Source organism: Pseudomonas sp. PB3P13 (genome assembly GCF_054897735.1).
Map to the genome: position 1 here is coordinate 2003259 of NZ_CM142702.1, position 110949 is coordinate 2114207.

The 110949-nt window shown below is 58.7% G+C and carries 111 protein-coding genes, 3 tRNA genes and 5 pseudogenes (2 of these 119 running past the window's edge); 58 read left to right on the forward strand and 61 right to left on the reverse strand.

The features are described from left to right. Positions 1–534, forward strand: partial view of a hypothetical protein gene (locus tag ACYZT1_RS09120; protein ID WP_462018637.1) — the 3' portion only. 216 nt of this gene lie to the left of the window's left edge; the window shows 534 of its 750 coding nt (coding positions 217–750); its start codon lies beyond the left edge, outside the window; it ends in the stop codon at positions 532–534. Positions 535–994: 460 nt separating this feature from the next. On the opposite strand, the gene ACYZT1_RS09125 is transcribed toward ACYZT1_RS09120, so the two are convergent. Next, positions 995–1306: a hypothetical protein gene (locus ACYZT1_RS09125; protein WP_462018638.1), complete on the reverse strand. Its 312-nt coding sequence runs from the start codon at positions 1304–1306 to the stop codon at positions 995–997. 158 nt (positions 1307–1464) lie between these two features. Here ACYZT1_RS09125 and ACYZT1_RS09130 point away from each other — a divergent pair, with 158 nt between their 5' ends. Together ACYZT1_RS09130 and ACYZT1_RS09135 are read left to right on the forward strand one after the other, a co-directional pair. Next, positions 1465–2250, forward strand: coding sequence for a sulfite exporter TauE/SafE family protein (locus ACYZT1_RS09130; protein WP_462018639.1), 786 nt, complete (start codon positions 1465–1467; stop codon positions 2248–2250). Between the two features lie 109 nt (positions 2251–2359). Then, entirely contained in the window at positions 2360–2899 is a 540-nt protein-coding gene (locus ACYZT1_RS09135) for a DUF4174 domain-containing protein (protein ID WP_462018640.1), read from the forward strand. A 25-nt stretch (positions 2900–2924) separates the two neighbouring features. Here ACYZT1_RS09135 and ampC read toward each other — a convergent pair whose 3' ends face one another. Beyond that, on the reverse strand, positions 2925–4094 hold the full coding sequence (gene ampC / locus ACYZT1_RS09140) for a class C beta-lactamase (protein ID WP_462018641.1): 1170 nt from the start codon (positions 4092–4094) through the stop codon (positions 2925–2927). A gap of 144 nt (positions 4095–4238) precedes the next feature. Here ampC and ACYZT1_RS09145 point away from each other — a divergent pair, with 144 nt between their 5' ends. From ACYZT1_RS09145 to ACYZT1_RS09160, 4 genes and pseudogenes are all read left to right on the forward strand, one after another. After that, entirely contained in the window at positions 4239–4955 is a 717-nt protein-coding gene (locus ACYZT1_RS09145; RefSeq protein WP_462018642.1) for a FadR/GntR family transcriptional regulator, read from the forward strand. A gap of 90 nt (positions 4956–5045) precedes the next feature. Beyond that, complete coding sequence (locus ACYZT1_RS09150) at positions 5046–5261, forward strand: hypothetical protein (protein ID WP_462018643.1); 216 nt, start codon at positions 5046–5048, stop codon at positions 5259–5261. A gap of 61 nt (positions 5262–5322) precedes the next feature. Next, a pseudogene (locus ACYZT1_RS09155) lies at positions 5323–5448 on the forward strand (LysR family transcriptional regulator); the annotation flags it as partial. Between the two features lie 166 nt (positions 5449–5614). Further along, positions 5615–6679, forward strand: a complete 1065-nt coding sequence (locus ACYZT1_RS09160; RefSeq protein WP_462018644.1) for an AI-2E family transporter — start codon at positions 5615–5617, stop codon at positions 6677–6679. Here the strand turns inward: ACYZT1_RS09160 and ACYZT1_RS09165 are convergent. The 3 genes from ACYZT1_RS09165 to ACYZT1_RS09175 all read right to left on the reverse strand — a co-directional run bounded on the left by ACYZT1_RS09165 (position 6676) and on the right by ACYZT1_RS09175 (position 7910). After that, positions 6676–6858: a hypothetical protein gene (locus ACYZT1_RS09165; RefSeq protein ID WP_462018645.1), complete on the reverse strand. Its 183-nt coding sequence runs from the start codon at positions 6856–6858 to the stop codon at positions 6676–6678. The two genes, ACYZT1_RS09160 and ACYZT1_RS09165, sit on opposite strands and share 4 nt — an antisense overlap. Before the next feature lie 105 nt (positions 6859–6963). Further along, entirely contained in the window at positions 6964–7158 is a 195-nt protein-coding gene (locus tag ACYZT1_RS09170; RefSeq protein WP_462018646.1) for a hypothetical protein, read from the reverse strand. Positions 7159–7526: 368 nt separating this feature from the next. Then, complete coding sequence (locus ACYZT1_RS09175) at positions 7527–7910, reverse strand: hypothetical protein (protein WP_462018647.1); 384 nt, start codon at positions 7908–7910, stop codon at positions 7527–7529. Positions 7911–8155: 245 nt separating this feature from the next. Here ACYZT1_RS09175 and ACYZT1_RS09180 point away from each other — a divergent pair, with 245 nt between their 5' ends. Further along, complete coding sequence (locus tag ACYZT1_RS09180) at positions 8156–8974, forward strand: shikimate 5-dehydrogenase (protein WP_462018648.1); 819 nt, start codon at positions 8156–8158, stop codon at positions 8972–8974. Positions 8975–9109: 135 nt separating this feature from the next. Further along, entirely contained in the window at positions 9110–9628 is a 519-nt protein-coding gene (locus ACYZT1_RS09185) for a cupin domain-containing protein (RefSeq protein ID WP_462018649.1), read from the forward strand. Between the two features lie 44 nt (positions 9629–9672). On the opposite strand, the gene ACYZT1_RS09190 is transcribed toward ACYZT1_RS09185, so the two are convergent. Next, on the reverse strand, positions 9673–10320 hold the full coding sequence (locus ACYZT1_RS09190; protein WP_462018650.1) for a YceH family protein: 648 nt from the start codon (positions 10318–10320) through the stop codon (positions 9673–9675). Between the two features lie 138 nt (positions 10321–10458). Between ACYZT1_RS09190 and ACYZT1_RS09195 the strand changes: the two genes are divergently transcribed. Next, complete coding sequence (locus ACYZT1_RS09195; RefSeq protein ID WP_462018651.1) at positions 10459–10968, forward strand: DUF1993 domain-containing protein; 510 nt, start codon at positions 10459–10461, stop codon at positions 10966–10968. A gap of 149 nt (positions 10969–11117) precedes the next feature. Here ACYZT1_RS09195 and sstT read toward each other — a convergent pair whose 3' ends face one another. After that, positions 11118–12350, reverse strand: coding sequence for a serine/threonine transporter SstT (sstT, locus tag ACYZT1_RS09200; RefSeq protein WP_462018652.1), 1233 nt, complete (start codon positions 12348–12350; stop codon positions 11118–11120). A 276-nt stretch (positions 12351–12626) separates the two neighbouring features. Here sstT and ACYZT1_RS09205 point away from each other — a divergent pair, with 276 nt between their 5' ends. Continuing rightward, complete coding sequence (locus tag ACYZT1_RS09205) at positions 12627–13781, forward strand: MFS transporter (RefSeq protein WP_462018653.1); 1155 nt, start codon at positions 12627–12629, stop codon at positions 13779–13781. A gap of 4 nt (positions 13782–13785) precedes the next feature. Here ACYZT1_RS09205 and nhaR read toward each other — a convergent pair whose 3' ends face one another. After that, positions 13786–14685 (reverse strand): transcriptional activator NhaR, encoded by a 900-nt coding sequence (gene nhaR, locus ACYZT1_RS09210; protein ID WP_462018654.1) that lies wholly within the window; start codon positions 14683–14685, stop codon positions 13786–13788. 144 nt (positions 14686–14829) lie between these two features. Here nhaR and ACYZT1_RS09215 point away from each other — a divergent pair, with 144 nt between their 5' ends. Both ACYZT1_RS09215 and ACYZT1_RS09220 read left to right on the forward strand, forming a co-directional pair. Next, positions 14830–15072 (forward strand): hypothetical protein, encoded by a 243-nt coding sequence (locus ACYZT1_RS09215; protein ID WP_462018655.1) that lies wholly within the window; start codon positions 14830–14832, stop codon positions 15070–15072. 27 nt (positions 15073–15099) lie between these two features. Continuing rightward, positions 15100–15849 carry a TerC family protein gene (locus tag ACYZT1_RS09220; RefSeq protein ID WP_462018656.1) on the forward strand — a complete coding sequence of 250 codons (750 nt, stop codon included), beginning with the start codon at positions 15100–15102 and terminating at the stop codon, positions 15847–15849. A gap of 77 nt (positions 15850–15926) precedes the next feature. On the opposite strand, the gene ACYZT1_RS09225 is transcribed toward ACYZT1_RS09220, so the two are convergent. Next, entirely contained in the window at positions 15927–16097 is a 171-nt protein-coding gene (locus tag ACYZT1_RS09225) for a hypothetical protein (RefSeq protein ID WP_462018657.1), read from the reverse strand. Between the two features lie 167 nt (positions 16098–16264). On the opposite strand from ACYZT1_RS09225, the pseudogene ACYZT1_RS09230 reads away from it, so the two are divergent. The 3 genes and pseudogenes from ACYZT1_RS09230 to ACYZT1_RS09240 all read left to right on the forward strand — a co-directional run bounded on the left by ACYZT1_RS09230 (position 16265) and on the right by ACYZT1_RS09240 (position 17518). Next, a pseudogene (locus ACYZT1_RS09230) lies at positions 16265–16986 on the forward strand (peptidase C39 family protein). Between the two features lie 92 nt (positions 16987–17078). After that, positions 17079–17285 (forward strand): DUF6021 family protein, encoded by a 207-nt coding sequence (locus ACYZT1_RS09235; RefSeq protein WP_462018658.1) that lies wholly within the window; start codon positions 17079–17081, stop codon positions 17283–17285. 17 nt (positions 17286–17302) lie between these two features. Next, the gene (locus ACYZT1_RS09240; RefSeq protein WP_462018659.1) at positions 17303–17518 is read left to right on the forward strand and encodes a hypothetical protein; all 216 of its coding nucleotides are present in this window, start codon (positions 17303–17305) and stop codon (positions 17516–17518) included. 54 nt (positions 17519–17572) lie between these two features. Here the strand turns inward: ACYZT1_RS09240 and pbpG are convergent, their stop codons facing one another. Both pbpG and folD read right to left on the reverse strand, forming a co-directional pair. After that, positions 17573–18511, reverse strand: a complete 939-nt coding sequence (gene pbpG, locus ACYZT1_RS09245; protein ID WP_462018660.1) for a D-alanyl-D-alanine endopeptidase — start codon at positions 18509–18511, stop codon at positions 17573–17575. 234 nt (positions 18512–18745) lie between these two features. Next, complete coding sequence (folD, locus tag ACYZT1_RS09250; RefSeq protein ID WP_462018661.1) at positions 18746–19600, reverse strand: bifunctional methylenetetrahydrofolate dehydrogenase/methenyltetrahydrofolate cyclohydrolase FolD; 855 nt, start codon at positions 19598–19600, stop codon at positions 18746–18748. Between the two features lie 279 nt (positions 19601–19879). Here folD and ACYZT1_RS09255 point away from each other — a divergent pair. The 11 genes from ACYZT1_RS09255 (at position 19880) to ACYZT1_RS09305 (ending at position 30574) form a co-directional block, all read left to right on the forward strand. Then, positions 19880–19956: transfer RNA gene (locus ACYZT1_RS09255), tRNA-Arg, on the forward strand. 40 nt (positions 19957–19996) lie between these two features. Further along, positions 19997–20072 (forward strand) — tRNA-His (locus ACYZT1_RS09260). Positions 20073–20126: 54 nt separating this feature from the next. After that, a tRNA-Leu gene (locus ACYZT1_RS09265) sits at positions 20127–20211 on the forward strand. Between the two features lie 420 nt (positions 20212–20631). Further along, positions 20632–21942 carry a trigger factor gene (gene tig / locus ACYZT1_RS09270; protein ID WP_462018662.1) on the forward strand — a complete coding sequence of 437 codons (1311 nt, stop codon included), beginning with the start codon at positions 20632–20634 and terminating at the stop codon, positions 21940–21942. A gap of 93 nt (positions 21943–22035) precedes the next feature. Beyond that, positions 22036–22671 (forward strand): ATP-dependent Clp endopeptidase proteolytic subunit ClpP, encoded by a 636-nt coding sequence (gene clpP / locus ACYZT1_RS09275; protein ID WP_028623746.1) that lies wholly within the window; start codon positions 22036–22038, stop codon positions 22669–22671. 109 nt (positions 22672–22780) lie between these two features. Next, on the forward strand, positions 22781–24064 hold the full coding sequence (clpX, locus tag ACYZT1_RS09280; protein ID WP_007946893.1) for an ATP-dependent Clp protease ATP-binding subunit ClpX: 1284 nt from the start codon (positions 22781–22783) through the stop codon (positions 24062–24064). A gap of 161 nt (positions 24065–24225) precedes the next feature. Next, positions 24226–26622 carry an endopeptidase La gene (gene lon, locus ACYZT1_RS09285; protein WP_028623747.1) on the forward strand — a complete coding sequence of 799 codons (2397 nt, stop codon included), beginning with the start codon at positions 24226–24228 and terminating at the stop codon, positions 26620–26622. A 147-nt stretch (positions 26623–26769) separates the two neighbouring features. Then, positions 26770–27042, forward strand: a complete 273-nt coding sequence (locus ACYZT1_RS09290) for an HU family DNA-binding protein (RefSeq protein ID WP_002552737.1) — start codon at positions 26770–26772, stop codon at positions 27040–27042. Between the two features lie 233 nt (positions 27043–27275). Beyond that, on the forward strand, positions 27276–29147 hold the full coding sequence (locus ACYZT1_RS09295; protein ID WP_462018663.1) for a SurA N-terminal domain-containing protein: 1872 nt from the start codon (positions 27276–27278) through the stop codon (positions 29145–29147). Positions 29148–29370: 223 nt separating this feature from the next. After that, positions 29371–30237 (forward strand): DUF2242 domain-containing protein, encoded by an 867-nt coding sequence (locus ACYZT1_RS09300; protein ID WP_462018664.1) that lies wholly within the window; start codon positions 29371–29373, stop codon positions 30235–30237. 193 nt (positions 30238–30430) lie between these two features. Continuing rightward, positions 30431–30574 (forward strand): hypothetical protein, encoded by a 144-nt coding sequence (locus ACYZT1_RS09305; protein WP_462018665.1) that lies wholly within the window; start codon positions 30431–30433, stop codon positions 30572–30574. A gap of 3 nt (positions 30575–30577) precedes the next feature. Here ACYZT1_RS09305 and ACYZT1_RS09310 read toward each other — a convergent pair whose 3' ends face one another. After that, positions 30578–31618 carry an AraC family transcriptional regulator gene (locus ACYZT1_RS09310; protein WP_462018666.1) on the reverse strand — a complete coding sequence of 347 codons (1041 nt, stop codon included), beginning with the start codon at positions 31616–31618 and terminating at the stop codon, positions 30578–30580. Between the two features lie 2 nt (positions 31619–31620). Beyond that, positions 31621–32751 carry a carbon-nitrogen hydrolase family protein gene (locus ACYZT1_RS09315; protein WP_462018667.1) on the reverse strand — a complete coding sequence of 377 codons (1131 nt, stop codon included), beginning with the start codon at positions 32749–32751 and terminating at the stop codon, positions 31621–31623. A 207-nt stretch (positions 32752–32958) separates the two neighbouring features. Between ACYZT1_RS09315 and ACYZT1_RS09320 the strand changes: the two genes are divergently transcribed. Next, the gene (locus ACYZT1_RS09320; protein ID WP_462018668.1) at positions 32959–34998 is read left to right on the forward strand and encodes an oxidoreductase; all 2040 of its coding nucleotides are present in this window, start codon (positions 32959–32961) and stop codon (positions 34996–34998) included. 120 nt (positions 34999–35118) lie between these two features. After that, positions 35119–36048: a 1-aminocyclopropane-1-carboxylate deaminase/D-cysteine desulfhydrase gene (locus tag ACYZT1_RS09325; RefSeq protein ID WP_462018669.1), complete on the forward strand. Its 930-nt coding sequence runs from the start codon at positions 35119–35121 to the stop codon at positions 36046–36048. 1 nt (position 36049) lies between these two features. On the opposite strand, the gene phnX is transcribed toward ACYZT1_RS09325, so the two are convergent. Together phnX and ACYZT1_RS09335 are read right to left on the reverse strand one after the other, a co-directional pair. Then, positions 36050–36877, reverse strand: coding sequence for a phosphonoacetaldehyde hydrolase (gene phnX, locus ACYZT1_RS09330; protein WP_462018670.1), 828 nt, complete (start codon positions 36875–36877; stop codon positions 36050–36052). Between the two features lie 78 nt (positions 36878–36955). Beyond that, positions 36956–37243: pseudogene (locus ACYZT1_RS09335) on the reverse strand (2-aminoethylphosphonate--pyruvate transaminase); the annotation flags it as partial. A 217-nt stretch (positions 37244–37460) separates the two neighbouring features. Between ACYZT1_RS09335 and ACYZT1_RS09340 the strand changes: the two are divergent. Next, a complete protein-coding gene (locus tag ACYZT1_RS09340; RefSeq protein WP_462018671.1) occupies positions 37461–38324 on the forward strand; it encodes a LysR substrate-binding domain-containing protein in 864 nt (287 codons plus the stop codon). Positions 38325–38409: 85 nt separating this feature from the next. On the opposite strand, the gene ACYZT1_RS09345 is transcribed toward ACYZT1_RS09340, so the two are convergent. Then, entirely contained in the window at positions 38410–39720 is a 1311-nt protein-coding gene (locus ACYZT1_RS09345) for a type VI secretion system Vgr family protein (protein ID WP_462018672.1), read from the reverse strand. A gap of 229 nt (positions 39721–39949) precedes the next feature. On the opposite strand from ACYZT1_RS09345, the gene ACYZT1_RS09350 reads away from it, so the two are divergent. Continuing rightward, complete coding sequence (locus tag ACYZT1_RS09350) at positions 39950–40654, forward strand: YebC/PmpR family DNA-binding transcriptional regulator (RefSeq protein WP_462018673.1); 705 nt, start codon at positions 39950–39952, stop codon at positions 40652–40654. A gap of 160 nt (positions 40655–40814) precedes the next feature. Here the strand turns inward: ACYZT1_RS09350 and ACYZT1_RS09355 are convergent, their stop codons facing one another. From ACYZT1_RS09355 to ACYZT1_RS09370, 4 genes are all read right to left on the reverse strand, one after another. Then, on the reverse strand, positions 40815–42134 hold the full coding sequence (locus ACYZT1_RS09355; protein ID WP_462018674.1) for a leucine-rich repeat-containing protein kinase family protein: 1320 nt from the start codon (positions 42132–42134) through the stop codon (positions 40815–40817). A 76-nt stretch (positions 42135–42210) separates the two neighbouring features. Further along, a complete protein-coding gene (gene zapE, locus ACYZT1_RS09360) occupies positions 42211–43326 on the reverse strand; it encodes a cell division protein ZapE (protein WP_462018675.1) in 1116 nt (371 codons plus the stop codon). 85 nt (positions 43327–43411) lie between these two features. Continuing rightward, positions 43412–44164, reverse strand: coding sequence for an anti-sigma factor family protein (locus ACYZT1_RS09365; RefSeq protein WP_462018676.1), 753 nt, complete (start codon positions 44162–44164; stop codon positions 43412–43414). Then, entirely contained in the window at positions 44161–44667 is a 507-nt protein-coding gene (locus ACYZT1_RS09370) for a sigma-70 family RNA polymerase sigma factor (protein WP_462019214.1), read from the reverse strand. The genes ACYZT1_RS09365 and ACYZT1_RS09370 overlap by 4 nt, the downstream gene beginning before the upstream one ends. 158 nt (positions 44668–44825) lie before the next feature. On the opposite strand from ACYZT1_RS09370, the gene ACYZT1_RS09375 reads away from it, so the two are divergent. Then, entirely contained in the window at positions 44826–45911 is a 1086-nt protein-coding gene (locus ACYZT1_RS09375; protein WP_462018677.1) for a catalase family peroxidase, read from the forward strand. After that, positions 45908–46453 (forward strand): cytochrome b, encoded by a 546-nt coding sequence (locus ACYZT1_RS09380; RefSeq protein WP_462018678.1) that lies wholly within the window; start codon positions 45908–45910, stop codon positions 46451–46453. Before ACYZT1_RS09375 ends, ACYZT1_RS09380 begins: the two co-directional genes overlap by 4 nt. A gap of 73 nt (positions 46454–46526) precedes the next feature. On the opposite strand, the gene ACYZT1_RS09385 is transcribed toward ACYZT1_RS09380, so the two are convergent. After that, positions 46527–47729: an MFS transporter gene (locus tag ACYZT1_RS09385; protein ID WP_462018679.1), complete on the reverse strand. Its 1203-nt coding sequence runs from the start codon at positions 47727–47729 to the stop codon at positions 46527–46529. A 93-nt stretch (positions 47730–47822) separates the two neighbouring features. Between ACYZT1_RS09385 and ACYZT1_RS09390 the strand changes: the two genes are divergently transcribed. After that, positions 47823–48269, forward strand: coding sequence for a winged helix-turn-helix transcriptional regulator (locus ACYZT1_RS09390; protein WP_462018680.1), 447 nt, complete (start codon positions 47823–47825; stop codon positions 48267–48269). Positions 48270–48338: 69 nt separating this feature from the next. Here the strand turns inward: ACYZT1_RS09390 and ACYZT1_RS09395 are convergent, their stop codons facing one another. Then, complete coding sequence (locus ACYZT1_RS09395; RefSeq protein ID WP_462018681.1) at positions 48339–49490, reverse strand: M14 family metallopeptidase; 1152 nt, start codon at positions 49488–49490, stop codon at positions 48339–48341. Positions 49491–49966: 476 nt separating this feature from the next. Then, positions 49967–50308 carry a DUF6124 family protein gene (locus ACYZT1_RS09400; protein WP_462019215.1) on the reverse strand — a complete coding sequence of 114 codons (342 nt, stop codon included), beginning with the start codon at positions 50306–50308 and terminating at the stop codon, positions 49967–49969. 130 nt (positions 50309–50438) lie between these two features. Between ACYZT1_RS09400 and ACYZT1_RS09405 the strand changes: the two genes are divergently transcribed. Continuing rightward, positions 50439–51086, forward strand: coding sequence for a LexA family protein (locus ACYZT1_RS09405; protein ID WP_462018682.1), 648 nt, complete (start codon positions 50439–50441; stop codon positions 51084–51086). Positions 51087–51126: 40 nt separating this feature from the next. On the opposite strand, the gene ACYZT1_RS09410 is transcribed toward ACYZT1_RS09405, so the two are convergent. The 8 genes from ACYZT1_RS09410 to ACYZT1_RS09445 all read right to left on the reverse strand — a co-directional run bounded on the left by ACYZT1_RS09410 (position 51127) and on the right by ACYZT1_RS09445 (position 61666). Then, positions 51127–53076 carry an acetyl/propionyl/methylcrotonyl-CoA carboxylase subunit alpha gene (locus ACYZT1_RS09410; RefSeq protein ID WP_462018683.1) on the reverse strand — a complete coding sequence of 650 codons (1950 nt, stop codon included), beginning with the start codon at positions 53074–53076 and terminating at the stop codon, positions 51127–51129. After that, positions 53076–53885: a gamma-carboxygeranoyl-CoA hydratase gene (locus tag ACYZT1_RS09415; protein ID WP_462018684.1), complete on the reverse strand. Its 810-nt coding sequence runs from the start codon at positions 53883–53885 to the stop codon at positions 53076–53078. The genes ACYZT1_RS09410 and ACYZT1_RS09415 overlap by 1 nt, the downstream gene beginning before the upstream one ends. Positions 53886–53941: 56 nt before the next feature. Further along, entirely contained in the window at positions 53942–55546 is a 1605-nt protein-coding gene (locus tag ACYZT1_RS09420) for a carboxyl transferase domain-containing protein (protein WP_462018685.1), read from the reverse strand. A gap of 85 nt (positions 55547–55631) precedes the next feature. Continuing rightward, complete coding sequence (locus ACYZT1_RS09425) at positions 55632–56795, reverse strand: isovaleryl-CoA dehydrogenase (protein ID WP_462018686.1); 1164 nt, start codon at positions 56793–56795, stop codon at positions 55632–55634. A gap of 717 nt (positions 56796–57512) precedes the next feature. Continuing rightward, positions 57513–58412: a hydroxymethylglutaryl-CoA lyase gene (locus ACYZT1_RS09430; RefSeq protein ID WP_462018687.1), complete on the reverse strand. Its 900-nt coding sequence runs from the start codon at positions 58410–58412 to the stop codon at positions 57513–57515. A 57-nt stretch (positions 58413–58469) separates the two neighbouring features. Continuing rightward, positions 58470–58868: a MerR family transcriptional regulator gene (locus ACYZT1_RS09435; protein WP_462018688.1), complete on the reverse strand. Its 399-nt coding sequence runs from the start codon at positions 58866–58868 to the stop codon at positions 58470–58472. A gap of 408 nt (positions 58869–59276) precedes the next feature. Beyond that, positions 59277–60692 (reverse strand): PIN domain-containing protein, encoded by a 1416-nt coding sequence (locus ACYZT1_RS09440; protein WP_462018689.1) that lies wholly within the window; start codon positions 60690–60692, stop codon positions 59277–59279. Positions 60693–60736: 44 nt separating this feature from the next. Continuing rightward, positions 60737–61666: a LysR family transcriptional regulator gene (locus tag ACYZT1_RS09445; RefSeq protein WP_462018690.1), complete on the reverse strand. Its 930-nt coding sequence runs from the start codon at positions 61664–61666 to the stop codon at positions 60737–60739. Between the two features lie 165 nt (positions 61667–61831). Between ACYZT1_RS09445 and ACYZT1_RS09450 the strand changes: the two genes are divergently transcribed. Continuing rightward, positions 61832–63061, forward strand: coding sequence for an acyl-CoA dehydrogenase (locus ACYZT1_RS09450; RefSeq protein ID WP_462018691.1), 1230 nt, complete (start codon positions 61832–61834; stop codon positions 63059–63061). A 47-nt stretch (positions 63062–63108) separates the two neighbouring features. Here ACYZT1_RS09450 and ACYZT1_RS09455 read toward each other — a convergent pair whose 3' ends face one another. Continuing rightward, positions 63109–63915, reverse strand: coding sequence for a TatD family hydrolase (locus ACYZT1_RS09455; protein WP_462018692.1), 807 nt, complete (start codon positions 63913–63915; stop codon positions 63109–63111). Between the two features lie 234 nt (positions 63916–64149). On the opposite strand from ACYZT1_RS09455, the gene ACYZT1_RS09460 reads away from it, so the two are divergent. The 3 genes from ACYZT1_RS09460 (at position 64150) to ACYZT1_RS09470 (ending at position 66731) form a co-directional block, all read left to right on the forward strand. Continuing rightward, positions 64150–65571 carry an MltF family protein gene (locus ACYZT1_RS09460; RefSeq protein ID WP_462018693.1) on the forward strand — a complete coding sequence of 474 codons (1422 nt, stop codon included), beginning with the start codon at positions 64150–64152 and terminating at the stop codon, positions 65569–65571. A gap of 104 nt (positions 65572–65675) precedes the next feature. After that, positions 65676–66110 (forward strand): DoxX family protein, encoded by a 435-nt coding sequence (locus ACYZT1_RS09465; RefSeq protein ID WP_462018694.1) that lies wholly within the window; start codon positions 65676–65678, stop codon positions 66108–66110. A gap of 312 nt (positions 66111–66422) precedes the next feature. Then, positions 66423–66731 (forward strand): class I SAM-dependent methyltransferase, encoded by a 309-nt coding sequence (locus tag ACYZT1_RS09470; protein ID WP_462018695.1) that lies wholly within the window; start codon positions 66423–66425, stop codon positions 66729–66731. An 11-nt stretch (positions 66732–66742) separates the two neighbouring features. Here the strand turns inward: ACYZT1_RS09470 and ACYZT1_RS09475 are convergent. Further along, positions 66743–66847: pseudogene (locus ACYZT1_RS09475) on the reverse strand (GreA/GreB family elongation factor); the annotation flags it as partial. A 42-nt stretch (positions 66848–66889) separates the two neighbouring features. Then, entirely contained in the window at positions 66890–68266 is a 1377-nt protein-coding gene (nhaA, locus tag ACYZT1_RS09480; protein ID WP_462018696.1) for a Na+/H+ antiporter NhaA, read from the reverse strand. Between the two features lie 280 nt (positions 68267–68546). On the opposite strand from nhaA, the gene greB reads away from it, so the two are divergent. Beyond that, complete coding sequence (gene greB / locus ACYZT1_RS09485) at positions 68547–69041, forward strand: transcription elongation factor GreB (RefSeq protein ID WP_462018697.1); 495 nt, start codon at positions 68547–68549, stop codon at positions 69039–69041. A 42-nt stretch (positions 69042–69083) separates the two neighbouring features. On the opposite strand, the gene ACYZT1_RS09490 is transcribed toward greB, so the two are convergent. Both ACYZT1_RS09490 and ACYZT1_RS09495 read right to left on the reverse strand, forming a co-directional pair. Continuing rightward, entirely contained in the window at positions 69084–71588 is a 2505-nt protein-coding gene (locus ACYZT1_RS09490; protein WP_462018698.1) for an ABC transporter permease, read from the reverse strand. Continuing rightward, complete coding sequence (locus ACYZT1_RS09495; protein ID WP_016770883.1) at positions 71588–72271, reverse strand: ABC transporter ATP-binding protein; 684 nt, start codon at positions 72269–72271, stop codon at positions 71588–71590. Before ACYZT1_RS09495 ends, ACYZT1_RS09490 begins: the two co-directional genes overlap by 1 nt. Positions 72272–72281: 10 nt before the next feature. Here ACYZT1_RS09495 and ACYZT1_RS09500 point away from each other — a divergent pair, with 10 nt between their 5' ends. The 3 genes from ACYZT1_RS09500 (at position 72282) to ACYZT1_RS09510 (ending at position 74359) form a co-directional block, all read left to right on the forward strand. Beyond that, positions 72282–72887 carry an arylesterase gene (locus ACYZT1_RS09500; protein WP_028619978.1) on the forward strand — a complete coding sequence of 202 codons (606 nt, stop codon included), beginning with the start codon at positions 72282–72284 and terminating at the stop codon, positions 72885–72887. A gap of 56 nt (positions 72888–72943) precedes the next feature. Further along, positions 72944–73237, forward strand: a complete 294-nt coding sequence (locus ACYZT1_RS09505) for a hypothetical protein (RefSeq protein WP_462018699.1) — start codon at positions 72944–72946, stop codon at positions 73235–73237. A 150-nt stretch (positions 73238–73387) separates the two neighbouring features. After that, positions 73388–74359: a L,D-transpeptidase family protein gene (locus ACYZT1_RS09510; RefSeq protein WP_462018700.1), complete on the forward strand. Its 972-nt coding sequence runs from the start codon at positions 73388–73390 to the stop codon at positions 74357–74359. A gap of 123 nt (positions 74360–74482) precedes the next feature. Here the strand turns inward: ACYZT1_RS09510 and oprI are convergent, their stop codons facing one another. After that, positions 74483–74734 (reverse strand): outer membrane lipoprotei OprI, encoded by a 252-nt coding sequence (gene oprI, locus ACYZT1_RS09515; protein WP_003183784.1) that lies wholly within the window; start codon positions 74732–74734, stop codon positions 74483–74485. Positions 74735–75368: 634 nt separating this feature from the next. On the opposite strand from oprI, the gene ACYZT1_RS09520 reads away from it, so the two are divergent. Beyond that, entirely contained in the window at positions 75369–75656 is a 288-nt protein-coding gene (locus tag ACYZT1_RS09520) for a GNAT family N-acetyltransferase (RefSeq protein ID WP_462018701.1), read from the forward strand. A 69-nt stretch (positions 75657–75725) separates the two neighbouring features. Here the strand turns inward: ACYZT1_RS09520 and ACYZT1_RS09525 are convergent, their stop codons facing one another. Both ACYZT1_RS09525 and ACYZT1_RS09530 read right to left on the reverse strand, forming a co-directional pair. Next, positions 75726–76802, reverse strand: a complete 1077-nt coding sequence (locus ACYZT1_RS09525) for a 3-deoxy-7-phosphoheptulonate synthase (RefSeq protein WP_462018702.1) — start codon at positions 76800–76802, stop codon at positions 75726–75728. 129 nt (positions 76803–76931) lie between these two features. Then, positions 76932–77375, reverse strand: a complete 444-nt coding sequence (locus ACYZT1_RS09530; protein WP_462018703.1) for a PilZ domain-containing protein — start codon at positions 77373–77375, stop codon at positions 76932–76934. Between ACYZT1_RS09530 and ACYZT1_RS09535 the strand changes: the two genes are divergently transcribed. The 5 genes from ACYZT1_RS09535 to cysB all read left to right on the forward strand — a co-directional run bounded on the left by ACYZT1_RS09535 (position 77374) and on the right by cysB (position 81330). Beyond that, a complete protein-coding gene (locus ACYZT1_RS09535) occupies positions 77374–77760 on the forward strand; it encodes a thioredoxin family protein (protein ID WP_462019216.1) in 387 nt (128 codons plus the stop codon). The two genes, ACYZT1_RS09530 and ACYZT1_RS09535, sit on opposite strands and share 2 nt — an antisense overlap. Then, entirely contained in the window at positions 77757–78713 is a 957-nt protein-coding gene (locus ACYZT1_RS09540) for a putative 2-dehydropantoate 2-reductase (RefSeq protein WP_462018704.1), read from the forward strand. The genes ACYZT1_RS09535 and ACYZT1_RS09540 overlap by 4 nt, the downstream gene beginning before the upstream one ends. A gap of 24 nt (positions 78714–78737) precedes the next feature. Beyond that, positions 78738–79643, forward strand: coding sequence for a 5'-nucleotidase (locus ACYZT1_RS09545; protein WP_462018705.1), 906 nt, complete (start codon positions 78738–78740; stop codon positions 79641–79643). A 94-nt stretch (positions 79644–79737) separates the two neighbouring features. Then, positions 79738–80235 (forward strand): universal stress protein, encoded by a 498-nt coding sequence (locus tag ACYZT1_RS09550; RefSeq protein WP_462018706.1) that lies wholly within the window; start codon positions 79738–79740, stop codon positions 80233–80235. A 120-nt stretch (positions 80236–80355) separates the two neighbouring features. Further along, positions 80356–81330 carry an HTH-type transcriptional regulator CysB gene (gene cysB, locus ACYZT1_RS09555; RefSeq protein WP_462018707.1) on the forward strand — a complete coding sequence of 325 codons (975 nt, stop codon included), beginning with the start codon at positions 80356–80358 and terminating at the stop codon, positions 81328–81330. A gap of 6 nt (positions 81331–81336) precedes the next feature. On the opposite strand, the gene ACYZT1_RS09560 is transcribed toward cysB, so the two are convergent. Beyond that, entirely contained in the window at positions 81337–81819 is a 483-nt protein-coding gene (locus ACYZT1_RS09560; RefSeq protein WP_462018708.1) for a GreA/GreB family elongation factor, read from the reverse strand. Between the two features lie 2 nt (positions 81820–81821). Beyond that, positions 81822–82229 (reverse strand): hypothetical protein, encoded by a 408-nt coding sequence (locus tag ACYZT1_RS09565; protein ID WP_462018709.1) that lies wholly within the window; start codon positions 82227–82229, stop codon positions 81822–81824. A gap of 124 nt (positions 82230–82353) precedes the next feature. On the opposite strand from ACYZT1_RS09565, the gene earP reads away from it, so the two are divergent. Both earP and ACYZT1_RS09575 read left to right on the forward strand, forming a co-directional pair. After that, complete coding sequence (gene earP, locus ACYZT1_RS09570) at positions 82354–83496, forward strand: elongation factor P maturation arginine rhamnosyltransferase EarP (RefSeq protein ID WP_462018710.1); 1143 nt, start codon at positions 82354–82356, stop codon at positions 83494–83496. A 48-nt stretch (positions 83497–83544) separates the two neighbouring features. Next, complete coding sequence (locus ACYZT1_RS09575) at positions 83545–84114, forward strand: elongation factor P (protein ID WP_007943632.1); 570 nt, start codon at positions 83545–83547, stop codon at positions 84112–84114. 182 nt (positions 84115–84296) lie between these two features. Here ACYZT1_RS09575 and ACYZT1_RS09580 read toward each other — a convergent pair whose 3' ends face one another. The 3 genes from ACYZT1_RS09580 to ACYZT1_RS09590 form a co-directional block, all read right to left on the reverse strand. Next, the gene (locus ACYZT1_RS09580) at positions 84297–85313 is read right to left on the reverse strand and encodes an alpha/beta hydrolase (protein ID WP_462018711.1); all 1017 of its coding nucleotides are present in this window, start codon (positions 85311–85313) and stop codon (positions 84297–84299) included. Between the two features lie 32 nt (positions 85314–85345). Next, a complete protein-coding gene (locus tag ACYZT1_RS09585; RefSeq protein ID WP_462018712.1) occupies positions 85346–85765 on the reverse strand; it encodes an organic hydroperoxide resistance protein in 420 nt (139 codons plus the stop codon). Between the two features lie 331 nt (positions 85766–86096). Then, entirely contained in the window at positions 86097–86558 is a 462-nt protein-coding gene (locus ACYZT1_RS09590; RefSeq protein WP_462019217.1) for a MarR family winged helix-turn-helix transcriptional regulator, read from the reverse strand. A 186-nt stretch (positions 86559–86744) separates the two neighbouring features. Between ACYZT1_RS09590 and ACYZT1_RS09595 the strand changes: the two genes are divergently transcribed. Continuing rightward, complete coding sequence (locus ACYZT1_RS09595) at positions 86745–87479, forward strand: sulfite exporter TauE/SafE family protein (protein ID WP_462019218.1); 735 nt, start codon at positions 86745–86747, stop codon at positions 87477–87479. On the opposite strand, the gene ACYZT1_RS09600 is transcribed toward ACYZT1_RS09595, so the two are convergent. After that, the gene (locus ACYZT1_RS09600; RefSeq protein WP_462018713.1) at positions 87469–88323 is read right to left on the reverse strand and encodes a LysR substrate-binding domain-containing protein; all 855 of its coding nucleotides are present in this window, start codon (positions 88321–88323) and stop codon (positions 87469–87471) included. The genes ACYZT1_RS09595 and ACYZT1_RS09600 overlap by 11 nt on opposite strands. 96 nt (positions 88324–88419) lie before the next feature. Between ACYZT1_RS09600 and ACYZT1_RS09605 the strand changes: the two genes are divergently transcribed. Both ACYZT1_RS09605 and ACYZT1_RS09610 read left to right on the forward strand, forming a co-directional pair. Then, on the forward strand, positions 88420–88635 hold the full coding sequence (locus ACYZT1_RS09605) for a DUF1127 domain-containing protein (protein ID WP_462018714.1): 216 nt from the start codon (positions 88420–88422) through the stop codon (positions 88633–88635). Between the two features lie 64 nt (positions 88636–88699). Continuing rightward, on the forward strand, positions 88700–89929 hold the full coding sequence (locus tag ACYZT1_RS09610) for a winged helix-turn-helix domain-containing protein (protein ID WP_462018715.1): 1230 nt from the start codon (positions 88700–88702) through the stop codon (positions 89927–89929). Between the two features lie 84 nt (positions 89930–90013). Here ACYZT1_RS09610 and ACYZT1_RS09615 read toward each other — a convergent pair whose 3' ends face one another. Continuing rightward, positions 90014–91360: a class II 3-deoxy-7-phosphoheptulonate synthase gene (locus ACYZT1_RS09615; protein ID WP_462018716.1), complete on the reverse strand. Its 1347-nt coding sequence runs from the start codon at positions 91358–91360 to the stop codon at positions 90014–90016. 149 nt (positions 91361–91509) lie between these two features. On the opposite strand from ACYZT1_RS09615, the gene ACYZT1_RS09620 reads away from it, so the two are divergent. Further along, a complete protein-coding gene (locus tag ACYZT1_RS09620; RefSeq protein ID WP_462018717.1) occupies positions 91510–92265 on the forward strand; it encodes a spermidine synthase in 756 nt (251 codons plus the stop codon). Here ACYZT1_RS09620 and ACYZT1_RS09625 read toward each other — a convergent pair. After that, positions 92264–92392, reverse strand: a pseudogene (locus ACYZT1_RS09625) (crotonase/enoyl-CoA hydratase family protein); the annotation flags it as partial. The gene ACYZT1_RS09620 and the pseudogene ACYZT1_RS09625 overlap by 2 nt on opposite strands. Positions 92393–92792: 400 nt before the next feature. Between ACYZT1_RS09625 and ACYZT1_RS09630 the strand changes: the two are divergent. Beyond that, on the forward strand, positions 92793–94466 hold the full coding sequence (locus ACYZT1_RS09630) for a DEAD/DEAH box helicase (protein ID WP_462018718.1): 1674 nt from the start codon (positions 92793–92795) through the stop codon (positions 94464–94466). Between the two features lie 212 nt (positions 94467–94678). On the opposite strand, the gene ACYZT1_RS09635 is transcribed toward ACYZT1_RS09630, so the two are convergent. The 7 genes from ACYZT1_RS09635 to minC form a co-directional block, all read right to left on the reverse strand. Further along, positions 94679–96835 carry a mechanosensitive ion channel domain-containing protein gene (locus ACYZT1_RS09635; protein WP_462018719.1) on the reverse strand — a complete coding sequence of 719 codons (2157 nt, stop codon included), beginning with the start codon at positions 96833–96835 and terminating at the stop codon, positions 94679–94681. Between the two features lie 76 nt (positions 96836–96911). Next, positions 96912–97088: a hypothetical protein gene (locus ACYZT1_RS09640; protein ID WP_462018720.1), complete on the reverse strand. Its 177-nt coding sequence runs from the start codon at positions 97086–97088 to the stop codon at positions 96912–96914. Positions 97089–97664: 576 nt separating this feature from the next. Beyond that, positions 97665–98954 (reverse strand): M18 family aminopeptidase, encoded by a 1290-nt coding sequence (locus ACYZT1_RS09645; RefSeq protein WP_462018721.1) that lies wholly within the window; start codon positions 98952–98954, stop codon positions 97665–97667. A gap of 100 nt (positions 98955–99054) precedes the next feature. Next, complete coding sequence (locus tag ACYZT1_RS09650) at positions 99055–99690, reverse strand: RluA family pseudouridine synthase (protein ID WP_462018722.1); 636 nt, start codon at positions 99688–99690, stop codon at positions 99055–99057. Positions 99691–99865: 175 nt separating this feature from the next. After that, positions 99866–100120 (reverse strand): cell division topological specificity factor MinE, encoded by a 255-nt coding sequence (minE, locus tag ACYZT1_RS09655; protein WP_007944431.1) that lies wholly within the window; start codon positions 100118–100120, stop codon positions 99866–99868. Beyond that, positions 100120–100932: a septum site-determining protein MinD gene (minD, locus tag ACYZT1_RS09660; protein WP_028624193.1), complete on the reverse strand. Its 813-nt coding sequence runs from the start codon at positions 100930–100932 to the stop codon at positions 100120–100122. Before minD ends, minE begins: the two co-directional genes overlap by 1 nt. Positions 100933–101134: 202 nt before the next feature. Beyond that, the gene (gene minC / locus ACYZT1_RS09665) at positions 101135–101872 is read right to left on the reverse strand and encodes a septum site-determining protein MinC (protein WP_462018723.1); all 738 of its coding nucleotides are present in this window, start codon (positions 101870–101872) and stop codon (positions 101135–101137) included. Between the two features lie 118 nt (positions 101873–101990). Between minC and ACYZT1_RS09670 the strand changes: the two genes are divergently transcribed. Further along, positions 101991–102923, forward strand: a complete 933-nt coding sequence (locus tag ACYZT1_RS09670) for a lipid A biosynthesis lauroyl acyltransferase (protein ID WP_462019219.1) — start codon at positions 101991–101993, stop codon at positions 102921–102923. A gap of 168 nt (positions 102924–103091) precedes the next feature. After that, positions 103092–104264, forward strand: a complete 1173-nt coding sequence (locus ACYZT1_RS09675; RefSeq protein ID WP_462018724.1) for a patatin-like phospholipase family protein — start codon at positions 103092–103094, stop codon at positions 104262–104264. A 71-nt stretch (positions 104265–104335) separates the two neighbouring features. Here the strand turns inward: ACYZT1_RS09675 and ACYZT1_RS09680 are convergent, their stop codons facing one another. The 7 genes from ACYZT1_RS09680 to alc all read right to left on the reverse strand — a co-directional run. Further along, positions 104336–105121: an outer membrane protein OmpK gene (locus tag ACYZT1_RS09680; protein WP_462018725.1), complete on the reverse strand. Its 786-nt coding sequence runs from the start codon at positions 105119–105121 to the stop codon at positions 104336–104338. After that, a complete protein-coding gene (locus ACYZT1_RS09685; protein ID WP_462018726.1) occupies positions 105102–105494 on the reverse strand; it encodes a hypothetical protein in 393 nt (130 codons plus the stop codon). Before ACYZT1_RS09685 ends, ACYZT1_RS09680 begins: the two co-directional genes overlap by 20 nt. A gap of 1 nt (position 105495) precedes the next feature. Next, on the reverse strand, positions 105496–106281 hold the full coding sequence (locus ACYZT1_RS09690; RefSeq protein WP_462018727.1) for an outer membrane protein OmpK: 786 nt from the start codon (positions 106279–106281) through the stop codon (positions 105496–105498). 160 nt (positions 106282–106441) lie between these two features. Next, positions 106442–107800: a nucleobase:cation symporter-2 family protein gene (locus ACYZT1_RS09695; protein ID WP_462018728.1), complete on the reverse strand. Its 1359-nt coding sequence runs from the start codon at positions 107798–107800 to the stop codon at positions 106442–106444. A 290-nt stretch (positions 107801–108090) separates the two neighbouring features. Continuing rightward, positions 108091–109395 carry a urate hydroxylase PuuD gene (locus ACYZT1_RS09700; protein ID WP_462018729.1) on the reverse strand — a complete coding sequence of 435 codons (1305 nt, stop codon included), beginning with the start codon at positions 109393–109395 and terminating at the stop codon, positions 108091–108093. A gap of 50 nt (positions 109396–109445) precedes the next feature. Continuing rightward, complete coding sequence (locus ACYZT1_RS09705; RefSeq protein WP_462018730.1) at positions 109446–109949, reverse strand: ureidoglycolate lyase; 504 nt, start codon at positions 109947–109949, stop codon at positions 109446–109448. A gap of 146 nt (positions 109950–110095) precedes the next feature. Then, positions 110096–110949: the 3' portion of an allantoicase gene (alc, locus tag ACYZT1_RS09710; RefSeq protein ID WP_462018731.1), read on the reverse strand. 142 nt of this gene lie beyond the right edge of the window; only the last 854 of its 996 coding nucleotides appear in the window; the start codon falls outside the window, past its right edge; the stop codon is at positions 110096–110098.

Below are 110949 nucleotides of genomic sequence, written 5' to 3' on the forward strand. Positions count from 1 at the left end.
CTGATGAGCAAGCTTTACCTGCGCAATCCGCAAGAGTTGAAGAAATCCGGTTTTCTCGACGCACGCACGGCGGAAAAGCAGGTGCGCATGGCCATTGAACAGCAACAACCCCTGCCAACCTTGGGCGGCAAAAAGGACCTGGCGGCGCTCAGTTTTGCCATGAGTCCAGAGTTTCTTGGCGACCGTGTCGGGGCGTTCATCTATGCGATCGGCAGTATGCTCGTCACGGCGCATGGCAATCGTGTCGAGTTCTACATGACTGATGCGATCAACCCGACGTTCGTCAACAACGCTGCGCGCAACATTGAAAAAGCCACGTGGATTCTCAGCCAGCGGCAAAACAAGCAGGGCGAGCCGCTGCTGTTTTCCAACGAGATTTCAGAGGAAGGCAGCAACCTGAGTTTTGCAGTGGAGTTTGGCAAGATCGTGGCGCGCCTCGATCTGCTGACGCAGATGCTGGATGAGCGTTATCGCCGGATTGGTTTGAATTATGCGCAGAGCCTGTTGTTTCTGAATTTTCTGCCGGTGCAGTGAGATTTCGTGTGAGCCTGAGTCTGGGACGGTGTGACGTTTGCAGGTATGAGGTCCGGATTTGCGGTATGGCCAGCCTGGTTACCCCAATGTTCCCGACCGCTGTAGATACTCTGTTCACGGTCAAGCTTTCGCGAGATGTTTTTCGCTAAAAAGCTTGGCCGTATTAAATTCCTCTCCCGAGCCCAGGCTCGCCATGCCTTCGCTCCGGTCCTGCTCCGTGGGCCCACTGCGCAGAACCTCCACTCAGCCTCCCGATGGGGCGCTAACCGCCACAGCCGCCGCGGCGGCCTGATAGCCGACCGGGCTTGGGCGGGGTGGGCGTGTTCATGACTTGTACGGAACGCCGCGAACGTTGTAATTGGATGGACTCGCCCAAGCCGAGGCGTCAATGCGCCACGGTGGCAGTCTAAACAGCCAACGACAGCGAGGGCGAGTCCATGAAAAAGCATACTTCGATTGATCAATCCCTGTCTTGTTCCGATTTGTCGGCCTGCACAACTTTGGCGGTCGATCTGGCCAAGCAGGTAATGTGTCGAGTTGGAATCCTGCGCAGCAGGCGAAGCGCTTTGCTCTGCTTCAGATCTTGATCCACCTGCCCCTTTTCCAGAAGCCGAATGGAGGGACGAAGCGTTTTGGTTACTTCGCGCCGGGCCGCGTCGGCTTTTCCAAAGTGACTCGCCGTCAGGGCGAAACCAATAGCGGCCTTAACCGCAGCAACGGATATGTACACCTTCAAAACCAACGTCGCCTTACAAACAGCCATCGCGAGCAAGCTCGGCTCCTACAGGTTTTGCGTGCCACGGGTAAAACCAAACCATCGATCAGCGGCCAACGCGAGGAATAACGATAGTCCCCATCGTTCTAAGAAGTTATAAGAAAAATCGCTATGCTGCGGGCCAGTTTTTTCCTGCGGTCTGAGTGGAAGTCTTGATGGATTTGGTGAACGTCGGGTTAGTCGTGGCAGGGTTGGTGGTGGGTTTCATCGTCGGGATGACGGGCGTAGGCGGCGGTTCGCTGATGACGCCGATTCTGCTGTGGTTCGGCATCAACCCGGCGACCGCGGTCGGCACCGATCTGCTATACGCTGCCATTACCAAATCCAGCGGCGTTCTGGTTCACCGAAACAACAAAAACATCGACTGGGCGATCACCGGTTGGCTGACGCTAGGCAGCGTGCCGGCAGTGGCGATGACCTTGTGGTTCCTGAGCACGCTGCACACGTCTCCCGATGCAATGAACGCCGTGATCAAGCAGGCGCTGGGGTTCGTTCTGTTCGCGACCGCCCTGGCCATTTTCTTCAAGAAACGCCTGCTGGATTTCGCCCATAAACGCGCGGGCGGTCAGTACAACCCGAGCGGCTCGCGCCTCAACGTGTTGACGGTCATCACCGGTCTGGTGCTGGGCACCATGGTCGCGCTGACCTCTATCGGCGCTGGCGCACTAGGCACCGTGGCGTTGTTCATTCTCTATCCGCTGCTGCCCACTCGCCGCCTCGTCGGCACGGAAATCGCCCACGCTGTGCCATTGACCCTGGTCGCCGGTCTTGGTCACGCCAGCATGGGTAACATGGACTGGCAGGTGCTGGGCTACTTGCTGATCGGCTCGCTGCCCGGCATTTACCTGGGCAGCCACCTGACCGGCCGTATCTCCGATGAACTGTTGCGTCCTTGTCTGGCGACCATGCTGGTATTGATCGGTTACAAGCTCGCGTTCTGAGCGCGCTGACCTAAGCTTTCATTCAGGCGAGACACCATTGCGGTGCGTCACCCGGAACAATCATCGCGATGCGCAATCATTAGAGCGTGGATATCAAAAGGAGATGCGCATGCTCAGGTCATTGACCCTGACTACCTTGCTGGCTTTCGCCTGCCCCTTGCTCGCCGCCGACGGCGACTCGCCGCTGGACATGGACAAAGGCCGGACGCGACCGCTGATTGTCATCGCACCGAGCACGGTCGATCCGACGTGGCTAAGCCTGAAAAAGTCGCTGGATGAGCCCGAAAATCGCAAAGGCTTTAGCGACCGAAGCATGGTGTTGTACACCGTGCTGAATCTGATGGGGCAGCGCGAAGGCAAAGACCTGGGGCCTCAGGACACGGCAGCATTGATCCGCGCGCTCAAGTTGGGCGCTGGGGCAAAGACCAAAGTCATTCTGGTGGGCAAGGACGGCGAAAAGAAGCTCGAGCAGTCGGATGCCATCGACCTGCAGAAGATTTTCAGCACCATCGACTCGATGCCGATGGCGGAAAAAGAGGCTGCGGTGGCGGCACCTGCGCCTGCTACCGAAGTCGCGCCTGCACCGACCAAGGGCGGTAAGACCACACCGGCGAAACCCACCAAACCACCGCAAATGCCCGACGATTGACGCGCCAGCCTCTGCGTGAGAGCGATTACGGGGATTTGGCTGATTGCGAGAGGGCCGTTAACAGTTGATGGGCGATTTTGATTCGCTCCGGGATGGGGTAGTTTTTGTTGGCGAGTATCACGATGCCGATATCTTTCGATGGCACGTACGCGGCATAGGCACCGAACCCGCCGGTCGAACCCGTCTTGTTGTACAACGCGTTGTCCGGCTGAGGCAGGGGCGGGTTCAGCCACTCGACCTTGTGTGCTTCCATTGCCATTGATGTCGAATTGCCTGCCAACAACCGATCCAGCGTCACCGGGTACGGGTACATCTCCCAGCCCAGGCCCTGAGTCATTTCGCCGACCTTGTAATAACCCGTGTGCGTCGTCGCAATTGCCTGTTGCATCGACGCCTCGAGTCCCGCCGGCCGCATGTTCGCCTGCACATAGCGGATCATGTCTGCCGCACTGGCTTTGACCCCATAGGCCTCTGAATCCAGCGCGCCCGGTCCCACCCGAACCGGCTTGTTGTCCTTGTTGTAGCCCTGCGCATACAAGCCCATCTGATCCGCCGGCACCTTGAGCCACGTGTGCTTCAAACCAAGCCTGGGCAGCACGGTTTTTGTCATCGCCTCGTCGAACGGCGCGCCCATGCGGTGGGCCGCCAGGTAACCGAACAGCCCCAGACTCGGGTTCGAATACTGGCGATGAGTCCCCGCAGGGTAAATCGGCTGCCAGTGGTTGAAATAACCGAGCATCCTCTCTGGCGCATCTGCTTCGCCCGGAAATTGCAGCGGCAATCCGCCGGCAGAATAAGTGCCGAGCTGAAGCACACTGATGCCGTCGAAGGCACTGCCGCGCAATGCTGGCAGAATTTGACTGGCCTTGTCCGACAGCGCCAGTTTGCCCGTTGCCTGAGCATAAGCGGCGAGGGTGGCGGTGAAGGTTTTGCTGAGCGAGCCGATCTCGAACAGCGTGTCCTCGGTCACAGGCTTTGCGGTTTCTGTCGAGGTCACGCCGTAGTTGAAGAAGCGCGGCTGGCCCTTCACGGTGATTGCGACGACGAGACCGGGAATCTGCTGTTGCCGCATGACCGGTTCGACGGCGGCGTTGACCCGTTTTTCGATGGGATCTGCTGCCATGCAATGACCGGCACCGAGCAACGGCACCAGCAAAACGCAGGAGACAATTCTCTTCAATTTGTTGCCAGACATGACCGGTCACTCCGCTAAGGGGCGGGCAAAATCTAGGTAGTCTGGGCAGGTTTGGCAACCCTGCAGGCTAACTCGACTTTTTTCCAGAGATTACCGCCCGCCCCAATGCTACGATTCCGTTAGCTCCGCTCCCGGATAATCGCCATGCAAGAAGACCTCGACGCGCCTGCCCGCAAGCGCACCCACAACCTGGCCTACGACCTGGTCGCCAAACTGACCCAGAGCATTCTGCTTGGCCAGATGCAGCCGGGCGACAAATTGCCGTCGGAAAATACCATTGTTCAGGACCACGGGGTCAGCCGCACCGTGGTGCGTGAGGCCATCTCGAAGTTGCAGGCGTCCGGGCTGGTTGAAACCCGCCACGGCATCGGCACGTTTGTGATTGAACGCGCGCCGGAGCAGGGCCTGCGGCTGAACGTTGACACTGCGCTGGGCGTGCGTGGCATTCTGGAATTGCGCATGGGCCTGGAGACTCAGGCGGCGGCGTTGGCCGCAACGCGTCGCACTGTTGCGCAAGTGCAGCATATGCGTGAAGCGCTGGACGATTATCAACGCCTGCTCGCCAATAACGACAGTTGCGTCGAGGCCGACAAGCGCTTCCATTTGTTGATCGCTGAAGCCACCGGCAATGCGTGCTTCAGCGACATCATGCAGCACCTGGGCAATGCGATGATCCCGCGCACCCGGGTCAACGCGGTGGAGCGCGGCGCGGCGGATCTGAGCAAGCTGGGGCAACTGGCCAATCTCGAACACGAGGCGATTCTCAACGCGATCAAGCGCCAGGACCCCGATGCCGCGCGAGCCGCGATGTGGCTACACCTGACTAATAGCCGCGATCGTTTCCTGGCCGACCGTGGCTAACCGTTGGTCTACCCGACAGCACCTTGCTCGCGGTAGCGTTTTCCAAACAGTACGGCCCAGATTTGCTGGACCTCATCAATGAGGTGCGTCATGTCTAACGATTCGATGTTCCAGGGCGGAACGCCCGACACCGACCCTGATAACCCCCTGCCCGAATCGGGCATGGATCACGATGCGCCTCCAGGCATGGACCCTTCGCGGGATCCGGCCGTCACGGAACGTCCGGATGACTGGAAAGATCCGACGGACGACGAAGAAATGCCACCGGCCGACGAGCCCACGCCGCTATCCGATGACAGGCGCTAAACAGAACCCGGCCAGTGTGCCGGGTTTTTTGTGGGGGGCGTCCGACCGCATTATCGTTCCTGGATGTGCGGGCTACGAATTCCCGCAGCTGACCGCCATCGACAACCTGTTTTACTGGCATGAACACGCCGGGGTTCACCCCGCACGAGAGGCGTTTGTTGCCATGTTGCGTGACGAATTTGCGTAGCCGCGGCGCAAAACCGAAAAATCTCATGTACTGGTAACCGTGTCGTCCGCAGGTTTTTTCGATCTGGATCTATGCTTGATAACAAACGGATGGCACTCGCGCGAACTGTGGCGGACTAAGCATCAGGTCGCGCAACCGCGACCCTGCGGACTGACATGGATCGGACATGAACGAAAAGACATTACAGAACAAATCGCTGGTGATTCTGCTGTTCCTGGTGACCATCGCCTTCATCTGGATTTTGCTGCCATTTTACGGCGCCGTGTTCTGGGCGGTGATCCTCGGGATCGTATTCGCGCCGATGCAGCGCCGGATGCAATTGAAGTTCGGCTGGCAACGTAACGTCACCTCGCTGGTGACCCTGAGCATCTGCCTGGTGATCGCCATTCTGCCGGTCATCGTCATCAGTGGCTTGCTGGTTCAGGAAGGCGCAACGTTCTACAAAAACGTTGAAAGCGGCGAGCTGGATATCGCGGGCTATGTGACGCAGTTCAAACAAAGCCTGCCCGTGTATTTTCAGAATCAGCTGGATCGCTTCGGCATGGGCGAGCTGAACGGGCTGCGCGAGAAAATCGTCAAGAGTGCGATGCAGGGCGGTCAGGTGCTGGCGACTCAGGCGTTCAGCTTTGGTCAAGGCACGTTCGAGTTCATCATCAGCTTTTTCATCATGCTGTACCTGTTGTTCTTCTTCCTGCGTGACGGACCCGAGCTGGCGCGCAAGGTGCGCGCCGCCGTGCCGTTGCAGGAAAACCAGAAACGTCGTCTGCAGCTCAAGTTCAATCGGGTGGTGCGCGCGACGATCAAGGGCAACCTGCTGGTGGCGATCACCCAGGGTGCGCTGGGCGGGTTCATTTTCTGGTTTCTCGACATCCCGAGCGCGTTGCTCTGGGCGGTGATGATGGCGTTTCTGTCACTGCTGCCAGCGGTGGGAGCCGGCATTGTCTGGGCGCCTGTGGCCATTTATTTCCTGATGAGCGGAGCCATCTGGCAGGGCACGGTGCTGGCCTTATTCGGGGTTTTTGTGATCGGCCTCGTGGACAACGTGCTGCGCCCGATTCTGGTGGGCAAGGACACGAAGATGCCGGATTACATGGTGCTGATCTCGACGCTGGGTGGCTTGTCGGTGTTTGGTCTCAACGGTTTTGTCATCGGGCCGTTGATCGCCGCGCTGTTCCTGTCGAGCTGGGGGATCTTCAGCGAGACCAAACCGCGGGTTCAGTTGCCTTCCTAAGCGCAGAACTGACCCTGACCAATGCGTTGCGACAGTGCCTGCGCGGCGGGCAATGAGGTAAGCGGGCCACTGATCGCCTCGCCGTCCTGCATCACGTACCAACAGGCGAGCAAGCCCAGCTCTCTGAGTGGTGCGGGTACGGCGCTGCCGACAACGGACATGATTTGAACCTGGGACATGGGTAACCTCCAATCAATCTATGGGGCTACCTTAAGGGTCTGGCGCGCGCGCGAACAATCAACGCTTTCAATAGTCGTCATTGACGCCAACGAGGCTTGACGGCTTCAGTCAACGACCAGGTCGAGCATGTGCACGACTTCCTGCTCGTTGAGCAGACCTTTACGTACCAGGTTTTCTGCCAGCAAAGAGAGAAACTTGGCGTTGCGGTGCCCTTCCAGGTGCTTGAGTTCGGTCAATACGTTGTACACCTTGGCGGATGTGCACAAGCCGATGGTGCGGTGCGGGTTTTGTGTAGGCATTGGATTCGTCCTTGTTGTTATTGATCTGTTTTGACGGACTGGTTCAGATTGCAGATCTGTTGTGACATAAATATGACATGGATGGCCGATGGCGACGGACCCCCGAAGCAATGCCGGAGTGAGGGCATGCCGAGCCACAGCGAGGCACCGAATGGAGGGGCAAGAGCCTTTTGGTCACTTTGGGGCTCTTTGCCAAAGTGACTCGCCGTCAGGGCGAAACCAATAGCAGCCATCACCAAAATATCGGATATGTACACCCCCAAAACAAGCGTGGCCTGACACACCGCTATCGAGCAAGCTCGGCTCCTACAGATTCTTTGCCCTTACGAGACTCGAGCTCCGGCAATCCAGCGTCCAACAATGACGAATTACCAGCGCCCATGCCCATGCGGCGGTCCGTAATAACCACGGGGCGGGCCGTAATACCCACGCGGTGGACCGTAATAAACCGGCGGCGGCCCGTAATAGACAGGCTGCTGCACATACACCGGCGCCGGCTGGTAATAAACCGGTGGCGGCTGTTGCACATAAACCGGCTGTGGTTGAGCGTAGACCGGCTGCTGCACGTAAACCGGCTGCTGCACATACACCGGCCGATTGCTGTTGATGATGGCCGAACCGACAATCGCCGAGCCGACAATTGCACCAAACACGGCGGGCCCTTGCCAACCGTGACCGCCGCCGGCCTCTGCCTGCCCTGCGACAGCGAGGGCACCCATCAGCAAGGCCACTGTGGGGATTTTACGGATCATGATAATTCCTCGGTTCTTCGCCCCGGCGCTTGCGTCTGCGATAGACCCAAGGTTCGTCGCGGGGATACTTCTAAGACAGCGTTGTTGGAAAATTCAGCACAGCCGCGGGGTAAATTTTGTGTAAGGTCTGTACCGGTTTCTTTACCGTCGTGCGCTGCCCGCCAGCGCATGCCGATATGATCGATCTGAACGAGATGGACTGACTAACCCCGTCCATCGGAAAGTGTTATTTGAAGGAGCTTCACATGCAGATGAATCCCAACAAAGACACCCGGTTATGCATGTCCCTGTCGGGACGCCCCGGGAATTTTGGTCTGCGCTTTCACAATCATCTTTACGAACAATTGGGTCTGAATTTTTACTACAAGGCCTTTAGCAGCCAGGATCTGGCCGGTGCCGTTGGCGGTATTCGCGCACTGGGTATTCGTGGCTGCGGCGTGTCGATGCCGTTCAAGGAGGCCTGCATTGCGCTGGTTGATGAACTGGACGCGTCGGCGGCAGCCATTCAATCCATCAACACCATCGTCAACACCGATGGCCACCTCAAGGCCTACAACACCGATTACATCGCCATCGCACAATTGCTGGACACGCACAAAGTGCCAAAAACATCGACGTTTGCCCTGCGCGGCAGTGGCGGTATGGCCAAAGCTGTGGCCAGCGCTTTGCGCGATGGCGGTTACGGCAATGGTTTGATCGTGGCCCGTAACGCGCGGGCCGGTCGCGCGCTGGCGCAATCGCTGGGCTATGAATGGCAAGCAGAACTGGGCGCTCGCCGGCCGCAGATGCTGATCAACGTAACGCCGATCGGTATGACCGGCGGACCTGAGGCGGATCAATTGGCCTTCGATGCCCAGACCATTGCCGCCGCAGACACGGTTTTCGATGTGGTGGCAATCCCTTCGGAAACACCGCTGATCGTGCGTGGGCGTGCTGAAGGCAAGCGGGTCATCACCGGGCTGGAAGTGATAGCGATCCAGGCGCTGGAGCAGTTTGTGCTGTATACCGGCGTGCGCCCGACGGATGAGCAGTTTCAGAAAGCGGTGGCGTTCGCTCGGGAGTAGACTTCTTCAGGTGCGCGGGCGTCCGGGCTGACCTCTTCGCGGGCAAGCCCTGCTTCCAAAGGGGGGAGCCCAGCATTGCTGCTGACCGTCGCACGCGAACATGTGCGCCCCCAACCATCTTCACGAGGCCTTCTCATGCATCCGCCTATTCTCAATCTGGATCAGGTCGAACTGGAACCGCTGCCTGAAGCGCTGGCCCCGACGGGCGACACCGCCGGGCGTTATCAACAGCGACTGGCGCGGGTGGGCCAACAGCTCGGGGCGCAGAAGCTGGGGTATCGGCTTTATGTCCTGGAACCGGGCATGCGGGGCAGTCCGTTTCATAGTCATCGGGTCAACGAGGAAATGTTTTACGTGGTGGCCGGGGAAGGGCACATCCGCCTCGGCGCCGAGCGTTTTTCGATCCGCGCCGGTGACGTGATCGCCTGCCCGCCGGGCGGCCAGGAAGCTGCGCACCAGATCATCAACACCAGCACTGCCGAGTTGCGTTACCTGGCCGTCAGCACGCAGCAATCGCCGGAAATCTGCGAGTACCCCGACTCCGGCAAGTACGCGGTGATAGACGATTTCAAGATTGATGACGAAGGCAACGCCTCAGGCTTCGTCGCCATCGCCCGGCCGGCCGACGGCGTAGATTATTGGGAAGGTGAATAGCAGTGGCACTGCAGCACGTCGATTTTTGCAGCAGCTGCCGATGGTTACTCCAGCCGCGCCAGTCGTTCTTCCAGCGCTGCAATCCGCGCTTCGAGCTCTTCGATACGCTCCACTGACACCGCGCCGCCGCCACTGCGCTCCGCTGGATTGTGCCGCGCGGCGAGGATTGCTTCGATATCCGCCGGGTCCCCCAGGGCGTGCACGTAACGATCTTCGCGCTGCCCGGACTGACGCGGGATCAACAGCGCCAAACCGCGAGCGATAAGACGTTCCAGCTGATGCACGACCTGGTCGGCGTCTTCGAACTCATGCATGCGCCCGCTGCGGGTCAGCAGCTCGTTGACCGTTTGCGGGCCGCGCAGGAACAGCAACCCGCTCAGAATCACCTGCGCCGGCACCAGCTCCAGCGCTTTATCGACCTTGTGCTCCCAGCGGTCGGCTCGGCTGCCCATCACCAGTTTGGTAAAGCCGCGTCCTTCGAGGGCGCGCAGGCTCTGGCCGACCTGACCCTGAGTCAGATTCATGACGGGCTCGCGACTGGTTTTCTGATTGCAGGCGATGACCAGTGCATTAAGGGTCAGCGGATAGGTTTCCGGGCTGGTGGCCTGTTTCTCGATCAACGAACCGAGAATGCGGATTTCGGTGCTGTTGAGCCGCGGCTCGCCGAAAGTGGTTTCTTGCTCAGTGCTCATCGCGCTTTCCCTATGCCGTTCAAGCATGCAGTCGAAGCCGCCTAGCGTAATCCTTGCTGGATAAAAGACAAGCCGCAGCAGCGTCGCGCATGGCTATAATCGGCCCACGTTTCCCTCCTGTCACAACACGAGACTGCCATGACCATTTCCCTGTACGACGCCTCCGTTCCGGTTTTCAAGCAAATGCTCAACGCCCTGAGCGATGTGCTGAACAAGGCCGAAGTCCACGCCACGGCGAAAAACATCGACCCCAACGCTTTCCTGCAAGCGCGCCTGTACCCGGACATGTTCCCGCTGGTGCGTCAGGTGCAAATCGCGGTTGATTTCGCCAAGGGCGTGTCTTCGCGTCTGGCCGAGCTGGAAGTGCCGAAGTACGACGACACTGAAACCACCTTCGCCGAACTGCAAGCGCTGATCAGCAAGGTGTTGGCCTATATCGGCGAGATCAAGCCAGAGCAGATCAACGGCCAGGAAGGCATCGAGATCGTCACCCGCCCAGGCACGCCGAAAGAAAAGCGCTTCACTGGCCAGGCCTACTTGCTGAGCTACGGCCTGCCGCAGTTCTTCTTCCACGTCACCACCACCTATGCGCTGCTGCGTCATAACGGTGTGGAAGTGGGCAAACGCGATTACATGGGCGCGTTCTAAAACGCTCAGGTACAAAAAAGCCCGCCAAGGTTTGCGCCTTGGCGGGCTTTTTTATGTGTGCTGATGCGGTGCTTTTGCAGGAGCCAGCTTGCCGGCGAAGGCGTATTCAAGATCACCTTCGCCGGCAAGCCTGGCTCCTACAGGGGCTTTCAGGCTACCCGCGCAGCTTTCTCTTCTTCGCCCAAACACGCCGCCGCCGTAAACAGCACATCGGTAGACGAGTTCAACGCGGTCTCGGCCGAGTCCTGCAATACACCGATGATGAAGCCGACCGCAACCACTTGCATGGCGATCTCGCTTGGAATGCCGAACAGGCTGCAGGCCAACGGAATCAGCAACAGCGAACCGCCTGCCACGCCCGACGCCCCACAGGCGCAGATCGCGGCGACGACGCTCAGCAGGATCGCGGTCGGAATATCCACCGCAATGCCCAGCGTATGCACAGCGGCCAGGGTCAGCACGGTGATGGTGATCGCAGCGCCGGCCATATTGATCGTGGCGCCCAGCGGGATCGACACCGAGTACGTATCCTCATGCAGGCCCAGGCGCTTGCTCAATTCCAGATTGACCGGAATGTTCGCCGCAGAACTGCGGGTGAAAAACGCGGTGATGCCACTTTCACGCAAGCAAGTGAAGACCAGTGGATACGGGTTGCGACGCAGTTTCCAGAACACGATCAACGGGTTCATCACCAGCGCCACAAACAACATGCAACCGAGCAGCACGACCAGCAGATGTGCGTAACCGAGCAAAGCGCCGAAACCGGAGGTCGCAAGGGTGGAGGCCACGAGGCCGAAGATCCCCAGCGGCGCGAAACGGATGACCAGGCGCACAATCAGCGTGACGCCGTTGGACAGGTCGCCGAGCACTTCTCGCGTGGTGTCGCCGGCATGTCGGATTGCAATGCCCATGCCGATGGCCCACGCCAGAATGCCGATGAAGTTGGCATTCATCAGCGCGCTGATCGGGTTGTCCACGACGCTCAGCAACAAACTCTGCAGCACTTCACTGATGCCGCCCGGTGCCGTCACCGCGACGTCATGGGTGGCAAGTACCAGGCTCGACGGGAACATCATGCTGGCGACTACCGCCACCACTGCCGCGGCAAAAGTGCCCAGCAGATAAAGGAACAAGATCGGTCGAATATGGGTTTCCTGACCGTGCCTGTGGTTGGCAATGGAAGCCATGACCAGCACAAACACCAGAATCGGCGCGACCGCTTTCAGCGCCGAAACAAAAACTTTACCCATAAATGCAGTGGACTCGGCGACCTCTGGTGCGACCAGTGCGAGGAGGATACCGGCGATCAGGCCAATGACGATTTGCGTGACCAGGCTCAAGCGTTTCAGGCGTTGCATTACTGAAGGGGATGGGGCAGTCATAAAACGGCATCTCTGATTTTATTAGGTGCGCGGGTGGCATGACTGACGTCAGGCCAACGCTGGCGAAGGTGTGGGTATCGCAGGCCGCGGACTTTATCACAGCGTCGTCTTTATCCTTCAGACCTGTGACGAACTGTCGCCGGGCAATTCAACGTGATCGGCAGGTTCGTGCAATCGCGCTTGGAAACATTCTGTTAAGATTGCTCATCCTCTTTTCATGTTTCGCCAGTGGGCCTTCGGGCTATCGCTGGCGTTGTCGTTTTTCTGGAGTTTTGCATGCTGTTGCCCATCCTTCTGTTGTCCGCCGCCGGTTTTACCGTGCTGACCACGGAATTCATCATCGTCGGCCTGCTGCCGGCCATCGCCCGAGACCTGGCGGTGAGTGTTCCGCAAGCGGGCTTGCTGGTGACCTTGTTTGCGTTCACCGTCGCCGCTTTCGGGCCCTTCCTGACGGCGTATTTCGCCCGATTCGAACGCCGCAAGCTGTTTATCTCGGTGCTGATCATGTTCGGTCTGGCCAACACGCTGGCAGCGTTTGCGCCGAACATCTGGGTGATGGCGTTCGCGCGCCTGGTGCCAGCGCTGGGGTTGCCGGTGTTCTGGGCGTTGGCCAGTGAAACGGCGGTGGACATCGTCGGCCCGGATTACGCAGGGCGGGCCATTGCCAAGATCGGTTTTGGCATCGTCTGCGCCACCGTGTTTGGCATTCCGGTTGGCACGCTGATTTCCGATGCACTCGGTTGGCGTAGTGCGTTTGGCATTCTTGCTGCCATCGCATTTGCCAAAGCATTGCTGCTGTTTATCTACTTGCCCAAAACCGATCTGCATCAACATCAGGTGAGCTTTCGCTCGCAGCTCAGGATTTTGCGCAGCCCGTTGATGATCGGTCATGTGCTGTTATCAGTGCTGGTGTTCAGCGGCATGTTCACCCTCTACACCTATCTGGCGGACATCCTCGAACGCCTCGCCGGTTTCAACGGCACAGTGGTCGGCTGGTGCCTGATGGGGTTCGGTGCGGTTGGCCTGATCGGCAACTCCCTGGGGGGGCGCGCGGTGGACCGCCATCCGTTGATCGCGTCGATGACATTCTGCGCATTCATGATCGCCGGCATGGTGACGTTGGTGCCGAACATCCATTCGCCGCTGGGCTTGGCGGCAGCGATGGGCATCTGGGGCGTGACCCAGGCCGCGTTGTTTCTGGTCAGCCATGTCCGCCTGATGAAAGCCGCGCCCGAAGCGCCGGCCTTTGCGGCATCGTTGAACATCGCCGGCGCCAACCTCGGCATCGGCCTGGGCGCCATGGTCGGTGGCCGGGTGATCGACAGCGTGGGCCTGCAAGGCCTGGGTTTTGCAGCGGCCGGTTTTATCCTGCTTTCGATTTTGCTGGCGATGGCGCTGATGACTTTCCAGCCGCGCGAAGTCTGCGCCTGAGGCATCACAGACCGGTGAACAGCTCGCGTCGGGCACCCTCGGTAATGGCAACGATGCCGGGGTGCTTGACCTTGCGCTCCACGGAAATAGCGTAAAACGACTCGGTCACCGCGTCGGTCTGGCCGATCAGCTCCACGCCGTATTGACGTTTCACTTCCTCCGCAATCACGCTCGGACCGATGAAAATTCCGCTGCCCGATTGCCCGAAAGCCTGCATCAAGGCGCTGTCATCAAATTCGCCGACGATGCGCGGTTGAATCTGCTGTTCGGCAAACCAGCGCTGCAAACGACTGCGCACCACGGTTTCGGGCCCTGGAATCAATAGCGGTGCCCCGTGCAGGCTGCGCGGAAAATCCTGTCCGTATTGTGCCGCCAAGGCGGTGGTGGCGAAAAAACTGATGCCGCATTCGCCGAGTTTCTGGCTGTAGCCCTTGATGTCCAGATGGGTTGGCATCGGGCTGTCGGAGATCACCAGATCGAGGCGCTGAATCGCCAGGTCGGCGAGCAAGCGTTCGAGTTTGTCTTCGCGACAGGTGATGCGCATTGGTTCGCTCAATTCCATGGTCGGCGCGATCAGACGATAAACGATCGATTTGGGCACCACGTCAGCGACGCCGACGCGAAACAGGATTTGCTGCTCGTTCGGCTGCGCTCGCAGCATCAATTCCAGCTCGCCTCCCAGCTGAAACATCTGCTCGGCGTAGGGCAGGGTCTGCCGCCCGGCTTCAGTAAGTTCCAGTTGCCGGCCGACACGCTGAAACAATTCCACTCCATAAGTTTGTTCGAGCAGGGAAATCTGCCCGCTGATGGTTTGCGGCGTCAGGTTCAGCTGCTCACAGGCACGCACGATACTGCCGGTTTTGGCCACCACCCAGAAATAGTGCAGCTGTCGGTAATTGAGCATATGTCCTACTATTAGCTTTGGATTCGTAAAAACCGAAGTATACGCGGTAAAAAAACGAATTTTCCTGAACTGTTAGTCTCCCTAGAATGCGTCGCTATCAACGCGCTACTGTTTCGGCGTGTTTCGTTCTATCGAGGAAGCCTCATGAAGTTTAAAGCCACCGCATTGCTGATTACGTCTTTACTGGTTCTGGCAGGTTGCGACCAGGCTGAAAAAAGCGCTCAGCAACTGATGGGCAAGGCGGCCGAGACCGCCAAACAAGCGATCGACGACACTCATAAAGCTGCCGAGCAGGCGATCAGCGACGCCACCGGCGGATTGATCAGCAAGAAAGAATCGTCGGCCGAAGACAAGCAGAACCGCGAATCTTCGTCCCAGGAAATCTAAACCGTCATTACGAGTCAGGACTGACCCATGGAATACCTTTTAGAACTTGCTGCAAGCCCTACTGCCTGGGTCGCCCTGGCCACACTGGTGGTGATGGAAATCGTGCTCGGCATCGATAACCTGATCTTTATTTCGATCCTGACCAACAAGCTGCCTGAGCAACATCGGCAGAAGGCCCGGCGCATCGGTATCGGCATGGCGTTGATTCTGCGCCTGGCACTGCTGAGCACCATCGCGTTCATCGTTCAGTTGACGGCGCCAGTGATCGAGATTCTCGACCACGCGTTCTCCTGGAAAGACATGATCCTGATTGCTGGCGGCCTGTTCCTCTTGTGGAAAGCCACCACGGAAATTCACCACAGCATGGACCCGGCACCGGAAGATCCGAAGTCGGCCACCTCGACCGTCACTTTGGGTTTCGCTGCTGCAATCGGTCAGATCCTGATGCTCGACATGGTGTTTTCCATCGACAGCATTATTACCGCAGTTGGCATGACCGAGCATCTGCCGATCATGATCATTGCCGTTGTGGCTTCGGTGCTGGTGATGTTGCTGGCGGCTGATCCGCTGGCCAAATTTATCAACGACAACCCGACCGTTGTGATGCTGGCGTTGGGGTTCCTGATCATGATCGGCATGACGCTGATCGCCGAAGGTTTCGGCGCCCACGTACCGAAAGGCTACGTCTACGCGGCAATGGCGTTCTCGGCGACGATCGAAGGTTTGAACATGATGTCGCGGCGAGCCAAGCAAAAGCGCATTGCCGCTGAAGCCTGATCAGCGATGAATAAACGGCCGCCTGGGCTCGAGAGAGTCCAGGCGGCCGTTTTTATTTGGGGCGTTGGAAGCGTCAGTCAGTGCGCGGCAGCGTGCCCGGCATCCGGTTTGTCGGTTTGCGCCGCAGGTGTCGCTTGAGCAGGGTGGTGATGGTGCCGGCGGGTGATACGCAGCACGCCCCACAACATGGCGCTGGCAACCGCCAGCCAGCCGGAAATCAACATCACAATGGTCATCGTCAGGCTCATCGGTGCCTCCTCTTCGCCCTGCAGCGGGCGCACACGCTTATCAATTGACAGTCTAGTCGCTGGTGTGTTTCAGGCTATTGACCAAAGGTCGCCGGGTACCAACCCGTTCGCACTATTGAATCCTTAGAACTGCCGGTAAAGGCTATACCGCTGCGGCGCCGCCCCCTATGATCGGAGCCAAAGCCGGGGACCTCAATGCCTGGCGTCTGAACAGAGAGTGATGATGGTATTTTCGCGAATCGCAATTGTGGCATGGGTGTTGGGCTGCCTCGCAGGGCTGTCGGGATGTGCGGGTAGTGTGGCGCCAGAATTGAAGCGGCTGCCGGAGCGGGTCGAGCTCAGCGGTACGTTTTATCGGGGGCAGGAATACCAGAGCGGGCCGCAGGTGCTGGCCAGTCTCTTGTCCCAACGCGGCATCGTGATCACCCCGGGTTTGCTGGAAAAGCCGCTGCGCTTACCCGGCGCCGAGGCGCAATTGCAGCAGAACATGCAAAATCTGGCGCGTGAGTACGGGATGGTCGTGTATCCCCTCGACAGTCAGCTATCCGCTCTGTTGACCCAGGTCGCTGCCGGTCATCCGGTCATGGTCCGTTTCACACAAGGCTCGTCATTCTGGTCGGAACCGCGTTATGCGATCCTGGCCGGATATGACCGTCAGAAGCAGACCGTGTTGCTGCGCGCCGCAATGAATCGCAGGGAATTAATGAGCTTTGCTGCCTTTGAGTCAGCCTTCCAGGACGCTGGGGGCTGGGCCGTACTGATCCAGAAACCCGAGCAGATTCCGGCGAATGTTGATCAACCCCGCTGGCTCAACGCGGCAAGTGATCTGGCTAGGGCGGGGCAGGAGTCTGCGGCCGCACGGGCAAAAAAAGCCCTGCTACCGCAATAAGCCCGTTCGTCATCTGTCTGGCACTGTCGGGCGCACTGCCTCTCCAAGCATTCAGACGCGGATGTTCCGGGTCAGATTTCCAGGAGGTGTACATGGCTGATTCCAAAACTCCCAAGGGTCCGCATTCGTCGGAGAATGCAACAGACGATGAGTTGGGTTTCGACCCGGATTCCCCCGACGTGTCAGATCCTGCGGTTGATCCCGTCGGGCCAGCGATCGCGCCTCTGGATAAAAAGCCGGAAGACGATACAAAGGCGCCAGCCAAGCCTTACGACCCGCTGGCCGATCTGAAACCTTGAGATTGAGTGAGGTGCGTATGTCAATTGATTCGAGTTTTGATGACAAGCGTCCGGAGACTGTACCTACGACACCTGAAGGTGATGTTGATCCGGTGATGGATCCGAACAGTCCGCTGCGGGATCCGTTGGCCAGACCGTTAGTTACACCCGGGGAGCATCCGATCGGTACGCGGGATCCGAGCGCCGGGGACGGGATTCCGGACGATGATCAAATGCCGCTTCCCAATGACTGATGCCGGATAACACAAAGCCCCGAATAATCGGGGCGTTTGTGTGGTGCGGTGCAATTACTTCGACGCTTCAACTACGCTTTTTTGCCGTTGATTGAGTTTCTTGTCCGATTTGTACTGCAACGCAACCGGGGGCACGTCCGCGCTTTTGCCTGTCTCGACCCAGCTACGAATGCGGCTGGCATCGGCAAAATGTGTGTATTTGCCGAAAGCATCGAGAATGACCATCGCAACCGGGCGGTTCGCCATCTTTGTGACCAGTACCAGACAATGGCCCGCGGCATTGGTAAAGCCGGTTTTGGTCAGCGAAATATCCCAGTTCGGCTTGTTCACCAGATGATCGGTGTTACGAAAACCCAGGGTGTAGTTGGGTTTGCGAAATGAAACGGTCTTCTCTTTAGTGGTGCTCAGCTCAGTCAGCAACGGATATTTGTGAGCGGCAATCAACAATTTGCTCAAGTCCCGGGCGGTGGAAACATTACGCGGGGACAGCCCCGTGGGCTCGACAAAGTGAGTGCTGGTCATGCCCAACGCCTTGGCCTTGGCATTCATGGCTGCAATAAACGCAACATAACCGCCCGGGTAGTGGTGGGCGAGGCTGGCGGCAGCACGGTTTTCCGAAGACATCAGTGCGATCAGCAGCATTTCCCGGCGCGGCAGCTCGCTCTTGAGCTTGACCCGAGAAAACACGCCCTTCATTTCCGGCGTGTCGCTGATGTTGATGGACAAGTACTCGTTCATGTTCTGACGAGCTTCCACCACGATCAACCCGGTCATCAACTTGCTGACGGAGGCGATCGGCACGACAACGTCAGGGTTGCTGGCATAAATGACTTTATTGGTTTGCAGATCGAGCAGCAAAGCGCTGCCGGAAGCGATCTTCAACTGCTTGCTGTCTCGAGGTGCCGATGTGGTTTCGGCGGCATTAACCGTTGGCGTGATGAACGTCCCTGTAAATGCGAAAAACAGACTCAGGATGGAAAGACGAATTTTCACGCTGGCAGACTCATAAAGTGTTGATAAGCCGTTTTGTAACGGACTGTTTCTCAAAAGCGCCACATTCTGAAGTATGGCTGAATAACTGTCGATGAATGTTCAATGTTCATCCAAAAGTCATTGAAAGCTACTGATTTACAGGAAAATCCGCCACGAGGCAGAACGTTGGTCAGGCAATAAAAAAACCCGCCGTTGGCGGGTTTATTTGAAATGCAGGAGAACGTCACAGCAGGATCAGCCGTGTAACGTTTCTGCCGCATACAAGGTGTTTTCCAACAGGCAGGCACGGGTCATCGGGCCAACGCCTCCAGGTACTGGCGTGATCCAGCCAGCGCGGGGCAGGGCGGTTTCGTAGATCACGTCACCGACCAGCTTGCCATCGTCCTGACGGTTGATGCCGACGTCGATCACGATCGCGCCTTCCTTGATCCACTCGCCTTTGACCAGGCCCGGTTTACCGGCAGCGACTACGACCAGATCGGCGCGGCCGACGTGGCCGGCAAGATCTTTGGTGAAGCGATGAGTGACGGTGACGGTGCAGCCTGCCAGCAGCAATTCCATCGCCATCGGGCGTCCGACGATATTGGAAGCGCCAACGACCACAGCGTCCATCCCGTAGAGATCGGCCCCGGTGCTTTCCAGCAAGGTCATGATGCCTTTCGGCGTGCATGGGCGCAGCAGCGGAATCCGTTGGGCCAGACGGCCCACGTTATAAGGGTGGAAACCGTCAACGTCTTTGTCCGGGCGAATGCGCTCAAGCAATCGGGAGGCATCGAGGTGTTCAGGCAGAGGCAGCTGAAGCAGGACGCCGTCGATTGCCGGGTCCTCGTTGAGCCGATCAATCAGATCGGTCAGTGCTTCCTGAGTGGTTTCGGAAGGCAGGTCGTAAGCTTGGGAAAGGAAGCCGACCTCTTCACAGTCTTTACGCTTGTGCGAGACATAAACCTGAGAGGCAGGATCGCTGCCGACCAGGATCACCGCAAGACCGGGAGTGCGCAGGCCTTGCTGGCGACGCTCGGCAACACGTTTGGCGATCTGCTGGCGCAGGCTGGCGGCGATCGATTTGCCGTCGATTAGTTGTGCAGTCATTGCGCGTGATTAACCATCGAGAGGGGAAAAAAAGAGAACGCATTCTCGCATGCCATGCGGTGAGGGCAAAGGCGCTTGGTCTGCAAATTCCCCTAACCCCTTTAATTAAATGAATTTTTTTTAAAAAAGAGTTGACGACCTGTGGGGCCGCCTATAACATTCGTCGCACTTGTCGGGCACAGCCTAGCACTGGTTAAGAAGGTCGAGCAGAGTTGACGTTTAATTCGGCGAGACTGAAAGCACTTAGTTTGTAATCGTCCAAGAATACAGATTAACAAGGCGCCCGTAGCTCAGCTGGATAGAGCATCCGCCTTCTAAGCGGATGGTCGCAGGTTCGAGTCCTGCCGGGTGCGCCATTAGGCAGCTTTGGCACAAGTAAGGCAGCACGGTACTATGGTGGGCGTAGCTCAGTTGGTAGAGCACGGGATTGTGACTCCCGTTGTCGAGGGTTCGATCCCCTTCGTCCACCCCATATTTAGAAAGGCGCCAGATTAACAGTCTGGCGCCTTTGCTTTAAAAGCTTGATGCGGATGTGGTGGAATTGGTAGACACACTGGATTTAGGTTCCAGCGCCGCAAGGTGTGAGAGTTCGAGTCTCTCCGTCCGCACCATTACAAACAGCTATTTAATAGCAGAGAACGGCGCAGCACCTGAAAAGGGCTGCGCCGTTTTTGTTTTATGAGTCGGAATTTCCAGGCGGCCGCCGGTATCGGGTCGAAAAGATGGATCGGTGAGTCGCAGATGTGTTTCTCGATGATGCTGATTTGTCCGTCGGTCCCCTTGCGGGATCGGCTGTCAGGGAGAGATTGCCGAAGTCTTCTATATATAGAAGGATGGATGCAGAGCCCTGGCTTGAAGGCTGTATTTGCTAACAGGGCGAGGCACAACCGTTTGTCCCCGCCTATAAATTGCCTGCTGCTTTTTTACCCGTTTTCAGTAGGGTGACTTCTTGAGTTTGACCCACTAGAATGCATGCCCTTGATTCTGGGGTCGGAAACGGCCGGCTAACGTCTGTGCAACGAGGAATATCCATGCAAGTTTCTGTTGAAAATACTTCTGCTCTTGAGCGCCGCATGAGCATCACCGTGCCGGCTGAGCGCATCGAGACTCAGGTCAACAAGCGTCTGCAGCAGACTGCACAAAAGGCCAAGATCGCGGGCTTCCGTCCAGGCAAGGTGCCAATGAGCGAAATCAAGCGCCGCTTCGGTGCTGATGCGCGTCAGGAAGCGGTTGGCGACGTGATCCAGTCTTCGTTCTACGAAGCTGTTGTCGAGCAGAAGCTGAACCCGGCTGGCGCTCCTTCCATCGAGCCAAAGTCGCTGGAAGCTGGCAAAGACCTGGAATACGTTGCAATTTTCGAAGTGTTCCCCGAGTTCACCGTTGCAGGTTTCGACGGTATTTCCGTCGAGCGCCTGAGCGCTGACGTGGCGGATGCCGATCTGGACAAAATGCTGGACGTGCTGCGCAAGCAGAACACCCGTTTTGAAGAGACTGATCGCGCCGCCCAGAACGAAGACCAGCTGAACATCGATTTCGTCGGCAAGGTCGACGGTGAAGTGTTCGCTGGCGGTTCCGCCAAGGGCACTCAGCTGGTGCTGGGCTCCGGTCGCATGATCCCGGGCTTCGAAGACGGTCTGGTTGGCGCTAAAGCCGGCGAAGAGCGTGTTCTGAACCTGACGTTCCCAGAGGACTATCAGAACCTCGACCTGGCCGGCAAAAATGCCGAGTTCACCGTTACCGTCAACACTGTTTCCGAGCCAAAGCTGCCTGAGCTGAACGAAGAATTCTTCGCCCAGTTCGGTATCAAGGAAACCGGTCTGGAGGGTTTCCGCGCCGAGGTTCGCAAGAACATGGAGCGTGAACTGCGTCAGGCGATCAAATCCAAGGTCAAGAATCAGGTAATGGATGGTCTGCTGGCCACCAACCCGATCGAAGTGCCCAAGGCTCTGCTGTCCAACGAAGTTGACCGTCTGCGCGTGCAGGCTGTCCAGCAGTTCGGTGGCAACATCAAGCCTGATCAGCTGCCGGCCGAGCTGTTCGAAGAGCAAGCCAAACGTCGCGTTGTGCTGGGTCTGATCGTGGCTGAAGTGGTCAAGCAATTCGACCTGAAGCCAGACGACGCCCGCGTTCGCGAAATGATCCAGGAAATGGCTTCGGCTTATCAGGAGCCAGAGCAAGTTGTGTCCTGGTACTACAAAAATGACCAGCAGTTGAACGAGGTTCGTTCGGTTGTGCTGGAAGAACAAGTTGTGGATACTGTTCTGCAGAAAGCTAGCGTGACCGACAAATCGGTCTCTTACGAAGAAGCAGTCAAGCCGGTAGAAGCTCCACAAGCCGACTGATCGTTTTTGCGGTAGGAAGCACACACCATAAGCCAGCCTTCGCGCTGGCTTATGCGTATTCAAGACATAACTATTTGGGAGTGACTGCAGAGCATGTTCCGTAATTCCTATATTCAGCAGAACTCTGATATCCAGGCCGCTGGCGGCCTGGTCCCGATGGTTGTCGAGCAGTCTGCTCGTGGCGAGCGCGCCTATGACATCTACTCGCGCCTTCTCAAGGAGCGGGTTATTTTTCTGGTTGGTCCGGTAGAGGACTACATGGCTAACCTGATCTGTGCGCAACTGCTGTTCCTTGAAGCGGAAAACCCGGACAAGGACATCCATCTCTATATCAACTCCCCGGGCGGTTCGGTGACGGCGGGCATGTCGATCTACGACACCATGCAGTTCATCAAACCCAACGTCTCGACCACCTGCATCGGTCAAGCGTGCAGCATGGGCGCGTTTCTTTTGACCGCCGGTGCCACTGGCAAGCGCTACTGCCTGCCGAATTCTCGCGTAATGATTCACCAGCCATTGGGCGGTTTCCAGGGCCAGGCTTCGGACATCGAAATCCATGCCAAGGAAATCCTCTTCATTCGTGAGCGTCTCAATACGCTCATGGCCAAACATAGCGGGCACACGCTCGAAGAAATCGAGCGTGATACCAATCGCGACAACTTCATGAGTGCAGAAGCCGCGCGTGAGTACGGCTTGATCGATGAAGTGATCACCCAGCGCCCAGCTTAAACCCAGCTCAAAATAGGCCTGGTCGGCTGGTCTGACCACCGGCGGGCTTGAAAAAGCCCGCAAGAGCCTTCATCTTGTGTTGCAAGCCTATCGGATTTGGATCGAACGAATGACTGACACCCGCAACGGCGAGGACAACGGCAAGCTGCTCTATTGCTCCTTCTGTGGCAAAAGCCAGCATGAAGTGCGTAAGTTGATTGCCGGCCCCTCGGTCTTTATTTGCGACGAGTGCGTCGACCTGTGCAATGACATCATCCGTGAGGAGGTGCAGGAAGCCCAGGCCGAGAGCAGCGCGCATAAATTGCCTTCGCCCAAAGAAATCAGCGGCATCCTCGATCAGTATGTGATTGGTCAGGAGCGTGCGAAGAAGGTTCTGGCCGTAGCGGTATACAACCACTACAAACGCCTGAACCAGCGTGACAAGAAAAACGACGACGTTGAGCTCGGCAAGAGCAACATCTTGCTGATCGGCCCGACAGGCTCGGGTAAGACTCTGCTGGCCGAAACACTGGCCCGCTTGCTGAACGTTCCGTTCACCATCGCCGATGCAACCACCCTCACCGAGGCGGGTTACGTAGGTGAAGATGTTGAGAACATCATTCAGAAGCTGCTGCAGAAGTGCGATTACGATGTCGAAAAGGCCCAGATGGGCATTGTCTACATCGATGAGATCGACAAGATCTCGCGCAAGTCTGACAACCCTTCGATTACCCGGGACGTTTCCGGCGAAGGCGTGCAGCAGGCATTGCTCAAGTTGATCGAAGGCACGGTCGCTTCCGTTCCGCCTCAAGGCGGTCGCAAGCATCCGCAGCAGGAATTCCTGCAGGTCGACACTCGTAACATTTTGTTCATCTGCGGCGGCGCGTTCTCTGGTCTGGAAAAGGTGATTCAAAACCGTTCCACCAAGGGCGGCATCGGTTTCAACGCAGAAGTGCGCAGCAAGGAAGAAGGCAAGAAAGTGGGTGAATCCTTGCGTGAAGTCGAGCCTGACGATCTGGTCAAGTTTGGTCTGATCCCGGAATTCGTCGGCCGTCTGCCAGTGCTTGCAACGCTGGACGAGCTGGATGAGGCTGCGTTGATGCAGATCCTTACCGAGCCGAAAAATGCTTTGACCAAACAGTATGCCAAGCTGTTCGAGATGGAAGGCGTAGACCTGGAATTCCGGGCCGACGCACTCAAATCGGTCGCCAAACGTGCTCTGGAACGTAAAACCGGTGCTCGAGGACTGCGATCGATTCTCGAAGGTGTATTGCTCGACACCATGTACGAAATTCCCTCGCAATCCGAGGTGAGTAAAGTGGTGATCGATGAAAGCGTTATAGAAGGCAAGTCCAAGCCACTGTATATCTACGAAAACAGTGAGCCGGCTGCCAAGGCTGCGCCGGACGCCTAAGCGTCACGCAGCTGTAATAAAGAAGGGGCCTTCGGGCCCCTTTGCTTTTTGCCCTTTTTAACACCGTGTTTGCGCTTGTTTTTTTTGTAGGCAGCCCCCATCTTGGTTTCAAGCTTACTTCCATCTGTTTACGGCCTTATGGCCGCCGTAGAGGCGAAATCATGAAGACAACCATCGAATTGCCTCTCCTGCCATTGCGCGATGTCGTGGTTTATCCGCACATGGTTATCCCGCTGTTCGTGGGGCGCGAGAAATCCATCGAAGCCCTCGAGGCAGCGATGACGGGCGACAAGCAGATTCTCCTGATTGCTCAGAGAAACCCTGCCGACGACGATCCCGGTGAAGACGCGCTTTATCGCGTAGGTACGATTGCCACTGTCCTGCAGCTGCTCAAGCTGCCGGACGGCACGGTCAAGGTTCTGGTTGAGGGCGAACAGCGGGGCGCTGTCGAACGCTTCAGCGAAGTGGATGGTCATTGCCGCGCAGAAGTCTCCCTGATCGATGAAGTCGACGCGCCGGAGCGCGAGTCGGAAGTGTTCGTGCGCAGCCTGCTGTCGCAGTTCGAACAATACGTGCAGTTGGGCAAGAAAGTCCCGGCTGAAGTTCTGTCGTCGCTCAACAGCATCGACGAGCCGGGGCGTCTGGTCGACACCATGGCTGCGCACATGGCGTTGAAGATCGAGCAAAAGCAGGAAATTCTCGAAATCATCGATTTGTCCGCCCGGGTCGAGCATGTTCTGGCGTTGCTGGATGGCGAAATCGATCTGCTGCAAGTCGAAAAACGCATTCGCGGTCGTGTGAAAAAACAGATGGAGCGCAGTCAGCGCGAGTACTACCTGAATGAGCAGATGAAGGCCATTCAGAAAGAACTTGGGGACAGCGACGAAGGCCATAACGAAATCGAAGAGCTGAAAAAGCGCATCGATGCCGCTGGTCTGCCGAAAGACGCTCTGGCCAAGGCCCAGGGCGAGTTGAACAAGCTCAAGCAAATGTCGCCGATGTCTGCGGAAGCGACGGTGGTGCGTTCCTACATCGACTGGCTGGTGCAGGTGCCGTGGAAGGCGCAGAGCAAAGTGCGTCTGGACCTTGCCCGCGCCGAAGATATCCTTGATGCCGACCATTACGGCCTCGAAGAAGTCAAAGAGCGGATCCTCGAATACCTCGCCGTGCAAAAACGCGTGAAGAAGATTCGTGGGCCGGTGTTGTGCCTGGTGGGTCCTCCAGGTGTGGGTAAAACTTCGCTGGCGGAATCGATTGCTCACGCTACCAACCGCAAATTCGTGCGCATGGCCCTGGGTGGTGTACGTGACGAAGCGGAAATTCGTGGCCATCGCCGGACTTACATCGGGTCGATGCCAGGAAGATTGATTCAAAAGATGACCAAAGTGGGCGTCCGCAACCCGCTGTTCCTGCTCGATGAAATCGACAAAATGGGCAGCGACATGCGTGGCGATCCGGCGTCGGCGTTGCTGGAAGTGCTCGATCCAGAGCAGAACCACAACTTCAACGATCATTACCTCGAGGTCGATTACGATCTGTCCGACGTGATGTTCCTCTGCACGTCGAACTCGATGAACATTCCGCCGGCGTTGCTGGACCGCATGGAAGTGATTCGCCTGCCGGGTTACACCGAAGACGAGAAGATCAACATCGCTGTCAAATATCTTTCGCCGAAGCAGATTACCGCTAACGGCCTGAAGAAGGGCGAGCTGGAGTTCGACGCCGAAGCTATCCGCGACATCATCCGTTACTACACCCGCGAAGCCGGCGTGCGCGGGCTGGAGCGCCAGATTGCCAAGGTCTGCCGCAAGGCGGTCAAAGAGCACGCACTGGAAAAACGCTTCTCGGTGAAAGTCACTGCTGACATGCTGGAACACTTCCTTGGCGTGCGTAAATTCCGTTACGGCCTGGCTGAATCCCAGGACCAGATCGGCCAAGTCACGGGCCTTGCATGGACTCAGGTCGGTGGCGAATTGCTGACCATCGAAGCGGCGGTGGTGCCGGGCAAAGGTCAGTTGATCAAAACCGGTTCCCTCGGTGACGTGATGGTCGAATCCATCACCGCGGCACTTACCGTGGTGCGTAGCCGGGCGAAAAGTCTGGGCATCCCTCTGGACTTCCATGAGAAGCGCGACACGCATATCCACATGCCGGAAGGGGCAACCCCGAAGGACGGCCCTAGCGCCGGTGTGGGCATGTGCACGGCACTGGTGTCGGCACTGACCGGCATCCCGGTGCGCGCCGATGTCGCCATGACCGGCGAAATCACGCTGCGTGGGCAGGTCCTCGCGATTGGCGGTCTGAAAGAGAAACTGCTCGCGGCTCACCGTGGCGGGATCAAGACCGTGATCATTCCGGAGGAGAACGTGCGCGATTTGAAGGAAATTCCTGACAACATCAAGCAGGATCTTCAGATCAAACCGGTTAAATGGATTGACGAAGTCCTGCAAATTGCGCTGCAATACGCGCCGGAGCCCTTGCCTGATGTGGCTCCGGAGATCGTCGCAAAGGATGAAAAACGCGAGTCTGACTCTAAGGAAAGAATTAGCACGCATTAATACGCATTTGCCTGAGGGGTTTGTTGACAGCTTTTTAGAGCCCTTGTTATAAAGCGGCTCTTAAGTGTCTGTAGGCCATTCAGCACTCGTTTTTGCTTTCACCAAAAAACTTAGAATCATACTCAAATAGATATAAGGGGACTTAGAGTGAACAAGTCGGAACTGATTGATGCTATCGCTGCATCCGCTGATATCCCGAAAGCTGCTGCTGGCCGTGCGCTGGACGCTGTAATCGAATCCGTCACTGGCGCTCTGAAGGCCGGTGATTCTGTTGTTCTGGTCGGTTTCGGTACTTTCTCCGTGACTGATCGTCCAGCTCGCATCGGTCGTAACCCACAGACCGGTAAGACTCTGGAAATCGCAGCTGCCAAAAAACCAGGCTTCAAAGCCGGTAAAGCACTGAAAGAAGCTGTCAACTAAGTCAGATTCAGGTTTTTGCCTATCCGGGTCGGGGTCATGCCTGACCTGGCAGCGGAGCGGTAGTCCAGTCGGCGAGTCGCCGGTCCGAGACACCGGAGGTCGCACGTTCGACCCCTTGGTCCGCTCCGCCAGTTACGAGAAGGCGCATCCTCGGATGCGCCTTTCTTCTATCCGGATTCTACCCACGCTCCACGGTTGCCTAATTTTGAAGTTCAACCGTTTCTGGGGGACGCATGCTGCAGAATATCAGGGACAATTCACAAGGCTGGATTGCCAAAACCATCATCGGGATCATCGTTGTCTTGATGGCATTCACCGGTGTAGAGGCCATTTTTCAGGCCACGACCAACAGCCAGAACGCGGCTGAAGTCAATGGTGACGAAATCACCCAGGGCGAGCTGAGCCAGGCGGTTGACATGCAACGCCGTCAACTCATGCAGCAGCTGGGCAAGGATTTCGATGCTTCTTTGCTTGATGAAAAAATGTTGCGCGATTCGGCTCTCAAAGGCTTGATCGATCGCAAACTGTTGCTGCAAGGCGCAGAAGAATCGAAGTTCGCATTTTCCGAAGCAGCGCTGGATCAGGTGATCCTGCAGACTCCGGAATTTCAGGTGGACGGCAAGTTCAGCGCCGAGCGGTTTGACCAGGTGATTCGTCAGCTGGGTTACAGCCGCATGCAATTCCGCCAGATGCTCACTCAGGAAATGCTCATCGGGCAGCTGCGCGCAGGTCTGGCTGGCAGCGGATTTGTCACCGACGCTCAGGTTCTGGCTTTCGCCCGTCTGGAAAAACAGACTCGCGATTTCGCCTCTCTGAACGTCAAGGCTGACCCCGCGGCGGTTAAAGTGACCGACGAAGAGGTCAAGGCCTACTACGACGAGCACGCGAAAGAATTCATGACGCCGGATCAGGTCATCATTGACTACATCGAGCTGAAGAAGTCTTCCTTCTTTGATCAGGTGACGGTCAAGGACGAAGACCTGCAAGCGGCGTACCAGAAAGAAATTACAAACCTCGCGGAGCAACGCCGGGCCGCTCACATTCTGATCGAAGTGAACGACAAAGTGACTGAGGCGCAAGCCAGGGCCAGGATCGAAGATGTCCAGGCGCGTCTGGAGAAAGGCGAGAAGTTCGAGGCACTGGCCAAGGAGTTCTCCCAGGATCCAGGTTCGGCTACCAATGGCGGCGATCTGGGTTATGCCGGTCCGGGCGTCTACGATCCAGCGTTTGAAACCGCGCTGTATGGGTTGGCCAAGGATCAGGTGTCTGCGCCGGTTCGTACCGATTTCGGCTTCCACTTGATCAAGTTGTTGGGCGTGGAAGCGCCTGAAGTGCCAACGTTGGCCAGCCTGAAAGACAAGCTGACCCGCGAGCTGAAGACCCAGCAGGTCGAGCAGCATTTCGTGGAGGCGACCAAGCAACTGGAAGACTCCTCGTTCGAAGCGTCTGACCTGGCTCAGCCGGCACAAGACCTCAAGTTGACCGTGCACACGTCCAAGCCTTTCGGCCGTGAAGGTGGCGAAGGCGTGACGGCGAACCGTGCCGTGGTAACAGCTGCGTTCAGCCCGGAAGTGTTGGATGAAGGTGCGAACAGCACCGCGCTCGAACTCGATCCGGAAACCGTGATCGTGTTGCGCGCCAAAGAGCACCTCAAGCCTGCGCAACTGCCGCTGGAAAACGTGTCTGCAGCCATTCGTGATCAATTGGTCAAGGAGCACGCCAGCGCTGCCGCCAAGACCAAGGCCGACGAGTTGATCGCCAGCCTGCGCGAGGGCAAAACCCCGCTGGACAAGGCAATCGATGGTCAGGGCTGGAAAGTGACCGCCGCTGCGACTCGTGTACAGGAAGGCGTTGACCCGGCTGTGCTGCAAGCGCTGTTCCGTATGCCGAAACCGGCGGCACAAGACAAGCCGACGTTTAGCAGCGTGACGCTTGCCGATGGCAGCCTGGTGATTGTTCGCCTCAACAGCGTAAATGAAGCCACTGCACCGTCGGAAGCAGAGAAGGATCAATACCGTCGCTTCCTTGCTTCGCGCATCGGCCAGCAAGACTTTGCGGCTTTCCGCAAGCAGCTGGAAAGCGAGGCGAAGATCGAACGTTTCTGATGTTTCTTGCTCCGCCTGTTACACAAAAACCCCGGTCTGAGCGCCGGGGTTTTTATACGCGCAGGAAATGTTGGGACATCCGGCGATTCGGAAGCTTCCCGCCGACTTTTTTCGGGAAATCGCAGTCATTAATCTGGTAACTGTTTCAAGACACTAATGGGTGCGACGCTAAGCAACGATCTGTTGCACAATACGCCCCGAACCGTTTTCCTCAGGATGTTCAATGTTTAAATCAATTCCCATGCGGGTTCTCGGGCTGGCGATGATGCTGGCCGCTGCGGCCGGTTGCTCGTCGAAGAAAGCCGAGATCTATGAGCATGAGAACTTCGATGACTCCGGTACCTTCTCGCGCAATTACCCCGTGACCGACGCGCAAACCTGCGAAGCGGCCCGTCGGGCGTTGCTCAGTCAGGGCTACATCATCACCAGCAGCGATCCGAAGCTTGTCAGCGGCCATAAAAGCTTTCAGCAGACCGGCGAGACTCATATGGAGATCAGCTTCAACGTGGTCTGCGCCGATGATGGCAGCGAAGGGCATCACGCCACGGTGTTCGCCAACGCTTTGCAGGATCGCTATGCACTGAAGAAGACCAACAATTCCGCCAGCCTTGGCGTTGGCGTATTGGGCTCGGTGTCGATGCCTATCGGCTCGTCCGATGATTCGATGGTCAAGGTCGCCAGCGAAACAGTTTCATCGGCCAGGTTCTACGAGCGCTTTTTTGCCCTCGTCGAGCTGTTCCTGCCGCCAGAAGCGAAAAAAGCGGCGCACATTACCGAGAAGCCTAAAACCGAGCTAGGCATGCCGGAAGTGCCGGCCGCTCCGGCAGCGCTGGTGCCCGCGCCGACGCCGGCTCCTGCTCCGGCCGCTTCCCCCGCGCCAGCACCTTTGGTCGAACCAGTGACCGCGCCGGTCACACAGCCTGAGGCTAGCCCGACGCCATCGGCTTCTGAGCCATTTGCTCCGCCCGCAGAAACAGCGCCGATTACACCTAACGAAACCTACGAGCCTGCGTCGTCGGAAACCATCACGCCGCCCCCGCAATCCGACCTGCCGCCACCGTCAGAACCGATCTCGACGATGCCTCAGTAAGCGGTTGCTGCATGCCGGGATCGGCTTGTAACGATCCCGGATAAGCTTGCCTTGTTGATTTGCGTCAATCCCGGCGGTGATTCCACCGCCGCCGCGAAAAAATCCTGTGATAAATCCCTGACTGCCTGCTACGTTTTATCCAGTAGCAGCGAAGTGTCGTGCCCACGTCATTTTTCTTTCACGCGGGCACTTTATGCTCATTTTACAGGTCATTGATTCAGGCATTTTTTTCAAGCGTGGAGAATTGGATATGGACGATTATCAAGAAGAGTTGCTGGAGTTTCAGGCGTTTGAACTGGACCCGCTCGAGCCTGCTGAAGACGCTACCGAGCTGTAGGAATCAGGCGGTCTGACGATGGCTTCGGCGAAATTCGCCGGGCGTCTGTCCGCTCCAGCGTTTAAAAGCACGCTGGAAGGCTTCGGCCGATGCGAAGCCTAACAGGTAAGCGATTTCCCCGAAGGCCAGTTCGGTGTCGCGAATATAAGTCATGGCCAGGTCGCGACGGGTGTCGTTGAGAATCGCACGGAACTGCGTGCCTTCTTCGGCGAGTTTGCGACGCAAGGTCCAGGTGGGCAGCTTCAGGCGTGCCGCCACTTCTTCCAGGTCGGGTTCCCGGCCGCCATTGAGTAACGGCCCCACTAGCTGAGTGATGCGTTCGCGCAAGCTACGGGTGCGTGTCAATTGCTCCAGTTCCCGTTCACACAATTGCAGCAAGTGGCGCCACGTACTGGGGCAGTGCACTGGATTTCGCAGGGCGAGGCTGGCCAGGCTCAAGCGCAGTTGATTTTGTTCCGCGCCGAACTGAATCGGGCAGGCGCCAAGCGCTGCGTAGGCGTCCACGTAAATGGGCTGTTCGAATTCGATCTCGATGCGCTCGGCCTGCAGTACAGTAGCGCTGACGCTGGACAATTGCTGCAACCATCCTGCGATGATCGAATCCACCACGAAGCGGTTATAGGTGTTGTAGGGGCTGATGGAGTAAAAGCGCAGCCAAGCCCCTTGGCTGTCCTCGTGAAAACTCGATTGCCCCCGATAGTTGGAGCCATACAATGCTTCGAAACGGATCAGGCAGCGCGCCGCTTCCCTCACGGTCGGTGCCTGGGCGGCGGTGACGCCGGCAAGACCCGCCTGGCTCAAACGGCTCAAACGGCCCATGCGCAAGCCCAGTGCCGGGTCCGCCGTGAGTTGAATGGCGCCGTGACCCAGACGCATGTAGCGCGGAATCGATAACCGCGCTCCCGCTTCGCTGAGTCGCGCGGTGTCCAGGCCATATTGTTCGAGCAAGGGCTGGGGGTCGACGCCATGGCTGCGCATGGCGTCGACGAGGCTATGGACGAAACCCACCGACAGATCCCCAAGGCGCATCGGCATGGGCTTCATGCTTACAGCCAGATATTCAACAAGCGCGCGCCACGGCGGTCGCCGTCCGCGAAGTGCTGCCCGTTGCTGCTGAGGAAGCTCTGGCCGGCGCTCGCCTGGTCCCAGAACTGACCGCGCAGGAACACGCTCATGCCGGCAATGGCCTGACTGCTGGGCGGCTGCGCAGTCAGTGTCAGGCGATGCCAGGCCTGGCCTTCGCTGAGTTCGCCGGGCTTGAGGCTGACGGAGCCCGGTGTCGACAGGCCTTTGTAACCGCGCCAAGGTTTTTCCCAGGTACCGCGTCCGCTAAGGAACGCCGGGACCGCAATCAGCTGCGCGCCCTGACTGTCGAGTGTGCGGTAATTGGCCGGGTACCAGCTGTCGCTGCCGATCATCACGCCCAGTCGCCCGGCCGGGGTGTCGACGACATTGAGCGTGTGCTCGCCATTGGCCTTGATGACTTCGTGTTCAGCGAAGATCGGATGCATCTGGCGCTGCGGCTGGCCGATCGGCAGCCCGTCGCGGCCGAATACCACGCTGCTGTTATAGAGCGGACCGCCACCGGTTTTCAGCGTGCCGTCGATGACCCTGGGCTCGGGCAGGACAATGGAGCCTGCGACCAGGGTTACACGAAATTCCTTCGCCAGGCCACCGAACAGCGCCTGGTAATCCTGCGCCATGCGTTTGGCCTTCATGCGCAGATGAGCGTCATCCAGACGATTTTCGCCCTCGGCACTGATCAATGCACGCGCGAACTGCAACGGGTTGCTGACGGCCAGCCAATTCATGGCTTCCTTGATGGTCGCAGCCTGATACAACTCGTCTTTCTCACCGCTGACCATCAACCAGGTGCCGATGTGTTCCGGCAGGACGACGATGGTTTTTTCGTTCAACAAGCCCTGTTGCCGAGCTTTCTGCAGATAAGCCGCGAGCTTGCGATGCAGGCGCTCGGGGCTCTGATAGTCGGTGGGAAACAGTTCGGGCTGGATGCCCAGCAGGTTGCCGCGATCGGCGGGCGTGCCCTGATCGACGGCGAGGTCGATGCGCAGGTCCGACAGGTAATGACCCGCCGGGCGATCCGCGGCCCACATTGCGTAGGTCGTCAGGGCGGCAATCAATGCCATGGAAAAGGTCAGGTACAAAAGTTTGCGCATGGGAAAACAGTCGACAGCCGTGTACAGGATTCGCTGCTAGGGTAGGGCGCATCCCGGCGCTTGCCAAGCGCCGTTGCGCATTTGGATCAATAAGTTGTCAGTTTCGGTCATTGAGCGGCAGCCGTTGTGCTCATAATCTGTAACACATGACAGAGGGGCGCCGCAGAGCCCCCACATTTTCCGTGATCGCTCGTTGTGGAGTTACCGATGGCCGCCGCTCATTACCCGCACCTGTTGGCCCCGCTCGACCTGGGTTTCACCACACTGCGCAACCGTACCCTGATGGGTTCGATGCACACCGGTCTTGAAGAAAAGCCCGGCGGTTTTGAACGCATGGCTGCGTATTTTGCCGAACGCGCACGCGGCGGCGTCGGCCTGATGGTGACGGGTGGGATTGGCCCGAACGACGAAGGCGGCGTGTACGCCGGCGCCGCCAAACTGACCACCGACGAAGAAGCGCTCAAGCATCAAATCGTCACGCGCGCGGTGCACGAGGCGGGCGGCAAGATCTGCATGCAAATTCTGCACGCCGGGCGTTATGCCTACAGCCCGAAGCAAGTCGCGCCAAGCGCCATCCAGGCACCGATCAACCCGTTCAAGCCCAAAGAACTGGACGAGGAAGGCATCGAAAAGCAGATCAGTGATTTCGTGACGTGCGCGACCCTGGCGCAAAAAGCCGAGTACGACGGCGTCGAAATCATGGGCTCCGAAGGTTATTTCATTAACCAGTTCCTCGCGGCTCACACCAACCACCGTACCGACCGCTGGGGCGGCAGCTACGAAAACCGCATGCGCCTGCCGGTAGAGATCGTGCGCCGTGTGCGTGAAGCCGTGGGCCCGAACTTCATTATTATTTTCCGCCTGTCGATGCTCGATCTGGTTGAAGGTGGCAGTACCTGGGACGAAATCGTCACGCTGGCCAAAGCCATCGAGCAGGCCGGTGCGACCATCATCAACACCGGCATCGGCTGGCACGAAGCGCGGATCCCGACCATCGCCACCAAAGTACCGCGGGCAGCGTTCAGTAAAGTGACGGCGAAGTTGCGGGGTTCGGTGAGTATTCCGTTGATCACCACCAACCGTATCAATACCCCGGAAGTTGCCGAGCAGATTCTTGCCGAGGGTGATGCCGACATGGTCTCCATGGCGCGGCCGTTCCTCGCCGATGCGGATTTCGTCAACAAGGCCGCTGCCGGTCGTGCCGATGAAATCAATACCTGCATCGGCTGTAATCAGGCGTGCCTTGATCACACGTTTGGCGGCAAGTTGACCAGTTGCCTGGTCAATCCGCGGGCGTGCCATGAGACCGAACTCAATTACCTGCCGGTGCAGCAGATCAAGAAAATCGCCGTGGTCGGCGCCGGTCCTGCCGGGCTTGCCGCTGCGACCGTGGCGGCCGGGCGCGGCCATCAAGTGACATTGTTCGATTCTGCCAGCGAGATCGGCGGCCAGTTCAACATCGCCAAGCGCGTGCCGGGCAAGGAAGAGTTTTTCGAAACCCTGCGCTATTTCAATCGCAAACTGCAGACTACCCATGTCGAGGTGTGCCTGAACACGCGCGTCGATGTGGCGCAGCTGGTTGCCGGCGGTTATGACGAGATCATTCTGGCCACGGGCATCGCGCCAAGGACCCCGGCCATTCCGGGCGTTGAGCATGCCAAGGTACTGAGCTATCTCGACGTCATCCTCGAGCGTAAACCGGTGGGCAAACGGGTCGCGGTGATTGGTGCCGGTGGCATCGGTTTCGACGTCTCGGAATTTCTGGTTCACCAAGGGCTGGCCACCAGTCTTGACCGGGCGGCATTCTGGAAAGAGTGGGGCATTGATACCCGCCTTGAGGCCCGTGGCGGTGTAGCCGGGATCGAGGCCGAACCGCATGCGCCGGCGCGGGAAGTGTTTTTGCTGCAGCGCAAGAAAACCAAGGTCGGTGACGGCTTGGGCAAAACCACAGGCTGGATCCACCGCACCGGGCTGAAGAACAAACGAGTGCAGATGCTGAACAGCGTCGAATACCTGAACATCGACGATGAAGGTTTGCACATCCGCATTGGCGAAACCGGCGAGCCGCAAGTGCTGCCAGTGGACAACATTGTGATCTGCGCCGGTCAGGATCCGCTGCGCGAGCTGCTTGATGGTCTGATTGCAGCGGGGCAGCATGTGCATTTGATTGGCGGCGCGGATGTCGCGGCAGAGCTGGATGCGAAGCGCGCGATCAATCAGGGATCGCGGCTGGCTGCGCAACTCTGATCCCACGTAAACCCTGTACCAGCTGACGCAGCTGCGCCCCGAGCCGGACGCCGCCTTCGGCAGCTGCTACAGGAATGTGCACGCTGGTAGAATTCGTTATTTGCAGAATGCGCAGCGCCGATGCTTTTCTCATCTGACTGGTTTCCCCAGGCCCCCCTCCAAGCGCTTCACCTCGATTGGCTCACCCGATCAGGCATCGAAGTGGCCGTCCTGCGCCTGGACCGGATCGACCCGCTGATCAGCGGCAACAAGTGGTTCAAACTCATCGAGCACCTCAAAGCCGCTGACCTGGCCGGGGCCGAAGGCATCATCAGTCTGGGCGGCGCTCACTCCAATCATCTTCATGCATTGGCGGCGGCGGGCAACCGTTTCGGGTTCACCACCGTGGGTTTACTCCGTGGGCATCCACAGGTAACGCCCACCGTGCAGGACTTGCAGGCGTTCGGGATGCAGCTGCACTGGCTGGGTTATGGCGGTTATCGTGCGCGGCATGAATCCGGATTCTGGACGCCATGGCTGGCGCAATATCCCGACCTGCATCCCGTGCCGGAAGGTGGCGGTGGTCTGGCCGGTGCCCGTGGCTGCATGCAACTGAGGACGATGGTTGGCGAGCAGTTAAACGTGTTGGGCTGGGACGATTATGACGGCTGGTGGCTGGCGTGCGGGACGGGCACGACGCTGGCGGGGCTGGTGCTCGCGGAGGCGGGGGAACATCCGGTTTTTGGGGCGTTGGCCGTGCCGGGTGATCATGGTGTTGCGCAGTGTGTCGATGCGATTGTGCGAGAGGCGGGCCTCCAGGCATCGGCCTATGAGTTGCTGGATGCCAGCCGAGGTGGCTTTGCCAAAGTGGATCAACCGTTGCTCGAATTCATCGAGCAGGCTGAACGGACCAGTGGTGTTGCGCTAGAGCCGCTGTATACCGGCAAAGCGCTTTTGGCCCTAAGGCAGCAAATCGAAGTTGGCAGGTTCGCACCGGGCACGCGGCTGATCTTTATTCACACCGGTGGCTTGCAGGGCCGTCGGGGTTTTAGCCTACCGGGAAGGCAATGAATCAGCAGCTTTGCGGCATCTCGCCTTTGGCCAATCGCCGATTGATGTCGGCAATCACTTCCGGCAGATCGGTGATGGTGTCGATCATGTAATGCGCACGTGAATCTTCGAACAGCGCGTGAATGCGTTTGCGCTCGCTGGCCAGTTCGTCGCGGTCGAGTGCGCGATAGTCTTGGTAATTCAGGCCCAGCGCGTTGCCTGAGCAGATCAGCGCCACGGTCCACATGCCGGCGCGGCGACCTTCGAGAATGCCAGGCACGGTGTCGTCGATTTTCACGCAGGCCGCGACATCGTCGATGCCCAGGGCAATCACGTTGGCCAACGCCTGAGCCGGCCATGGACGGCCGTTGGGCACTTCGTCGGTGGCCACAACGTGGTCAGCGATGTAACCGTTGGTGGCGGCCAGTTTCACCACTTTATCCATCACCTGTTTCGGGTAACCGGAGCAGGAGCCGATCTTGATGCCTTGTTGACGCAGGTGGGCGATGGTCTCCAGCGCACCGGGGATCAGCGCTGAGTGCTCGGCGATTTTCTCGATCTGCAAGGGCATGAAGCGCTGATAAATGGCGGTGACGTCCTCGTCGGTCGGCGTGCGGCCGCAGGCTTTGCGATAGCGTTCGGCGACTTGCGGCTGATCGCACAGCGTGCGGATGTGATCCCACTTGCCCATGCCCATCGGCGCGCGAGCTTCTTCGATGGAAACCTGAACGTCGAACTCAGCGAACGCCTCGACGAAAATCTGCGTCGGTGCGAAAGAACCGAAATCGACCACGGTGCCGGCCCAGTCGAGGATCGCGGCCTGGAGTTTGGTTGGGTTTGCGTAGTTCATGGCCGAAAAAATTCCTCTATTGATCAATGGGGATTTCTACAGATTGCGGTGAATCAAATGTCCAGTACTTCCATCTCGGATGATCGGCGCCTGGATCGCAGCGGGCAGGAAGCTGCGAATGCCCAGTTTGGCCATGTCATCGAGCAACACTTTGCAGTTGGCGGCATAACGCTGATGACGCACCTGCAAACCGCCCTCTTCGTTGTATTGCAGCAGCGCTTCGTGCAGCGCGGCGACCACGTGAGCCGGCGGGGTGAAGCGTCATTGCCCGGTTTTCATCAGGTAGGTGTGCTGGTCGAAAAGGTCCATCGCCAGCGAATGCGAGTTTCCCGCGGCGTTGGCCAGCGATTCTTTGCGAGCAAAGAGATTGACGCGGTCATCCCATGAACCCCGGTCGACCATCATCGCCTGCCGGGTGCGGGCCGAAGTGGTCAACGGGCCAGGGGTCAGCAGGATCGGTTCGGCGGTACTCATTGTGGTGTCCTTGCAATCGATGGGATGAAGCTACGGGGCTTAAATTGCAATTTGCCGAGCTATCAATCAAATTGTTTGTTGTTATGCCAGCCATCAGTGAGAGTTATTCATGAACCTGTTCCAGTTGCGCGCTTTCGACGCCGTGGCGCGCGAAGGCAGCTTTACCCGGGCGGCAGCGCGGCTGTTCATCAGTCAGCCTGCGGTGACCGGGCACATCAAGGCGCTGGAGGAGCATTACCAGATCACCTTGCTGCGGCGTACCGCGCGTCGGGTCGAGCTAACGGAGGAAGGCACCAAACTGGCAGCCGTAACCCGGGCGATGTTCGGCCTCGCTGAAGAGGCGCAGGTGATGCTCGAGGCCAATCGGCAGTTGCTCACCGGACGTCTGGAAGTGGCGGCGGACGGGCCGCACATGGTCATGCCCATGTTGGCTGATTTACGCGCGCGCTATCCGGGAATTACTGTGAATTTGCGTCTGGGCAATGCTCAGGAAACCCTCGCGGTGTTGTTGTCCGAGCATGCCGATGTGGCGGTTCTGACTGAAGTGGAGCCGCGCAAGGGGCTGCATTTACAGGCGTTGGGCGAGTCGCGAATTTGCGCGCTGGTGCCGGACGGTCATCCCTGGTCGCAGAAATCCAAGGGCGTGCAACTCAAGGAACTGGACCAGGTGATCATGGTGTTGCGAGAACCGGGCTCGATCACCCGGCGCACGTTTGATGAGGCGTGCGCCCAGGCCAGGGTCAACCCGCGGGTGTTGCTCGAACTGGACAGTCGGGAAGCGGTGACAGAAGCGGTTGCCGCGGACCTGGGCGTGGGTGTGGTGTCGTCGCTGGAGGTCAGTCATGACCCGCGGGTGGTGGCGGTGCCGATTATCGGTGACGGATTGGTCAATCGGCACATGATGGGGTGTATGGAACGGCGGCGGGATTTGCGTCTGATTCAGGCTTTTTTTGAGTTGGCGCCCGGTAGCTAAACCGCGTCGGGGCCTTCGCGGGCACGGTTCATCCGGACATGTGTCCGGGCAAATTTGCCGCAGCGGCGGGCAAGGCCGACAAGGGCTAGCGGTTGATCAGCCAGTCGAGCAGCAGACGGTCATCACCGCCCGGCCGCCGTACGGTGGGCGGCGGTGCGCTTGCCATGGCGCACAACACCGGGCGGTCGGGATCGCTGTCGAGGAAACTGACGAGCACCGCGGCGCCGCCGACGGGAAGTCTGGCAGGTTCAATGTTGTCCATTTGCGCGGCGAGGATGACGGGCAGCCACACACCGCAGGATTCGTCGCCATCGCACGACCCTGCGGGCCACAATTTGACGGCGATCCGTCCGCGCTCATCCACACGGGCAGGCTGGCCGATGGGGCCCAACACGCGTGCGGGCTGATAGCCTGGGATAGTGGGCCTTTGTTGAGTCAACGGCGGTCGAAACTCAGTTGACCAGGGAATGGCGGTGAACCTGTTTTTGTACGCCATGGCGGCCACGGTGGTGTTCTCGGCCAACAACGTTGGTCGTTGTCCCTGATGCCGCACCTCGGTCAGCAGCCACTGATCATTGAAGTTCGCCATCGAATGTTCCGATACCTGCACAATGCGACCGCTGCGCATTTCACTGTGCTCGCTGTGCCCCTGGATTTGCCGGTGCCCACAGCGCAGGCGCTCGAGCGTCCGTCGGCTCACCTGCGCTCCATGAGGATAATGAGGGGCTGGGCTGGTCCTCAGGGGCGCAGCAATATGGCGCTGAAACAGTTCGTTGATCACAGGGAGGTTGGCTGGGGCATTGGCGCAAAACGCTATCAGCAGCGGTTCCTGGGGAAAACTCAGGCTGTCATCGGCAAAGACCAGCACATGCCCGTCTCGCTGATGTTCGAAGTGATAGTGGATGCCTTCTTCTTCGCACAGCCGTTGCAGAAACGCCAAATCACTTTCATCAAACTGAATGCAAAATGGCCGAAGCGGATAGCGCGCCGCCGGTAGCTCAAAGCGATAGCTGCGGGCGGGCAGGGCATTTTCCTGCAGCAATTGGCGCAGAATCGCCGGCACATCGAGTTGATGAAAGACCCGACGGTTGAGCGTCCCGTCGAGGTGTTGAAGGTGAGGCACCAGCACCAGCCTGTAGCTGTCCCGGTGCTGATCGCGATGTTCGCGGGTGGCGCTTTGTACCATCCCGTGGATGACCGAATCACTTTCCAGGCACAGATACGCCGGCTGGTGCATTAGCTGTTCAAGGCCCAGGGTCGAGGCCAGACCCTCCACCTGAATCTCGAATCGATAAGGCTGGTTGAGCTTTTCCTGGCCGCTGAACTGCAGCACCTGCAGGCTCAGATCAGCTTCCGGCAGGATCAGGGTGTAAGGACTTTCCTTGTCATTTTGCATGGAACACGCTTCTGCCATGGGGACCGGCGCTGAGGTTACGAAACCATGGGCCTTTTGGGTCACCTTGAACCCACATTTCAGAATTGCCCTACACGCCAGGGTGAATAAGTCGATTAGGCAGGCCAGTGAAGTGAACGAATTTTTGGTCGATTGCCAACTTTAGGCCGTATAAACTTGCGCAAAGCGTCGGCCAATAGATGTCTCGGCGCCACAGACAAGAGAATGAGTAATGGGCGCACAGTGGAAGGTTAAACACAAAGAGGCGGCATCCAACGCCAAAGGGAAAATCTTCGGCAAACTGGTGAAGGAACTCACCATCGCCGCGCGCAACGGTGCTGACACCGCCACCAACGCCCACCTGCGTCTGGTGGTCGAGCAGGCGAAAAAAGCCTCGATGCCGCGTGAAACCCTGGAACGTGCGATCAAGAAAGGCTCGGGCCAACTCGGCGAAACCGTGCAATACCACCGCGTCACTTATGAGGGTTTCGCACCGCATCAGGTGCCGCTGATCGTCGAGTGCGTGACCGATAACATTAACCGCACCGTCGCCGAAATCCGCGTCGCGTTCCGCAAGGGTCAGCTTGGCGCGTCTGGCTCGGTGGCTTGGGACTTCGACCATGTCGGCATGATCGAAGCGTCGCCGGACAGCCCGGATACCGATCCGGAAATGGCGGCGATCGAAGCAGGCGCGCAGGATTTCGAACCGGCTGAAGATGGCGCGACGCTGTTCATCACCGAAGCGGCTGACCTCGACGCCGTGCAGAAAGCCTTGCCCGAGCAGGGTTTCACGGTGTTGTCGGCGAAGCTGGGTTACAAGCCGAAGAACCCGGTCAGTGGTCTGAGTGACGAGCAAATGGCTGAAGTCGAGGCGTTCCTCGAAGGCCTTGATAACCATGATGATGTGCAAGATATGTTCGTCGGCCTGGCAGGCTGAGACTCACTGAGTCTGTGGCGAGGTGGCTGTTTTGTGGCAAGGGGGCTTGCCCCCGTTGGGTTGCGAAGCGACCCCAAAAGCGACGGGGGCAAGCCCCCTCACCACAGGCAAGCCCCCTCGCCACAGGTACACCCTTCGCCACAGATTTTGTGTCCGCCTGTTAATGAGCGAACGCAGCCAACTTGCGCAGGAGCTCCCCGAATCCCGGCCGCGCCAGTACATCGGGATCACAGCAACGTTGCTGCAACGCCTCCAATCGAACACGCGCTTCATCGCTCAACCCCGAATCAATCCGCTCCAGCAATTCGCCTAACAGAACCCCGAATGCGCGTACTTCGATGCGCTGCAAGGCACGGCTTTCCAGGCTGTCTGTGGTGGCATGGAAAGACGCCGCGCCGAAGTCCCCGAGCAGGCAATCACCGCGCTCGTTGCACATGATGTTGTGGGCATACAGATCGCCGTGGGTGATGCCCTGCCGGTGCAGGTGCTCGGCCACCGAGGCGATACCGGTGGCGATGCGCAACGCCGCCTCTGCAGTGAAACGCGCGTCGCTGACGTAAATGTCCCGAGTACACGACGCCAGGCTCGGCTGTCCGGCGAGATTGCAGAAGCTCGGTTCGATCAACTCCATCACCAGGCCTGACTGCGCCTCGGGATGCCCGCCGATGCGGCCTTCAACGCGGATCAGATGGGCATGCAGTCCGGCAGTGATGCAGGCATTCATTTCGTGTAGCGGTGAGCCGTCGCTGGTCATCTCGCCCTTGTACAGTTTGACCGCAACCTCAGTGGCGGGTTGATCTGGCCGTTGCCATGCCGCCCGGTAGATAACCCCCGAGGCGCCTTCGCCCAATTGCACTTGAAGGCTCAGCGTTGACCAGGCAATAACGGGCGTCGCGTCGAGCGCAGCGGCGTCCGCTTCGGTTTCCAGCGGATTCCCGGCGTAAGCCAGCCAGCTCAGGCTCGGTAGCGTCAGCAGCCATTGCGGCAGTTCGGCAAGACGGTTGGCGGCGACGCGAATCAGTTCCAGCCGATGGCACTGACGGAGTGTTTCAGGCAGACGCTGCAGGCGATTACCCGAGAGCATGAGTTTTTGCAGATGCGGTCGTTCGCCCAGCTCGCTCGGCAATTCGCTGATGTGGTTATCGGTCAGGATCAGCCACTGCAACAATGCCGGCAGTGAATCGCCCGGCACGGTTTCGATTTTGTTGGCCTTGAAGCCGACCATGGTCAGCGCCGCGCATTGACCGAGGCACGCCGGCAGTTCAGTGAACAGGTTGTCCGAGCAGAAAAGCACGCGCAGACGCGTCAGGCGATGCAAGTCGTGGGGCAGGCTGCTCAAAGCGTTGCCGCTGAGGTTGAGCACTTCGAGGGAATCGGCCAGAGCGAAAATTTCCTGGGGAAACTCCGTCAGACCGCAAGACAGGTCCAGGCGAGTAATGCCCGACAATTGGCCGGCGCGCAGTTGGGCGAGGGTGTGCATGAACGGATTCGCTGTCGAAGTTATTGGGGCGATGGGCCTGAGAATGGCCGACATGATAGCGGGAAAGTTGCGTCCGTCAGGACGCTTTCATCTCCATCAACTGCCCCAAACGGCTGCGGGTGCGCACCAGATCAATCGCATCGCCGCTCAGACTCTCGTGCAACGAGTGCTGGCCCAGCAAAATCAGATGCTTGTCCTGATCATAAAGAACGTCCACCAAATTGATGAACCGTTGCTGCGCAGCAATCGAACAGTCATTGAGCAAGGGCAATTCATCGATGACCCAATGATCAAAGCGCCTGCACAACTCCAGATAATCCACCACCGCAGTGGGCTGATCGCACAGGTCGCTGAAGGTAAAACAGACGGTGTGTGCCTCGCAATACCGGGCACGTAGATGTCGGGTTCCGACAGGCAGGGCAATGGCGGCAGCGTCAGGGGCGGGCAGGTTCAGCGCCTGGCGCTGCGCCCCGTTGGCCGGCCAGACGTAGCGGCCCCGGGTGAATACCTGATGAGCATGGGGTTTCGCCAGACTGCGGTAATCGTGATCACCGCCGACCTCCATCACTTGCATACGTGCATTGATCAGCTCGATCACTGGCTTGAAACGCGCGTGATAAAGCGGGTTGGGCAGCAAACCTTCGGGCGGATAGTTGGAGGTGACCAGCAGCAGGATGCCTCGGCGAAACAGCGCCTTGAACAACCGGCTGATCAGCATCGCGTCGCCGATATCGTGAACGTGAAACTCATCGAAACACAGCACCCGACAATCGCGCAGCATTTCGTCGAGCGTGGTCGACAGCGCGTCCGCGTGATCGCGATGGGCGAACATGCCTTGATGTAATTGCGCAAAAAACTGGTGAAAGTGCAGGCGCTGTTTCTGCGGGATCGCAAGCGCCTGGTAAAACCCGTCGAGCAGCCAGCTTTTACCCCGGCCGACATCGCCGTACAGGTACAAACCGGGCAAGGGTTTCTTCGATGCACCCAGCAACTCGGTGGCGTACTGCGCCATGCTGTCGATGACCCGCTGCTGGCTGTGGCTCAGGGTGTAACCGTGGACATGCGCTTGTTGCCTGAAAAAGTCGTGAACCACGCGGCCCCCAGTCACGGGCGCGGGGTGCTTGCCGAAGAGCCAGCTCAGAGGAGACCAGCGCATTATGAAGCGCGAACGGTTGGGCGGTCGAACGGCCACTTGAAAGTCATCCGGTGATGGTCAGGCGAGCGGGTCGTAGTGTAACCAAAGCAGCAACTCGCTCACACAGGGATTGGCGGTGGGTTCACAATTGCCCGGTCTGCTTAAGCCTCTGCGCAGCCGATATATCCGTCGGGCTGACCATCGCATAGTTGTAGCCGGCGCCCGACCAATAGTCGGCCTGCAACTCGCCATCACTGCGACTGCCTCGGGGCAACAGGTAATTTTTCGGCCCGGGTGGGCGCACGTAAAAGCTGATTTTGTGACCGGCCTGATCCTCATATATCACCATCGCCGCCGGCCCTTGCTCAGTGCTGAGCAGCCGTCCGCTGACCGGTTTGAAACCAGCATGCGACAGGTTCGGCAGGCGATCGGCCTGGTTGAAATATCGATCCAGCCAACCCTGCATGTCGCCGTCCTCGTCGGCTTTGAAGTCGGCAGGCAACATGCCTTGTTGAGCGAACAGGCGGTAAGCCTGCATCGCATCGCCCATCGGCTGGGCAGCGCTGAGCAGGGTCATTTCTCGGGCTTGCCAACCGCTGAACCCGCCGACGCTCACTGCGATCAGCAACACCGCCGCGCTGGCCAGATGGCGCCGCGACTGGCGTTTCATCCGCCGGCGAATCAACGCAGGATCAAGCTCCGGATTGGCCGGATGCTGCAGGGTGCCGCTCAAGGCAGCACGCAATTGCTGCGCGTCTTGTTGCCAGCCGCGCACCTGTGCAGAAACGTCGGCATTGCTCGCCAGAAAAGTCTCAACCAGTCGGTGGTCGTCGTCGCTGAGCTGATGGTCGATGTAAGCGTGCAGGTCGCGCTCGCTCGGGGGCATGCTGATCATTTGAGTCTCCGCAGGGAAGGGCGGGTGATTTCGCCGTCGCTGAGTTCGCGCAGGGCCTGGCGGGCACGAGAGAGGCGCGACATAACGGTGCCGATGGGCACATCGAGGATGTGTGCGACCTCTTTGTAAGTCAGACCTTCAACCGTGACCCAAAGCAACAGGGCACGCTGTTCGCTACCAAGCTGATCGAACGCGTGCAGGGTCGATTGGGCGAGCACCGTGCGCTCGACCGACGGCTGTGCATCGTCACGACCAGTAAAAAATTCGAGCATTCGCGCATAACGCCGGGAGCGCCGGTGCGCATCGAGAAACTGCCGGTACAGAATCGAAAATAGCCAGGCGCGTAAATCGCCTTCCGCACGTTTGTCGCCCCAACTCGACAGCGCCCGTTCAAGGCTCGCCTGCACGAGATCGTCGGCGCTGCTGGAATTACGCGTCAACGACACCGCGAAACGCCGCAGTCTGGGGATGATCTCTCGCAATTGTTCGTCGATGTCGTTCATGAAGTTCTGGCTAGTCACTACGCTGTGGTCCAGGGAGACGCCCGCCACTGGAGGTTATTCCACGCCCGAAAAAATAAATACGCTGTGATGGAATAATCATTCGTGGGGTTCGTCTGCCTGTTTCTTCCCACTTGTGGCCGATGGCCCTGGAGTCTTTCATGGTAAATCGCTCATCACCGCCCGCCCGGCCGCCGCTGAGTGCTGCGAGCCTGGCCGTGCGCCTGGCGGCCATTGCGTTGATCGTCGCCGCCGTGGCCGGGGCTTTTGCCTACGTCAACGGCACCTTGGACCCACAGCGTCTCACCCCGAAGAAACTGATCAATGTGCTGGAAACCAACAACGGGCTGCACCCCGGTTTTCGGCGCAACCATTCCAAAGGTGTGTGCGTGATCGGCCATTTCGAGAGCAGCGGCGAGGCCCGCAGCTACTCCATGGCTCAGGTGTTCAATGAAGCGCGCACGCCGGTGGTGGGGCGTTTCGCACTGCCGGCCGGTAATCCGTATGCACCGGACAGCAGCGTGCCGATCCGCAGTCTGGCGTTGCGCTTTACTCAGGCCGATGGTCAGCAATGGCGCACCGGGATGAACAGCATGCCGGTGTTCCCGGTGGGCACGCCCGAGGCGTTCTATCAACTGCAGCAAGCCCAGTCGCCGGATCCAGCCACGGGAAAACCAAACCCGGCAGCAGTGCCTGCTTTCTTTGCAGCGCACCCGGAAGCCGCGCCGTTTCTGGCCTGGATCAAAACGGCCAAGCCGTCGGCCAGTTATGTGACGGAGACCTACAACAGCGTTAACGCGTTTTACCTGGTCAATGCGGCGGGGCAAAAGCAAGCGGTGCGTTGGAGCATGGTGCCGGTGGCGCGCGATGCGGTCGGTGACACAGTGCCGCAAGGCGCTGATTTCCTCGAGAAGGATCTTGTGCAGCGAATGAGCGCAGGCCCGTTGCGTTGGCAGTTGAACCTCACATTGGCCAATCCCGGTGATCCGGTGAACGACGCCAGCAAAACCTGGCCACAGGACCGTAAAGTGCTGAATGCCGGGACACTGGTTATTGAACGCACCCAGCCGCAACTGGACGGCGAGTGCCGCGACATTAACTACGACCCGCTGGTGTTGCCATCCGGAATCGAAGGGTCGGACGATCCATTGCTGGCCGCCCGTTCTGCCGGTTACGCGAGTTCCTATCTGCGTCGCACCAGCGAAGTCAGCCAGTTGCCTGCCGCTAAACAGGAGGCTCGACAATGAGCGCCCAACCGAATCATTTCGCGCCCTTGGCGCGACTGTTGCACTGGCTGATGGCGTTAATGATCATCGCCATGTTGTTTATCGGCGCGGGCATGGTCGCTTCGGTGTCCGAGCGTCATGAGTGGCTGATTCATCTGCACAAACCGCTGGGCATCGCCATTCTGTTGTTAGTGATCGTGCGGCTCGTCGTACGCTTTTCCACCCGCCAACCGCAGCTGCCTGCTGATTTGCCGAACTGGCAAGCGCTGGCAGCCAGGGCTTCGCATCTGTTGCTGTATTCGCTGATGTTCATTCTGCCGCTGCTCGGCTGGGCGATGATCTCGGCAGCAGGCGACCCGGTGATGCTCAGCAGTTCGCTGCAGTTGCCGTCGATTGTGCCGGCGAATGCGCAAGTGTTTGCGTTCCTGCGCAAGGCGCACGGGTATCTGGCTTATCTGTTGTTTCTGACGGTGCTGCTGCATCTGGCGGCGGCGTTGTTCCACGGCTGGGTGCGCCGCGATGATGTGCTGGACAGCATGTTGCGAGGCAGGGATCGCGGCTGATTCCACAGATCCCCGGTAACAGCTGGCGTAGCCTGCGTTCGGCTGCGACGCGGGCTTCGCCAGCTGTTACCGCTCAATGCGAAGCCGCTTCCACGGGTTGGGTTCGGGGAGCCAGCGTTCGCCACCAATAAAGCAACGCCAGTGCATTGATCCCTGCTCCTAAAAGGCACACGCCAATCCACCCGGCCCACGCATACATCGCAGTCGAACTGATCGAGCCCAGTGCACTGCCGATCGAGTAGAACAGCATGTAGCCTGCGGTCAGACGACTTTGTGCTTCGGGTCGCACGCTGTAGATCATGCTCTGGCTGGTGACGTGGATAGCTTGAAGTCCAAGATCGAGGGTGATAACGCCGAGCAACAGGGCCCACAGCGAGGATTGAGTCAGCGCAATCGGCAGCCATGAAAGCAGCATTAGCAGCAGTGACAAGCCGCTCGTCCATTGCCCCCAACCGCGATCCGCCAGATGCCCGGCCCGGGCAGCGCCCAATGCACCGGCGGCACCGGCCAGGCCGAATAATCCGATTTGTGTGTGGGAAAGCGACAGCGGCGGGGCGCTGAGCGGCAATACCATGGGCGTCCACAGCACCATTGCACTGGCGAAGGTCAACAGCGCCAGAATGGCTCGCTGTCGCAGGACCGATTCCTCTCTGAAAAGCGCGAATACCGAACCAAGCAGCAATGCGTAGGATTGCGCGGGCTGCGGGTCTTCATTTTTGGGTAGCACACGAAACAGCAACAGCGCCATCACCAGCGTCAAACCTGCCGACAGCAGATAAACCGAACGCCAACCCGCCAGATCGGCCATGCCACCGGCCACCGTGCGCGCCAACAGAATGCCGACAACGATGCCGCTGGTGACCACGCCCACCACCCGCCCGCGCTCGGTCGGGATCGCCAGCGTTGCGGCGTAGGCCACCAACACTTGCGTCACGACGGCCAGCAAGCCGGTCAGCGTCATGCCGATCAACAGCCAGATACTGTCGCAAGCGAGCGCGATCATTAATAGTGCCAGCGCCGACAGTAGCGTTTGCGTGACGATCAAGCGTCGCCGGTTCAGCAGATCGCCGAGCGGTACCAGCAGCAAAAGGCCGACGCCGTATCCCACCTGCGTCAGCGTCACGACAATGCCGATGGTGGCCGGATCCATACCAAACGTGCCGGCAATGGCATCGAGCAGGGGTTGTGCGTAATAGACGTTGCCGACGGCTAATCCGCAGGCGACGGCGAATAGCAGCACGACGCTCGTGCTGAGGGCTGGGTGGCTGGCTTTCATGCATGGGTCCAAAGTGGTTTCTAAATAAAACCGGTTGTACGGTAAGCAAACTGGTTTTATATTGCAACCATGTTTGTGTTGGAGGGCGTCTGCGTGGCTAAACGTACGAGTATGGAAAATGCCGAGTGCCCGGTTGCACGCTCACTGGATGCCATTGGCGACTGGTGGTCGTTATTGATCGTGCGCGATGCGTTTGACGGGGTTTGCCGATTCGGTGAGTTTCAGCGCAGTTTGGGCATGGCGAAAAACATCCTTTCCGCACGTTTGCGCACGTTGGTGACTCACGGGATTTTCGATCTGGTGCCGGCGTCGGATGGCAGCGCGTATCAGGAATACGTGCTGACGGAGAAGGGCAAAGGGTTATTTCCGCTGATCATCGGTCTGCGGCAGTGGGGCGAGGTATTTTTCTTTAAAGAAGGGGAAGCGCATTCGCGGGTGGTCGACCGCGCTCAGGGGCAGCCCATACGACCGTTGGAGTTACGCGCCGAAGATGGGCGATTGCTGAGGCCGGAGGATTGCGTGCGGATCGCGGCTGAATAATCGTCAACATTGTTTGCAGGCCTGGCCACGCGTGGAAGCTGGCGCAGCCTGCAATCGTTTGATGCTCGCTTAGCGCAAGCTATCAACCATGTCCGCCACGGTCGTCAACACATCCTTGCCCAACTGCTTCGAACGCTTGCCGGACCAACCCGTCAGTGGATCGGGTTTGTCGTTGTTGTCTTTGAAGGGCATTTCCAGGGTCAGTGACAGGCAGTCGAATTTCTCGCCGACGCTGTTGCAGGCCAGAGTCATGTTGGCTCTGCCGGGCAGGTCACGGGTGTAGCCGTATTTGGTCTGGAAGTCTTTGGTCAGGTGCTTCAGATGGCTGCGGAAATGCTCTTCGAGTTTTTCCAGACGCGGCGTATAGCCCGGATTGCCTTCGCAACCGGCCGTGAAAACGTAGGGGATTTCTTCATCGCCGTGAATGTCGAGGAACAGGTCGACACCGTACTTCTCCATCTGCTGCTGAACGAAGAGCACTTCCGGGCTCATTTCCTGGCTGGCGCTCTGCCATGCGCGGTTCAGGTCCTGGCCCATTGCGTTGGTGCGCAGGTGACCGTGGAAGGCGCCGTCCGGGTTCATGTTCGGCACCAGGTACAGGTCGGCGCTGGTGAGCAGTTTTTGCATGACCGGATCATCGTGCTTTTCCAGGCGTTCGATCACGCCTTCCATGAACCACTGCGCCATGTGCTCGCCCGGGTGTTGCTGCGCAATCATCCAGACTTTGCGCTGGCCTTGCGCGCCGCTCCCCTTGCGCAGCAGCTGAATATCGCGACCTTCGGCGCTCTTGCCGTTGGCCAGCAGCTCGGCGCCGGCCTTGGTCAGCGCCTGCTCGATGAGCCAGTCGTGGCGACCGCGGCTGTAGGGTTCGAAGTAGGCAAACCAGGCGTGAGTGGCGGTGGCTTCGAGGCTGAAACGCAGGCAGTCGCCTTCGAATATGGTCGGCACCCGGAACCAGTTGACGTGATCGTAAGACGCGACGGCCTGGTAACCGTCCCATGCTTTATTGTAGGAAGACTGACTGGCATTATTCAGACGAAACCAATGCTCCTGACCCACATGCAGACCGCTGGCCTTGAAATGAAACCACTGGAAATGCTTGCTCCGAGTGTCAGGCCGGATGGCGAGCAACGCCTGGAGCGGATTGCTGATGTCCAGTACTTCGATGTTGCCACTGTCAAAGTTGGCGCTGATGCCGAACGAGGATTTAGCCACGGTCATAATCGGGTCCTGAATATGATTTTTATGGCTGCTACTTTACACGCTGGGAAGGTAAAAACCGGGAGAAAATACGCGGTAAATGGGGGGCGTCCTCCTCGACGCCGGCGCAGCTTAGAGACTGTGCGATTGATTCTCAAGTGCTATTTCTGGTTAGTTTGGGCCAATGATAACGGGCCTGTCTTGCCAGCGAATATTCTTTTGTTATCATCCGCGCCATTGAATTTGCAGCACCCAAAGACTTCGTTAGCCTGAAGGTAGAGCCAGAATAACTGGCAAAAAAAGACCCGGCAAAAGCCGGGTCAAAAACCGTGATTAGCCTGATGAGGAGATGGTTCAGAAGACCGACCTAAGGTCAGCTGAACAATCGACCGATCTCGCGATCAGTTGCATGCAATAATAATCATTCTCGTTTGCAAGTCAAATGATTTTATTGCCGTCATAGGAAATTGCGTTTCGGCGCCCTGCAGAATCTCCTTTCAGATTTCCCTGTTCCCTTGCAAAGAACGATCGACCATCGCCTTCGCCATGTCGATCATGTGCACCGTGGAAAAAGCCAGATCCCGGTTCACGCCCTGCAGATGGCTGGCGGATTCATAGGCGATGGCCGCGGCACAGCGCAGCAGATCGGTTGCATGCACCAGCGCTTCCTCGCTGCTGATGTTGCGGTTCACGTCGAAAAACCGGTCCTCGACCACCTCTTCTGAAACAGCCGGTTTCAAGTAATAGTCCAGCGCGCGTTGCGCAGCAGCGGAACCTTTTGCAGAAGTCAGCGAAGTGTCGATTTGCACATCGGGTACGTCGTTGCTGGGGATTGTCATGGTCATGCTCCAACTCCTTGAAAGATTGATATCCGTGATCCAATCTTAGTACAGCCTGTATTTGTTACGAGCATTTAACTACTACAATGTGTGTTTTGAGGCCGGGAGTCGTCCACGTATCGTGCCGCCCATGGATAAATGGATAGAGCTGGTCAAAGCCAAGATGAGTGAGTTGAAAATCACTCAGGAAGTACTCGCCGATCGCCTCGGGATGTCCCAGGGCGGCATCGGCCACTGGCTGAATAAACGTCGCGAGCCCGGCATCGATGATATGAATCGTGTGCTTCGCGCGCTCGGCATGGAGTTTCTCGAAGTGGCACTGGTTATCAGGGAACCAGACCCTGCCGCGGATGAAAGTCAGGATCTGGTGCAGAAGTACAACCCGTACTTTCGTTACCCGGTCAGCGACTGGCGAGAGACCGTGCAAGTGCGCGACAGCGAACGGCCCGTCTATGGCAAACCGCAATTTGAATTGACGGATTACCACGCTCAGGGCGCAGCGTTCTGGTTGAGGGTGACGGGCGATGCAATGACAGCCCCGAGCGGCATCAGCATCGCGGAAGGCATGATGATTCTGGTGGATCCCGACATCGTCCCGGTGCCGGGCAAACTGGTGATCGCGCAATGGCCGGACAGCCGTGAAGCCACTTTCCGCAAGCTGATCGAAGAGGGCGGGCAGCGTTATCTGGTTCCGCTCAATCCCACCTATCCGAAAGCGTTGTTCACCGACACGTGCCGGATTATCGGCGTGGTGGTCCAGGCGACGGCCCGATTCTAGGCAGACAGGTCCTGCGCGAATGCAGGACCGGTCTTCAGTTTTACACTTCTTCCAGTTCGACCAGCGCGCAGCCTTCGCTGACCATCTCGCCTTCCTGGCAATACAGCGCCTTGACGACTCCGGCGCGCGGCGCACGAATGCTGTGCTCCATCTTCATGGCTTCCAGCACCACCAGTTGCGCACCGGCTTCAACCGTTTGCCCGGCCTCAACCAGCACCCTTACGATGCTGCCATTCATCGGTGCGATCAGCCCGCCCTGATGGCTGTGACTGGCTTCCACGGCGCTGACAGGGTCGTAGGGTTCGATGCGGCGCAGCTCACCTTCCCACTGCAGATAAACGATGCCATCGCGAAGAATGGCCCGATGTTGGCGCCGCAGACCGTTCTGCTCGATGGCCAGATGCTCACCATTAAAATGCGCCGAACCTGTATCGCCCAGCGTCAGCGCGCGGTCCTGACCCTCACAGATAAGATGCAGGGTAATCTCGTTCGGCAACCCTGCACGAAAGCCGTTGCTGTTCGCCCAGGGCGAAGCCGGATCGTCAACACGGGGATTGCCCGGTTGGCTTTGCGCAAATGCCTGCGCGGCGGCTTGCCAGAATTCGTCACTGAGGGACGCGGGCGTCGGCAGCAATTGCTCGTGATACCGCGGGATGAACCCGGTATCGAGCTCCGCCGCCGCGAATGCCGGATGGCCGATGATCCGCCGCAGAAAATTGATGTTGGTTTTGAGTCCGCCAATCGCAAACTCATCGAGCATGCTCAGCAAACGCAGGCGCGCCTGCTCACGATCCTCGCCCCAGGCAATCAGCTTGCCGAGCATGGGGTCATAGAACGGTGAAATCTCGTCGCCTTCTTCAACACCACTGTCAACCCGACGGCCCGGGCCTGGCGCGGACTCGCGATACAACTCGAGACGTCCGGTCGCAGGCAGAAAATCATTGCCCGGATCTTCGGCATACAAGCGCACCTCGATGGCATGGCCGATCAGCGCAACCTGATCCTGAGTCATTGGCAACGCTTCACCCCGCGCCACACGAATTTGCCAGGCCACCAGGTCAAGTCCGGTGATCGCTTCGGTGACTGGATGTTCGACTTGCAGACGCGTGTTCATCTCCATGAAGAAGAACTCGCCGCGCGCATCCAGCAAAAATTCCACGGTACCGGCGCCGACGTAACCAATGGCTTGCGCGGAACGCACGGCGGCTTCACCCATGGCTCGACGAAGTTCCGGGCTCAACCCGGGAGCAGGGGCTTCTTCGACCACTTTCTGGTGACGCCGCTGGATCGAGCAATCGCGCTCGTTCAGGTACAGACAGTTGCCGTGCCGGTCGGCGAAAATCTGGATTTCCACGTGGCGCGGCTTCAGCAGGTATTTCTCCACCAGCATGCGCGAATCGCCAAACGAAGATTGTGCTTCGCGCTGAGCCGAGGCGAGGGCTTCGGCCAGTTGGCTGACTTCCTCGACGACTTTCATACCTTTGCCGCCGCCCCCGGCAGTGGCCTTGAGCAGCACCGGGTAACCGATGCGTTCACAGGCGTCGCGGAACGTGTCGAGGTCCTGGGCGTCGCCGTGGTAACCCGGCACCAGCGGCACGCCGGCGCTTTCCATCAAGGTTTTGGCAGCGGATTTGCTGCCCATGGCGTCGATGGCCGAGGCGGGCGGGCCGAGGAAGATCAACCCGGCGGCGTCGATGGCGCGGGCGAACCCGGCGTTCTCAGAAAGAAATCCGTAACCTGGATGAATGGCCTGCGCACCGCTGGCCTTGGCAGCGGCGATCAGTTTGTCGATTTGCAGATAGCTGTCGGCGGCTTTGCTCCCGCCGAGGTCAACGCGGATATCCGCTTCACGGCTGTGCCGGGCATCACGGTCGGTCGCGCTGTGCACGGCCACAGTGGTCAGGCCCAGTGCCTTGGCAGTACGCATCACCCGGCAAGCAATTTCGCCCCGGTTGGCCACCAGCAAAGTGGTAATGACAGGTGCGCTCATCAACGCGGCTCCTTGGTTGCAGCATGCCAGTCAGGTGGACGTTTTTGCAGAAAGGCCCGCAGACCTTCCTGACCTTCGGGGCTCACCCGAATGCGGGCGATGGCGTTTTCGGTATAGCGGCGTAACGCCGGGGTCAGTGCGCCATTGCCGACTTCGCGCAACAATTCCTTGCTGGCGCGCATCGCGGCCGGGCTGTTGAGCAACAGGTTGTCGATCCATTGCTCGACGCTTTGCGCCAGTTCAGTCGCGCTATAGCTCTGCGATAACAGGCCGATTTCCCGCGCGCGCTGACCGCCAAATCGCTCGGCAGTCAGAGCGTAACGGCGGGCCGCACGTTCGCCGATGGCTTGCACCACGAACGGGCTGATCACTGCAGGGGCGAGGCCGATTCGCACTTCCGACAGGCAGAACTGCGCGTCGTCGGCGCCAATCGCCATGTCGCAGCAACTGATCAAACCCAGAGCTCCGCCGAATGCTGCACCTTGCACCACCGCCAGGGTCGGGATTTTCAGTTTGGCGAGGTTGTACATCAACTCCGCCAACTCCCGCGCATCATCCAGGTTGGTGTGGTAATCGAGTTCGGCCGATTGTTGCATCCAGGCCAGGTCGGCGCCGGCGCTGAAATGCTTGCCGCGTCCACGCACCAGTAAAAAACGCAGGCTGGCATCGCTGGAAACCTTGTCCAGCGCGAGGATCAGTTCGCGAATCATCTCGGCGTTGAAGGCGTTGTTCTTTTCTTCACGGCTGAGCCACAGGGTCGCAAAGCCCCGCGGGTCAGTCAGCAATTCGATGGTGTTGAAGTCGCTCATTTTTCCGTTCTCCACGGCACTTGCAGGAGCGAGAAAGCTCGTTCCTGCAAAAATGATCACATCCGGAACACGCCGAAGCGGCTCGGTTCGATTGGCGCGTTCAGCGATGCCGACAGGGCCAGCGCCAACACGTCGCGGGTCTGGGCCGGGTCGATGACACCGTCATCCCACAGCCGCGCGCTGGAGTAGTAGGGGTGGCCCTGCTCTTCGTACTGATCGAGAATCGGTTGTTTGATCCCGGCTTCCTGTTCGGCACTGAAACCCTGACCACTGCGCTCAGCCTGCTCGCGCTTGACTTGCACCAGTACGCCCGCGGCCTGTTCCGCCCCCATGACGCCGATGCGCGCGTTCGGCCACATCCACAGAAAACGCGGATCGTAAGCCCGACCGCACATGCCGTAGTTGCCGGCTCCAAAACTGCCGCCAATGATCACGGTGAATTTTGGTACCTTGGCGCACGCCACGGCGGTCACCAGTTTTGCGCCGTGCTTGGCGATACCGCCGGCTTCGTATTTCTGGCCCACCATGAAGCCGGTGATGTTCTGCAGGAAGAGCAGAGGAATGCCGCGTTGACAGGCCAGTTCGATGAAGTGCGCGCCTTTTTGCGCCGCTTCGGCGAAGAGGATGCCGTTGTTGGCAAGAATGGCGATCGGATACCCGTGCAGGTGGGAAAAGCCGCACACCAGCGTAGTCCCGAACAGTGCCTTGAATTCATCGAACACCGAGCCGTCCACCAGCCGTGCGATCACTTCGCGCACGTCGAACGGTTGTTTGGCGTCGGCGCTGACCACGCCGTACAACTCGTCGCTGGCGTAAAGCGGGGCTATCGGCGCGCGTTGCTGCAGCTCGCCGAGCTTGCGCCAGTTGAGGTTGGCGATGCTCCGCCGGGCGATGGCCAAGGCATGTTCATCGCTTTCGGCGTAGTGATCGGCGACTCCGGAAATCTTGCAATGCACATCGGCACCGCCCAGGTCTTCGGCGCTGACCACTTCACCGGTTGCCGCTTTCACCAATGGCGGGCCGGCGAGGAAAATAGTCGCCTGCTGACGCACCATGATCGCCTCGTCTGCCATGGCAGGAACGTAAGCGCCACCTGCAGTGCAAGAGCCCATGACGACCGCGATCTGCGCAATGCCCATCGCGCTCATGTTGGCCTGATTGAAGAAGATCCGCCCGAAGTGTTCACGGTCCGGGAACACTTCATCCTGACGCGGCAGGTTGGCGCCACCGGAATCCACCAGATAAATGCACGGCAGGCGGTTCTGCTGGGCAATGGTTTGGGCACGCAGGTGTTTTTTCACGGTCAGCGGGTAGTACGATCCGCCTTTCACCGTGGCATCGTTGGCGACGATCATGCACTCGACGCCTTCGACTCGGCCGATCCCGGCGATTACACCAGCCGCCGGAACGTCTTCGCCATACACCTGGTAAGCGGCGAGCTGGCAGATTTCGAGAAAGGGTGATCCCGGGTCAAGCAAACGATTGATGCGTTCGCGCGGCAGCAGTTTGCCCCGTGACGTATGCCGTTCTTGCGCTTTGGCGCCGCCGCCGTGTTGCACCTGGGCGAGCAGGGTGTGCAGCGCGTCAACTTGTTCTAGCATCGCCGCACGGTTGGCGGCGAACTCCGCTGAACGCGGGTTGAGCTGGGTATGCAGAATCATGGGGCTACTCCGTAGCAGCTTCAAGCTTCAAGCCACAAGTCAGCAGTGAGAGCGTTGTTCTCTTGCAGCTTGCCGCTAACGAAATTTATTTCGTTTCGTTAAACAATTCGCGACCGATCAGCATGCGACGAATCTCACTGGTGCCGGCCCCGATCTCGTACAGCTTGGCGTCACGCAGCAGACGACCTGCCGGGAATTCGTTGATGTAGCCGTTGCCACCGAGAATCTGAATCGCGTCGAGGGCCATTTGTGTGGCGCGCTCGGCGCTGTAGAGAATCACCCCGGCGGCGTCCTTGCGGGTGGTTTCGCCGCGTTCGCAGGCTTGGGCAACCGCATACAGGTAGGCACGGCTGGCATTGAGTTGCGTGTACATGTCGGCGACCTTGCCCTGGATCAGCTGGAACTCGCCGATGCTTTGGCCGAACTGCTTGCGGTCGTGAATGTACGGCACAATCAGATCCATGCACGCTTGCATGATCCCGGTCGGGCCACCGGAAAGCACGACTCGTTCGTAATCGAGGCCGCTCATCAGCACTTTCACGCCGCCGTTGAGCACGCCGAGAATGTTCTCTTCCGGCACCTCAACGTCGTCGAAAAACAGCTCACAGGTGTTCGAACCGCGCATCCCGAGCTTGTCGAACTTGTTGCTACGGCTGAAGCCTTTCCAGTCGCGCTCGACGATGAACGCGGTGATGCCGTGCGGCCCCTTTTCCAGATCAGTCTTGGCGTAGATCACGTAGGTGCTGGCGTCCGGACCGTTGGTGATCCAGGTTTTGCTGCCGTTGAGCACGTAGCGGTCGCCGCGCTTGTCGGCGCGCAGCTTCATCGAAACCACGTCGGAGCCGGCGTTAGGCTCGCTCATCGCCAGCGCGCCGACGTGCTCGCCGCTGATCAGCTTGGGCAGGTATTTTATTTTCTGTTCGTGATTGCCGTTGCGGTTGATCTGATTCACGCAGAGGTTGGAATGCGCGCCGTAGGACAGCGCGACCGAGGCCGAGCCCCGGCTGATTTCTTCCATTGCCACCACATGCGCCAGGTAGCCCAGCCCTGCGCCGCCGTACTCTTCCGGCACGGTGACGCCGAGCAGACCCATGTCGCCGAATTTGCGCCACAGGTCCACGGGGAACAGGTTGTCAATGTCGATTTGAGCAGCGCGCGGGGCGATCTCTTTGGCGACGAAGGACTGAACCTGATCGCGCAGCATGTCGATGGTTTCACCGAGGGCGAAGTTCAGGGATGGGTAGCTCATGGGGCACCTTTTGGCTTTTTTGTAGGGTAGGGGAAACATGATGCAGCTTTCACCTTTACGTTAACGTAAGCGTGCGGCGAATCGCTGTCAATCACCCTTTACGTTAACGTTAACCTCAATGGATTTTGTAGGAGCAGAGCTTGCCCACAGAGATGATGAAATCCTGAAATTCAGAAAGCACAAAGGGGAGCCGAGGCTCCCCTTTAATTTGTCGTTGCGTGCTCTTTTTTTATTATTAAGGGGCGGTCTGTTGTTGTTTTTGGAAACCGTGACCCTTTACCGCTGTTTTTTTCGATCCCCATCCGGGATCAAGAGCAAACGTATTTTTTTGAGCGCTGATCTACTTTTTCGCTGAGCGATCCAACCAGTACTGGAGCTACCTGAAGGTAGTTTTATTGTTCTCTGTCCGGTTGCGGGCAACTCCGAAAAGCACCCTGAAAAGCACATCCTCTCCAAAAAAATCTGTTAGCTGCGTCTCTGCCGTGTTGTTCTTGTTATGTCAGAGTCGTTTCGTCTTATTTTTATTGGTTTGCTGCTTTTTATTCTTGTTATGCCATAGAGATAGCAGAAGCCGTGCCAACTTTATAAAATCTAATAAATTCAATGACTTGAAATTCTTCGAGGGTTTTTTACCTGGCACAATCCGACAAGTTGTTTCCGTGTTACTCGCATGCGGCCCCATTTCAGCCTGGCCGGTAACACCGGGTCACAGCACGCTCACTGGGCGCTCCGGACCTTGGCCACTCGCGAGCCGGTTGGCCGGCCCAGAACCGTGCATATCTGCTGACCCGCCAGAATCAGGGCGTCCAGGTCGATTCCAGTATCGATGCCCAGGCCATTCAACAGATAAACCACGTCCTCGGTCGCGACGTTACCGCTGGCGCCTTTGGCGTACGGGCAGCCGCCGAGTCCGGCGATGGAACTGTCGAACACCGAGATGCCCTCAAGCAGGCTCGCATAGATATTGGCCATCGCCTGGCCGTAGGTGTCGTGAAAATGACCCGCAAGTTTTTCCCGAGGTACAGCGGCCGATACCGCATCGAACATCGTGCGGGTGGCGCCCGCGGTGCCGGTGCCGATGGTGTCGCCCAGAGAGACCTCATGGCAGCCCATTGCATAAAGCTCCTGGGCGACCTGCGCGACTTGCCCGGGTTTGACGTCGCCTTCGTAGGGGCAGCCCAGCACGCAGGACACGTAACCACGCACCTTTACACCGTGTTCCCGGGCGGCGTCCATGATTGGCTCGAAGCGCTGCAGACTCTCGTTGATCGAGCAATTGATGTTGCGCTGGGAGAACGCCTCGGAGGCTGCGGCAAACACCGCGACTTCCTTGACCCCAGCGGCAAGTGCGTCTTCGAAACCTCGAAGGTTTGGCGCGAGGGCGGCATAGGTAACGCCGGTTTTGCGCTGGATCTGCGCGAAGACGTCAGCGGATCCGGCCATTTGCGGCACCCATTTGGGCGACACGAAACTGCCGACTTCTATATAGCTCAGGCCAGCGGCCGTCAGCGCATCGACCAGTTGTACTTTGTGTATCACGCTGATCGGTTGAGCTTCGTTTTGCAGACCGTCGCGGGGGCCGACTTCGACCAGGCGCACGTGGGAGGGAAGGGACATGGCAATAGACCTGTTGAAATTGCTTGAATGTTCACAAAACCTGTAGAAGCTGCGCTCCTACACGAGTTGCTGACTCTTGATCGTCTGCTCCAGCGCCTGAGTACAGCGCTCCTGCGCCGTATCAAGCTCCAGCTTCATCTGTTCGATGTCGAGCATCTGTTGCTCCAACTGTTCGCGACGTTCGGCGATCTTCATCAGCATGGTTTGCAATTGCTTCTGATTGCCGCCGGTGGGGTCGTAGAGCTCAATCAATTCACGGCATTCGGCCAGCGAAAAACCGATGCGCTTGCCACGCAAGATCAGCTTGAGGCTGACTTTGTCGCGGGGCGAATAAATACGTTCCTGGCCACGTCGCTCCGGACTCAACAGGCCTTGCTCTTCATAAAAACGAATCGCCCGGGTGGTGATGTCGAGCTCGCGGGCGAGGTCGGAAATGCTGTAGGTCTGGCTGCTCATGGAAGCGCTCGCAAGGGTCATGGCGCTAAGCTAATGGCAGGTTGACGCTTACGTCAAGCGGCGCGGTCTGTGGTGTTGCCACTGGCCTCATTCGCGCGCAGGCTCGCTTAAGCACATTGATTTTTTATACGAGACACTTTCAACATAAAATTTGCGCAAGCGAGCGACCTGTGGTCTCAGTACCGTCGGCCGACTATTGACCTGGTGACGACTTGATTTCAAGAGTCTGGAAAGAGACCCTGAGTTACTTTGCCGGCATGGTTTGCCAGCATGTCTACTTTCACCCATGTCGGATAGCGTCGTTGCGGAAATAAATCTACGATCCTGCCCCCGCCGTGTTGGAGTTGTCAGAGGGCACTATGCTAAGAGTTTTCTTGTGCGAAGTTCATATGGGCTAGCCTCAGATGACTAGTAAGCACTGACAAGTTCTTCAGCCTCAGCGAGGAGGTCAAGCTCTTCATACTCGAATCGAATAGCTTGGATGGATTGAACAGGCTGACTGAGATTAGAAGCGCGTATGGTGACCTTGATTGCGTCATTGAGTAGCTCAGCGGATTGACTCGGGGCCAGTCGCAACCGGACAAGCTCCTTATCGTCGTGATGTCGCCACTCAGCACATTCCCTCGACACCTTTTGTACCGGCTCCGTCGGTCGACCATCCTTCCAGTAAAATTTGTTCGGGTCCGGCGCAGATAAGGGACGTAGCAAGTCGTGGTTCGTAGGAGAAATATTGAATGAGTGAGGTAGCAAGGCAGCGCCAAATGCGAACTGTTCTTTCCATTGGGCTTTAGGTACAAGAGGCACAGGAGGAAGAGAGAGGGGCGTTTCGATGATCTTTTCCATTTTTGTTGAGGGCGCAAAGATACTAAAGCGTCCACCACATACCTCAACTCGAACCTCAACGTTTCGAGCCGGACTTGTCCCTACATTAATTAGCGCAATTTCAATCGTAGGCAATGCCGAAAGCACTCCGAATTTTTCGTTAAAAGTCCGGAAAAATGTCGATACCGCCTCCACCCAGTGTTGATAGCTATCCTCGTAAGCGCGGATTTGCTCAGCACTGACTGGCACGAATCGTTTCAGTTGCACGGCTGCAATCTCATACGGGCTTCGGGGCGGCGCCTCAGTCTCGAACTCCGTTTCGCACGGATGTCTGTGTTTGAGCCTCTGAACCAGTGCATCTATTTGACGTTCAGTCAGTGCGCGATAACGGGGGATTTTGAGAATCCAAGGAGCCGCTAAGAACTCGATCTGGCATTCGGGTTCTCGTCTCTCACTCCGCTTAAGCTCCTCCTGAAGAAACTTGATTTGCTTTTGTTCATCATCAGTTTCTAACGAAAGTAGCCAAGAGTCAGGAACACGCTGGAACGGAACTCTAAGGCGCTTGGCCGTCATTAGCGGCCCTGTATCGTGGGACAGAAATAGAACCTGATGATTAGGATTATCGAGGAGATATTTGTGCACTGTCCCAACTAGCTTGTCGTCCGCTGTACTGTAGTCAAGCTGATCAACCAGGTCGGCCGAAGCGCGGAGATCGTCTCCTGAGCGGAGAGTGACCTCGATGCCCCTCGTCTTCGTAGGTATTTTTATAGTGTCTTCATCCAAGAGCCGACGGAGGAGGCCATTGGCGGTTCGAGCTCGTTTGGCTAACCGGCCAACACCGCCCTTTTGATGGTCAATCTCCCCAATGACGGGCCGGGCCAGAATCAGGACGATTTCGCTGAACTTCCCTAAAGCGTTCCAATCCAGCTCTCCTAGCTGCTTGCATTGCACCAGTACATTTGTGTCGGGAAACACGTAGAGGGTTTTAAGTTTTTCATCCATTACGTTGGCTCATGTGGCAAATATTGAATGAACTAGCAGTGTTCTTACACCTTGTCGAGCTTCTTCTCATGCGCCGTCACTTGCTGGCACAGCTCGATCATCTGCTCGCGCATCCAGCGGTTGGCCGGGTCCTGGTCGGTGCTTTCGTGCCAGTAAAGGTGGGTTTCCACTGGCGGTACGTCATTCACCGGCAGGCTGAAGGCGTGCAGATCGTTGCGTCGGGCAAAGCGCTCCGGCACGGTCATGACCATGTCGGTCTGCTGCAACACCTGTGAGGCCATCAGGTAATGCTGGGAGCGCAGGGCAATCTTGCGCTGAATGCCCATTTTGCCCAACGCCAGGTCGACGTGACCCAGACCGCTGCGCCGACTGGAAATATGAATGTGGGTCATTGCCAGGTAATCATCGAGGGTCAACTTGTCCTTGCCGGCCAGCGGATGGCCCTTGCGCAGGGCGCACACGTAGCGGTCTTCCATCAACTTGACGTGGCGCACTTGTGGGTCGGTGTTGAGCGGTGCATCCACCGCGAAGTCGAGACGACCGGCCGCCAGTTCCTTGGTGGTTTCGCGGCGCTTGGACAGAAAACTTTCGATGATCACCGTTGGCGCCAGTCGGCGCAGACGCTGGAACAACGGCGGGAGGATCACCGCTTCGGTGAGGTCGGTCATGCTGATCCGATACGTCTTGACTGCCTGCAGCGGGTTGAAAATGCGGCTTTCCTGCACCGACACACGCAGCAGCGACAGGGCGTTACGCACCGGGCCGATAATGTTCTGCGCCATCGGTGTCGGCACCATGCCCTGGGCCGTGCGCACAAACAATGGATCGTTGAACGTCTCGCGCAGGCGAGCCAGAGCGTTGGAGACCGCTGGTTGAGTGATGCCGACAATCTGCCCGGCGCGGGTCAGGTTGGCCTCGGTGTAGATCGCGTCGAAGACGATGAAAAGGTTTAGATCGACCTTACTCAGATTCATTGCGCGGCACTCTTATTGTTGGGTCTCAAGTCGCCGATCATATATCGGTGATGAATGTTAATACACGCCGAGAATAGGCTAGGTAAATTTTCGTAGCTGTTCTAGCATCGATTGCATGATCTGAACAACTCCACTGAAACCTCATTTTGAAAGGTAGAGCTGCCCATGGATTTCGCTTATTCGCCCAAGGTGCGAGAACTGCGTGAGCGCGTGACCGCGTTCATGGACACCTACGTTTATCCTGCTGAAGCCGTGTTCGAGCGCCAGGTTGCCGAGGGTGATCGCTGGCAGCCGACGGCAATCATGGAGGAGCTCAAACTCAAGGCCAAGGCTGAAGGACTGTGGAATTTGTTTCTGCCTGAGTCCGAACTGGGCGCCGGCCTGACCAACCTGGAATACGCACCACTCGCGGAAATCATGGGGCGTTCATTACTCGGGCCGGAGCCATTCAATTGCTCGGCACCGGACACCGGCAACATGGAAGTACTGGTGCGATACGCCAACGAAGAACAGAAACGACGCTGGCTCGAGCCGCTGCTGCGTGGCGAAATTCGGTCGGCATTTGCCATGACTGAACCGGATGTGGCGTCATCGGACGCTACCAACATGGCCGCACGCGCCGTACGTGAAGGCGATCAGTGGGTGATCAACGGTAAAAAGTGGTGGACGTCGGGCGCGTGCGATCCGCGCTGCAAGATTCTGATCTTCATGGGCCTGAGCAATCCCGATGCGCCACGTCACGCCCAGCACTCGATGATCCTGGTGCCGGTGGATGCTCCGGGTGTGAAAATTGTCCGCCCGCTACCGGTTTTCGGTTACGACGATGCGCCTCACGGTCATGCTGAAGTGCTGTTCGAAAATGTCCGCGTGCCGTACGAAAACGTCCTGTTGGGTGAAGGGCGCGGCTTCGAAATTGCTCAGGGTCGCCTCGGGCCGGGCCGGATTCACCACTGCATGCGTTCGATCGGCATGGCAGAACGGGCCCTGGAATTAATGTGCAAACGTTCGGTCAACCGCACCGCGTTCGGCAAACCGTTGGCGCGCCTTGGTGGCAACATCGACAAGATTGCCGATTCGCGGATGGAGATCGACATGGCCCGGCTGCTGACCCTGAAAGCGGCCTATATGATGGACACCGTCGGCAACAAGATCGCCAGGAGTGAGATCGCGCAGATCAAGGTGGTCGCACCGAATGTGGCTCTGCGGGTGATCGATCGAGCGATCCAGATTCATGGCGGGGCCGGGGTGTCCAACGATTTCCCGCTGGCCTATATGTACGCGATGCAACGGACGCTGCGTCTGGCCGATGGCCCGGACGAAGTGCACCGCGCGGCGATCGGCAAATTCGAAATCGGCAAATACGTGCCGAAGGACATGATGCGCAGCAACCACTAAGCTTGTGGGAGCTTGCTCGCTCCTGCAGCAATAAGCGGCCGCCGTGCTCAGTCGATCACTGGCAAGCCGTAAAAAGCCCGGGCGCACGCAGTTGTGTGCGCCGCCAGGTCTTCCTCGCTTTCCCCGCGCTGCATTGCCACTTCCCGCAACACTTCAGTCAGATACGCCGGTTCGTTACGACCATTCTTCGGCTTGGGCCGCAAGCTGCGCGGCAGCAGATAAGGTGCATCACTTTCCAGCATCAAGCGCCCGCGTTTGATTTCCTTCATTAATGGATGCAGATGAGTGCCACGGCGTTCGTCGCAGATCCAGCCGGTGATGCCGATGTGCAAGTCCAGATCGAGGTAGCTGAACAGCGCCTTTTTTTCGCCGGTGAAGCAATGCACCACGGCGGCAGGTAGCTGGTCGCGGTAGTCGCGCAGGATTTCCAGCAAGCGCTGACTGGCGTCGCGTTCATGAAGGAAAACCGGCAGTTGCAGTTCGACCGCGATCGCCAGATGTTCTTCCAGGACTTTTTCCTGCTGCGCACGGGGCGAGAAATCACGATTGAAATCCAGCCCGCATTCACCCACGGCGACCACGCGTGGTTCCTTCAGCAAGCTACGCAGATGCTGAGCGCTGTCAGCGTTCCAGTCGCTGGCCGAATGCGGATGAAGGCCGGCGGTGGCGAACAATCGCAACGCCGTTTCGTCCAGCTGTTGGCACAGCTCCAGCGCCTGCTCGCTACCCTCGACACTGGTGCCGGTCAGCACCAGTTGGCAGACGCCGGCTGCATACGCACGGTCAAGCACACCCTGATGTTTGTGGGCAAAACTTGGGTTGGTCAGGTTGACGCCAATATCGATGAGTTGCATGGTGCTACCTCGGACCGAAGGCCGCAAAGCATACCAGAGCTGTAGATTTATAAGAAAAGCCAAGAACTACAAAGGGTTATAGCAATCTGTTGTTGCCGCGATGCCGACTGGATTGGTCAAGGTGCTGTCACTGTGCCAGTCTTGCGCACTTGCCAGCGCTTAACGCGCTCTGTTTCTGTCGTTCGATTTCCCGGGGATCCCCGGAATCGGCCCAGTATTCTTTCCGGAGAGCGGATGACACGTCCCTCGATTCTGCTTTTGCTATGTTGTTCGTTACTCCTGCCGACGCCTGCCGTCGCGCGTCTGGCGGGCCCGCTGCAAGCCGTGCCGGCAGCGAAGGTCCGCGATCTGGCGGAAATCCGCAGCAGTCGAGTGCTGCGCGTACTGGTCAATCAGAGCCGCAACAGCTCCGGCGAAGTTCAGGGCCAGGCCATTGGTGTCGAATACCATCGCCTGCGCGCCTTCGAGCAATACCTCAATGGTCACGCCCGTGATGGCCAAAAAATCACCCTCAAGATCATTCCCAAAGCCAAGGATCAGTTGCTGGGCGCGTTGCAGCGCGGGGAGGGCGATCTGGTTGCGCCCGGCGAACTGCTTGATCTGCAGCCCGGTTATGCGGTGAGTTCGAGCGAACCGGTCGCCCGTAACGTGCCGTTGCTGTTGGTGGGAATCAAAGGTGAACGACGCTTTACCCGACTGGAGCAGCTTTCCGGCAAAACCCTGGCGTTGCCGACAGGCAGCGCTGCCGGGGATGCCGTCAGTCAGATCAACCAGAAGCTTGCGCTGCACAAACTGCCGCCGGTGAAAATCGAATGGGTCGACCCCAGTCTGGCGGTCGAGGATGTGTTGGAAATGGTCCAGGGCGGGATCTTTCACCTGACCATTGTCGAGCAACCCATTGCCGAACGCTGGGGCAAGGTTTTGCCGAAGTTGCGCTTTGACCGGCAGGTGCTGATCAGCGATCCGGGTGAGGAATTCTGGTTCGTGCGCCGCGATGCATCGATGTTGCGTGCCAGCGTCGATCGTTTTCTGAGTGGCTACAAAAAACCTGCGGATCAGGATGTGGCGTTTCTGCGCATCTATCGACGTCTGTATCAAGTGCACTATCCGCTGGCAAAAGCGGATCGTAAGCGGCTGGAAAGTCTGCGGCCTGTGCTGCAGAAACACGCCGATGCGCAAGGCATGGACTGGTTGAACCTCGCAGCCCTGGCGTTCAAGGAATCGCGGTTGCAACCCAATGCGCGCAGCGGCAGCGGCCCGACGGGGCTCATGCAAATCACGCCGTCGGCGGCGCAGCGGGTCGGCGTCAACAATATTCAGAATCTCGATGCGAATGTGCAGGCCGGCGCCAAGTACCTTGCGATGATTCGTCGCAAGTTTTTCGCCAGCCCCAAGCTTAACGAACGCGAGCGCATGGCCTTTGTGCTGGCCGCCTACAACATTGGGCCGGAGCGGGTTCAAGGTATGCGCGCCGAGGCGCGGCGGCGAGGCCTGAATCCTAATCAGTGGTTTTTCCAGGTTGAACGTATCGCTATGGAGCAGGTGGGAATGGGACCTGTCAGCTATGTTAATAGCGTCAACAAGTATTATCTGGCGTTCGATCGTGAGCGAGAGTCGCTGGAGCCTCCGGGGCACAAGGTCGTCTCACGCAAATAATCGAATAATCTGATCGTTATGGCGGGAATTGTGCGCTTGTAACATTTGTTTTGCTGATTAGAATGGCGGCCATCCACACACAACTCTCAAACGGATGACACAGTATGAACTCGATGATTAAAAAGGTTTTATTTACCCGCGCAGGTTACGGCCTGACTGTTTTGCGGATTATTGTCGGCGTCATTTTCGCTGCACACGGTGCGCAGAAGCTTTTTGGTGCGTTCGGCGGACACGGTTTGGCGGGGACCGCGCAGTTCATGGAAAGCCTTGGGCTGGCACCGGGCTATTTGATGGCGACTCTGGCCGGGGGGACCGAGTTTTTTGGCGGTCTGGCTTTGATTATCGGCCTGCTGGTTCGCCCTGCGGCATTGGGGCTGACGTTTATTTCGCTGGTGGCGATTTTCACCGTGCACATCAGTAACGGTCTGTTCATGGCCAACAATGGCTATGAGTTTGCCTTGGCCTTGCTTGGCGGGAGTATTGCGGTGTTGATTGAAGGGGCAGGCAAGCTGTCGGCTGATCGGGCCATTGCCGGGTGATGACTGTGAGTGCCTGGGCGGCCAACGAACCGGTCTGACCCGGACGGGTGTGCAGTGAAGACAATGGACGCAGAGCATCCATGGCCTCTCACTGCGCACCCGTTTTTTATTGCGCGTCATTCTTGACACCGCTCGGTCAGCTTCTCTAGGATGCTGCTTATGCGCCGATTTAAACAGCTACTTGCGGGGCGCCAGGTGACTCACAGAGTTGCCGATAGAAGCTAGAAACTCAGCTTCGAAATACCGCTAAAGCGCTGGTTCGGTGTTGCCTCTCACCTGCCATGCAGACTTTTGAGGCAGAGACACGACACGATGAATGCACTACGCCCCGTTACACGTCCCGCGCCGATCACGGCACACCTCACCCAGCGCAATCCAAAAATCCTGCTTGGCGGCAAGCATCAGCCGACGCTGCTGCGTTACCTCGATGGCTGGCCACGTCGTAACGGCGGGCCTGCGGCTTTCCTTATTCAGTTTGTAGAAGACGGCGAATCACTGGCTCGCTTTGCCAACGACAGTTTCGATCTGGCGGTCATCCAGTCACCCAACCTTGAAGACGCTGCCGAAGTCATCAGGCAACTGACCCGCGTCGCTCGACAAGGGTTGATAACCCGCCGCTGAGGTTCAGCGACTCACTGCGCGCCGATCGCTGTCTGCGCGCGCACTTCGGCGTTCAGTGCCTTGCCGATCAGCGCGCGGGCGAGCGGTGAGTCGATGCTGATCAGACCTGCTTCAAGTCCAGCTTATAGACTTGCACCTGATACTTGCTGTACCTGAGTTCATACGCTGTTTTCCTCTGGCTGCAGTCGTTTGGGTAGCCGTATCCAACCCCAACTCAGGCCCAATACTGCCGCAGCACCGGAAGCGCATAGTACGCTCAACTTTGAGGCCGCTAGCAAGGCTGCATCTTCAAATGCCAGCGATGCAATGAAGATCGACATCGTAAAGCCAATACCGGCGAGCAGGCCAACGAGGACGATGCCGGACCAGGTTACTCCGGTCGGGAGCTCACACAATTTGGATTTGACTAGCACATATGAGGCGAAAATCACGCCCAATGGCTTGCCCACGACCAGTGCCAGTATCACCGCTATAAATACCTGCTGGGACATTGCATTTGCCAGGTCGGCACCTGCGAAGCTCACACCCGCGTTGGCAAGCGCGAAAAGCGGCATGATGCCAAATGCCACCCATGGATGAAGTGTCAGTTGAATCCGCTGCACCGGGGAGAGCATTTCCCTCTGAGCTTGAAGCAGTTCCTTCAAGGGTTTGACGACTGACTGACCTGGAGCGTCGTTTGACGAGAACCTGTCCAACAAATCGTGGAAATTTCTCTGGATCATATCCAACGGCCGCTCTGTCATTGGCATTGAACGCACCGGAGTCAACAGCCCGAGAATCACACCAGCCAAAGTTGGATGCACACCCGTTTTCAGCAATCCGTACCACATGATCGCGCCCGGTATCAGATAGGGAGTCATCTTGCCAACCCCCATTTTCTGGAACATCAGGATCATCAAAATACCGCCTGAGGCGATTGCGATCCCCGTGTAGTCCAGGGTAGAGGTAAAGAACACCGCAATAATCAGAATCGCCACGATGTCATCGATGATCGCTAACGCCAGCAATAATACCCTCACGCCTCCAGGAATTGACTTACCCAGCAAGGCAAGTACACCGACGGCGAATGCGATATCCGTTGCAGTTGGCACAGCCCAGCCATCACTGGCCGCTGTCCCATGGTTGATAGCAATGTATATCAACGCCGGCACCAACACGCCTCCGAGCGCTGCCCCCATCGGGAGAAAAGCCATTTTGAAGCTGGCTAAGGCGCCATCATGGATCTCCTGACGTATCTCAGCGCCTACGACTAAAAAGAAGATAGTCATCAGGCCATCGTTCACAAGGAAATGAAGGGATCGCGATACGCTGAAATCACCAAAACCAAGAGTGATCTGGGTATGCCAAAGGTGTTCGTAGCTCTGCGCAAAAGAACTGTTTGCCCACACCAAGGCTGCAATAGCCGCAATCAGCAGCGCAATCCCGCTGACAGCTTCAATGTGCGAAAACCGTTCCAGAGCAGCCAGTGCTTTTTCTGTGAGCACTTGAGGGCGGGGAATAGACGGGGAAGAGGGCTTATTTCCAGGCACTGGCATTCTCCGCTGGCGGCCCGACCAACGCTTGAGATTAACCTGCCCTGCGCTTCATGCAGCAGGGCACCCGGTCCGATGGTATGAATGTATAAGTCTGTGCGCAAATCTTTTTGGCGACTGCCTGGATGAACCTACACAACCCGGGCCCGATTCACTAAGCTGTAGAGCCACATGCAATTTGATAATTCAGCTTTGGCAATCGTTTCGACCATCTGGATTGGTAGCCGGGCATTCTTGACCCGCTCTTGCCTTATTGGAGTTCATCGTTAGTGACACATCCGACTTGAGTACCAACATCATCACAAAGGAAGGTCATGAGGCCCTGAAGCAAGAGCTCGACTTCCTTTGGCGGGAGAAGCGTCCCGACACAACCAGGAAGGTTACTTGGGCGGCGTCGCTGGGCGACCGCAGTGAGAATGCGGATTACCAGTACAACAAGAAGCTGCTCCGAGAGATTGATCGTAGAGTCCGATACCTTCGTAAGCGGCTCGAGGACGTGCGGGTAGTCGAGTATTCCCCTGAGCAGGAGGGGAAAGTCTTCTTCGGTGCCTGGGTCGAAATTGAAAACGAGGCGGGGGACATCAAGAAATTTCGAGTTGTGGGGTACGACGAAATTTACGGCCGTAACGATTACATCTCGATCGATTCGCCAATGGCCCGGGCGCTGTTGAAGAAAGAGGTGGGTGACGAGGCGGTTGTGCAGACCCCGGGCGGGGAAATGTTGTGGTGGATCAACGAAATACTGTACGAGATCCCCGCGGTGCGGGGAGGGCGATAACGGTTCATGGCGACTTCTCGTGGTTGAGGAGCCGGAGTCTTTTCAACCCTCTCGCAATACGGTCAGCGGGCTGGCGTTCAAGGCGCGACGCGTGCCAAACACGCCGGCGCCGCCTATCAGGATTGCGCCAATCACCGGCAGGACCAGCAACCATGGGTGCGGGTGCCATGGCAAGTCGAAGGCGTAGCGGTACAGCACCAGGCTTACCAGTTCCGAACCCAGCGCCGCCAACAGGCCGCTGATCGCACCGAGCAAGCCGAACTCAATCCGCCGGGCCTTGACCAGCAATTGCCGCTCAGCCCCCAGCGCCCGCAGCAGCGCGCCCTGGCGGATGCGTTCGTCCAGCGTTGCTTGAAGGCCGGAGAACAGCACGGCCATCCCGGCCGCCAGTACAAACAACAGCACATATTCCACGGCCAGGGTGACTTGGGCAAGGATGCTGCGCAGTTGTTCAAGCAAGGCTTCCACGCCCAGGATGGTGACTGCCGGGAAGCTGCGTGACAGGTCGACAATCTGTTGGTCGTGACCGGCCGCCAGATAGAAACTGGTCAGGTAGGTCGCTGGCAAGTCTTTCAAGGTGCCGGGCTGGAAAATCATGAAGAAGTTTGGCTGGAAGTTGTCCCAGTTGATCTCCCGCAGGCTGGTGACTTTCGCTTCGCGATTGACCCCGCCGACGGTGAACACCATGTGGTCGCCGAGCTTGAGCTTCAGGCTTTCGGCGACTTTGCCCTCCACCGAAACACCTGGAATCTCATCCGGCGTTTGCTCGGGCCACCAGTTGCCAGCGGTGAGTGTGTTGCCTGCAGGCATTTGCGCCGCCCAGGTCAGGCTCAGGTCGCGCTGAATAGCTCGATCGCCGGCAGAATCCTTGCTGACGATTTCCTGCACCGGCTCGCCATTAATACTGATCAGCCGCCCGGGCACCACTGGATAGAGCGGTGCCGATTGCGCAGACAATTCAATCAGGCGATCGGTGAACGCCTGTTTGTCCGCCGGCAGAATATTCAGCGCAAAATAGTTTGGTGCATTCTTCGGCAATTGATTCTGCCAGGTGTCCAGCAGCTCACCGCGCAATAAAGCGATCAGCGCCATCGACAGCAGGATCAAGCCAAACGCCAGCGACTGACCTGCCGCCGCCAACGGATGACGCAATAATTGGCCCAAGCCGAGGCGCCACGGTAACGAAGCGCGCGCGAGCATTCGGCGCAGGCTCTTCAACAGCAGCAACAGCAAACCACCCAGGACCAGCGCGGCAATTACGCCGCCGCCGAGCAGGGCGAACGTCAGGACCAGATCGAGACTCAGGCGCCACATGATCAGACCGAGCGCACCGAGCGCTGCGCCGTAGACCATCCAGGTGCTGGACGGTATTGGCAGCATGTCGCGGCGCAATACGCGCAGAGGGGGCACACGGCCGAGTGCGGCCAGTGGCGGCAGAGCAAATCCGGCAAGGGCCACCAGCCCGGTAGCAATCCCGGCGATGGCCGGGAACAGGCCTCCCGGTGGAACGTCCGTCGGCAATAAATCATGCAGCAATGCAAACAGGCCGAGTTGCGCCAGCCAACCGATCGCGGCACCGCTGATGCTCGCGAGCAGTCCGAGCACGGTCAATTGCAGACTGAACAGCAGCAGGGTTTCGCGCCGGGACAAGCCCAGGCAGCGCAACAGTGCACTGGCGTCGAATCTGCGCGTGGCAAAGCGCGTTGCCGACAGCGCCACCGCGACACCGGACAGCAAGACGGCAACCAGGCTGGCCATGTTCAAATAGCGTTCGGCCTTGCCCAGCGCGCCGCCGATTTGCCGATTGCCGTCGCGGGCATCCTGAATGCGTTGATTCGGCGCCAGGCCGGGGTTGATTGATTGGCGATAGGCTTCCAGCGTTTGGGCATTGCCGCGCCAGAGTTCGCGATAGCTGACGCGACTTCCGGGTTGCACCACCCCTGTCGCTTGCAGGTCGCTCAGGTTGATCAGCACCCGCGGCGTCAGGCTATAGAAATTGCCCGCGCGGTCGGGTTCATAGGTCAACACGCGCGCCAGTTTCAGGGTGCGCATGCCCACATCAATGCTGTCGCCAATCTTCAGATTCAGCGCGGTCAGCAATCGCGCTTCGACCCAGGCTTCACCGGGCTGGGGCCCGCCGCCGACTTCTTCCGGTGCGAAGGGCGCCGAGGCGCTTTTCAGTTCGCCGCGCAGGGGATACACATCGTCTGCTGCCTTGATGCTCGACAACTGAATGCCGGTGTCGGTGGCGATGACGCTGGAAAATTCCACGACCTGAGCGTGCTCCAGACCCAAATCGGTACCGCTGGTGATCTGTTCCTGTCGCGCCGGAGAACTGCCTTCAAGCAGCAGATCGGCGCCGAGAAATTCGGTGGCGCGCAACATCATGGCGCCATTCAGGCGGGCGCCGAAGTAGCCGATCGCGGTGCTCGCCGCTACGGCGACCAGCAGGGCGAAAAACAATACGCGCAGCTCACCGGCGCGGGCATCGCGCAGCAATTGGCGGATGGCGAGACTGAACAGGCGCAACAGCGGCAGGCGTGCCATCAAGGCTCCAGAGGGGCGACCAGCAGGCCGGCTTCAAGGCGGATCAGGCGCCGGCAGCGATGTGCCAGGCGTTCGTCGTGGGTGACCAGCACCAGGGTCGTGCCGCGCTCTTTGTTCAATTCGAACAAAAGATCGCTGATACGCTCGCCGGTGTGGCTGTCGAGGTTGCCAGTGGGCTCATCGGCAAACAACACGTCTGGCTCCGCAGCAAACGCCCGCGCAATCGCCACGCGCTGTTGCTCGCCGCCGGAGAGCTGGCGCGGTGAGTGAGTCAGGCGCTGGCCGAGGCCGACGCGTTGCAGCAATTGGGTGGCGCGTTCGCGGGCATCCTTGCGGCCGTCCAGTTCCAGGGGCAGCATGACATTTTCGAGCGCATTCAGACTGTCGAGCAATTGAAACGACTGGAACACAAAACCCACGTGTTCGGCACGGATACGTGCGCGCTGGTCTTCGTCGAGATTGCTCAGGCCCTGACCGGCGAGGGTGACTTCGCCGCTGCTGGGCAGGTCGAGGCCGGCGAGCAGTCCCAGGAGGGTGGATTTGCCGGATCCGGACGCGCCGACGATAGCCAGGCTATCGCCCTTGTTCAGTTCCAGGCTGAGTTCGTGCAGGATAGTCAGTTCACCTTCCGCGCTGGGAACCACTTTGCTGAGGTTCTTCGCGGTGAGAATGCTTGCGCCCATGGAGAATCCGATGCGAGTGTGGTTTTTGAGTGCTGGCCTGGCCTTGATGTGCATGGCCCAGAACGCAGCGGCGGGTACAGTCCTGATCGTTGGCGATAGTATCAGCGCCGGTTTCGGCCTGGATACCCGCTTGGGGTGGGTGTCGTTGCTTGAGCAGCGGCTCAAGCGCGAAGGTTTCGACGATAAGGTGGTCAATGCCTCCATCAGCGGCGACACCAGCGCTGGAGGCCAGGCGCGCCTGCCCGCGCTGCTTGCAGAGCATAAGCCGGAACTGGTGATCCTCGAGTTGGGGGGCAACGACGGTCTGCGCGGAATGCTCCCGACGCAATTGCAACAAAACCTTGCAGCGATGATCGACAGCTCCCGCGCCAGTGGTGCCAAGGTGTTATTGCTTGGCATGCAGCTTCCACCCAATTATGGCGCGCGCTACACCAAGGCTTTCGCCGAGGTTTATCCCTCGCTCGCGGAGCAGAAAAAAGTCCCGCTGGTGCCGTTTTTTCTCGAAGGTGTGGGCGGTCATCCGGACTTGATGCAGGCCGATGGCTTGCACCCGGCTGCGGGGGCTCAGGACAAGTTGCTGGAAAATGTCTGGCCGGCACTGAAACCGCTGCTTTGACGCTTTTCTAGCGGCGGTGTTTCGGCTAAGGTGGCGCCCCCGATTTGGAGCCCCCGATGCCGCGTCCCGCCTGGTCCCTTTTTGCCTACCAACTGATCGAGCCTGACGAACAGCTGGACCTGTTCGCCTGTCAGGAAGTGCGGGTGCATCTGGTGACACGTCAACTCGAACTCGGCGGTTCGGCGGATCGCACGCTGTGTGGCAGCTTGTTGCCGGCACAGCCGCGCTGGTCCGCCGTGGATCGCCGGGTGTTTCAGGACCAGCGCCTGTGTTCCCTGTGCCGGGCCATCCTGGAGTCGCAAAAACGCGGCACCTCGCCGATCTGGCCTGAGCTGCGTTTCGAGCTGTAGCTGATCGGTGGCGAGGGGCTGTCGGATTGCTGCATCTTGTGGCCAGGGGGCAAGCGCCCTGGCCACAGGTCTTGAGTCTCCCCGAAATTCCAGACGCCAGTGTACAATTCGGTTTTTATGCCCTTGTCGATCATGCGAAGGATTTTCCGGATGTTGCCGCGCTTTCCTGCCGTCACCCGCTGCCTGACTCTCGCCGCCCTGTGTGTGGCGGGTCCCGTTGCAGCATTGGAGCTGCCCCTGCCGCCACCCGGTGAAGACATCATCGGCCAGGTGCAGGTGATCAAGGCCAAATACGAAGACACCTTCGCCGACCTTGGCACGACTTACGACCTGGGCTATTCGGAAATGGTTGCAGCCAATCCGGGTGTCGATCCATGGTTGCCGGGCGCTGGTACCGAGATCGTGCTGCCAACGCGCTTCATCCTGCCGCCGGGTCCGCGTGAAGGAATTGTCATCAACCTGGCCGAATACCGCCTCTATTACTTCCCCAAGGGGCGGGACGTGGTTTACACCTTCCCGCTGGGCATTGGTCGTGAAGGCTGGGGGTCGCCGATTGCGCACACCAGCATCATTCGCAAGACGCCGAACCCGACCTGGACGCCACCCGCGTCGATCAAGGCCGAGCACGCCGCCGATGGTGATCCGCTGCCAAACGTAGTCCCGGCCGGTCCGGACAATCCCCTGGGACCGTTCAAGTTCACCTTGGGCACCCCGGGTTACCTGATCCACGGATCGAACAAGAAATTCGGCATCGGCATGCGCACCAGCCATGGCTGCTTTCGTATGTTCAACAACAACGTGCTGGAAATGGCCGGAATGGTTCCGGTCGGCACGTCGGTGCGCATCATCAGCGATCCGTACAAGTTCGGCGTGAGCGGCGGCAAGGTTTACCTCGAAGCGCACACACCGCTGGACGACAAGGGCAACCCGTCTGTAGTCGACAAGCACACCGCAGTGATCAACGCGATGCTCAAGCGAGAGGACATCACCAACAACCTGCGCATGAACTGGGATGTCGTGCGGGACGTGGTTGCTGCCGAAGATGGCTTGCCGGTTGAAATCGGCGTGCCGAGCGGTCCGGCCCCGATGGTCTCGAGCGCGCCGCTCGATCCGCTGCAGTAACGCTTGAAAACATCCCGCCGAGGCTGACCGCTTCGGCGGGTTGTTTATTGCCTGCGCCGAACGTCAGGCAATAAAAAAGCCGACCCAAAAATGGATCGGCTTGATAACAATCCCGAGGGACTATTACTTGCGGCTAGCTTTTTCCAGCATGCGCAGAGCACGCTCGTTAGCTTCGTCAGCAGTCTGTTGTGCTTTTTGAGCAGCAGCCAGAGCTTCATCAGCTTTACGGTAAGCTTCGTCTGCACGAGCCTGGGAGCGAGCTGCTGCGTCTTCGGTAGCAGTCAGACGTGCTTCGGTTTCTTTCGATGCGCTGCTGCAACCGGTAGCCAGAACTGCGGCCAGAGCCAGAGCAGAGAATTTCAGAACGTTGTTCATCGTGTTCCCCTTCAAGGACTTTCTATTAAGTGGCTGTCTCCTCAGAACGAGGAAATAGCCGGCGTACATACTACCCATTACTTGTAGTAAGTAAACTGACATGAAGCCAGAAGCCAAAAAAATTGTAGGCGTTGATTCTTTTTCGAGCAACTTTTAACTGCATGGGTTAACGAATATCCAGCTAGAACCGCCGTACAGAGCGAGTTAGTAAGGAAAAGTTCCGCGCTCATACGACTGTTTGCAGTCTTCGCTAAAGTCCGCATATATGCGTTCGTCTACACTTTTGTTCGAATTTTGCGCAGCGCCTCTCATAATCTTTATCCATGTTGAGGTGACTTTAAAAGGGCCAGCTCGTCTCAAGTCTCAACATCCGGCAATGTTCAGGCTGTCGACCTGCAAAGAGCATCGGTCAAACAGTCTCTGCATCACCCCGGGCAGCACTAGGCCACCTGCGCGATGACGAGCGTACCTTGAGCATTTCTGCCAATGGTGCCTACTATTTCATACGTGCCCGGTTGTGCGAGAAGTGCAGCTTTTTCGGTGTCGATTCAGGCACAGGGTGGCGTAGATGTTCCTTCGCCGGAAAAACATCGGTAAGGTAGGGGTCACAATTCAAGACCCGCGAGGAGTAGTGATGAGCGAGGCGTTGTCCATCCACCATGACCAGGCTGGTCATCAGTTCGAGACCACTGTGGACGGTCATCGTGCCTACCTGACCTACATGGATCTGGGAAAACAGACCCTGGATATCTATCGCACTTTTGTGCCCAATGCACTGCGTGGCCGCGGCATTGCAGCGGCCCTGACCGAGAAGGCGCTGGAATACGCCGAGGCGATGGGCTATACGGTGATTCCGTCGTGCTCTTACGTCGAGCGCTACATGGAACGTCACCAGCGGCATGCCGCCAAGCTGGGTCAGTAAACAGCTGCTTTTAGCGAACATGAAAACGCCGGGTTCAAGCCCGGCGTTTTTGTGTGCGGCAAACAGTAATCAGGTGCGGGTACGTTTGGGCAACACGTCCTTGAGTTTGGCATGCATGCTGCGCAAGGTGTTTTCGGTGGCGGACCAATCGATACAGGCGTCAGTGATCGACACGCCGTATTGCAGGTCGGCGAGGTCTTTCGGAATGGCCTGGCAACCCCAGTTCAAATGACTCTCGACCATCAAACCGATGATCGACTGGTTGCCTTCGAGGATCTGATTGGCGACGTTTTCCATCACCAACGGTTGCAGGGCCGGGTCCTTGTTGGAGTTGGCGTGGCTGCAATCGACCATGATGTTCGGCTTGATCTTCGCCTTGTTCAGCGCTTGCTCACACAATGCGACGCTGACCGAATCATAGTTCGGCTTGCCATTGCCACCGCGCAGCACCACGTGACCGTAGGCATTGCCCTTGGTGGTGACGATCGACACGCCACCTTCTTGGTTGATGCCCAGGAAACGGTGCGGGCTGGAAACCGATTGCAGCGCGTTGATCGCTACGGTCAGCCCGCCGTCAGTACCGTTTTTGAAGCCGACTGCAGAAGACAGGCCGGACGCCATTTCGCGGTGGGTCTGGGATTCGGTCGTACGCGCGCCGATGGCCGACCAGCTGATCAGATCCTGCAGGTACTGCGGAGAGATCGGGTCCAATGCTTCGGTCGCGGTCGGCAGGCCCATTTCGGCCAGGTCCAGCAGCAACTGACGACCGATGTGCAGACCGTCCTGAATCTTGAAGGAGTCGTCCAGATACGGGTCATTGATCAAGCCTTTCCAGCCAACCGTGGTACGTGGCTTCTCGAAATACACGCGCATGACCAGATACAAGGTATCGGACACTTCAGCGGCGAGCACTTTCAGGCGCTCGGCGTATTCGTGGGCAGCCTTGATGTCGTGGATCGAGCAAGGCCCGATGACAACGAACAGGCGGTGGTCGGTGCCATCAAGAATGTTGCGAATCACTTCGCGACCCTTGGTGACGGTGCGCAGGGCAACGTCGCTCAGCGGGATATCACGCTTGAGCTGATCGGGAGTGATCAGCGTCTCGTTGGAAGCGACGTTTAGGTCGTTGATCGGTAAATCAGCCATCGTTTACTCGTCAGGTCACGGGTGCCGGCCGCCAGCGAACCCGCGCGGCGGAGCACAGCAAATTTAAGCGCGTCGGGGAGCCGAACCTTAGCGCGTTACACCGTGGCTCGACAATGGGCAGACAGGGGTTTAATCCAGTGCTGGCTGTGCAAAAGCCTTGCGAACCGTGTCGTGGGAAAACTCGTCGGCGTGTTCGCGCACCCATTCAAGGGCCAGAGCCTGGATGTCCTGCAGGTTGTTGTGCGCATCGTGCATGCGGCAATAGTGTTCGATCCGGCAGACCTGCTCGCCCATCCGTGCGCTGAACAACGTCTGCTCGTCGACAAAGGCAATGCCCACCAGATAGCCACGCTTGCGTCGCAGACACCATGCGACATAGCCGGGATAGCGCGCTTCAGGGTTCAACGTCGGCATGCGCACTTCCAGTGCAGTCCCGTGCCGCCACGCGCGGTGGTAATTGCAAGCCATGCCCCCGAGGCTGATAGTGTGCAGCTGTTGCCGGGAAATACACTCGGGCATAAGCAACGTCAATTCAACCGGCACATCGTCAGGATGAGGAATGAAACGTCCCATGAACACGGACTCCCGGTGTCGGCCATCTGACATTATTTCCCCCAGTATAGTGGGGGAATCGGAACTGACTGATTTCGACGCCGACCAACGGCTGCTGGCGATGAAGGGCGTCTCGTTGGTGATTTTCACCAGCGTCGGCTGCGCCGGTTGTCGCTATGCGCGAGCGCATTTGCCGAGCCTGGGACTGAACGTCGATCGATTGTGCTGGATCGACGCCGGGGACAATGGCGGAGTGGTCGAGCGTTATCGGGTTTTTCATTTGCCCGCGCTCTATGTAGTGCGCGATGGTGAATTTTTTGGAGCAGTGCAATCAGCCTTGACCGCCACCGAGCTCAACGAAGCCGTGCGTCAGGCATTGCTTGGAGCAGCAGAGGAGTTGCCATGACGGGTGCAGTCGCCAAACCGAGAGTCGCAATCATCGGCACCGGTGCCATTGGCGGTTTTTACGGGGTGATGCTGGCGCGTGCCGGCTTCGATGTGCACTTTTTGTTGCGCAGCGAATTTACCGCGGTGGCCGAAGGCGGGCTGCACGTGGACAGTGCCGTACACGGCGCGCTGACGTTGAACCCGGTTCAGGCTTATTCATCGGCGCCGGACATGCCGCCCTGCGACTGGCTGCTGGTCGGCGCGAAAACCACCAGCAACGCCGACCTCGCTCCGGCGATCATTGCTGCTGCAGCGCCGAACGCCAAAGTGCTGCTGCTGCAAAATGGTCTGGACGTCGAAGACAACCTTCGCGCGTTACTGCCCGGTTCGCTGCACATACTGGGCGGGCTGTGCCTCGTATGCGTCCATCGCACTGAGCCTGGCGCGATCACGCATCAGGCGCTGGGCATGGTTAACGTCGGCTACCATAGCGGCCCCGTCGCAGACGAACAGGCGCGCATGGCGATTGTCGAAGAGGGCGCGGACTTGTTTCGCAGCGCCGGCATCGAATCCCGGGCCATGCCGGATTTGCGCCAGGCGCGCTGGCAAAAGCTGGTCTGGAACATCCCTTATAACGGTTTGTCCGTGCTGCTCGGCGCGGGCACTACCCAGTTGATGGCCGATGCCGACAGTCGCGAGCTGATTAAGGCGCTGATGGCGGAAGTGGTGCAGGGAGCCGAAGCCTGCGGTCACGATATGCCGGCCGGCTGCGCCGACCATCTGTTTACGATGACCGAAAAACTGCCGGATTACTGGCCTAGCATGTACCACGATTTCCTGCACAAGCGGCCGCTGGAACTGGCAGCGATTTACGCGCGGCCGTTGTCGGCCGCGAAAGCGGCAGGTTGCGAACTGCCGCGAATCGAAGCGTTGTACCGCAGTCTGGGTTTTATGGATCGACGTAATACCTGAGTCGGTCAACCGAGGGGGAAGGGCATGGCAAAGACGATTGATGACAAACTGGTGCTGGCGATTTCTTCGCGTGCGTTGTTCGACCTGAGCGAGAGCCACAAGGTGTATCTGTCGAGCGGCGTTGAAGCATACCGGCAATATCAGATCGAGCACGAAGACGAAATCCTTGAGCCCGGCGATGCATTTCCGTTGGTGGAAAAACTCCTCAATCTCAATAACAGCCTGGGCCGCGCCCGGGTCGAAGTGATTCTGGTGTCGCGCAACAGCGCCGACACCGGACTTCGGGTCTTCAACTCGATCCACCATTACGGGCTGGCGATTTCCCGCGCCGCGTTTGTCGGCGGACGCAGTCCTTACCCGTATCTCAAGGCATTCGGTTGCGACCTGTTTCTCTCCACTCACGCCGAAGATGTGCGCAGTGCGCTGGATGCCGGATTTGCTGCGGCGACGATTCTGTCGGGTGGCGCCAGTCGCGCCGCAAGCGACGAATTGCGCATCGCCTTCGACGGTGACGCGGTGCTGTTTTCCGACGAGTCGGAGCGGGTCTACCAGGCCAGCGGTCTGGAAGCGTTTCAGGCCAGTGAGCGCGAATCCGCGCGCGAGCCGTTGCGCGGCGGACCGTTCAAAGGTTTTTTGGCGGCGCTCAACCTGTTGCAGCGCGAATTCCCGGACGATGCCTGTCCGATTCGCACGGCCTTGGTCACTGCGCGGTCGGCGCCGTCCCATGAGCGCGTGATCCGCACGCTGCGCGAGTGGGACATTCGACTGGATGAATCCCTGTTTCTGGGGGGGCTGACCAAATCGGCTTTTCTCGAAGCCTTTGCCGCCGATGTTTTTTTCGACGATCAGGCCGGCCACTGCGAGTTGGCGCGCGAGGTGGTGGCCACCGGTCATGTGCCCCACGGCATCAGCAACGAGCAGAAAGTTTAAGCCTGTGCTTCAACGCGTTACGCGGGCCGTCGCGCTCGCCTGGGCACTGCTAAGCTGAATCAATCTCCGCCATGTAGGCACTCGAGGAGGTCATATGATTCGGTCGATGCTGTATGCCACTGACCTCGGCTTGTACGCGCCATTGGTGATGCAGCACGCTTTGACGCTGGCCCGGACATTCAATGCCGACCTGTATGTGGTGCACGCGGTTGAGCCAATGGGGCTGTTTGCAGAATCCGTTTTGCAGAGCTATCTGGATGAGCAGGCGCTGAGCGATTTTCATCGCGAGGGTTTGAGTACCGTCATCGCCAACATTGAGCAGCGCGTCCTCGACAGCTTTCGCGAAGAGTTCGGTGATGAAGACGAGCTGGAGCGGATTCGGGCAGTGCGTGTGCTGCAGGGCGATCCGTCGCAGGTGATTCTCGACCAGGTGCAGAAACTCTCTGTGGATTTGCTGATCGTAGGGAGTCACAGCCACGGTGCCGGCGCGGAAACACCCCTGGGCAGAACCGCGGCGCGGGTGTTGCAGCTGGCGCGTGTGCCGGTCTATCTGGTGCCGTTGGTCGAGCGCCGACGGCACGGGGATCGTTAATGATCCATCAGGCGAATAGTGCCTGCCTGATAAAAAGTTCTAGATTTATTCTTCAAACCATTAATATAGTTATATACCGTCGCTGATGCCGTGGCGTCTACCTTGCTTTGAGGGATTCATATGAAGCTTCAACAACTGCGCTACATCTGGGAAGTGGCGCACCACGACCTCAACGTTTCGGCTACCGCCCAGAGCCTGTACACCTCTCAGCCGGGCATCAGCAAGCAGATCCGTCTGCTGGAAGACGAATTGGGCGTCGAGGTTTTTGCTCGCAGCGGCAAACACCTGACCCGCGTCACCCCGGCCGGCGAGCGCATCATTACCACCGCCGGCGAGATTCTGCGCAAGGTAGAAAGCATCAAGCAGATCGCTCAGGAATTCTCCAACGAGAAGAAGGGCACCCTGTCTATCGCGACAACGCACACCCAGGCGCGTTATGCCCTGCCGCCGGTGATCAGCAATTTCATCAAGCAATATCCGGACGTTGCCCTGCATATGCATCAGGGTTCACCGATGCAGATCGCCGAAATGGCGGCTGACGGCACCGTCGATTTCGCCATTGCCACCGAAGCGCTCGAGCTGTTCGGTGATCTGGTGATGATGCCGTGCTATCGCTGGAACCGCTGCGTGGTTGTCCCGCATGGCCATCCTTTGACCAAACTGTCGAAGCTGACGCTGGAAGCGCTGGCCGAATACCCGATCGTGACCTACGTGTTCGGTTTTACCGGCCGTTCCAAACTCGACGAAGCCTTCAGCCATCGTGGTTTGACGCCGAAGGTGGTGTTCACCGCGGCCGACGCCGACGTGATCAAGACTTACGTGCGCTTGGGGCTGGGCGTGGGCATCGTGGCGAAGATGGCGGTTGATACCAAACTGGATAACGACCTGGTGGTGCTCGATGCCAGTGAGCTGTTCGAATCCAGCGTGACCAAGATCGGCTTCCGTCGCGGTACCTTCCTGCGCGGTTTCATGTGCGATTTTATCGAGAAATTCGCGCCGCACCTGACGCGCGAAGTCATGGCCAAAGCCATTCAGTGCCATAACAAGCAGGAACTGGAAGAGCTGTTCGACGGCGTCGAACTGCCAGTTCACTGATATCGATCAAATCACCTCGGTAACAGCAAACTGTTGCCGAGTGCCCGCCACCAGAATCTCCACTTCATCCCCCTCGAATTTGCCCAGCAAGCCCTTGCCCAGCGGTGAGCGAGGGGTGATGACGGTAATCAGTTGCCCCACCAGATCGACCTTCAAGCCTGCTGCATCGGGGGCGAGAAACAGCCATTGTTCTCGACCGTTTTCATCTTCGAGACCCAGCAAGGCGCCGACTTCGATGCCACGCTTTTCGTCATAGGCGCGCAGGGGCAGGTTCTGGCAAAGCGTCAGGGACTGACGGATTTCGTCGACGCGCCGGGCTTGGCCTGCGGCGAGATAAGAGGCCTCCAGGCCCAGCGTGTCGTACTTGTTTTCGGCGATGTTTTCTTCGTGAGTCGCGGTTTCGTAGGCGGTTTGCGCGGCGCGTTCGGCGATGTCGAGATCGATATGCAACTTGTCGATGATCAGTTGATGGACCGAGTGCTTATTCATGTTCAGTCGCAGAACTGCAAAACATTGGCGCGGCTCTTTTCGCTCGGCGCATTCTGATCCTGTTGCAGCCAGAACTGGCACTTGGCGTTCGACAGGTTGCGTTTGCTGCTGCGCGCCTGCTCGGCCATCTGCTGTTGCTCGTTGTTGCGCAGGTTTTCCTGATACTGCTCGAACATTGGATTTTGCGGCGTGGGTTCTGGCGCGGGTTGCACTACCGGCGGGGTCGCCAGTTGCTGCACCGCCTGAGCCACTGGCGCCAGCTGCTCGCTGAATAGCAGCCGGGAGGCGAGCCAGCAGGTTAGCGCAATCGCCAGGAATCCCAGCCATAAACCAAGGGCAATACTGCCGGTCAGTTGCAGCGTATTGAGCTGCACCGGCAAGCGGCGGCGCGGGTGGGGACGGTAGGGCATGGCTGCCTCCTGGCGGATGATCGCGGGCGAGTGGCGATTGTCGCATGAAGATTAAACGCCGTCGGCTCTTCTGCACGAGGTAATTTATGCGGACAATCGGCGGCTTTGCCAACGGGAGCCTGAAATGCCTGAACTGAAAACCCGCTGGGACATTTTTTGCACTGTGGTGGATAACTTTGGCGACATTGGCGTGACCTGGCGTCTGGCCCGACAACTGGTGGCCGAGCATTCGGTGACCGTGCGCTTATGGGTGGATGACTTGCGTGCTTTCGAGCGACTTTGCCCGCCGATCGACATCAATCTGAGCCAGCAATGGCAAGAAGGTGTCGAAGTGCGGCACTGGCCAAAAGAATGGCAAGCCGCCGACGCTGCCGATGTGGTCATTGCCGCGTTCGCCTGCCAGTTGCCCGGCGCCTACATGGACGCCATGGCGGCTAGACAACAACCGCCGTTGTGGATGAACCTCGATTATTTGAGTGCAGAAGACTGGGTGATCGGCTGCCACGGCTTGCCGTCGGTGAAATTCAAGACTGTGCAGAAGTTTTTCTTCTTTCCGGGTTTCCAGCCGGGCACCGGCGGCTTGCTACGTGAACGGGGATTGCTGGCTCGGTGTCGGCAATTTCAGCAAGACGCCGATGCTCAGCGAAACTTCCTTCAAAGCCTGGGTATCGATCGTGCGCAAGGCGCGCAACTGATCTCGCTGTTTGCTTACGAAAACACCGGCCTGGCCAGTTGGCTGGATGCGATGGCAACCGATTCCACGCCCACGCATTTGCTGGTCCCGGAAGGCCGGATTGTGGCGGATGTCGAGCGCTGGCTCGGCATGGACGATCTCAAGGTCGGCGCGATTCATGTTCGCAATGCGCTAACCGTGCAAATTCTGCCGTTTGTCCGACAGGATCAATACGACCTGTTGTTGTGGTGTTGCGATTTCAACGCCGTGCGTGGCGAAGACTCGTTCGTTCGGGCGCAGTGGGCGGGCCGTCCGCTGCTCTGGCACATTTACCGCCAGGATGAAGACATCCACCTCGACAAGCTCGAAGCCTTCATCACGCTCTACAGCAAAGGCCTGTCCGAGCCCGCGCGCGAAGCGATGAGTGGTCTATGGCGCGCGTGGAATGCCGGCGAGCCGATGGCCGACCACTGGCAATCGGCGCGAAAACATTGGCCCGAATTGCAAAACCATGCAGAAGGGTGGTGTCTGGAACAAGGCTTGCAGGCGGATCTTGCCGCAGCGCTGGTACAGTTTTACCTAAATTGGATATGATACGCGGCCTAGATTTTTGTAAATCCCATCCAAATTCGGATATTCGCAATGAAAACTGGTAAAGAACTGAAACCCGGTACCGTGATCCGTCTCGAAAACGATCCTTGGCTGGTTCAGAAAGCTGAATTCACCAAGTCCGGTCGTAACAGCGCGATCATGAAGACCAAGCTGAAAAACCTGCTGACCGGTTACAAGACCGAGATCGTTTACAGCGCTGACGACAAACTGGACGACGTGATCCTCGACCGCAAAGAAGCGACCCTGTCCTTCATCAGCGGTGACACTTACACGTTCATGGACACCACCGACTACACCATGTACGAGCTGAACGCTGAAGACATCGAAGCCGTTCTGCCCTTCGTTGAAGAAGGCATGACCGATGTGTGCGAAGCGATCTTCTTCGAAGAGCGTCTGGTTTCCGTAGAGCTGCCGACCACTATCGTGCGTCAGGTGGACTACACCGAAGGTTCCGCTCGCGGCGACACTTCCGGCAAGGTGATGAAGCCTGCCAAACTGAAGAACGGTACCGAACTGTCGGTGGCTGACTTCATCGAAATCGGCGACATGATCGAAATCGATACCCGCGAAGGCGGTTCCTACAAAGGCCGTGCCAAATAAGCACAGCTTCAGGAATGAAAAAGCCCGACCATTGCGTCGGGCTTTTTTGTGGGTGCTGTTTCGGGTCAACGCTGAAACCTGTGGGGGGCGAGCTTGCTCGCGATGGCGATTTAGCATTCAACGTTTGTGTCGACTGTTACACCGCCATCGCGAGCAGGCTCGCTCCCACAGATGGTCATGCGTTATTTCTTCAGATGTTGTTTCAATTCTTCGGACGCCTGCAACATCGCCGAACGCACCGCTGGCACCTGACTGACCACATTCAACAAACCGTAATCGTGAATCATGCCGTTGTAACGCACCGCGGTTACCGGCACACCGGCCTGATCCAGTTTGCGTGCGTAGGCTTCACCTTCGTCACGCAGCACATCGGCGCCGGCCGTCTGCACCAGCGCTGGTGGCAAGCCCCTGAGTTGCGCGGTGGTCGCTCGCAGTGGCGAGGCATAGATCTCGTCACGCTGTTGGGCGTCGGTGGTGTAGTTGTCCCAGAACCACTTCATCATGTTTCGGGTGAGGAAGTGCCCTTCGGCAAATTGCTTGTAAGATGCCGTGTCGAAATTCGCATCGGTCACTGGCCACAGCAGGGCCTGAAATCTGATCGCTGGCGTGCCTTTGTCTTTGGCCATCAGCGCCACGACCGCCGCCATGTTGCCGCCGACGCTGTTACCCGCCACGGCCAGGCGCTTGCCGTCGACGTTGATTTCTTTACCGTGTTCGGCCACCCATTTCGTCGCGGCGTAAGCCTGGTTGATCGCCACCGGGTAATGCGCTTCCGGCGAAGGCGTGTAATTGACGAACACGGCCGCCGCCCCCGAACCGGCCACCAGATCGCGCACCAGTCGCTCGTGAGTCGGGAAATCTCCCAACACCCAACCGCCGCCGTGGAAAAACATGAACACCGGCAGCTCACCCTTGACCCCGGCCGGCCGGACGATGGTCAGGCTGATCGATTGGCCATCGACCTGAATGGTCTTCTCGCTGACATCGGCTTTGGGCAGCGTCAGTTTGACCCCGGCCTGCGCGCCTACCAGCACGGCGCGGGCGTCTTTCGGGCTGAGCTGTTCAATCGGTTTGCCGGTGCCGGCATTCAACACATCGAGGAACGCCTGAGTGTTGTGTTCAACCCCGTCACCCGCGAATGCGCTGTGGATGGACAGGGCGAGAAGGGTACCGGTCAAGACTTTGCTGAAAGTGTTCATGGGGTTTTTCCTGTTCGGCCTTGAGTCAGGGATCAGACGGTCACGTGCAGGCGCACATCGACGTTGCCACGGGTGGCGTTGGAGTAAGGGCAAACCTGGTGAGCGGCGTCGACCAGCGATTGCGCATCGGCTTGTTCAAGCCCTGGCAGGCTGATGTGCAGGTCGATGTCCAGACCAAAACCGCCAGGGATCTGACCAATACCGACGTGGGCGGTGATCGAGGCGTCGTTCGGGATGCTGCGCCTGGTCTGGCTGGCAACGAACTTCAGGGCGCCGATGAAGCAGGCCGAGTAGCCGGCAGCGAACAGTTGTTCAGGATTGGTTGCCGCACCGCCAGCGCCGCCAAGCTCTTTTGGAGTGGCGAGTTTGACGTCGAGGATGTTGTCGCTGGAGACCGCACGACCGTCACGGCCGCCAGTAGAGGTTGCGATTGCGGTGTAGAGAGTTTGCATAGTGTTGGCCTCGTGGGATTTGTATTTTGTCGCACAAAATGTTTGCGCGCTAAGTAAGTGCGAAATGAATGTAACCCGCAAATATTTAGCGCGCAAGATAAATAGCTGAAAAATTTTCATCTGGGTTCAGGAGTGGTGCAGCAATTATGGCCAGCACCCGCTATTTAGAGCGGTCGAGGAGGGTGTTCAAGAGGAGAAATTAATTTTGAGAATGACCGCCGTGGGAGCAAAAATTTGCTCGCGAAGGCGGTGGGCCATTCAGCGCAGAGGGTGAAGGACACACCGCCATCGCGAGCAAGGCGTGCTCCTACAGACCGCTGGTTTGTGGAGATCAGAGGCTGTCCTGCAAATGGCTGCGCAGCGCTTGCAGCTCCGCTTGCAGATTCTGCAGTCGCTCCAGCGACATGCCGGTGGCGCCCAGAATACATTGCGGAATGCCGCGTGCCTTGTCACGCAAGACGCGGCCCTGTTCGGTCAGTTCGACAATCACCACCCGCTCATCCGCCCGGCTACGGGTGCGGCTGAGCAATCCTTCCACTTCCAGGCGTTTGAGCAAAGGCGTCAGCGAGCCCGGGTCCGTGAGCAGCTTTGTACTGATTTCGCCTACCGTCAATCCATCCTGTTCCCACAGGACCATCATCGCCAGGTACTGCGGATACGTGAGGCCCAGAGCCTGCAGCAGCGGCTTGTAAACCTTGGTCATCAGCAGCGAAGTCGAGTGCAGGGCGAAGCAGGCCTGGTTGTCCAGCAGCAAGTCGTCGCAGTGATCCGGGGTGTTGCGCTTGGTCGTCATTTCAAAGCCTTGATCAGTGATCGTCATGAATCTAGCGAACGAATCTTTAATGCGCCAGATAATTCTGACCTGAGGTTTGTGCGAGATGGAATAGCCATTGTGTGTTGCTGTGCGTTTCCCTGTCAGCCTCGACTGCGTAGCATGGGCAGCGGCAACGAAAGGAAACGAACCGTGATCGAGTTTTTGATGTATCTGGTATTTGGCGCCGCTCTGGGAACGCTTGGCGGATTATTCGGCATCGGCGGCGGTTTGATTGCCATCCCTTTGCTGGGCGTGCTGGTCGGTCTCGATCAGCAGATTGCCCAAGGCACTGCATTGGTGATGGTTGTGCCAAACGTGATGCTTGCACTTTGGCGTTATCACCAGCGAAACAAAATCGAACTGCGCCACGCCTTGCCGTTGGCCTCAATGGGGTTCGTTTTCGCCTGGATCGGGTCGATCTGGGCGGTGGGTATCGATGCACAAACCATGCGGGCGGGATTTGTCGCGTTCCTGGTCGCGCTGTCGGCTTACAACCTGATACGCATGTTCACCGGCCACGCACCGGCTACTGCGCAGATGCGTTATTCGTGGCCATGGCTGGGCGTGCTCGGCGCGGCGTCCGGAACCATGGGCGGGTTGTTCGGTGTGGGCGGGGCAGTGGTCGCCACGCCGGTGCTCACCAGCGTGTTCGGCACTACGCAAGTGGTGGCGCAAGGCTTATCGCTGGCGCTGGCATTGCCCAGTACCGGCGTTACGCTCGCCACCTATGCCGTGCATCATCAGGTCGACTGGATGATTGGCTTGCCCCTGGCGGTCGGCGGCCTGTTGAGTATTAGTTGGGGCGTTAAAGTCGCCCACGCCATGCCGGAGCGTCTGTTGCGCGGGCTGTTCTGCGGCTTTCTGGTGCTGTGCGCGGTGATGCTCGCCTTTAAAGTTTGAAGCCTTCAACGATGTGTTCGGCCAGGCATTCGGTGATCGGCGAGGGATTGTGCAGGTTACGCAGCAACATGATGCTGGCCTCCGGCAACACCGGCAGGTCTTCGGCCTCGCCGAGGATGCGCAGGTCCGGCGTGATCAGGCTCTCCAGTTGCGCGGTGACGGCCAGTCCGGCACTGACCACCGCCATGATCGCCGACAGACTGGAACTGTTATAGGCAACGCGGTAGTCGCGGCCCATCGCGTCCAGCGCGTTGCACGCCCATAGCCGGCAGAAGCAGTCGCTGTTGAACATTGCCAGCGGCAGCGGCGTCTGTTCGTGGGCGCTGAAGCACTGCGCCTCGGCCCAGACGAAACGCTCCTTGCGCAACAACTGCCCGATCTCGTTGCCCGGTTCGCGGGTGACAATCGACAGGTCGAGATCCTGACGCAGCAGTAATTGTTTTGATGATTCGCAATGCACTTCGATCTGGATCAGCGGATAAGACTGAGCAAACTTGCGCAAAATCCCCGGCAAAAAACGCATGACGTAATCGTCTGGCGTGCCAATGCGCACGGTGCCGACCATGTGCGGCTCGCGCAACGTGTTGAACACTTCGCTGTGCAATTTCAGGATCCGCCGCGCGTAACCCAGTAACACCTGGCCTTCCGCCGTCAGTCGCACCTGCCGCCCATCGCGCTGGAATAACTGGCGCTGTAACACATCCTCCTCCAGCCGCTTCATCTGCATGCTCACGGCTGATTGTGTGCGGTTGACGTGTTCGCCGGCGCGGGTGAAGCCTCCCTGATCGGCGATGGCGACGAAGGTGCGCAGCACTTCAGTGTCGATACTCGGGTAAGCGGACATGCATCAATCTCCGAGATGTGTTGCATCAGAAACATTCGTTGGATTGATCTTAATCCCGGCGCGACACTTGAGCCATCCCAAACGGAGGGCAACAAGATGAAAGGTCAAAAAGGTTATGTCGAGGTAGAGAAGCATTCCATGCACGTCGTGTCGGATCTGCTGCACAAGATCAGCCGCTGGTACGAATTGCACCGTGAGCGCGAGATGCTGGCGAGCATGAGCGATGAAGCATTGAAAGACATCGGAATCAGTCGTGCGGATGTCGAACATGAGGCCATCCGCCCATTCTGGGATGACCCGATGCACAAATGAGTCATCCACAACTACACAAACCGTCTTGCGGTGAGGTAGGTTGCGAGCAGACAAGGAGATGCTCATGCCCGCAACGCTGTCCTTTTCCATTAAACAGGCCCGGCGTCTGGCGCTGGCTGCCCAAGGATTCCACGGGCGCCAGCCGCCAGCGACGATCAAAGCGGTGCAGGTCAACCGGCTGATCGAACGGCTGGGCATCCTGCAGATCGATTCGGTCAACGCGTTGGTGCGCTCGCACTACCTTCCCCTGTTTTCCCGCCTCGGCAATTATTCGCCAAACCTGCTCGACCAGGCCGCCTGGAGTTCGGGCCGACAGCGCACGCTGTTCGAATATTGGGGCCATGAAGCGTCGTTGCTGCCACTGTCGATGTACCCGTTGATGCGTTGGCGCATGCAACGTGCGGCGCGCGGTGAAGGCATTTATCAGCAACTGGCGCGGTTTGGTCGGGAGCAGCAGGATACGATCCGGCGCGTGCTGTGTTCGGTCGAGAAGCTCGGCGCGCTGGGCGCCGGCAGCCTGTCGACACGGCAGGAGCGGGCCGGACCTTGGTGGGACTGGAGTGCGGAAAAGCATGCCCTGGAGTGGTTGTTCGCCGCCGGTGAAGTGACCGTGGCCGGGCGGCGTGGTTTTGAGCGACTGTATGATCTGCCGGAACGGGTGATTCCTGCGCAGGTTCTGCAACAGCCGTTGCTGACGGAGCCCGAGGCCCAGCGCGGGTTGATACTGCATGCGGCCAGCGCCCTGGGTGTAGCGACGGAAAAAGACCTGCGTGACTACTTTCGTCTTGACCCTTGCGATTCGCGTCTGCGCTTGGCGGAGCTGGTGGAGGCGGGCGCGTTGCAGACGTGCCAAGTGCAGGGCTGGCGGCCTTCGGCCTATTGCCTGCCCGAGCCCAAGGTTCTGCGCAAGGTTGCCGCGAGCGCGTTGTTGTCACCGTTTGATTCACTGATCTGGGAGCGCAGTCGCACCGAGCGGTTGTTCGATTTTCGTTATCGGCTCGAGATTTACACGCCTCAGGCGAAGCGCATTTTCGGCTATTACGTGCTGCCGTTTTTGCACAATGAGCGGATCGCCGCGCGGGTGGATTTGCGCGCCGAGCGGGCGCTTGGGCGATTGGCGGTGCATGCGGTGCACGAGGAGGACCCGGGTCTGGATGACGCGGGGATGCTGGCGTTGGCGGTGAATTTGCAGCGGATGGCGGATTGGTTGGGGCTGGAGCGGGTGCAGTTGAATTGTCAGCGGGCGAGTGCAGGGCGGTTACGGGTGGCACTGGCAGAGATTGGCGCTGTTTGATCTGGCCATCGCGAGCAAACTCAATCCCACAGGTAGAGCGCGATCCTGCGGGAGCGAGCTTGCTCGCGATAGGGGCGACACGGTTTACCGGCGGACTTGCTTCAAGGTTTCAGCAATCAGAAACGCCAATTCCAGCGACTGATCGGCATTCATCCGCGGATCGCAGTGAGTGTGGTACCGATCCGATAACCCGTCTTCAGTAATCGGTCGCGCTCCACCAATGCACTCGGTCACATTCTGCCCGGTCATCTCGATATGAATGCCACCGGCGTACGTGCCCTCCGCCTCGTGCACCTGGAAAAACTGCTTCACCTCGCCAAGGATCTGCGCAAAGTCGCGAGTCTTGTAGCCGCTGCTGGCCTTGATGGTGTTGCCGTGCATCGGATCGCAACTCCACAGCACCTGCCTGCCTTCGCGCTGAACCGCGCGAATCAGTGGCGGCAAATGATCGCCGACCTTGTTCGCACCCATTCGCGCAATCAGGTTCAAGCGGCCGGGGTCGTTGTCCGGGTTGAGCACATCGATCAGTCGAATCAGGTCTTCGGGGTTCATGCTCGGGCCGACTTTCACCCCGATCGGGTTATTCACCCCGCGCAGAAATTCTACGTGCGCGCCATCGAGCTGACGGGTGCGATCACCGATCCACAGCATATGCGCCGAACAATCGTAGTAATCGTTGGTGAGGCTGTCGCGGCGCACAAAAGCTTCTTCGTAGTTCAGCAGCAGCGCTTCGTGGGCCGTGAAAAAACTGGTCTCACGCAGCTGCGGCGAGCTGTCCATGCCGCAGGCGCGCATGAAGGCCAGGGTTTCGTCGATGCGATCAGCCAGGTGGCTGTATTTTTCCGCGAGCGCCGAGTTGGCGATGAAGTCCAGGTTCCATTTGTGCACCTGATGCAGGTCGGCAAAACCGCCCTGTGCGAAGGCTCGTAGCAGGTTGAGCGTGGCGGTGGACTGGTGGTACGACTGCAGCAGACGTTCCGGGTCCGGCACGCGGCTTTTTTCATCGAAACCGATGCCGTTGACGATGTCGCCACGGTAAGCGGGCAGGGTTACGCCATCGATGGTTTCGTCATTGGCCGAGCGCGGCTTGGCGAACTGGCCAGCCATGCGTCCGACCTTGACCACCGGGCAACCGGCAGCGAAGGTCATGACGATCGCCATTTGCAGCAGCACTTTGAACGTATCGCGGATTTTCGCGGCGGAAAACTCGACGAAGCTTTCGGCGCAATCGCCACCCTGCAACAGAAACGCGCGCCCCTGGGTCACCTCGGCGAACTGGCGGCGCAACTCGCGCGCTTCACCGGCAAACACCAAGGGCGGATAACTGGCCAGGGTTTGCTCGACGTGCGACAGATGCGCGGCGTCGGGGTATTGAGGTTGTTGCTGGATCGGCAGGGCGCGCCAGCTGTCAGGGCTCCACGGTTGGCTCATCACGGTCTCTGTTGTTTTACGCTCGGACGCTCATGTTATCAGCAATTAGTGCGTGACCCGCTGCCGTTGCATCGCCGACAATCGCGCCTTTGCCGCTGCATGTCGCGGTGTGTCGCGTTGCCACGAGCGAGTAACGATCAGGAGACGAAATGACTGAGGAGCGCGTCGAGCATCTGCTCGCCGAGGTACAGGACGAGTTCGGCGTGATTCGCGTGCTGGAAGTGGCCGATTACCGTTTTCTCGAGTTCGGTGACGCCATCGAACAGAGCTGTGTGTTCACCGCCGATCCGAGCTGGCTCGAATACGATTACACCCGGGCGATGTTGATTGGCGCTTTGTGCCACGAGCAGCCGGAAAGCGCATTGTTTCTCGGCCTCGGCGCCGGCACGCTGACACAGGCATGCCTCAGGTTCTTGCCGCTGGAAGATGTCGAAGCCATCGAGCTGCGCCCCGACGTGCCGCGCCTGGCAATTGAATATCTGGGACTCGATGATGACCCGCGCCTGTACATCCGCGTCGGCGATGCGCTGGAGTTGCTGGAGACTGCCGAGCCTGCGGATCTCATTTTCGTCGACCTGTATACCGATGTCGGCCCGGGGGCCGGGCATCTGGCCTGGAGTTTTCTCGAAAACTGTCAGAAACGCCTCAACCCTGGCGGTTGGCTGGTGATCAATCAGTGGGCCACCGATGACGGAAAACCGCTTGGGGCGGCGCTGTTTCGTGGCCTTTATCATCGGCACTATTGGGAACTGCCGGTGAAGGAAGGTAACGTGATTCTGATTGTGCCGTCAGAGCTCGATCAGCAATTGGACCTGGACGGTTTGATGGCCCGGGCCGAAGGGCTGGCGCCGCAGTTGGGGTATTCGTTGCGGTCATTGATCAAGGCGATTCGCCCGGCGACATAAGGGTCGCACCACCCAACCGGAAGATGCCGCGTTGCACTTCCTTCCAGGCAAAACGGATGTTGCTGGCGCACAGGTTGATATCTGCCGCGAGCATCAATTCGATACCCAGGGTCAGGCAGTAGCCCTGCGGTGAGCGGACGCGGCGTCGGGGCCTGATCCGGGTGAACCGATTTAGCGCCATCGCCAGCGGGGCCGGGCCATTAAAAAGTAGACGCTGGATTGATTATCTGCAAAGCGGGTGACACAACGGCATACGCGTCAGTTTTCCGACAAATAATGCTCCCTTTTTGGTCGAATTCCGGTATAGTGCGCGCCGGCCTTTAACCAGGCCGCGTTTAGGTAGCGCAATTCCCCGAAGTCAGCTTCGGCTGCACGTCCGCACAGCGGACTCTCCCTTGACGAATCTTTTTCATTCATTCGTTTTCGCAAATCCCCGCCGACAAAGCAGCCAGGGCGACTCTTGAGTCTTACACGGCATGCGCAGCTTTGGAGCATGGGTCTTTGCGGATGCACTTAGAGGCAGACCCATGACCCAGGAAACCGGCGGATTCGCCGCTTTTAATCTTAATCCGAACATTCTTGCAGCCGTCATCGCGACTGGCTACGAAGAGCCTTCGGCTATTCAGCAGCAATCGATCCCGATCATCATGGCCGGCCAGGACATGATCGGTCAGGCGCAAACCGGTACGGGTAAAACCGCCGCGTTCGCGCTGCCAATTCTTCATTGCATCGATCCTGCAAAGCGCGAACCGCAAGCCCTGATCCTGGCGCCAACCCGTGAGTTGGCGCTGCAAGTAGCAACCGCTTTCGAAACCTACGCCAAGCAAATGCCGGGCGTGACCGTTGTGGCCGTTTACGGCGGCGCCCCGATGGGCCCACAACTGAAAGCAATCCGTAACGGCGCACAGATCGTTGTCGCCACTCCGGGCCGTCTGTGCGACCACCTGCGTCGTGACGAAAAAGTCCTGTCGACCGTGAACCACCTGGTTCTCGACGAAGCCGATGAAATGCTCAAACTGGGTTTCATGGACGACCTCGAAGTCATCTTCAAGGCCTTGCCTGCTACCCGTCAGACCGTATTGTTCTCGGCGACCCTGCCGCAGTCGATTCGCGCCATTGCCGAACGCCATCTGCGCGATCCGCAACACGTGAAGATCCAGACCAAGACCCAGACCGTTACCGCGATCGAACAGGCTCACCTGTTGGTTCACGCTGACCAGAAGACCTCGGCTGTATTGAGCCTGCTGGAAGTCGAAGACTTCGACGCCCTGATCATGTTCGTGCGCACCAAGCAAGCGACCCTGGACCTGGCCAGTGCCCTGGAAGCCAAAGGCTACAAAGCCGCTGCGCTGAATGGTGACATTGCTCAGAACCAGCGTGAGCGCGTGATCGAATCCCTCAAGGATGGCCGTCTGGACATCGTTGTGGCGACCGACGTTGCCGCTCGTGGTCTGGACGTTCCGCGCATCACTCACGTGTTCAACGTTGACATGCCGTACGATCCGGAATCCTACGTTCACCGTATCGGCCGTACTGGCCGTGCCGGTCGCGAAGGTCGCGCATTGCTGCTGGTAACTCCACGTGAGCGCCGCATGCTGCAAGTGATCGAGCGTGTAACCGGTCAGAAAGTTGCCGAAGTCCGCCTGCCGGATGCTCAGGCCGTTCTCGATGCTCGCATCAAGAAACTGACCAACAGCCTGTCGCCGCTGGTAGGCGATGCCGAGTCGACTCACGGTGATCTGCTGGATCGTCTGACCGCCGACATCGGTTGCAGCCCGCGTGCCCTGGCCGCAGCCCTGCTGCGCAAGGCAACCAACGGTCAAGCGTTGACCCTGGGCGCTATCGAGAAAGAACGCCCACTGGTGCCGAACAATGCACCGCGTGGCGATCGTCCAGAGCGTACCGGTGATCGTCCGGACCGTGGTGATCGTGAGCGTCGCGCTCCGGTTCCATTGGCCGAAGGTCGTGCTCGTTGCCGTACCGCGCTGGGTGCGCGTGATGGTATCGCTGCGAAGAACCTGCTGGGCGCTATCCTCAACGAAGGTGGTCTGGCCCGTGAAGCGATCGGTCGCATTCAGGTGCGCGACAGCTTCAGCCTCGTCGAGCTGCCGGAAGACGGTCTGGAAAAACTCCTGACCAAATTGAAAGACACTCGCGTTGCCGGTAAGCAGTTGAAGCTGCGCCGCTATCGCGAAGATTGATCGGCACTGGCGCTGATTGATCGAACATAAAAAATCCCCGACTGGTTCGGGGATTTTTTTTTGCCTGCGGTGTGTAATCGTATTTGCATGCCTGTCGCCAAACCTGTGGGAGCGAGCCTGCTCGCGATGGACGTCCAGCACTGCGTTTAGTCAGACATCACCTCGTCATCGTTCACGACCATCGCGAGCAGGCTCGCTCCCACAGAAGCGGGCTATTCGGTTGTCGTTCCGCCACCTGCGGTGACCACCTGCACGCTCATGCGTGGCGTTGCCAGATCGAAGCCGGCTTCATCCAGGTGGCGTTTCAGCGACAGGTTGAAGGCGCGGGACACTTCCCACTGCTTGATCGGCGCGGTCTTGAAACGGGCGCGCAGAATCGCGTTGCCTGATTCGAAACTCTCGACACCCTGAATTTCCAGCGGCGACCAGATGTTGCGTCGCTGCAGAGGATCGGTGCGCATTTTCTGGCCGACTTCGCGCATCAGTTTGATCGCGTTATCAATGTCCATGTTCGTCGGCACCGCCACCCGGAAGATCGCGTAGCCGAACTCTCGGGAGTAATTCTTGATGCTTTTGATTTCACTGAACGGGATGGTGTGGACGATGCCGTCGATGTCCCGCAGGCGCACCGTACGGATGGTCAGGCCTTCGACCGTGCCCAAATGGCCGCCTACATCTACGTAATCGTCGATGGCCAGGGAGTCTTCGATGATGATGAACAGCCCGGTAATCAGGTCGGCGACCAGTGACTGCGCACCGAAGCCGATGGCCAGGCCGATCACGCCGGCACCCGCCAGCAGAGGTGTGACGTTCATGCCCATGTTCGCCAGCGCGACGATCAGCGCAATGATGAAAATCGCCACGAACAGTACGTTGCGGATCAACGGCATCATCGTCTGCGCGCGGGCATTTGCCAGGCCTTTGCGTGAGCGGGTGAGGGCGTGATGCACGGCGGTGTCGCTGAGTATCCACACCAGCCAGGCGAAGATCAGTGTGCCGGCGAGGCCGAACAGTTTGACGCTGATTTCATGCCCGTCGCCTTCGGTAAACGCGATCAGCGACATGCCCCAGACGCGCAGCCCAAGCTCGACGAACACCAGCCAGACCAGCAGGTGAGCGAGGGTGTAGAAGAAGCTTTTCAAGCGATCCGAATACAGTGCGTGGCGTTTTGCCCCGCGTTGCGGCCGCAGCGAATGACGGCGCACCAACCCGTTGATGACCATGCACAACACCAGCAGCACGGTGCAGATCAGTGCCTGGCGAAGCGCGGTGCTGGTGTCTCCAGCCGAAACGAACGTGGCGAACAGCGAGATCGCCACCAGCACCAGCGCCGGCACGTACCAGAAGGTTCCGAGAATATCGATCGTGTCGCTGAGGGCGCGACGGGTCAGGCGCCGGGACAGCGGCTGGTTGCGGATCAAATGCGCGATCGGCCGGCGGAAGCGCAGGATGAACAGCCCGGTGGACAGCGCCGCGAGGACGTTGGCGATGGTCGCAGCGGTGTGCGCCAGATGAGTGCCGAGGCTGGTGACCAGGCGCGGGTCGCTCAAGGCTTCGCCGAAGGCGGCGAAACTGCCGATCAGCCACAGTGGACGAAAGGCCTGATGCCGCAAAATGTACAGGGCGCGATGGCGGTGCGGACCGTCGAGCACGGAGAACGCGATCACGCAGATCGCGGAAAAGCACGTACCGACCACCAACGCATAGGCCAGCACCATCGCCAGACTTTTGCCCAGGGACGAGGGCAGCGCGTAACTCATGTAAACCGTGATCACTAAAGCGATCAGCCACGGCCCCAGCTTGCGCAGGGCGAAGCGCAACATGTCGAGTGCCTTGGGGTGTTGCGGCAGCTCTTCGGTCAGACCGAAGCGCATCCGCACCCGGTGACCGAGCCAGATCAGCGCCGCCGCCAACAGGCTCCAGACCATCAGGATCATGGCGAAGCCAAAGATGATCGGTAGCCATTCGTTGGCCGGCAGTATCAGCGCAGCCAGTTCGTCTTCGGCCAGTTTGAATTCCTGAGCCCAGCGTCTTAGCGGGCTGTCCGCCCCGGAGAACTGTTTCTCGAAACTGGCCAGGGTGCCGCCGATCAGGCCGAGCACGCCTTGCTCGGGTGTTGGCTGGGCTTTGGCCGTGGCGTCGCGCAGTTTTTTCAAATCGGTCAGTAACTGGGTGCGTTGCTGATCGTTCTCGAGGGACTTGATGACCTCGTCAAGCGATTGCCCCAGCGGTTCCTGCGCTTGCGGTTGGGTATTGGCGCCACCGTTGAGCAAGCCCGGCAAACCGACAGCCTCGGCGGGCGCCGTCGGTAAAAGCGTCAGCAAGCAGACGAATAGAAAATACGGCAGGGCAGAAAAACGAGCGAACACTGGGCGGTCAACCTCGGAATAAGCGGATCGAACGAGTGTACGAGCCCGTCAAAACCAATGCGAGCCGGGCGGGCATTTATTCGTTGAGTTTGGCGAGGATCTTGAAAACCACAGTGCCGAGGATGGTCAGCATGCCGACCCACATGGCGAAGATGCCAGCGTTCTTGTCGCGGAAGTTATAGCCGATTGCCAGGAGGATCATTCCGGTGAGAATCGGGATCAGCATGGCGTGGAACGAGGACATCGTGATCATGAGTGACGGCCTTGTCGAAAGAGGTACTAGAAGTCTAGGTGGGTTTTGGCGGGCTCGGGGGATGTGGGGCCGAAGTGGGTGACTCTTTGCGGGTGGACTGAACGGTCTTTTGTGGCTAGGGCGCGCTCCCGTTCGACTGCGAAGCAGTCGCAAAGCCGGTGCTGCTGCGCAGCACAGCGGGGGCAAGCCCCCTCGCCACAGGCAAGCCGCCCTTGCCACAGACAAGCCCTGCGCCACAGGCATGCCCCGCGCCACAGGCTGGTCGCTGAAGGCTAGGCAGGTTTTGGCGGGCTTGGGGGGATGTGGGGCCGAAGTGGGTGACTCTTTGCGGGCGGACTGAACGGTCTTTTGTGGCGAGGGGGCTCGCCCCCGTTCGACTGCGAAGCAGTCGCAAAGCCGGTGCTGCTGCGCAGCACAGCGGGGGCAAGCCCCCTCGCCACAGGCAAGCCGCCCTTGCCACAGGCAAGCCCTGCGCCACAGGCAAGGCCCTTTGCCACAGGCAAGCCCTGCGCCACAGGCAAGGCCCTTTGCCACAGGCAAGCCCCCCTCGCCACAGGCTGGTCGCTGGATGAGGGGTTACGGCAATTCGCGACTGGCGTAGAACGCGCTCAGCACTTTGACCAGGTGCGCCAGGTCATGGCTGCCGCACAGCTCGCGGATGGAGTGCATGGCAAACGTCGGCAGACCGATGTCCACGGTGCGCACGCCCAGGTGGCTGGCGGTGATCGGGCCGATGGTCGAGCCGCAGCCCATGTCGCTGCGTACCACAAAGCTTTGCACCGGGACTTCTTCGGCCATGCACAGATGGCGGAAGAACCCGGCGGTCTCGCTGTTGGTGGCATAGCGCTGGTTGCTGTTGACCTTGATCACCGGGCCGGCGTTGAGTTTCGGGCCGTGGTTGGCGTCGTGCTTGTCGGCATAGTTGGGATGTACGCCGTGGGCATTATCGGCCGATACCAGCAGAGACTTCTGAATGGTGCGTACGAATTCATCACCCTCGGGCAGCAAGCGTCGCAGCGTCTGCTCCAGCATCGGGCCGTCGGCGCCGCACGCCGAGCAAGAGCCAACTTCTTCGTGGTCATTACAAACCAGTACGCAGGTTTCCTCGGTGTCGGCCGTGAGCAAGGCTTGCAGACCGGCATAGCAAGACAGCAGGTTATCCAGGCGCGCGCCGGCAATGAAGTCGCCATTGAGACCGATCACGGCGGCACTTTGGGTGTCGTAGAAGCTCAGCTCGTAATCGAGCACCACGTCGGCATTCAGGCCGTGCTCCAGCGTGAGCTGGTTGGTGAGGACGGCGCGGAAGTCCACGCGCTCGTCACCGGCAAACTGCGCGAGGATCGGCGGCAACTCCGTCTGGGCATTGATCGCCCAACCCATGTTGGCTTCGCGGTTAAGGTGAATGGCCAGGTTGGGAATAATCGCGATGGGCGCCTTGAAGTCGATCAACTGGCTCTCGACCTTGCCGTCACGACGGAAGGTCACGCGACCGGCCAGGGACAAGTCACGGTCGAACCAAGGTGCCAACAGCGCGCCGCCATAGACTTCGACGCCCAGTTGCCAGAAACCCTGGCGTTGCAATTCCGGCTGGGGTTTGACCCGCAGGCACGGGCTGTCGGTGTGCGCGCCCACCAGGCGAATGCCGCCGTGCAGCGGCGAGTGGCGGCCCATCTCGATGGCGACAATGGAAGAATCGTTGCGGGTCACGTAATAGCGGCCGTTGGCCTCGGTGGTCCAGGGCTCCCGTTCGTCGAGCCGCTGATAACCGGCCGCTTCCAGGCGCTGAGCGAGGCTGGCGGTGGCATGAAACGGGGTAGGGGAGGCCCGGAGAAAATCGATCAGGCCTTGGTTCAACTCTTCGCGCATAAGTAGCTCCAGACAGCAATGGCGCCAGTTTAACGTATTGGCTGGAGAATGGGCGGAGGACGACCGCTGTAGATCCCTTGCAGGGGCAGGAGCGTCAGGCCTAAAACGGTGCCGGGCACTCGAAGCGCAGGCGCTCACCGGTCTGCGGATGGGTAAAGCTCAGCATGCTGGCATGCAGACACAGGCGCGGCCACGCCGCCAGGGCTTTTTCGTGGGCGTAGAGACCGTCCCCCAGCAGCGGATGACCAATGGACAGCATGTGCACACGCAATTGATGAGAGCGGCCGGTGATGGGCGTCAGCTCGACGCGGCACCAGTCACCACAACGCTCCAGCACGCGCCAGAACGTCAGGGCATTTTTGCCGAACTCGTGATCCACCACGTGGCGAGGCTTGGTCGGCGGATCGTAGCGCAGGGGCAGATCAATGCTGCCGCTGTCCAGTTCCGGCTGTCCCCAGCACAGCGCGGTGTAGGCCTTTTCGGTTTCGCGGTCATGAAATTGCCGAGACAGCTCGCGGTGCGTATCGGGGTCGCGGGCCAACAGAATGATGCCAGAGGTTTCCCAGTCCAGCCGATGCACAATTCGCGCTTCCGGGTAGCCGTTTTCTTGCAGGCGGGTAATCAGGCAATCCTTGTTGTCCTCGGCACGGCCGGGGACGGAGAGCAGCAGAGTCGGTTTGTTCACCACCAGAACGGCGGCGTCCTGGTGGATGATGCTGATGTTGGACAGCGGCATTAAACAGCCTCGTAACAAACGCCAACGGCGGCTCAGGCTTTCCGTTGTCCAATGTAGGAGCTGCCGCAGGTGCGATCTTTTGATTGTGCTTTTAAACAAGATCAAAAGATCGCAGCCTGCGGCAGCTCCTGCAAAGGCGCGGAAACCCGAGCCGCCGTGGCTCCTGTCGGATCGATCAGCGATCCGGCAGGGTGATATTGAGTTCCAGAATCGAGCAGCTGCCCTGGTTTTCCAGAGCGACGTGCACATCATCGGACCCGATGTTGACGTACTTGCGGATCACTTCAACCAGTTCCTTCTGCAAGGCTGGCAAGTAGTCCGGCGTACTGCGTTGGCCGCGTTCATGCGCCACGATGATCTGTAGACGCTCTTTCGCTACCGAGGCGGTACTTGGCTTCTTGTTAGCACGAAAGAAGTCAAAAATATTCATTACCGGCCTCCAAACAGACGCTCAAAGAAACCCTTTTTGGTGACATCGAGGAATCGATGCTCCACGGTTTTGCCCAGCAGGCGATCGACCGCGTCGCTGTACGCCTGGCCGGCGTCGCTCTGGTCGTCGAGGATCACCGGCACGCCCGAGTTGGAAGCCTTGAGCACTGCTTGCGACTCAGGAATCACACCCAGCAGGGTCACAGCGAGGATTTCCTTGACGTCTTCGACGCCGAGCATTTCGCCATCGCTGACGCGTTGCGGGTTGTAGCGGGTCAGCAGCAAGTGTTCCTTGATCGGGTCTTCGCCGTTTTCGGCGCGGCGCGACTTGCTGGCCAGCAGGCCGAGCATCCGGTCGGAGTCACGCACCGAGGACACTTCCGGGTTGGTCACGACAATCGCTTCATCAGCGAAATACATGGCCAGGTGAGCACCTTTCTCGATGCCGGCCGGCGAGTCGCAGACCACGAATTCGAAGTCTTCCTTGAGTGCCATCAGCACTTTTTCCACGCCTTCGACAGTCAGCGCGTCTTTGTCGCGGGTCTGGCTGGCGGCCAGTACGTAGAGGTTTTCCAGGCGCTTGTCTTTGATCAACGCCTGTTGCAGGTTGGCTTCGCCGTTGACCACGTTGACGAAGTCATACACCACGCGACGCTCGCAACCCATGATCAAGTCGAGGTTACGCAAACCGACGTCGAAGTCGACGATGACTGTTTTGTGGCCGCGCAGTGCGAGGCCGGTACCGATAGCAGCGCTGGTGGTGGTCTTACCCACACCACCCTTGCCGGATGTAACCACGAGAATCTTGGCCAAGGTGTTTCACCCCTAAGGAAAAAGGACATTTAGCCCCTGAAAAACATCTCTATAAAAAACTACTGCAGTCGGACAGCCTTGGCTGGAATCCGGTCCTGAACGGCGCTTACCTCGGGTAAACACTGCCAATGGCCTTTTTCCTACTTCGTTTGAGCCGTTTTCGCTACGTTTTAGAGATGCTTGGAAAATGCGGCAGTATCCGTTAAAGCCGAATGATGTTCAACACATCGCCCGACAGGCTGACCTGCACACCCGCCCCCCATAAAGGGTCGCGCCGCAAGTCTTCCGAAACCTTGTAGTGGCCTGCGATGGAGACCAGTTCAGCGCTCATTTGCTGACAGAAAATCCTGGCCTTTTTGTCGCCTTTTACGCCGGCCAGCACGCGACCGCGCATCGGGCCGTATACATGGATGTTGCCATCGGCGAGAAGTTCCGCCCCCGGACTGACCGACGAAATGATCACCAGATCGCAACCTTGAGCATAAATCTGCTGGCCGCCGCGTACGGGTGAGGTGATGATTTTGGTTGGTTTGATCGTAGGCTCAGGCGGTTTTTCAGGTTTCTTTGCTGCTGCGCCTTCGAGCGGGTCGAGCGCACGTTCGCGGGCGCCCGATGGCGGCAGCACGGGCAAATCGACCGCGATGGCGGCAGCGATATCTTCAATGCGACTGGCGCGGATCGCCAGCGTGCGCAAGCCATGCTGGCGGCACACGCGCATTAGCCCGGGCAGGTCGACGGCGCCTTCGCTGGCGGGCAGCTTGTCGAGTGCCAGGACCAGCGGCGCGTTGCTGAAAAAACCCGGTGCCTGGGCGACCTTGGCGGCGAGTTGCCGATCGAGACGGGCAAGGTCGTTACGGGCCAGTTCCAGCACCGTAATGGCAAGCATGCTGCCTTTCAACTGGAACACGGGATCCTGGTCTTGCAGTTCGGTTTTGCTCATGGTCGGCATACAACGGCTTGTCACTAAAAGTGCCGAGACTTATAACGAGAACGCTCGCGAGCCGCAACCCGGTTCGAACGATGTAGAATGCGCGGCCATCGTCTTTCCGGAACCGTCAATGGATCGCCCGCGTTTTCGAAAAACCTTTCTGATGCCACGTTTCTGGCCGCTTTGGTGCGGCTTGGGGCTGTTATGGCTGATCATTCAGCTGCCGTATCCTGCTTTGCTGCTGATCGGACGCGCCCTCGGTGCCGTGATGTATTGTGCGGCGGGCGACCGACGGCGCATTGCCAAGCGCAATCTGGAACTGTGTTTCCCGGAAAAATCCGCCGCCGAGCGCAAGCGCCTGCTCAAGGACAACTTTGCCTCCACCGGCATCGCGTTTTTTGAAATGGCCATGAGCTGGTGGTGGTCGCGTGAGCGTCTGGCGAAGCTGGCCCACGTTGAAGGGCTCGAGCATCTGCAAAAGGCTCAGCGCGAAGGCAGAGGCGTGATCCTGATGGCCGTGCATTTCACCACGCTGGAAATCGGCGCGGCGTTGCTCGGTCAGCAACACACCATCGACGGCATGTACCGCGAGCATAAAAATCCGCTGTTTGACTACATCCAGCGCAGCGGCCGCGAGCGGCACAACCTCGATTCGCTGGCGGTGGAGCGAGAAGACGTGCGCGGCATGCTCAAACTGCTGCGTGCCGGTCGGGCGATCTGGTACGCACCGGATCAGGACTACGGCGCCAAGCAGAGCATCTTCGTCCCGCTGTTCGGCATTCAGGCGGCCACCGTCACCGCTACCAGTAAATTTGCCCGATTGGGCAAGGCGCTGGTGGTGCCGTTCACGCAGGAGCGTCTGGCGGACGGCAGCGGCTATCGGCTGGTGATTCATCCGCCACTCGAAGGCTTCCCCGGCGAGACCGAAGAGGCCGATTGCCTGCGGATCAATCAGTGGGTCGAAGGCGTGTTGCGCGACTGCCCGGAGCAGTACCTCTGGGCGCATCGGCGCTTCAAAAGCCGTCCACCGGGCGAACCGAAGCTGTACGCCCAGCGTGGTTGAATCACAATCCCCTGCAGGAGCGAGCTTGCTCGCGAAAAACGTCGGCAACGCGCTGATGCGGTTAGGCCGCGTTATCGTTAACGTCCTTCGCGAGCAAGCTCGCTCCTACAGTTATGTGTCAGGCAGGGTCGGAGAGTGGTCTCCGAGCCAGCACAATGGAGCGTTGCGATGAGTCCTGCTAAACCCGTTACAGGATTGATTCTTTCCGGGGGCGGGGCTCGGGCTGCCTACCAAGTGGGTGTGCTGGCGGCCATTGCGGAGTTGTTGCCGGAGGGCGCGAACAATCCGTTCCCGGTCATTGTCGGCACCTCGGCCGGGGCGATCAACGCCGTTAGCCTAGCCAGTGGCGCGATGGATTTTCGCGGTGCGATTGAACGGTTGACCGTTTTCTGGCAAGGCTTTCGCAGTCATCGGGTACTGCGCAGCGATTGGCCCGGGGTGATTCATCAGGCCAGTCGTTTCGTCAGCCGCAGCTTGCTGGGCATTGGCGCTCAGGTGCCGGTGGCCTTGCTTAACAGCTCGCCATTGCGTGGGCTGCTCGAAGAAAAACTCAACCTCGGTGGCATCACCGAAGCCATTGCGCACAAGCAGTTGCAGGCGGTGGCGGTCACCGCGTTCGGTTACGAATCCGGTCAGGCCGTGACGTTCTACCAAGGCAGCGGCACCATCGACGCCTGGTTGCGCCACAGACGTATCGGCGTTCCCACACACCTGACGGTCGATCACCTGCTCGCCAGTTCCGCCATTCCGTTGTTATTCGAGCCGGTGAAAATCGGGGAAGAATATTTTGGCGACGGCGCGGTTCGCCAGTCGGCCCCGATCAGTCCTGCGCTGCATCTGGGCGCCAGCCGAGTGCTGGTGGTGGGCGTCAGCGGCAACCCGCGCGGTGTTGACCCGCAACTGCCGCTGCAACGCGCCTACACCGGTCAGCAGCCTTCGCTTGCGCAGATCGGCGGTCACATGCTCAACAGCACGTTCATCGACAGCCTGGAGAGTGACATCGAGTTGTTGCGGCGTCTGAATCAGTTCAGTCACCTGCTGCCCGACGGCACGCCGACCCGAGCGCTGGGGGTTGCGCCAGTTGAAGTGCTGGTTATCTCGCCGAGTCAGCCGATTGACGAGATTGCCGCGCGGCATCGGCAGGAACTGCCGGCAGCGCTGCGTCTGTTTCTGCGCGGGCCGGGGGCGACCAAAACGAGCGGGGCGGGGGTGTTGAGTTATTTGCTGTTCGAAGCGGGATATTGCAGTGAGTTGATTGATCTGGGGCGGCGCGATGCATTGGCCAAACGCGAGGAGTTGCGGCGGTTTCTCGGGTTGGCGGAGCCAGTGGTTTCGGCTTGAGATGGACGGTGTAGCCATCGCGGGCGGCGATCCGGCTTGCCCGCGAAGGCGTCTTCAAATACGCCGCTGAATCAGAAGTGAACCTTCACCAAAAAGCTGGTCACGCTCTGATCTGTCCTGAACACCTGGCTGTCTTCAATCCCATACTTGTCCGACCAATAGTCGTACTCCACACCCACGTACAACTGCTTCTCGCCGAAATTCAGCGCTTTGCCCAAGTCGTATTTAACCTGCGGGTTGAAGTGCAGGTTGGCGTGGTAGTCGCCTTTTGAATTGGAGTCGTTATCCACGACCCAGTCCATGAACCCGTCGATCAGGATGGTCGAGTCGCCGATTGGAATGCTGTAAGCCCAAACCGGCGTGATCTGCCAGACGTTGTCACCGGCACGCGAACCGTCGGTGTGGCGCTGATAGAAGTTCAGCTGGAAGTAGTCGAAGCCCGGGATCGCCAGGTCGAAGCCAGGACCGATCAGGTAGGACTCGTTATCGCCTTCGCCAAACTCGTAAGTCATCGCCAGCAGCACGTCTTTGACCGGGCCAAATTCAATCTTCTGGTCCAGTACTTTGCCCAAGGAGATGCGCGGACTGAATTCCCCGTAGTAGGTATTCGGGCCCGCGTTAAAATCATCTTCGCCGTTGTAAAAAATCTTGTCGACGAAGAAGAAGTTGTCCCCGTATTTCCAGCCATCGGCGTGCTCGAATGTCACGGTTTGCTGGATACGCGGGTTGACCTGAAAGTCTTTGCCATACAGATAGGTCAGGCTGTTGTCCTGCCATTGCAGCAAGTCAGCGGCCATGGCCTGGCCCCCGGCCAGCAGGGATCCGGCAAGCATCAGGCTAGTGCACGAACGTTTCATCGGTTGCTCCCAAAAAGTAGGTGTTCCACGTTATTTTTTTAAGATCGGCGCTCTGGTGTGGCGCCTTTTTCTTCAGCTGTAAAAATCCATCCAATCGGTCAGCTTCAGTGCTGTTAGCAAGAGCTGCGCCAAGGCTTTCAAAACGCAAAAAAACTCCCGCTCGACAGCTCGGGAGCAGTCGATTGAGAGGGGTGTCGGAGTGCCTTGGTACCGTCCAGAGCCGGGATAAGTTGGCTTTCTGGTCAGGAATTAAATCCGGGCTTTTTTTTAAAGCGGATGCGGGCGGCGGCGGAGAATACTGACTCCTTGGCCAGGTCTCAAGTGCTCCGCAACAGAGCACCGACGACAGGTTTGGGGCACGGTTGCGGATCATCTTAGAAATGCACCTTCAGCAGCAGGCTGGCGGTGTTTTGGTTGGTGTCCAGGTTCGAACTGTTTTCAATGCCGTACTTGTTTTTCCAATAGCTGTATTCGGCGCCGACATACACCTGTTTCTGGCCCCAGCCCACTGCTTTGCCGAGGTCGTATTTGATCTGCGGATTGATGTGCAGATTGGCGTGATAAGTGCCGCGGCTGTTTTGATCGTTATCAACTACCCAGTCAAGATAACCGTCGATCAGCAAATCCGACTTGCCCAACGCAATGCTGTAAGACCAGGCGGGAGTGATTTGCCAAATGCCGTCGCCGGCGCGCGGGCCGTCGGTCTGGCGGCGATAGAAGTTGAGTGTGAAATAGTTGAAGCCCGGCATCGCGAGGTCAAAACCGGGGCCGATCAAGTAGGCCTCGCTGTCATCTTCGCCATACTCATACGTCATGGCCAGCAGTACATCCTTGATGGGGCCGTACTCGAAGCGACGGTCAAAGATCTTGCCGAAAGAAAGGCGAGGGCTGAACTCGCCATAAAACGCACTGGGGCCTTTGTTACGGTCTTCTGCGCCGTTGTAAAAGATCTTGTCGACGAACAGAAAGTTGTCGCCGTACTTCCATTTATCGGCATGCTCGAACGTCACTGTCTGCTGGATCGATGGGTTGATCGCGAAGTTCTTGCCGTATAAGTAGCTCAGGCTGTTGCCCTGCCATAACAGCAAATCACCGCCCATGGCCTGGTTGGCGACAACCAGGCCAGCGCCTAACAGCAGGTTTTTCTGAATCCGAATCATCTGTTGCTCCCTCTTGTTGTTATTTTTCAAGCGCAGACGGCATTCCCCTGTAGGAGTGAGCCTGCTCGCGATAGCGGTGTGTCATTCAACAGATGAGTTGACTGATACGGCCTCTATCGCGAGCAAGCTCACTCCCACAAGGTTCGTGGGCGCTGGTGGGCTAGTGCGGGTGAGCGTGGCAGTCGTTGATGGCGGCGCGTTCCTTGCCGCCGAGGATGTTGAACAACAGGTTCAGCGTCAGTGCGCTCAGCGTCGCCATGGCGATTCCGCTGTGGGTGATCGGGCTCATCCACATCGGCAGGTGCGCGAAAAACTCCGGACGCACCACCGGAATCAGTCCCATGCCGATGCTCACCGCCACCAGCAATTGGTTGCGGCGGTCTGCGATGTCGGCTTCCTGCAGAATCTTGATCCCGGTCGCAGCGACCATGCCGAACATCGCGATGGCTGCACCGCCCAATACGGCCGGTGGAATCGAGGCCACCAGGAACGCTGCTTTAGGCAGCAGGCTCAACACGATCAACAATCCGCCGGCAACGATGGTCACCGAGCGGCAGCGCACGCCGGTCATCTGCACCAGGCCGATGTTTTGCGCGAACGAGGAGTGGGTGAAGGTATTGAAGAAACCGGCAAAAAACGAAGCGCCGGCATCGCACAGCAGGCCGCGACGCAGCATGCGCGGGCAGACTTCCTGGCCGGTGATCTTGCCCAGCGCGAGGAACATGCCGGTGGACTCGACGAAAATGATCACCACCACCAGGCACATGGAGAGAATCGGTGCCAGTTCAAACCTGGGCATGCCGAAATGCAGCGGGGTCACGAACTGCAGCCAGGGTGCGGAGGCCATGCCGCTGAGATCGACCATGCCGATCACACCGCAAATCACGTAGCCCAGCACCATGCCGATGAGCACGGAAATGTTGACCCAGAAACCGCTCATGAAGCGATGCACCAGCAGAATGGTCGACAGCACTACTGCGGCGATGGCCAGGTAGATGGGTGAGCCGAACTGTTCGGCATCTGCGCCGCCACCGGCCCAATTCACGGCGACGGGGAAGAGCGACAAACCGATCGAGGTGATGACCGTACCGGTCACCAGAGGAGGGAAGAAACGCACGACCCTGGACATGAAGGGCGCGATGATCATGCCGAAGAACCCGGCGGCAATGGTCGCGCCGAAGATCCCCTGCAGACCGATGCCGGGCATGCCGGCCATGGCCACCATGCTGCCGACAGCGGCAAAACTGGCGCCCATCATCACCGGCATGCGGATGCCCATCGGGCCAATGCCCAGTGACTGGACGATGGTGGCGATACCGGCGACCAGCAGGTCGGCGTTGATCAGGAAGGCAATTTCTTCACGACTCAGGCCAGCGGCCTGTCCGATGATCAGCGGCACCGCGATGGCTCCACCGTACATCAGCAAAACGTGTTGCAAACCGACCAGGATCAGTTGCAAAAGGGGCAAACGCTGAATGGCGGGTGCGTCGGGGATGCGCGCTTTGGATAGCTCGGACATGCAACACCTCGGATCTTTTTTATTTTTGTGATTTTGTGCATCAGGGAGAACTGTGGCGAGGGAACTTGTGTGACGAGGGGGCCTGTGGGGAGGGGGCTTGTGTGGCGAGGGGGCTTGCCCCCGTTGGGTCGCGAAGCGGCCCCCCTTTATATCTGAAGGGAGGGGACTGCTGCGCAGTCCAACGGGGGCAAGCCCCCTCGCCACAACAAGCCCCCTTCGCCACAACAAGCCACTCGCCACGACAAGCGCTCTCTGCACACAGGCCCACTTTTCAACTGGCTTTGTGTTGGTTAATTGGTCTGCGCTCCCTGCACAATCCACGCCCCGATCAGGTCGCGTTCCTGCTGGGTCATCTGCGTGATGTTGCCCAACGGCATGATCTGGGTAGCGACGGCTTGAGCCTGGATACGCGCGGCGTTCTGGCGGATCTGTTCAGGGGTGTCGAGCATCACGCCACCCGGTGCCGCACTGAACAGCGGACTGGTTGGTTTCGCCGAATGGCAAACCGTGCAGCGTTCCTGAATCACGTTGTGTACCTTGTCGAAACCGGGGCCAGCGTTGGACGCTTGAGCAGGCGCGGTGGCAGGCGCTTCAGCAGTCTTCGCCTCAGCCGGTTTCAACCCACCGCCCAATGCGGTTTCCGGCAGCGGTTGATACTCGATGGCGCCCGGTGCCTTGGCCACTTCCGGCGCAGTGGACATCGGCTTCGGACCGGACACATAAGCCAGGCAAATCATGCCTACCGCTGCCGCCGGCAGGGTCCAGGCGTATTTGTGGCTATCGTGACGGGTGTTGAAGTAGTGACGCACCAACACCGCCAGCACCGCGATCCCGGCCAGGATCAGCCAGTTGTATTGGCTGCCGTAAGTGCTCGGGAAGTGGTTACTGATCATGATGAACAGCACCGGCAAGGTGAAGTAGTTGTTGTGTCGTGAACGCAACAGGCCTTTGGCCGGCAGTGCCGGATCGGGCGTGCGGTTTTCGGCAATCGCCGCTACCAGTGCACGCTGCGCCGGCATGATGATGCGAAACACGTTGCCGACCATGATGGTGCCGATGATCGCGCCGACGTGCAGGTAAGCACCACGACCGCTGAACACTTTGCTGAACCCGTAAGCCGCCGCAATGATCAGCACAAACAGGATCAAGCCGAGCAGGGCAGGGCGTTTGCCCAGGGCCGAGTCGCAGAGGAAGGAGTAGACAAACCAGCCCACGAACAACGAGGCAATGCCCAGCGCGACCCCTTCAGGACCGGTCAGGCTGCTGCCGGGTGCCAGCAGGTATAGCGTCGGGTTGGAGTAGAACACCACGCACATCAGCGCGATCCCCGACATCCAGGTGAAGTAGGCTTCCCATTTGAACCAGTGCAGGTTGTCCGGCATGGTCGGTGGGGCCAGTTTGTATTTTTCCAGGTGGTAGATACCGCCGCCATGGATCGCCCACAAATCACCGGCCAGACCGCTTTTCGGGTTGACCCGATTGAGGTTGTTTTCCAGCCAGACGAAATAGAACGACGCACCGATCCAGGCCACGCCAGTAATCATGTGAACCCAGCGCACGCTCAGGTTCAGCCATTCCAACAGATGTGCTTCCACAGTCTTTACCTCTCGCCTGTCACTCTGTTGTCGAGTGATCAGACCTTCTCTTATTGGTGGGGGGCAAGGATCAAACGCTCATCCTCTTTGAAAAAATGCTCATCGCAGTTATTGCCTGTGCCACTGCGATCAACCACCAGGAAGTCATCCCGCTTTTCGATCGTCAGCACCGGGTGGTGCCAGACGCCGCGATGGTAATTGATGCCCTGCCTGCCGTTGGTTACGAAGGCGCGGACCAAGCCTGATACAGGTTCATCGCCAACGGGCGCGACCACGATCAGAAAGGGGTTGCCGAGCAGCGGAATGAAAGCCTGGCTGCCCAGCGGATGACGCTCCAGCATGCACACGGTCAGCGGCATGTCCTGCGCATCGGCGCGGAAAATACTGATGATCGCGTTGTCCTCTGGCGTGGCGGTTTGCACCGTCGCCAGTTTGTGAAAGCGCATGGTCGAACCGTTGTTGATCATGAAGTGATCGCTGCCATCGGTTTCGATTACATCACCGAAAGCGGCGAAGGCTTCTTTGGTCAGTGGTTCAATCGTGAGTGTGCGCATGCTGGTCTTCTTAGTTTATTGGGTGTTGATGATTCTTTGTAGGAGCGAGCCTGCTCGCGAAAAACGTCAGGGCACCGCATTCATTCAGATCGAGCGCATTTTCGTTGACGACCATTGCGAGCAAGCTCGCTCCTACAGTCTCTGCATTACTTCGCGACCTTGCCCAAAACCCGCAGGCGGCTCACACCACCATCCGGGAACACATTCAGGCGAATATGGGTAATTGGGCCCAGTGCCTTGATCTGCTCGGCGAAGGTGTGTTCGGCGTGCATTTCCAGCTTCTGCGCGGGCAGCAGTTCGCGCCAGAACAGCGATTGGGTTTCGATCTGGCTGTCGGTGCCGCCCTTCACGAAAGCACCTTGAATCGAGCAGGTGTCCGGGTAGTTGCCTTTGAAGTGCAGGGTGTCCACGACGATTTTCTCAATCTCGCCCGGGTGACCCAAGGCGACGATGACCCAGTCATTGCCCGGGGTACGACGACGTGCGGTTTCCCAGCCGTCGCCCATGTTGATGCCACGTCCCGGGTTGAGGATGTTGCTCATGCGGCCGAAGTGTTCGTCGGAGCAGGCGAGGGCGCGGCCGCCGTTGAGGGCTGCGGCCAGATCGACCTGCTCGTTGTCGCCGACAGCCGACCAGTCGCGGAACGGAATACCGTAAACGCGCAGACGCGCCACGCCGCCATCCGGGTAGATATTGAAACGCAGGTGGCTGAACGACTGCTCGTTGCTGATTTCATGGTAGTGATGGCTGTTGCCCTGCAGCTCGACAGCCGACAGCACTTCAGTCCATTGAGTGTTTTCGTCCGGCTCGCCCGAAGCCAGAAAGCAGGCTTCCAGCGAAGCCGACGGTGGGAAGTTGCCGGTGAAGAATGAAGTGTCGATGTCCACGCCCTTGATCGAGCCCGGTACGCCCAGGCGGATCACTGCGCTGTCGTAGCCTTCGAAGCGCTTGCGGCGCGATTCCCAGCCGTCCATCCACTTGCCGTTGTCATCGAACACGC

Bases quoted from the DNA above. Each gene is read 5' to 3' on its own strand.
- ACYZT1_RS09165 (WP_462018645.1), bottom strand. From the start codon at position 6,858: ATGTCCCAGGTTCAAATCATGTCCGTTGTCGGCAGCGCCGTACCCGCA.
- ACYZT1_RS09295 (WP_462018663.1), top strand. From the start codon at position 27,276: ATGCTGCAGAATATCAGGGACAATTCACAAGGCTGGATTGCCAAAACC.
- ACYZT1_RS09615 (WP_462018716.1), bottom strand. From the start codon at position 91,360: ATGAGCCAACCGTGGAGCCCTGACAGCTGGCGCGCCCTGCCGATCCAG.
- ACYZT1_RS09345 (WP_462018672.1), bottom strand. From the start codon at position 39,720: ATGCAAAATGACAAGGAAAGTCCTTACACCCTGATCCTGCCGGAAGCT.
- ACYZT1_RS09240 (WP_462018659.1), top strand. From the start codon at position 17,303: ATGTCAATTGATTCGAGTTTTGATGACAAGCGTCCGGAGACTGTACCT.
- ACYZT1_RS09690 (WP_462018727.1), bottom strand. From the start codon at position 106,281: ATGATTCGGATTCAGAAAAACCTGCTGTTAGGCGCTGGCCTGGTTGTC.
- clpP (WP_028623746.1), top strand. From the start codon at position 22,036: ATGTTCCGTAATTCCTATATTCAGCAGAACTCTGATATCCAGGCCGCT.
- ACYZT1_RS09680 (WP_462018725.1), bottom strand. From the start codon at position 105,121: ATGAAACGTTCGTGCACTAGCCTGATGCTTGCCGGATCCCTGCTGGCC.
- ACYZT1_RS09215 (WP_462018655.1), top strand. From the start codon at position 14,830: ATGAAGTTTAAAGCCACCGCATTGCTGATTACGTCTTTACTGGTTCTG.
- ACYZT1_RS09575 (WP_007943632.1), top strand. From the start codon at position 83,545: ATGAAAACTGGTAAAGAACTGAAACCCGGTACCGTGATCCGTCTCGAA.
- ACYZT1_RS09160 (WP_462018644.1), top strand. From the start codon at position 5,615: ATGAACGAAAAGACATTACAGAACAAATCGCTGGTGATTCTGCTGTTC.
- ACYZT1_RS09300 (WP_462018664.1), top strand. From the start codon at position 29,371: ATGTTTAAATCAATTCCCATGCGGGTTCTCGGGCTGGCGATGATGCTG.
- lon (WP_028623747.1), top strand. From the start codon at position 24,226: ATGAAGACAACCATCGAATTGCCTCTCCTGCCATTGCGCGATGTCGTG.
- ACYZT1_RS09490 (WP_462018698.1), bottom strand. From the start codon at position 71,588: ATGGCACGCCTGCCGCTGTTGCGCCTGTTCAGTCTCGCCATCCGCCAA.
- ACYZT1_RS09325 (WP_462018669.1), top strand. From the start codon at position 35,119: ATGCTTTTCTCATCTGACTGGTTTCCCCAGGCCCCCCTCCAAGCGCTT.
- ACYZT1_RS09460 (WP_462018693.1), top strand. From the start codon at position 64,150: ATGACACGTCCCTCGATTCTGCTTTTGCTATGTTGTTCGTTACTCCTG.
- ACYZT1_RS09610 (WP_462018715.1), top strand. From the start codon at position 88,700: ATGCCCGCAACGCTGTCCTTTTCCATTAAACAGGCCCGGCGTCTGGCG.
- ACYZT1_RS09370 (WP_462019214.1), bottom strand. From the start codon at position 44,667: ATGAACGACATCGACGAACAATTGCGAGAGATCATCCCCAGACTGCGG.
- ACYZT1_RS09695 (WP_462018728.1), bottom strand. From the start codon at position 107,800: ATGTCCGAGCTATCCAAAGCGCGCATCCCCGACGCACCCGCCATTCAG.
- ACYZT1_RS09560 (WP_462018708.1), bottom strand. From the start codon at position 81,819: ATGAATAAGCACTCGGTCCATCAACTGATCATCGACAAGTTGCATATC.
- sstT (WP_462018652.1), bottom strand. From the start codon at position 12,350: ATGACTGCCCCATCCCCTTCAGTAATGCAACGCCTGAAACGCTTGAGC.
- ACYZT1_RS09195 (WP_462018651.1), top strand. From the start codon at position 10,459: ATGACCATTTCCCTGTACGACGCCTCCGTTCCGGTTTTCAAGCAAATG.
- ACYZT1_RS09565 (WP_462018709.1), bottom strand. From the start codon at position 82,229: ATGCCCTACCGTCCCCACCCGCGCCGCCGCTTGCCGGTGCAGCTCAAT.
- phnX (WP_462018670.1), bottom strand. From the start codon at position 36,877: ATGAACTACGCAAACCCAACCAAACTCCAGGCCGCGATCCTCGACTGG.
- ACYZT1_RS09380 (WP_462018678.1), top strand. From the start codon at position 45,908: ATGAGCGCCCAACCGAATCATTTCGCGCCCTTGGCGCGACTGTTGCAC.
- ACYZT1_RS09175 (WP_462018647.1), bottom strand. From the start codon at position 7,910: ATGATCCGTAAAATCCCCACAGTGGCCTTGCTGATGGGTGCCCTCGCT.
- ACYZT1_RS09630 (WP_462018718.1), top strand. From the start codon at position 92,793: ATGACCCAGGAAACCGGCGGATTCGCCGCTTTTAATCTTAATCCGAAC.
- nhaR (WP_462018654.1), bottom strand. From the start codon at position 14,685: ATGCTCAATTACCGACAGCTGCACTATTTCTGGGTGGTGGCCAAAACC.
- ACYZT1_RS09510 (WP_462018700.1), top strand. From the start codon at position 73,388: ATGTTGCCGCGCTTTCCTGCCGTCACCCGCTGCCTGACTCTCGCCGCC.
- ACYZT1_RS09645 (WP_462018721.1), bottom strand. From the start codon at position 98,954: ATGCGCGAAGAGTTGAACCAAGGCCTGATCGATTTTCTCCGGGCCTCC.
- ACYZT1_RS09225 (WP_462018657.1), bottom strand. From the start codon at position 16,097: ATGAGCCTGACGATGACCATTGTGATGTTGATTTCCGGCTGGCTGGCG.
- ACYZT1_RS09305 (WP_462018665.1), top strand. From the start codon at position 30,431: ATGCTCATTTTACAGGTCATTGATTCAGGCATTTTTTTCAAGCGTGGA.
- ACYZT1_RS09590 (WP_462019217.1), bottom strand. From the start codon at position 86,558: ATGACGACCAAGCGCAACACCCCGGATCACTGCGACGACTTGCTGCTG.
- ACYZT1_RS09600 (WP_462018713.1), bottom strand. From the start codon at position 88,323: ATGTCCGCTTACCCGAGTATCGACACTGAAGTGCTGCGCACCTTCGTC.
- minE (WP_007944431.1), bottom strand. From the start codon at position 100,120: ATGAATATTTTTGACTTCTTTCGTGCTAACAAGAAGCCAAGTACCGCC.
- ACYZT1_RS09455 (WP_462018692.1), bottom strand. From the start codon at position 63,915: ATGCAACTCATCGATATTGGCGTCAACCTGACCAACCCAAGTTTTGCC.
- ACYZT1_RS09220 (WP_462018656.1), top strand. From the start codon at position 15,100: ATGGAATACCTTTTAGAACTTGCTGCAAGCCCTACTGCCTGGGTCGCC.
- ACYZT1_RS09585 (WP_462018712.1), bottom strand. From the start codon at position 85,765: ATGCAAACTCTCTACACCGCAATCGCAACCTCTACTGGCGGCCGTGAC.
- ACYZT1_RS09170 (WP_462018646.1), bottom strand. From the start codon at position 7,158: ATGCCTACACAAAACCCGCACCGCACCATCGGCTTGTGCACATCCGCC.
- ACYZT1_RS09410 (WP_462018683.1), bottom strand. From the start codon at position 53,076: ATGAGCGCACCTGTCATTACCACTTTGCTGGTGGCCAACCGGGGCGAA.
- ACYZT1_RS09150 (WP_462018643.1), top strand. From the start codon at position 5,046: ATGTCTAACGATTCGATGTTCCAGGGCGGAACGCCCGACACCGACCCT.
- ACYZT1_RS09505 (WP_462018699.1), top strand. From the start codon at position 72,944: ATGCCGCGTCCCGCCTGGTCCCTTTTTGCCTACCAACTGATCGAGCCT.
- ACYZT1_RS09495 (WP_016770883.1), bottom strand. From the start codon at position 72,271: ATGGGCGCAAGCATTCTCACCGCGAAGAACCTCAGCAAAGTGGTTCCC.
- ACYZT1_RS09190 (WP_462018650.1), bottom strand. From the start codon at position 10,320: ATGAGCACTGAGCAAGAAACCACTTTCGGCGAGCCGCGGCTCAACAGC.
- ACYZT1_RS09445 (WP_462018690.1), bottom strand. From the start codon at position 61,666: ATGAATCTGAGTAAGGTCGATCTAAACCTTTTCATCGTCTTCGACGCG.
- ACYZT1_RS09385 (WP_462018679.1), bottom strand. From the start codon at position 47,729: ATGAAAGCCAGCCACCCAGCCCTCAGCACGAGCGTCGTGCTGCTATTC.
- tig (WP_462018662.1), top strand. From the start codon at position 20,632: ATGCAAGTTTCTGTTGAAAATACTTCTGCTCTTGAGCGCCGCATGAGC.
- ACYZT1_RS09470 (WP_462018695.1), top strand. From the start codon at position 66,423: ATGAATGCACTACGCCCCGTTACACGTCCCGCGCCGATCACGGCACAC.
- ACYZT1_RS09235 (WP_462018658.1), top strand. From the start codon at position 17,079: ATGGCTGATTCCAAAACTCCCAAGGGTCCGCATTCGTCGGAGAATGCA.
- ACYZT1_RS09185 (WP_462018649.1), top strand. From the start codon at position 9,110: ATGCATCCGCCTATTCTCAATCTGGATCAGGTCGAACTGGAACCGCTG.
- ACYZT1_RS09375 (WP_462018677.1), top strand. From the start codon at position 44,826: ATGGTAAATCGCTCATCACCGCCCGCCCGGCCGCCGCTGAGTGCTGCG.
- ampC (WP_462018641.1), bottom strand. From the start codon at position 4,094: ATGTCTGGCAACAAATTGAAGAGAATTGTCTCCTGCGTTTTGCTGGTG.
- ACYZT1_RS09705 (WP_462018730.1), bottom strand. From the start codon at position 109,949: ATGCGCACACTCACGATTGAACCACTGACCAAAGAAGCCTTCGCCGCT.
- ACYZT1_RS09420 (WP_462018685.1), bottom strand. From the start codon at position 55,546: ATGATTCTGCATACCCAGCTCAACCCGCGTTCAGCGGAGTTCGCCGCC.
- ACYZT1_RS09650 (WP_462018722.1), bottom strand. From the start codon at position 99,690: ATGCCGCTGTCCAACATCAGCATCATCCACCAGGACGCCGCCGTTCTG.
- ACYZT1_RS09430 (WP_462018687.1), bottom strand. From the start codon at position 58,412: ATGTCCCTTCCCTCCCACGTGCGCCTGGTCGAAGTCGGCCCCCGCGAC.
- ACYZT1_RS09135 (WP_462018640.1), top strand. From the start codon at position 2,360: ATGCTCAGGTCATTGACCCTGACTACCTTGCTGGCTTTCGCCTGCCCC.
- ACYZT1_RS09500 (WP_028619978.1), top strand. From the start codon at position 72,282: ATGCGAGTGTGGTTTTTGAGTGCTGGCCTGGCCTTGATGTGCATGGCC.
- ACYZT1_RS09465 (WP_462018694.1), top strand. From the start codon at position 65,676: ATGAACTCGATGATTAAAAAGGTTTTATTTACCCGCGCAGGTTACGGC.
- ACYZT1_RS09405 (WP_462018682.1), top strand. From the start codon at position 50,439: ATGGATAAATGGATAGAGCTGGTCAAAGCCAAGATGAGTGAGTTGAAA.
- ACYZT1_RS09545 (WP_462018705.1), top strand. From the start codon at position 78,738: ATGGCAAAGACGATTGATGACAAACTGGTGCTGGCGATTTCTTCGCGT.
- minC (WP_462018723.1), bottom strand. From the start codon at position 101,872: ATGAGCAAAACCGAACTGCAAGACCAGGATCCCGTGTTCCAGTTGAAA.
- ACYZT1_RS09675 (WP_462018724.1), top strand. From the start codon at position 103,092: ATGAGTCCTGCTAAACCCGTTACAGGATTGATTCTTTCCGGGGGCGGG.
- ACYZT1_RS09620 (WP_462018717.1), top strand. From the start codon at position 91,510: ATGACTGAGGAGCGCGTCGAGCATCTGCTCGCCGAGGTACAGGACGAG.
- ACYZT1_RS09130 (WP_462018639.1), top strand. From the start codon at position 1,465: ATGGATTTGGTGAACGTCGGGTTAGTCGTGGCAGGGTTGGTGGTGGGT.
- ACYZT1_RS09670 (WP_462019219.1), top strand. From the start codon at position 101,991: ATGGATCGCCCGCGTTTTCGAAAAACCTTTCTGATGCCACGTTTCTGG.
- ACYZT1_RS09315 (WP_462018667.1), bottom strand. From the start codon at position 32,751: ATGCGCAAACTTTTGTACCTGACCTTTTCCATGGCATTGATTGCCGCC.
- ACYZT1_RS09530 (WP_462018703.1), bottom strand. From the start codon at position 77,375: ATGGGACGTTTCATTCCTCATCCTGACGATGTGCCGGTTGAATTGACG.
- ACYZT1_RS09640 (WP_462018720.1), bottom strand. From the start codon at position 97,088: ATGATCACGATGTCCTCGTTCCACGCCATGCTGATCCCGATTCTCACC.
- ACYZT1_RS09340 (WP_462018671.1), top strand. From the start codon at position 37,461: ATGAACCTGTTCCAGTTGCGCGCTTTCGACGCCGTGGCGCGCGAAGGC.
- ACYZT1_RS09365 (WP_462018676.1), bottom strand. From the start codon at position 44,164: ATGATCAGCATGCCCCCGAGCGAGCGCGACCTGCACGCTTACATCGAC.
- ACYZT1_RS09350 (WP_462018673.1), top strand. From the start codon at position 39,950: ATGGGCGCACAGTGGAAGGTTAAACACAAAGAGGCGGCATCCAACGCC.
- ACYZT1_RS09400 (WP_462019215.1), bottom strand. From the start codon at position 50,308: ATGACAATCCCCAGCAACGACGTACCCGATGTGCAAATCGACACTTCG.
- ACYZT1_RS09595 (WP_462019218.1), top strand. From the start codon at position 86,745: ATGTATCTGGTATTTGGCGCCGCTCTGGGAACGCTTGGCGGATTATTC.
- ACYZT1_RS09440 (WP_462018689.1), bottom strand. From the start codon at position 60,692: ATGGATGAAAAACTTAAAACCCTCTACGTGTTTCCCGACACAAATGTA.
- ACYZT1_RS09310 (WP_462018666.1), bottom strand. From the start codon at position 31,618: ATGAAGCCCATGCCGATGCGCCTTGGGGATCTGTCGGTGGGTTTCGTC.
- ACYZT1_RS09580 (WP_462018711.1), bottom strand. From the start codon at position 85,313: ATGAACACTTTCAGCAAAGTCTTGACCGGTACCCTTCTCGCCCTGTCC.
- ACYZT1_RS09205 (WP_462018653.1), top strand. From the start codon at position 12,627: ATGCTGTTGCCCATCCTTCTGTTGTCCGCCGCCGGTTTTACCGTGCTG.
- nhaA (WP_462018696.1), bottom strand. From the start codon at position 68,266: ATGCCAGTGCCTGGAAATAAGCCCTCTTCCCCGTCTATTCCCCGCCCT.
- ACYZT1_RS09435 (WP_462018688.1), bottom strand. From the start codon at position 58,868: ATGAGCAGCCAGACCTACAGCATTTCCGACCTCGCCCGCGAGCTCGAC.
- earP (WP_462018710.1), top strand. From the start codon at position 82,354: ATGCCTGAACTGAAAACCCGCTGGGACATTTTTTGCACTGTGGTGGAT.
- ACYZT1_RS09145 (WP_462018642.1), top strand. From the start codon at position 4,239: ATGCAAGAAGACCTCGACGCGCCTGCCCGCAAGCGCACCCACAACCTG.
- clpX (WP_007946893.1), top strand. From the start codon at position 22,781: ATGACTGACACCCGCAACGGCGAGGACAACGGCAAGCTGCTCTATTGC.
- ACYZT1_RS09540 (WP_462018704.1), top strand. From the start codon at position 77,757: ATGACGGGTGCAGTCGCCAAACCGAGAGTCGCAATCATCGGCACCGGT.
- ACYZT1_RS09320 (WP_462018668.1), top strand. From the start codon at position 32,959: ATGGCCGCCGCTCATTACCCGCACCTGTTGGCCCCGCTCGACCTGGGT.
- ACYZT1_RS09425 (WP_462018686.1), bottom strand. From the start codon at position 56,795: ATGAGCTACCCATCCCTGAACTTCGCCCTCGGTGAAACCATCGACATG.
- ACYZT1_RS09180 (WP_462018648.1), top strand. From the start codon at position 8,156: ATGCAGATGAATCCCAACAAAGACACCCGGTTATGCATGTCCCTGTCG.
- ACYZT1_RS09355 (WP_462018674.1), bottom strand. From the start codon at position 42,134: ATGCACACCCTCGCCCAACTGCGCGCCGGCCAATTGTCGGGCATTACT.
- ACYZT1_RS09395 (WP_462018681.1), bottom strand. From the start codon at position 49,490: ATGACCGTGGCTAAATCCTCGTTCGGCATCAGCGCCAACTTTGACAGT.
- ACYZT1_RS09605 (WP_462018714.1), top strand. From the start codon at position 88,420: ATGAAAGGTCAAAAAGGTTATGTCGAGGTAGAGAAGCATTCCATGCAC.
- ACYZT1_RS09535 (WP_462019216.1), top strand. From the start codon at position 77,374: ATGAACACGGACTCCCGGTGTCGGCCATCTGACATTATTTCCCCCAGT.
- ACYZT1_RS09520 (WP_462018701.1), top strand. From the start codon at position 75,369: ATGAGCGAGGCGTTGTCCATCCACCATGACCAGGCTGGTCATCAGTTC.
- cysB (WP_462018707.1), top strand. From the start codon at position 80,356: ATGAAGCTTCAACAACTGCGCTACATCTGGGAAGTGGCGCACCACGAC.
- folD (WP_462018661.1), bottom strand. From the start codon at position 19,600: ATGACTGCACAACTAATCGACGGCAAATCGATCGCCGCCAGCCTGCGC.
- ACYZT1_RS09525 (WP_462018702.1), bottom strand. From the start codon at position 76,802: ATGGCTGATTTACCGATCAACGACCTAAACGTCGCTTCCAACGAGACG.
- ACYZT1_RS09415 (WP_462018684.1), bottom strand. From the start codon at position 53,885: ATGAGCGACTTCAACACCATCGAATTGCTGACTGACCCGCGGGGCTTT.
- oprI (WP_003183784.1), bottom strand. From the start codon at position 74,734: ATGAACAACGTTCTGAAATTCTCTGCTCTGGCTCTGGCCGCAGTTCTG.
- ACYZT1_RS09450 (WP_462018691.1), top strand. From the start codon at position 61,832: ATGGATTTCGCTTATTCGCCCAAGGTGCGAGAACTGCGTGAGCGCGTG.
- ACYZT1_RS09550 (WP_462018706.1), top strand. From the start codon at position 79,738: ATGATTCGGTCGATGCTGTATGCCACTGACCTCGGCTTGTACGCGCCA.
- ACYZT1_RS09685 (WP_462018726.1), bottom strand. From the start codon at position 105,494: ATGATCCGCAACCGTGCCCCAAACCTGTCGTCGGTGCTCTGTTGCGGA.